The sequence below is a fragment of the Chryseobacterium sp. DZ-32 genome (assembly GCF_059587025.1).
On sequence record NZ_JCAIOM010000021.1, the window covers coordinates 1 to 89,241 of the forward strand.

General features: G+C 32.8%; 71 protein-coding genes and 2 pseudogenes. 58 read left to right on the forward strand and 15 right to left on the reverse strand.

Annotated elements, in window-relative coordinates:
- The 5 genes from AC59HC_RS19560 to AC59HC_RS19580 form a co-directional block, all read left to right on the forward strand.
- Positions 1-969: thioesterase domain-containing protein (locus tag AC59HC_RS19560; RefSeq protein WP_496559200.1), on the forward strand; the 969-nt coding region annotated here is incomplete at its 5' end.
- Between the two features lie 371 nt (positions 970-1,340).
- Entirely contained in the window at positions 1,341-1,733 is a 393-nt protein-coding gene (locus AC59HC_RS19565; protein WP_142718499.1) for a hypothetical protein, read from the forward strand.
- 15 nt (positions 1,734-1,748) lie between these two features.
- The gene (locus tag AC59HC_RS19570; protein ID WP_142718498.1) at positions 1,749-2,786 is read left to right on the forward strand and encodes an alpha/beta hydrolase; all 1,038 of its coding nucleotides are present in this window, start codon (positions 1,749-1,751) and stop codon (positions 2,784-2,786) included.
- 32 nt (positions 2,787-2,818) lie between these two features.
- Positions 2,819-3,418 (forward strand): hypothetical protein, encoded by a 600-nt coding sequence (locus tag AC59HC_RS19575; protein WP_496559201.1) that lies wholly within the window; start codon positions 2,819-2,821, stop codon positions 3,416-3,418.
- 1,048 nt (positions 3,419-4,466) lie between these two features.
- Entirely contained in the window at positions 4,467-5,060 is a 594-nt protein-coding gene (locus tag AC59HC_RS19580) for a Crp/Fnr family transcriptional regulator (protein ID WP_142718496.1), read from the forward strand.
- Positions 5,061-5,366: 306 nt separating this feature from the next.
- On the opposite strand, the gene AC59HC_RS19585 is transcribed toward AC59HC_RS19580, so the two are convergent.
- The 3 genes from AC59HC_RS19585 to AC59HC_RS19595 all read right to left on the reverse strand — a co-directional run bounded on the left by AC59HC_RS19585 (position 5,367) and on the right by AC59HC_RS19595 (position 8,195).
- Positions 5,367-6,566 (reverse strand): hypothetical protein, encoded by a 1,200-nt coding sequence (locus tag AC59HC_RS19585; protein WP_496559202.1) that lies wholly within the window; start codon positions 6,564-6,566, stop codon positions 5,367-5,369.
- A complete protein-coding gene (locus AC59HC_RS19590; protein WP_142718494.1) occupies positions 6,500-6,907 on the reverse strand; it encodes a hypothetical protein in 408 nt (135 codons plus the stop codon). Before AC59HC_RS19590 ends, AC59HC_RS19585 begins: the two co-directional genes overlap by 67 nt.
- A 517-nt stretch (positions 6,908-7,424) precedes the next feature.
- Positions 7,425-8,195, reverse strand: coding sequence for a YdcF family protein (locus tag AC59HC_RS19595; protein ID WP_142718493.1), 771 nt, complete (start codon positions 8,193-8,195; stop codon positions 7,425-7,427).
- Positions 8,196-8,538: 343 nt separating this feature from the next.
- Between AC59HC_RS19595 and AC59HC_RS19600 the strand changes: the two genes are divergently transcribed.
- The 10 genes from AC59HC_RS19600 to AC59HC_RS19645 all read left to right on the forward strand — a co-directional run bounded on the left by AC59HC_RS19600 (position 8,539) and on the right by AC59HC_RS19645 (position 19,020).
- Entirely contained in the window at positions 8,539-8,940 is a 402-nt protein-coding gene (locus AC59HC_RS19600; RefSeq protein ID WP_142718492.1) for a lipocalin family protein, read from the forward strand.
- A 673-nt stretch (positions 8,941-9,613) separates the two neighbouring features.
- The gene (locus AC59HC_RS19605; RefSeq protein ID WP_142718491.1) at positions 9,614-10,024 is read left to right on the forward strand and encodes a lipocalin family protein; all 411 of its coding nucleotides are present in this window, start codon (positions 9,614-9,616) and stop codon (positions 10,022-10,024) included.
- Between the two features lie 1,040 nt (positions 10,025-11,064).
- Positions 11,065-12,483 carry a peroxiredoxin family protein gene (locus AC59HC_RS19610; RefSeq protein WP_142718490.1) on the forward strand — a complete coding sequence of 473 codons (1,419 nt, stop codon included), beginning with the start codon at positions 11,065-11,067 and terminating at the stop codon, positions 12,481-12,483.
- A gap of 16 nt (positions 12,484-12,499) precedes the next feature.
- Positions 12,500-12,850, forward strand: a complete 351-nt coding sequence (locus AC59HC_RS19615) for a helix-turn-helix domain-containing protein (RefSeq protein ID WP_142718489.1) — start codon at positions 12,500-12,502, stop codon at positions 12,848-12,850.
- A 45-nt stretch (positions 12,851-12,895) separates the two neighbouring features.
- On the forward strand, positions 12,896-13,351 hold the full coding sequence (locus AC59HC_RS19620; protein ID WP_142718488.1) for a transposase: 456 nt from the start codon (positions 12,896-12,898) through the stop codon (positions 13,349-13,351).
- A gap of 38 nt (positions 13,352-13,389) precedes the next feature.
- On the forward strand, positions 13,390-13,989 hold the full coding sequence (locus tag AC59HC_RS19625; protein ID WP_496559203.1) for a DUF6759 domain-containing protein: 600 nt from the start codon (positions 13,390-13,392) through the stop codon (positions 13,987-13,989).
- Positions 13,990-14,209: 220 nt separating this feature from the next.
- Positions 14,210-15,253, forward strand: a complete 1,044-nt coding sequence (locus AC59HC_RS19630; RefSeq protein ID WP_496559204.1) for a Dabb family protein — start codon at positions 14,210-14,212, stop codon at positions 15,251-15,253.
- 155 nt (positions 15,254-15,408) lie between these two features.
- On the forward strand, positions 15,409-16,356 hold the full coding sequence (locus AC59HC_RS19635; protein ID WP_142718485.1) for a glycosyltransferase family 2 protein: 948 nt from the start codon (positions 15,409-15,411) through the stop codon (positions 16,354-16,356).
- A 439-nt stretch (positions 16,357-16,795) separates the two neighbouring features.
- Positions 16,796-17,158: a phage tail-like protein gene (locus AC59HC_RS19640; protein WP_142718484.1), complete on the forward strand. Its 363-nt coding sequence runs from the start codon at positions 16,796-16,798 to the stop codon at positions 17,156-17,158.
- Positions 17,158-19,020: a phage tail-like protein gene (locus tag AC59HC_RS19645; protein ID WP_496559205.1), complete on the forward strand. Its 1,863-nt coding sequence runs from the start codon at positions 17,158-17,160 to the stop codon at positions 19,018-19,020. The genes AC59HC_RS19640 and AC59HC_RS19645 overlap by 1 nt, the downstream gene beginning before the upstream one ends.
- Before the next feature lie 271 nt (positions 19,021-19,291).
- Here the strand turns inward: AC59HC_RS19645 and AC59HC_RS19650 are convergent, their stop codons facing one another.
- The gene (locus AC59HC_RS19650) at positions 19,292-20,524 is read right to left on the reverse strand and encodes a helix-turn-helix transcriptional regulator (RefSeq protein WP_142718482.1); all 1,233 of its coding nucleotides are present in this window, start codon (positions 20,522-20,524) and stop codon (positions 19,292-19,294) included.
- Positions 20,525-20,889: 365 nt separating this feature from the next.
- Positions 20,890-21,507: a response regulator gene (locus AC59HC_RS19655; RefSeq protein WP_228451561.1), complete on the reverse strand. Its 618-nt coding sequence runs from the start codon at positions 21,505-21,507 to the stop codon at positions 20,890-20,892.
- Positions 21,508-22,737: 1,230 nt separating this feature from the next.
- Here AC59HC_RS19655 and AC59HC_RS19660 point away from each other — a divergent pair.
- From AC59HC_RS19660 to AC59HC_RS19680, 5 genes are all read left to right on the forward strand, one after another.
- Positions 22,738-23,163, forward strand: coding sequence for a hypothetical protein (locus AC59HC_RS19660; RefSeq protein WP_142718481.1), 426 nt, complete (start codon positions 22,738-22,740; stop codon positions 23,161-23,163).
- A gap of 1,277 nt (positions 23,164-24,440) precedes the next feature.
- On the forward strand, positions 24,441-25,082 hold the full coding sequence (locus AC59HC_RS19665; RefSeq protein ID WP_496559206.1) for a porin family protein: 642 nt from the start codon (positions 24,441-24,443) through the stop codon (positions 25,080-25,082).
- Positions 25,083-25,098: 16 nt separating this feature from the next.
- A complete protein-coding gene (locus AC59HC_RS19670) occupies positions 25,099-25,641 on the forward strand; it encodes a HemJ family protein (protein ID WP_496559207.1) in 543 nt (180 codons plus the stop codon).
- 136 nt (positions 25,642-25,777) lie between these two features.
- Positions 25,778-26,698 carry an oxygen-dependent coproporphyrinogen oxidase gene (hemF, locus tag AC59HC_RS19675; protein WP_496559208.1) on the forward strand — a complete coding sequence of 307 codons (921 nt, stop codon included), beginning with the start codon at positions 25,778-25,780 and terminating at the stop codon, positions 26,696-26,698.
- A 38-nt stretch (positions 26,699-26,736) separates the two neighbouring features.
- On the forward strand, positions 26,737-27,549 hold the full coding sequence (locus AC59HC_RS19680; RefSeq protein WP_142718477.1) for an RsiV family protein: 813 nt from the start codon (positions 26,737-26,739) through the stop codon (positions 27,547-27,549).
- An 89-nt stretch (positions 27,550-27,638) separates the two neighbouring features.
- Here the strand turns inward: AC59HC_RS19680 and AC59HC_RS19685 are convergent, their stop codons facing one another.
- Entirely contained in the window at positions 27,639-28,694 is a 1,056-nt protein-coding gene (locus AC59HC_RS19685) for a PKD domain-containing protein (protein ID WP_142718476.1), read from the reverse strand.
- A gap of 266 nt (positions 28,695-28,960) precedes the next feature.
- Between AC59HC_RS19685 and AC59HC_RS19690 the strand changes: the two genes are divergently transcribed.
- The 18 genes from AC59HC_RS19690 (at position 28,961) to AC59HC_RS19775 (ending at position 44,667) form a co-directional block, all read left to right on the forward strand.
- Positions 28,961-29,614 carry an NlpC/P60 family protein gene (locus AC59HC_RS19690; RefSeq protein WP_142718475.1) on the forward strand — a complete coding sequence of 218 codons (654 nt, stop codon included), beginning with the start codon at positions 28,961-28,963 and terminating at the stop codon, positions 29,612-29,614.
- Between the two features lie 4 nt (positions 29,615-29,618).
- Positions 29,619-30,554 carry a type VI secretion system baseplate subunit TssG gene (locus AC59HC_RS19695; protein ID WP_142718474.1) on the forward strand — a complete coding sequence of 312 codons (936 nt, stop codon included), beginning with the start codon at positions 29,619-29,621 and terminating at the stop codon, positions 30,552-30,554.
- A 20-nt stretch (positions 30,555-30,574) separates the two neighbouring features.
- Positions 30,575-31,516: a TssN family type VI secretion system protein gene (locus tag AC59HC_RS19700; protein WP_228451560.1), complete on the forward strand. Its 942-nt coding sequence runs from the start codon at positions 30,575-30,577 to the stop codon at positions 31,514-31,516.
- An 8-nt stretch (positions 31,517-31,524) separates the two neighbouring features.
- Positions 31,525-32,685 (forward strand): type VI secretion system baseplate subunit TssK, encoded by a 1,161-nt coding sequence (gene tssK / locus AC59HC_RS19705; RefSeq protein WP_496559209.1) that lies wholly within the window; start codon positions 31,525-31,527, stop codon positions 32,683-32,685.
- A 56-nt stretch (positions 32,686-32,741) separates the two neighbouring features.
- Positions 32,742-33,254, forward strand: coding sequence for a type VI secretion system TssO (tssO, locus tag AC59HC_RS19710; protein WP_142718471.1), 513 nt, complete (start codon positions 32,742-32,744; stop codon positions 33,252-33,254).
- Positions 33,254-33,793, forward strand: coding sequence for a hypothetical protein (locus tag AC59HC_RS19715; RefSeq protein ID WP_142718470.1), 540 nt, complete (start codon positions 33,254-33,256; stop codon positions 33,791-33,793). The genes tssO and AC59HC_RS19715 overlap by 1 nt, the downstream gene beginning before the upstream one ends.
- A gap of 115 nt (positions 33,794-33,908) precedes the next feature.
- The gene (locus AC59HC_RS19720) at positions 33,909-34,337 is read left to right on the forward strand and encodes a GPW/gp25 family protein (protein ID WP_142718469.1); all 429 of its coding nucleotides are present in this window, start codon (positions 33,909-33,911) and stop codon (positions 34,335-34,337) included.
- 5 nt (positions 34,338-34,342) lie between these two features.
- A complete protein-coding gene (locus tag AC59HC_RS19725; protein ID WP_496559210.1) occupies positions 34,343-36,163 on the forward strand; it encodes a type VI secretion system baseplate subunit TssF in 1,821 nt (606 codons plus the stop codon).
- Positions 36,164-36,239: 76 nt separating this feature from the next.
- A complete protein-coding gene (locus AC59HC_RS19730; protein ID WP_142718467.1) occupies positions 36,240-36,689 on the forward strand; it encodes a hypothetical protein in 450 nt (149 codons plus the stop codon).
- 11 nt (positions 36,690-36,700) lie between these two features.
- Positions 36,701-38,059 (forward strand): DUF5458 family protein, encoded by a 1,359-nt coding sequence (locus AC59HC_RS19735; protein ID WP_167498870.1) that lies wholly within the window; start codon positions 36,701-36,703, stop codon positions 38,057-38,059.
- Between the two features lie 288 nt (positions 38,060-38,347).
- Positions 38,348-38,734, forward strand: coding sequence for a type VI secretion system tube protein TssD (gene tssD / locus AC59HC_RS19740; RefSeq protein WP_142718465.1), 387 nt, complete (start codon positions 38,348-38,350; stop codon positions 38,732-38,734).
- Positions 38,735-38,819: 85 nt separating this feature from the next.
- Positions 38,820-39,206: a type VI secretion system tube protein TssD gene (gene tssD / locus AC59HC_RS19745; RefSeq protein ID WP_142718464.1), complete on the forward strand. Its 387-nt coding sequence runs from the start codon at positions 38,820-38,822 to the stop codon at positions 39,204-39,206.
- Positions 39,207-39,249: 43 nt separating this feature from the next.
- Complete coding sequence (locus tag AC59HC_RS19750; RefSeq protein ID WP_496559211.1) at positions 39,250-41,319, forward strand: type VI secretion system Vgr family protein; 2,070 nt, start codon at positions 39,250-39,252, stop codon at positions 41,317-41,319.
- Between the two features lie 33 nt (positions 41,320-41,352).
- A complete protein-coding gene (locus AC59HC_RS19755; RefSeq protein WP_142718462.1) occupies positions 41,353-41,691 on the forward strand; it encodes a DUF4280 domain-containing protein in 339 nt (112 codons plus the stop codon).
- A gap of 447 nt (positions 41,692-42,138) precedes the next feature.
- Positions 42,139-42,732, forward strand: a complete 594-nt coding sequence (locus AC59HC_RS19760; protein WP_142718461.1) for a Crp/Fnr family transcriptional regulator — start codon at positions 42,139-42,141, stop codon at positions 42,730-42,732.
- 220 nt (positions 42,733-42,952) lie between these two features.
- Positions 42,953-43,354: a putative signal transducing protein gene (locus tag AC59HC_RS19765; protein ID WP_185149914.1), complete on the forward strand. Its 402-nt coding sequence runs from the start codon at positions 42,953-42,955 to the stop codon at positions 43,352-43,354.
- Between the two features lie 493 nt (positions 43,355-43,847).
- Positions 43,848-44,330: a hypothetical protein gene (locus AC59HC_RS19770; protein ID WP_228451559.1), complete on the forward strand. Its 483-nt coding sequence runs from the start codon at positions 43,848-43,850 to the stop codon at positions 44,328-44,330.
- 64 nt (positions 44,331-44,394) lie between these two features.
- Positions 44,395-44,667 carry a hypothetical protein gene (locus tag AC59HC_RS19775; RefSeq protein WP_142718459.1) on the forward strand — a complete coding sequence of 91 codons (273 nt, stop codon included), beginning with the start codon at positions 44,395-44,397 and terminating at the stop codon, positions 44,665-44,667.
- 286 nt (positions 44,668-44,953) lie between these two features.
- On the opposite strand, the gene AC59HC_RS19780 is transcribed toward AC59HC_RS19775, so the two are convergent.
- Positions 44,954-45,196: a hypothetical protein gene (locus tag AC59HC_RS19780; RefSeq protein ID WP_142718458.1), complete on the reverse strand. Its 243-nt coding sequence runs from the start codon at positions 45,194-45,196 to the stop codon at positions 44,954-44,956.
- 676 nt (positions 45,197-45,872) lie between these two features.
- Here AC59HC_RS19780 and AC59HC_RS19785 point away from each other — a divergent pair.
- Complete coding sequence (locus AC59HC_RS19785) at positions 45,873-45,950, forward strand: hypothetical protein (protein WP_496559222.1); 78 nt, start codon at positions 45,873-45,875, stop codon at positions 45,948-45,950.
- Between the two features lie 2,964 nt (positions 45,951-48,914).
- Here AC59HC_RS19785 and AC59HC_RS19790 read toward each other — a convergent pair.
- Positions 48,915-49,721 (reverse strand): hypothetical protein, encoded by an 807-nt coding sequence (locus AC59HC_RS19790; protein WP_142718457.1) that lies wholly within the window; start codon positions 49,719-49,721, stop codon positions 48,915-48,917.
- A 373-nt stretch (positions 49,722-50,094) separates the two neighbouring features.
- Between AC59HC_RS19790 and AC59HC_RS19795 the strand changes: the two genes are divergently transcribed.
- The 6 genes from AC59HC_RS19795 to AC59HC_RS19820 all read left to right on the forward strand — a co-directional run bounded on the left by AC59HC_RS19795 (position 50,095) and on the right by AC59HC_RS19820 (position 62,376).
- Positions 50,095-50,289: a hypothetical protein gene (locus tag AC59HC_RS19795; RefSeq protein WP_142718456.1), complete on the forward strand. Its 195-nt coding sequence runs from the start codon at positions 50,095-50,097 to the stop codon at positions 50,287-50,289.
- Between the two features lie 1,838 nt (positions 50,290-52,127).
- Positions 52,128-53,267, forward strand: a complete 1,140-nt coding sequence (locus AC59HC_RS19800; protein ID WP_496559212.1) for a DcaP family trimeric outer membrane transporter — start codon at positions 52,128-52,130, stop codon at positions 53,265-53,267.
- Positions 53,268-53,832: 565 nt separating this feature from the next.
- The gene (locus AC59HC_RS19805) at positions 53,833-54,558 is read left to right on the forward strand and encodes a glycosyltransferase family 2 protein (RefSeq protein WP_142718453.1); all 726 of its coding nucleotides are present in this window, start codon (positions 53,833-53,835) and stop codon (positions 54,556-54,558) included.
- A 1,133-nt stretch (positions 54,559-55,691) separates the two neighbouring features.
- Complete coding sequence (locus AC59HC_RS19810; RefSeq protein ID WP_142718452.1) at positions 55,692-56,909, forward strand: FISUMP domain-containing protein; 1,218 nt, start codon at positions 55,692-55,694, stop codon at positions 56,907-56,909.
- Between the two features lie 454 nt (positions 56,910-57,363).
- Complete coding sequence (locus AC59HC_RS19815) at positions 57,364-61,110, forward strand: T9SS type B sorting domain-containing protein (RefSeq protein WP_142718451.1); 3,747 nt, start codon at positions 57,364-57,366, stop codon at positions 61,108-61,110.
- A 498-nt stretch (positions 61,111-61,608) separates the two neighbouring features.
- Positions 61,609-62,376: a class I SAM-dependent methyltransferase gene (locus AC59HC_RS19820; protein WP_142718450.1), complete on the forward strand. Its 768-nt coding sequence runs from the start codon at positions 61,609-61,611 to the stop codon at positions 62,374-62,376.
- Positions 62,377-62,990: 614 nt separating this feature from the next.
- Here AC59HC_RS19820 and AC59HC_RS19825 read toward each other — a convergent pair.
- Both AC59HC_RS19825 and AC59HC_RS19830 read right to left on the reverse strand, forming a co-directional pair.
- The gene (locus AC59HC_RS19825) at positions 62,991-63,254 is read right to left on the reverse strand and encodes a signal peptidase (RefSeq protein ID WP_228451558.1); all 264 of its coding nucleotides are present in this window, start codon (positions 63,252-63,254) and stop codon (positions 62,991-62,993) included.
- Positions 63,255-63,259: 5 nt separating this feature from the next.
- The gene (locus AC59HC_RS19830; RefSeq protein ID WP_142718449.1) at positions 63,260-65,221 is read right to left on the reverse strand and encodes a T9SS type A sorting domain-containing protein; all 1,962 of its coding nucleotides are present in this window, start codon (positions 65,219-65,221) and stop codon (positions 63,260-63,262) included.
- 841 nt (positions 65,222-66,062) lie between these two features.
- Here AC59HC_RS19830 and AC59HC_RS19835 point away from each other — a divergent pair.
- The 3 genes and pseudogenes from AC59HC_RS19835 to AC59HC_RS19845 all read left to right on the forward strand — a co-directional run.
- Positions 66,063-66,278: pseudogene (locus tag AC59HC_RS19835) on the forward strand (lipocalin family protein); the annotation flags it as partial.
- Between the two features lie 315 nt (positions 66,279-66,593).
- A complete protein-coding gene (locus AC59HC_RS19840) occupies positions 66,594-67,874 on the forward strand; it encodes an FISUMP domain-containing protein (protein ID WP_142718447.1) in 1,281 nt (426 codons plus the stop codon).
- A 128-nt stretch (positions 67,875-68,002) separates the two neighbouring features.
- Positions 68,003-69,274 (forward strand): FISUMP domain-containing protein, encoded by a 1,272-nt coding sequence (locus AC59HC_RS19845; RefSeq protein ID WP_142718446.1) that lies wholly within the window; start codon positions 68,003-68,005, stop codon positions 69,272-69,274.
- A gap of 871 nt (positions 69,275-70,145) precedes the next feature.
- On the opposite strand, the gene AC59HC_RS19850 is transcribed toward AC59HC_RS19845, so the two are convergent.
- Positions 70,146-73,118: a ligand-binding sensor domain-containing protein gene (locus AC59HC_RS19850; RefSeq protein ID WP_496559213.1), complete on the reverse strand. Its 2,973-nt coding sequence runs from the start codon at positions 73,116-73,118 to the stop codon at positions 70,146-70,148.
- Between the two features lie 707 nt (positions 73,119-73,825).
- On the opposite strand from AC59HC_RS19850, the gene AC59HC_RS19855 reads away from it, so the two are divergent.
- Complete coding sequence (locus tag AC59HC_RS19855; protein ID WP_142718444.1) at positions 73,826-74,098, forward strand: hypothetical protein; 273 nt, start codon at positions 73,826-73,828, stop codon at positions 74,096-74,098.
- A 244-nt stretch (positions 74,099-74,342) separates the two neighbouring features.
- On the opposite strand, the gene AC59HC_RS19860 is transcribed toward AC59HC_RS19855, so the two are convergent.
- The 4 genes from AC59HC_RS19860 to AC59HC_RS19875 form a co-directional block, all read right to left on the reverse strand.
- On the reverse strand, positions 74,343-74,714 hold the full coding sequence (locus AC59HC_RS19860; RefSeq protein WP_142718443.1) for a GntR family transcriptional regulator: 372 nt from the start codon (positions 74,712-74,714) through the stop codon (positions 74,343-74,345).
- A 1-nt stretch (position 74,715) separates the two neighbouring features.
- Positions 74,716-75,441, reverse strand: coding sequence for a hypothetical protein (locus AC59HC_RS19865; RefSeq protein WP_142718442.1), 726 nt, complete (start codon positions 75,439-75,441; stop codon positions 74,716-74,718).
- Between the two features lie 8 nt (positions 75,442-75,449).
- The gene (locus AC59HC_RS19870; protein ID WP_142718441.1) at positions 75,450-76,280 is read right to left on the reverse strand and encodes an ABC transporter ATP-binding protein; all 831 of its coding nucleotides are present in this window, start codon (positions 76,278-76,280) and stop codon (positions 75,450-75,452) included.
- Positions 76,281-76,637: 357 nt separating this feature from the next.
- Positions 76,638-77,816, reverse strand: a complete 1,179-nt coding sequence (locus AC59HC_RS19875) for an NUMOD4 domain-containing protein (RefSeq protein WP_496559214.1) — start codon at positions 77,814-77,816, stop codon at positions 76,638-76,640.
- A 902-nt stretch (positions 77,817-78,718) separates the two neighbouring features.
- Between AC59HC_RS19875 and AC59HC_RS19880 the strand changes: the two genes are divergently transcribed.
- The 9 genes and pseudogenes from AC59HC_RS19880 (at position 78,719) to AC59HC_RS19920 (ending at position 89,094) form a co-directional block, all read left to right on the forward strand.
- Positions 78,719-79,000 carry a helix-turn-helix domain-containing protein gene (locus AC59HC_RS19880; RefSeq protein WP_496559215.1) on the forward strand — a complete coding sequence of 94 codons (282 nt, stop codon included), beginning with the start codon at positions 78,719-78,721 and terminating at the stop codon, positions 78,998-79,000.
- A 102-nt stretch (positions 79,001-79,102) separates the two neighbouring features.
- Positions 79,103-80,548, forward strand: coding sequence for a DUF3945 domain-containing protein (locus tag AC59HC_RS19885; RefSeq protein WP_496559216.1), 1,446 nt, complete (start codon positions 79,103-79,105; stop codon positions 80,546-80,548).
- 20 nt (positions 80,549-80,568) lie between these two features.
- Positions 80,569-82,656, forward strand: a complete 2,088-nt coding sequence (locus AC59HC_RS19890; RefSeq protein WP_496559217.1) for a type IA DNA topoisomerase — start codon at positions 80,569-80,571, stop codon at positions 82,654-82,656.
- An 833-nt stretch (positions 82,657-83,489) separates the two neighbouring features.
- Positions 83,490-84,581, forward strand: a complete 1,092-nt coding sequence (locus AC59HC_RS19895; protein WP_496559218.1) for a DUF3667 domain-containing protein — start codon at positions 83,490-83,492, stop codon at positions 84,579-84,581.
- Positions 84,582-85,437: 856 nt separating this feature from the next.
- Positions 85,438-85,623, forward strand: coding sequence for a DDE-type integrase/transposase/recombinase (locus AC59HC_RS19900; protein WP_496559223.1), 186 nt, complete (start codon positions 85,438-85,440; stop codon positions 85,621-85,623).
- Positions 85,624-85,717: 94 nt separating this feature from the next.
- Positions 85,718-85,831: pseudogene (locus AC59HC_RS19905) on the forward strand (integrase core domain-containing protein); the annotation flags it as partial.
- Positions 85,832-87,081: 1,250 nt separating this feature from the next.
- Complete coding sequence (locus tag AC59HC_RS19910; RefSeq protein ID WP_496559219.1) at positions 87,082-87,738, forward strand: DUF937 domain-containing protein; 657 nt, start codon at positions 87,082-87,084, stop codon at positions 87,736-87,738.
- Between the two features lie 606 nt (positions 87,739-88,344).
- On the forward strand, positions 88,345-88,506 hold the full coding sequence (locus AC59HC_RS19915; protein WP_496559220.1) for a hypothetical protein: 162 nt from the start codon (positions 88,345-88,347) through the stop codon (positions 88,504-88,506).
- A gap of 123 nt (positions 88,507-88,629) precedes the next feature.
- The gene (locus AC59HC_RS19920; RefSeq protein ID WP_496559221.1) at positions 88,630-89,094 is read left to right on the forward strand and encodes a hypothetical protein; all 465 of its coding nucleotides are present in this window, start codon (positions 88,630-88,632) and stop codon (positions 89,092-89,094) included.
- Positions 89,095-89,241 lie beyond the last annotated feature (147 nt).

The window sequence follows — 89,241 nt, forward strand, 5'->3', positions numbered from 1 at the left end:
GTGGAGATTTACGGAGAAATGCTAGGTCTAGATTCAGATCATATCAGTATCCATGATGATTTTTTCCGATTGGGAGGTAATAGTATTATGGCTATTAAACTGGTCAATAAAATTTATCAGCGAACGGGGATACAAGCTAAGGTTATCGATATTTTTAATGAAAAGACGATTAACAAACTAAGCTTGGTTATCAATCACTATGAACCTGAATATAAAGCAGTCATTCCTTTAAACCATGTTACTGACAAACCCAGTGCTTTTATGATCCACCCGGGAGGAGCGGGATGTGAAGTATATAAGGGACTCGCTGAAAAGCTAAGACCTTATTGTCAATGCTATGGAGTGGATTCTTATAATTTATACAATGATGAAAAAATAACCAATCTTAATGATTTGGCTATGTACTATCTAAACCATATCGAAGTAATACAGAAATCCAGCCAACAGAAAGAGTATATTTTGGTAGGATGGTGTTTAGGGGGACAGATTGCTCTGGAGATCGCTTCAATTTTAGAAAGCAGGGGTCATAAAAATATTATAATATTGATGTTGGATACTATACTCAGAGGTGAAGATGCAAAACTGATGGAGCTTTCTTCCGTGCCTAGTGATGATGAAATAAGTGAAGAATTTAAAGCACCTGTAGACAGTGAACTTTTTTTAGCGTCCAAAAAGTTTGCGTTGGCTGAACATTGTATTGTTGGACAAAAAATTACTACCCGTTTGAGATTTACAAGGATGGTATTATTAAAAGCTATGGTTAAAGGGGGAAAAGAAAGCCAGTTACTTTTTGATCATATTCATCAGTTGGATTGTAATAATTTGGACAAAACAATAGAAAATTCCGATTTATTAATGGTGTATCCAGTTGAGGCATCACACCAGGAAATTATAAAAGAAGAGGAGTTTATTATAGATATTATTAAAAGATTAATCCATGATCCACAAAAAATGATTCCATTATTTTAAAGAAGACTTTTATAGGTTTTTGATTTGGTTAGGTTGGCAACCAGGATATATTCCTGGTTGCTTTTTTATTATAATTGTAACCAGATTCTATTACTTATATTCTTATTCGCTCTCAACACGAGATACAAATGATTTCTAAAAGAACTTATAATATAAAAACGCACTAATGGTAGTTATAATTTTACATTAAATTCTATATAAATCTACATTTGTCTTTTAGTTTTCATATCGCATAAGTATTAAATTTACATAGATAAGTAGGGGAACTACATTTTCATCGCAAGCTTTACAGTTAACAACAATGGTGGGGTAACTGCTCCATGATATTTTGGCATTGTTGCTAACCATAACAAATTAAATAATGTATTGCCATGAAAAAAAAAATATTTTTCTTTTTAATAATACTGATCTATTCAGTAACAGCATGTGAACAGCCTGGGAAAACAAAATTATTTAAGGCTGAAAAACAGATTCATTCTAATCATATTATTAAGAACGTTTATCTTGACGATCAATTCGCAGAGGATGAAATGGAGGTTATTCTCAACAATACGACCAATACGGTAACCATACATCTGGACGGAGAGACTCATGAGCTTAAGAAAAGTATAGATTTACCGGAATATACTGCTGAAAATAGTGAATATAGATATACTGATATTAATGGAGAAATCACTTTTTTAAACAGAAATCTTGATATGATCGTTTTTCATCATACAGCGGAACCCAAACGACAAAAAAAACTTAGAAAAGTATCCTACTAATAATTCTGAATAACCATGGAAATAATATTTATGAACAAAGCTTTCAAGGCAATGAAGCTGATTGCGATCAAGTTCTGTATGTGCTTTATAATTCTAGGCAGTGGATCCTTAATATTTTGTCAGATCAGCCTGTGGCCGGAAGTTATGCTGATCCGCCTTGCTTTCAACAAAAATGGTAAAAAAACTGCAAAGGCTCTTCAGCCTTTTGTACCTGCCGGGATTGCTACAATAAGTAATCTGCAATATCAGAAAGATGACAAGGACGCTTATCTTGATGTATATTATCCTCAATCTATGATCAAAATCCGCAAAGTACTACCCACTATTATGTGGATTCATGGTGGGGGATGGGTGTCCGGAAGTAAAGAGAATGTTGCTAATTACTGTAAAATTCTTGCAGCAAAAGGATTTACAGTAATTGCTATCAATTATTCCATCGCTCCAGAACATACCTATCCTACACCTGTCATTCAGGCTAATCAGGCATTGGACTATCTTATAAATAACTATAAGAATCTTCATGTAGATCCTGATTCCATCATCATTGCCGGTGATTCAGGCGGGGCTCATGTTGCTGCACAGTTAGCCAATATTATTTCTGAACCTTCGTATGCTTCGGAAATGAAAATGTTTCCTTCGATAACAAGGGCGCAGCTTTCAGGTGTAATTTTATTTTGTGGCGCATACGATCTCAATCAGGTTGATTTCGAGGGAAAGTATAAAGGTTTCTTAAAGACAGTCCTTTGGGCGTATACCGGAACGGAGGATTTTATGACTGATCCAAAGATTGCTCCTGCTTCTGTTTATAATTATATTTCTTCCACGTTTCCACCAACATTTATCAGTGTGGGGAATGGGGATCCTTTAGCGAATCAATCCCATTCATTAGCCCGTAAACTGACTCAAATGAATGTCAAAGTTGATTCTTTATTTTATCCCAAAGATTATAGTCCGGTATTACCTCATGAATATCAGTTTAATTTGAAGGGAGATGCAGGAAAAGAGGCTCTAAAAAAGGTTTCAGCTTTTTTATCTTCCGGGATTAGGAAATAATAAATTCCAACTAATCATATAAAAATAATACCATGAAAAAATTATCTCTTCTATTTATTGTTCTTGCCTCGTTTTTACACGCCCAGACATTGGAATTGACAGATGGTGATTACACCTATACCAAAACCATAAATACCGACAAACAGAAAAAAGAGCTTTATATAATTCTGAAAAAATGGATTATAAGTAATTCTTCTCTATATACCCTGAATAAGGATGACCAAAGGTCAGGTATTCTTTCCTTTGAAGAGAGGCTACCCTTAGTGCATTATAATGATTCCCAATCTACTATTCCTTCCTACACCAATGTTATTGAGATTACCAACAAGCAGATAATGTACCGAGTGGAGCATATTGTATTTCAGGATATATTTGGTGGAATGACAAATACCAGAAATGATTATCAAAGTCTGCTTAAAAGAATTGCTCTTTCAGTGTCAACAATTAATCAGCTTAAGGACCAACTAAACAAGGAAAGAAATATTAAAAATAGATTTAATTTCAGGAAAGAAATTTCGGCAGAAAATGAAAAGTTAAGTAAGCTTAATAACATTAATATGCTGTTGACAGAACACTTTACCTCTAATGTTGAAGCTATTGCCCAACAAATAAGCGGGACTTATCAGAAGTAGGCTTATAGTGTTTTTTTGACATCTGGGTATGGATAAAACTACAGTTTATTAGGATGTTATATGTGATATATATGGTACATTTACAATACAAAACATACATAGAGAAATTCACATTTTTTTATAGTTAATTGTACGGTGTGAAAAAATGGGATGGGCGTAGTTTAACATAACTAAATTCTATTATCATAATTTGTGGTTATCGCCGGAGAATTCATCCCGCTCCGGCATTTTAACCAAAATAGTCATACAACTGAAATACAGCAGATAGATTCCTCAGGATCTCTAAATGAAATAATATAATATTGGTTTTTATAAATGGTTGGTTTTCAGGAAAGGTGGTTTATCAAAAAATTGAAGATAAACTATTGATTTCACTTAATTTTATGCCAGCCGTAATTGATAATTACGGCTGGCTTTTTTAAAATACCAGTACTCATAAAAAACGATTAATTAAGCCCTAATCTATTGTAAAGTTGAACCTGCCATATTCTTACTATTTCACCTAACATCATGGAAGTCATTGCACTGTTGTAGGAATTGGGAATTAGTTTCAAGGGGACAGTTCTTCCGCCAAGAACATTATTACCGAAGGAGAAGAAACAGGTGGAAGTTTGGATGGATATCCTTCCTGTAAATACTGTGCAACTAATTCTATAATGCCAATCATTATTATTAAGAAGGTTGATGTTAATATGATGATTCCTGACATGGCTACAATCACAACAAATAAAATAAAGGGATCAGTCAGTACTTTAGAAAGTTTACCAGAAGTTGAATGGAGTGTAGAACTTTTATACATATAATTTATTAATATTTTCAGTACGAACAGGAAAATCACCCAACAATAGTTGTTTTTAAGATTAGAATAAATTATTTGATATTACCATAATGTTGAATTTTATAGTAGGAATAAAGAAGGATGAATTTTTTTCTGTATATTTTTGAATATTAATGTGTGGTAGAAATAATTGATTACGGTATGTTATTTGATGTAATATGAATTAATTTTTTACTAACAATTTTATTGCTTAAATGAAAAATTAACGATATGATAATTAGTGAAGATCTGTTACTTTCACATGGAGCAACCTATGAAGAATTTCATACAAAAGATGTGATTTTTAGTGAAGGTACATTACCAAGGTTTTACTTTCAGGTTGTAAAAGGAACTGTTGAACTAAATAACTTTCAGGAAGATGGACGCGAGTTTATACAGGGTATAATTTCTGACGGACAAAGTTTAGGTGAATCATTGTTGTTTATTGAACAGCCCTACCCAATGAATGCAATTGCAAAAACTGATTGCAAAATTTTAAAATTACCTGCTTCGGATTTTCTATCTTTAGTACAGCAGAATAAAGATGTAATGATGACTGTATTTAAATTTATGTCAGAAAGATTACTCTATAAATATATTATGCTTTTTAGCATTGCTTCGGGTGATCCTCAAATGAAAATTAAAACATTACTTGATTATATTAAAACGATCAATGGTTATAAAGAACAGAGCTTTATAGTACCCTATACTAGACAACAGCTTGCTAATTTAACTGGACTGAGAGTAGAAACAGTAATCAGGACAATTAAGAAAATGGCAGATTTTAGGATAATAAGATTAAATAAAAAGAAAATTGAATATTAAAAAAACCTCCATAAGGAGGTAAAAAGATTAGACATTTTATCAATAAAAGTTTAAAAAATATTCCAGTAAAGTAAGCCGAAAAAATCTTGAAAGTTGATTTACCAGGTAAATCGCTTACTTTATATACCACCTAATATTTCAAAGAAATAACTATAAACAGTACCATTCGTATTGGTAACTCGTAATTCTCCATTATCTTGATCTATACTAATTTTCGTTGTACCAAGATTAGAATTGACCCAACTGATACTAGTGTCTGTACGGGTAAATGATTTTGGATTCCCATCATATCCTTTTATTGTGACATCAACTAGTATTAAGATGATTATAATCCATACCAATTATGGTAAAATCACCATAAGTATAAGCAGCAGCTCTTCCGTTGTTTGTATCATCACTATTATCAACATAATGTACAAATCGAATTCTTGCTATCAAATTTATTTTAGGGAAAGTAGCTATCAGGGCATTTCCTCCAGGTCTATATCCCCCGGAAACTCTTGTGTAACCATTTGGAGCAAAACGAACTGTTCCATCTGTAGTGCTGGCATAAAGAGGTTCGTTTGTTCCGTTCATTAATCTGTTTGGGATATTGTCAGCTACAGTTTGACTTATTCGTGCAGTTCCTTCAATGTCCATAGTTTTTTTTGGAGACGTTGTGCCTATCCCTAGATTTCCAACTGAACTTAAAACCATTGCCGGTGCCTTGTCTGTCGCAGATCCAGCATGAAATTGAAGGATACCAGAGCTTACTCCAACTCCATAAAAAGAGTTGCCAGTAGCATTGTTATAGAGTGCAAGTTTTTTCCCAAGTACATCATTAGGGCTACTTCCAATATTAGATCCCAGATCTAATGTGTTATTTGGTGCAGTTGTTCCAATACCTACTTTTCCTGCAGAATTTAATACCATTCCAGGAGACTTAGCAGAAGTTGAACCTGCATGGAATTGAAGAATATCGGTGCTGCTTCCCAATCCATAAAAATCAGTTCCGTCCGCATTATTGTAGACTGCCAACTTTTCACCAAGCACGTCTGTTGCATTACTTGCTAAGTATAACCCAAGATCTAATGTGTTGTGGGGTGCAGTTGTTCCAATACCTACTTTTCCTGAAGAACTTAACACCATTCCTGGAGATATAGTGGGACCGGAGCCCGCATGAAACTGTAGGATTCCAGCATTTACTCCCAGTCCGTAAAAATCAGTACCTGCTGTATTATTGTATACAGCAAGTTTTTTCCCTAACATATCACCAGATGTGGTTCCAATATTTGGACCGAGATCCAGTAAATGATTAGGGGCAGCAGTGCCAATTCCTATATTTCCAATAGGATTTATACGAAACCGTTCTCCATCGGAAGTTCTGAATATTAAATCACTTAATAATGTAGTTCCATCTCCACGATAATAAGAATTTATCGAAGATCCTCCTGAAATATTTAATATACCAGCTGTTCTTGGACTAAAATAGATTGAACCAATAAAATCGTTAGGGGCAAGATCCATTGGAGTAGCTGAAGTTCTATTGGAGTAGCTGAAGTTCCATTGGATGAATGTAGGATAATTGCTGGTCCATTTGATGTTCCAAATCCTTTAAAAGAATATTGGTCTCCCGAAACATTTTCGATATTATAGGAAATAGATTTTACGGATTGTCGGGTATTCTCTTTAAAGGACTTTGGCATTACGAGAGCTGTATCCTTTCCGTGTTTTTTAACGGAAGAGTTTGTAGCTACTTTAGATTTAATTTCTTTACTATTTGTTTTTTTTGATTTAGAAAAGTTTGTTTGAATTTGCGCTGAGGTTAAGGAGAAAACCAAGATACACAAGAAAGCTAATTTTTTCATGGTTGTAGGTATTTCATGTTTCATTATTAAGTAAATAATATCTTAGAGATATTTTCATGGTATAAAAATCTAAATATCAGTGCTATTTAATAGTTAAATCTAATTGTCTGCTAATTATCAAATAATATGATATTTATCTTTTATGTTCTGAATAAAATAATCCAGCATAACATACATTGTAGAACAACAGAGATTATCAGACTATTTATTTCAATAAATCAGCGTGTCACCTACACTTTAAAATTAGATACAAAAGTCATTAGTCGAAAATATATATATGTAGTTTTTAATTAACCGTTTATAGTTTTTTCGTTACAAAATAGGAGGTTATTTGCTATGGTAAATACAGCAGATAGATTTCTTAGGATCTCTAAATGAAATAGTATAATATTGGTTTTTCAGGAAGGTGGTTTATTAAAAAATTGAAGATGATCTATTGATTTTACTTAATTTTTTGCCAATCGTAATTGATAATTATGGCTGGCTTTTTTAAAATACTACTACTCATAAAAGATGATTAATTAAGCCCTAATCTATTGTAAAGTTGAACCTGCCATATTCCTACTATTTCACCTAACATCATGGAAGTCATTGCACTGTTATAGGAATTGGGAATCACTGTAAGATGGGTATTAATTAAATCGGAAGGACATGGTACTGGATGTACACCAAAAGTTTTAAAGATTACTGCAGCTCTTTTGATATGAAAACCTGAAGTGACAAGATATACTTTTGAAGAGGATAATTTTCTTAATATCACACTTGAATATTTGGCATTTTCATATGTATTCATACTCCTCTCTTCCTTAATAATGTCGGTTTCAGGAACGCCCATTTCGGTAAGAACCTTGGCATACAATACTGCTTCAGAGCTCCCATTGTGATTTCCGTTTCCGGATGCCAATATTTTGCATGGTTGTTTATTTTGCTTAGCATTCTGATATAATTTAAACGCTGCAATAAGTCTTGAGTAAGAAATGAGGTTGGATTCCTGGGTTTCATTCAAGCGGACAGTTCCTCCGCCAAGAATCACTATTACTGAAGGAGAAGAAACAGGTGGAAGTTTGGATGTATATTCTTCCTGTAAATACTGTGCAGTTAATTTACCTACAATGCCAGTCGTTATTATTAAGATGGTTGATGTTAATATGATGATTCCTAACAAGGCAGCCTTATATTTATTCTTTTTCCTAAGAATAACAATTATTATAGCCATTACAACAAATAAAATAAAGGGATCAGTCAGTATTTTAAGCACTGAAAAAATAGCATTTAATAGTATTTTCATGTTTGATTATTTAAAATTAATAAATTTTGGAGAAATGAATTTCAAAATAAATACAAAACCATTTTGCGAGGGGTGAAAATACAAAAAACACACTATAACAGATCTTTATTTCATTAATAATCAAGAAAATACTAATCTTTAAAAAATGGTGTAGTGATAATTTTACATTATTCTCAACGTAAATCTATATTGCATTTATCTTTGTTAAAAAAGATATGATTTAATTTTACAGAATTATCATTAAAATATAAGGTATGGTGCTTAAATATAATACAATTAGAAATAATACTTATAATAATCATTTTATATTAATAATTTTTGAAAACTCTAAATTTTACATGTTATGAAAAAACAAACTATTTTATGGATCGCCCTCGGTGTATTGACCGCGTGTAATTCTCCTTCAGGAAATAAGAATTCAGACTCTACTAAAGATATTAATTCACAAAGAGTCAAACTTATAGGAAAGTGGCTTCAGCCTATTCCCGGTATGGAAAGTGAAAAACAAGGCTTTGAACTCTATGAAAACGGAGTGGCTACATCACTGAATATTCACACTTTGCAATACGACAAATGGATGGTTTCACAGGATACTCTTTTCCTTTGGTATCATACAGAGGGTGTCCAGCAAGTTTCAAACGGTGTTGATACTCTAATAATCAAAAAACTGGATGTGAACAATCTGGTGGTTTCTTCTGCAGGAACCAATACTTCTGATGAAGATACATACACCAAAGAAAAATAACTGAAGATTTCTATTCCATCAAACCAAAGCATTAATCAAAAAACTACTAAATACTAGTGATAATGCAACTTTAAATAATTTTATATTCAAAATGTAGCTCTTTACATTTGATCATTAATGATCAATCTACATGATTTACACGCTATCATATTATTAAATTTGGGTACCTGGCAGAGTACAACTTATGCCAGGTTTTTACTGATTTCACCTACAAAAATCTATAACAATACATAAATAAAGATAAGTAAGAACAAAAAAATTGAAAAGGTTGAATTTATCATGAGGTTCGAAGAACCTAAGCGCTAAGTATAAATACAGACTTACTGTATTTTTATTATAAAAATAATTTGTTAGAGCTTCATAGTCATATTCATTAAGAATCTAATTTTCATCCTTAGTGTTTGGGTTTAAATACCTCAGTGCGACAAGATATTGTCGCACGTTTTATTTTATGTCTGTACTATTAAAACTTTCCTGATTTCTTTTCATGCAAAATAGTGAAAAAACTATAATTTACTAGTGATAATATGACTTGTGTTCAGTGTTGTAATTAATAATAAGAGTATACATTTGTACTATAACATTGAGTTAAAAAGCAATTATAAAATTGAAATGTGGACTTGAATATACCGGTGAAGTTTTTATAATTACTTCCAACTTAAATTATATAAATATGAAAAAATTAATTCTTCTAACTTTTGCCTGTATGTTGTCCGCTTGCAATCCGTTTTCGGAAAAGAAGATAACTAAGGGTTTTTCATCTACAGCCTCAGTTCCTAATCCCTACAGGGAGAAGCTGATTGGAAAGTGGTTACAGCCTATTGCTGGTCAGCAAAAAGAAAAACAGGGTTTTGAATTACAGGAAAATGGTACTGCCTCTTCACTTAATATTCATACGTTGCTATATGATGGGTGGAAATTATCTGAAGACACAATTTACTTATCTTATCACACTGAAGGTGTCAAACTGATCTCTAAAGGAATCGATACCCTTGTCATTAAAGAAGTTGATGATAGTGAACTGATCCTCTCTCCTATTGGAATCAATGTCAGCGATGCAGAATTTTATCATAAGGAAAACTAAATAAATATTCAATTAAAATAATAAGACACTTTCTACCCCTGATTTATAATGCATAGTTTCTGATTTGTTTGGCGTTTTTCTTAGGTAGGTTCCGTTAAATACTATTGAGCGGATAAAACTAATAAAAATAAGGAACCTTTCTTATAAACTTCGGTTAAGTGCCGGGATAACAGTATAGCAGAAGTATATATTTTTTCATGTCAAAACATAATGCTATCCTTATTATTTTAATTTTGAGCGCCCGGCACTGATCGTGCAACCAATGCCGGGCCTTTTCTTAAGTATATCTTTTTTAACATCAGAGTCAGTAATTTAATTACTATTTTTTTTTCATCCTTAGTCTTTTTGGGTTTACCCTTTGTGTGGCAAATATATTTTGCCACATTTTTTATGTTTAAAACTGACCGATTATCAATTGTAAATAGTTAAAAAACTACAGTTAGATAGTTGTAATATGACTGTTAATCAATGTTTTTTTTGCCCAGGAGATCCTAAATTTGTTTGAGATACTTTCTTAATGACTTAATGTGTTTTCAGCTTTAAGATAAATTAAGTTAGTATATAGACAAAATCATCTCAATCAATTTATTAGGATTAAAACAATAAATAATCATTAAATGTTATATAAATGAAAAAGTATATATTATTTGTTTTTAGTATTTTATGCTCAGGCAGGTAGGGATCAATAACTGTGTTTCACCTTAAATCTAATAATTGGTATTGATTAGCACATTAATAGACTATTTTATAGGGTTTGTTTCTTCATTCAAACCCGTGCAGCAAAGAAATTTGCTGCACTTTATTAAAATATAAGCTCATTATTAATAATAATTATGAACAATATGGGAGCATAGTCCGTAGCTGCTGCTGAGAACTATTTTGAGTAGTAAAAAAGATTGTACAAGCATTTTATTTTTACTTGGCTAGCAGTACGGCGCCCCCACCAAAATACCAAAGAATATCAGTAATTGCATTTTAAGAAATTGTCAATAAAAGAAACTTAAAAAAACTAATTACCCATTTTAATTTCATTAAATTTTATGTACTACAAAAACAAACTCATACTGATTATCATTTTCTTAAGTACTACCATTAGTATTTCAGGGCAATCTGTCAGCATGTATTTTCCTCACTTTGCCGGCAAGACTTATGACTTTATTCTTTTTCAAGGAAAAGATACTAAGGTTCAAAAAGGAACCATACCTGCTGATGGTAGGTTTACTTTGGAAGTTCCCAAAGAGCTATCTCCCTACACGGGAATGTCCAGATGGCTGATTACCGGAACCCAGGAAGGGGGAGGTCTTGATATGATTATCCCTGGCCACAACTTTTCTGTAGAATGCACTTCTGCTATACCGGATAATAAAAATATCATCTATAAAAACAACGATGAAAACAGCTTTTTGAATTCCCGATATAGCGCACAAAAATCAATTGTTGACCGCTTTGTTGCCATGAACATGGTGATCAAAGCTTATCCAAAGGATGATAAAAACTACAGCCTTTATCAAAAAGAGCTGGCTATACAAAAAGACCGTTATACAGGTTTTCAGAAGAATCTTGAGAAAAACAAGGACTATGCATCCGGTTTTCTGCAAACCGTAAATCTCACCAATGGACTCGGAGGAGCTTTAAAGGAAAATGAAGAGGACAATAGAAAAGAAATTCTTCGCACAATCACAGAAAATATTTCGTGGACCAGTCTTTATTCTTCGGGACATTGGGATGGCGTTATTGCGATATTTACAGACCTTGAAGAAAAAAAAGACGGTGGGCAGATTTTTACAACTGACTTTAAGCGTATAGGAGATCGAATTTCAGACAATAAGCTCTATACTGAATTTACAGACCGAATTACCTATTATCTCACTCAATCTGGGAATGATAATATCATTGCAAAGCTTTCTCCGATTGTTTTAGGTTCTGGTAAAATTACCTCTTATAATGGTATTCTGTCAGTATATCAGAAAGCGACTCCGGGCAATAAAGCACCGGATCTTACCATTAGCTCATTTGAAAATGGCTCTAATGTTGCCAAAAAAATAGATTTTACAGATGCTCAATACCAGAAGACCCTTCTTGTATTTTACTTGTCAGACTGTGGACATTGCGAAACGGAGATGAAAATGCTTGCTGAAAAGCAGGGGGATCTTCTCAAAAGTAAAATCCGTTTGATTGCTATTTCCGGAGATACAGATCAGAAAGTTTTTAAAGACGGTGTTGATAAACTGCAGTGGAAAGCTACTTTATCCTGTGACCTTCAGGGAATGAAAGGAGACAATTTTATGAATTACGGCGTTCATGCAACTCCTACATTATTCGTTATTGATCAGCGCGGAAACATTGTTACCCGTGAAAGTACTGCAGAGTCTGCACTAAAAGCACTTGCCGATCCGTCAACAGAATTATGGAGAAAAATACGAAAACCTCCACGACCTTATGTAGCACCTCAGCAATAAAATGCAAAATATTAATATGAAAAATACCAAAAAAAGAAAGTCTCCGGCATCTAGAGTGCCTGACTATAAAAGAATATATACAGACCTTATCACGTTAAAATATCCGCATCTTATGGAAAGATGCAGAGTCTTTCTCGAAAAGGACCATCTGATGAGTTATGATGTATTGAAACTTAGTGGAATTATTACCGGAAAGGATGATCATGAAGCGATATCTTTTAATGCAAGGCATAAGTCTTATGATCCTAATACGATTCTAAGAATTCTTGACTACCAGAAAAAGTATAAATGCAGCAATCTACAGCTTGCCCAATATTTCAGGCTGAGTCGGAATACGGTTGCAAAATGGAAAAAATTATTTTTATAACCGATTATTTCATTAATCAATTTAATTCATCAAAACGGGTAAGTAATGAATTCTAATATATTTAAAAATATACATATTGGAACACTTTTAAAGAAAAGGGTTCTGGAACTAAATATCAACGAATCAAGAATTTGTTCCTTCTTATCATTAAGTCCAGTAGAGGTTTTGGATATGTACAAGAAGGAAAGTATTGATTCTAATTATCTGCTGATGTGGAGTAAACTATTGGAATATGATTTTTTTCGTATTTATTCACAGCATCTGATTTTATATGCACCGGCGGCATCTACTATCACACGAAATACATCCACTAGTGATCAGAGTTCAATGCCTAAATTCAGAAAAAATATCTATACAAAAGAAGTTATTGATTTTATGACCGAACTTATAACAACTCAACAGAAAACGGTTAATGAGATAACTTTAGAATATGGGATTCCAAAAAGTACCTTAAATAAGTGGATAGCCAAATACACAAAAAGCAAAACCGAGGCTGATTAGTCATATTAGTTTCTAAATTTAATTACATATAAAACACAATGATGAAAGAAATAGTAAAAGTTAAGCTTTTGCTTATTATGGCTGTAATGTTGATTCAATGCAGTGGAACAAAAAGTCTAAATAGTATTCTCGTAAGTAATAATATTAACGAGATTCAAAATTATCTTAAGAGATCCCATTCGGATGATCCTAAGAATGCTTTATTAAAGAAAAGGATTATAGATCTTAAAAATGATGAGTGGATGAAAAGATCAAGGGATTCAAAGCCTATTGAAATCAGACCACTGACTGTGAATAAAGACTGTGATTCAGATGTTGATCCGGAGAAATTTGAAAAACTTTTACAGGCTGACAAAATTAAGCACAAGGATAAGACTGCTGATTTTTTGAATGAAATGTTTAGCAGTAATCGCGATTCACCTAATGCAATACTTGTTATTAAAAATCATAGTCATTGTAATACCATTCTACATATTATAGAAGGAATTGAAAAGTATGATCTTGCAGTGCCTCACGATGGTGAAAATTTTATAGTACTTGAAAAAGGTAAATACAGTATTAGTGGAAGTATTTGTGGAGCAAGATATGAAAAAGTAAAGGAACTTAATAGAGGAACTTGTTTGACATTAAGTCATTAACCTATCGTAAGATCCATTAAAAAAGTTTTCACTTGAATATTTATAGATATTTCAAAGATGGATTCGATAATTCGTATGGCATGTTTGTACAACAAATTATAAGAGCTTTAAAAGATTACAGATGATTGATCATTTAGTTACATTTCAATTTTACAACAATCCGCTTTTTGCTAAAAAAGATAGGCAAACTCTAAGGGAAAGAGGATTCAAAAGTTATATTATGAATGAACGGGCCATTCTGACTGATTTCATGATATCTGAAACTACTGAGGGTGTATACTTGAAGGTTTTCGATGAGGATTTCGATAGCATTAAAGAGATTTTACAGGAAGAAAAGATAAACGAAAAAGGAAAACTAATTCCGGATGGGGGTGACGTTCTTTGGGAATATTGTGAAATTGTTAATCAGTATACGATGAGTAGGTATAAGAATGGCTCAAAGCTGTTCAGGATTTTATGTGTTGGAATTCTGACCGTATTGGCATTTTCTGCTTTATCGTGTGATCCGAAATTTGAGGTAGTACAACCAAGACAGAGGATTGAAAGATTGGTTTTAATCAGATTAAAAAAAGATCTTTCTGAGGAAAAAAAAGAGGAATTTTTACGAAAAATTACGGAATTAGGCAGTTCTTTAAAAAACGGAAAACTCTATTTAAAAATAGAATATGGTTTTCAGAATAGTAAAGAAGGCCTGAATGCAGGATATGATGTAGGAATAAGGATTTCTTTCCGTTCTTATGAGGATCGGGATTATTTTGACGGAAAGTTATATGAATCGGAGAGCTCCATATTGACATATAGAGATTTCAAAGATTCACTGACACCTTATATGGATCCAGACAATGAGCTTTTCTGTTTTGATTTTTTAAGTAATGAAAAAGGAAAAGGAGATGTTCCAGGAAAAGAATACAGATTGGACCACTGGGTTTTGTTCAAATTCCGAAAGGATTTAACAGAGGCTGAAAAGCAGATGGTAATTGACCGTTTTATGGAACTTAAAAATTCACTTAAAAACGGCAAACCTTATATTCAGTTTATTGAATATGGTTATGAGAATAATAAGTCTGCAGCAGATCTTAATTTTGAAATAGCGTTCCATCTTAGCTTTTTATCACTGGAAGACCGTAATTATTATGTTGGAAAGCCTTTTCAAAATAATCCTAAACATTTTGATCCTATGCATGATAAGTTCAAAAGTTTTGTAGGTTCATACTTGGACCCGATTGGCGGTGTTCTTGTTTTTGATTATGATGTTATAAAATAGCAGTGCATTTTCAGAACTCCATCTACTTATTGAAAATAGTCGTCTCTTAATCATATATAACCTTCGAACATCATTTTTATTCAAAACTGTAGATTGTAGAGAGAATCTTTTCTCTGCTTGAATATGAATGAAGCAGAAGATTAAAAATTTATTTAATGAAAATTTCCGTTATTATCCCTGTCTGTAATGCAGAAGTACTTATTACAAATGCTGTTGAATCTGCTTTACAATTTGGAGAAGTTTACGAAGTTATCCTTATTGAAGATGGGTCTTATGACCAATCATTAAGTGTCTGTCAAGATCTAGTGCATAAGCATGAAAGAGTGAAGCTTTTTCAACATTCTGATTTGCAAAACCATGGAGTTTCTGCAAGCAGAAATCTTGGAATTGAAAAATCAAAAGGAGATTATCTTGCATTTCTTAATGCTCACGATCACTATCTTCCCAACCGATTTGATGCCGAAAAGGAAATGTTTGAAAATAGCAGAGTAGAGGGGATTTATGGTGCTCTGGGGGTTCATTATCACTCAAAAAAAGCAAAAGATAAATATTTTCATCTTTATAGGAATTATTTGACAACTGTTTGTGAAAAATGTCCTCCTGAGGTAGTTTTTGCCGGTCAACTGACTTTAGGAAATCTTTTTGGAAAACTGCATATCGATACATTGACTCTGCGAAAAGAATCTTTCATGAAAAAAATGAAAGATTTTTTTAAACCTATACCGTTTTATACAGATATTGATTTTCTACTGCGGACGTCTTTCTATCTTAATCTATATTCTGGTATTATCAATAATCCCATAGCGATGAGAGGTATTTATGTGCCAGATAGGATCAGTCTTATTATCCCGGATAAGGTAAATCCTGCTACGAAAAAGGTCATTTTATGGAAAGAACTTCATGAGTGGGCTAAGATGGAGGATTCTATTCCAGAAGAAATTAAAATACATATACGAAGAATGTACCAAAGCTTTAGCATTGGAGACGCTTCTTTTTTAAGAAAATGGAAAATGATATTCAAATATATAATTACAGATTACACCATTATTCGTGCTGATATCTATAACAACAATTTCAGGGATTCTTTATTTTTATTCAATTAACTTTTTACATTGATTATTAACTAGGTTATTTATACCAATCAAATAATATTTTTTGTATATTTCCTTTTATCAATCCGATCTTCTGAGGTCGGATTATTTTTTTAGATATATTCTAGAATAAACTATAAATCATCTATTATAGAACATTACTTATTTTATTGCTTGTTCGAGAGTTAATAAAAATGAATTGAAAAGTTTCTGCATTATATAATGTATTGTAAGTCGTTTAGAATGAGTCTATTGTTTGTTGTATATGATTTGTATATACTGATTTCTAGAATGTATACTAATTGTAATGTGATATTTTATGCATATCTGTTTTAAAATATAATCTTTGTCCCCTTGTATTATCAATATGCGATCGTTCGTATCAATTCATTTCTTAACCTTAAGAAATATAGAAATATTAATTTTTTTATTAACCAATAATAGATTACAAATGAAAAAAAATTTGCTTGCTATTATTTGCTTTGTTTCCGGTTTTGTTTATTCCCAGCAAAATGGAAGTGTGGGAATAAGTAAGGGTTCTTCATTCCGCCCGGACATAAAAGCAATAGTAGATGTCGATTCTAAAGATGCAGGTGCATTATTTCCACGATTAACCACTTTGGAAAGAGATGCAATAGCTGTTTCTGTACAAGAGGATGGTCTCCTTATTTATAACACGGATGAAAAGTGTTTTGATTACTACCAAGCTTTGTCCGGTACATGGAAACAGATGTGTGGAAATGTGGACTCTTCAGTTCCTAAACCACATCTGAAGCTTCTTCAACAAAGTAAAAATTCTAAAAAGAAAAAATAATGAAAAAAATATTTTATTTTATTCTATTGCAGCTAAGTTGTATTGCCTTTGCGCAAGTCGGAATCGGTACAACGAGTCCTAATGCCAAATCCATGCTTGATGTTGTTTCCAATACAAAAGGGGTTCTGTTACCAAGGATGTCACAGGTCCAGCGAGATGCTATATTACCAGGAACTATTGACGCCAACCGGGATGGGCTATTGATTTATAATACCGATACAGGATGTTATAACTATTGGAATATTACACAGAAAAAATGGGTGTCATTATGCCAGACTTCATGTGATCCCTCAACATTTGCTGATTTTACCATGAATTGCAGTCAGTTTCCAGCTGCTGATACTAATACTTATGCAACAGGTAGTTCTGTTTCCGGAAATACCATAACGGTAAGCGTTGATGTCACGCATATTGGGCCTTATGCTATCAATATTATTTCGGATAATGGAATTTCATATTCAGCAGTTGGTACATTTACAACTACCGGGGTGCAAAATGTAACCATCGCTAATGCTAATGGATCTCCTTCTTCATCAACAATAAACTTTACAGTCAAAAGCAATGGTATATCAGTATGTACCTATACTAAAAACTCTTCAGGGAGTGTCGCTGCTTATAATTATAATTGTACCATGGCAACGGTTACTCCGACTATGATCCAAGGGGTATCGGGAACAGGTATTGTAAAAGTTCCGGTAATTATAACAGGAACAAAAGATATTCCAGCTATTAATCAAACCATTAATGGAGTTTCCTATACGTTTGCAGGTATTTCCGGGGCAACATCAGCAATAACTTCTATTGATATGGCTTATAGTGGGACACCTAGCACGGCCAATACAAGTTTATCAATGACCAATTCTGATGGATCATTATGTAATATTGATATTTCTCATCCGGCTGTCAATGCTGCCATTTTTACATGCTCCAGCGTTTCTGTTACAGGCACATATACAGTGGCAACTGAACTCACAAGCTCTAATAAAGTTTATGTAACAGTAAACGTTTCACAACCAGGTAAACTCAGATTGTTATCAACGGATAAAAACGGGATACTGTTTGATAGTGGAGAACTCACTGTGACTACAGGAGCTCAGACGGTTATTCTGAAAGCTGCAATCGCTAAAACGGGTAAGTTCCCTATGACTGCTGAGGAGGTTTCTATGGGAGCGAATGGAAGTAATAATCAATCTTCTACTTACAGCATTAACAATACTATTAACGGTGGCTCACATGTAGGTTGCTCATTTAGTATTGATGTAAAACCTAAAGTTTGGCAAACCATGTATAACGGAGAAGCTAATTCACGTCAATATGGTGCGGATAACGGTATGATAAGACTGGAGATGCAGGATAATTCAAATTTCCAGCTAGGTGTTCCGGGGTATTATAAAGTATGGGTGAAAAATCTTACAGGATCTACAATGTCAACTTCGGTGTATATAAAATCGAGTGATGATCCGCTGCAGGAAAAGAAATGGAATGGCTCTATCAATTCTAATGAAGCATTAGGTTCTATAGACTGTTATTTGCAGGCCAATACGAGTAAACCTATCACAACGGGAGAAATCGGAGCTCATGCCGGTCCGAATGTTCTTCTTCCTGAGTTAAGTGAAACAGGAGCCACATTTACTTTATACAACACATCAGGTAGTAAATGGTTTAATGGGTTAGGCAATAAGAAATTTAAGTACCGTCTAATTTTTAACTCAAGGGATCATGCCCTTAAAGGAACTAATATGGCTGTAGTATTATATGGAATTTATGATACCTCTGTTTCAGTATCCAATTACAATCCGGGTGAACTACCAATGACACCAGGGGGGGCTGGTGGAAACCCTCTTACAGGGTATTGGCCGTAAATATCTAATTGATACCTGCTATAATAAATATTTTAATGACAAAGGGAGTAATAAAATTATTACTCCCTTTACTATAATAATGTTTTTCATTTCAATTTAATGGCTATACTCTTTTATTTTTTAGGGATATTACATTTCATTATTCCTTAATCCGCTACATAACTGGATTTATGTACTATTCCTGAATCAAACTCATTTTATGAAGCCTAATTGAAAGCTATTGGAATTAATAATTTCTTGTATGTTATTGAATATAAAATATGATTGCGGTCTACGCTATTTCTCCTAGGTTTTTAATGAAATCACATAAATCATCATTTTTATTCAGACCAATCTTTTGCTTTAATCTATATTTGGTTACCCTTACGGTTTTAGGATCTACTTTTAAAATATTCGATATCTGAAAATTATTCAGATTAAGATAAATATAGGCTGCGTATTTCAGATCCAGATGGGTAAGTTTGTTTTTAGAAATTTTTTGAATTCGATTAAAAAAGTTAGGATGAACTTCCTCTGTCATATGTTTAAGCTCATTGAAATCATGATCGACCAGTTGGTCTTCTTTTAATATTTTTTTAAGATTGATTTCATTATTCTCTATGCTGTTCTTTAGCTCGTTGAGTACCACATTTTTGGAATTAAGATGAAGTGATGTTGCAATAGCTTGTTTTTGAAGCTTTTGGCGTTGCAGGGTTAGTATCTGCTGCTGTGCTTTAAGGTCATTCTTTTCTGTAGTGAGGAGATGGGTTTGATGTCTGTTTATCTTTTGCTTGTACTGCAAGATAAACATCAAAATAATACTTCCTATTCCTGCTGATAAAGTCATTATCAGAAAGACAAATTTTTGTTTTATATATTTCTTATTTTTTGCTTTCAGTTCTTTAATAAGCTGATTTTTCTGGTCTATATGATAAAAAATTTCCAATGATTTGTTGTCATTTTCTAAATCAATCAAAAGCGGACTTTTTGATTCGACAGCATACTCAACAGCTTTTATGGAATTCTCTTTGATTTCCTTTAAATTGTTATCTTCATCACTATTGGTAATGATCAAATATCTGGTCTTAAGATTGTAAAACATACTGATCAGAAAATTTTCATTTTTTAAACCTTTGAGAATTGTAAATCCTCTATAATAGCTTTTTAAAAACAGATCAAATTCTTTGCGGCTGAGATAATATTTTGCATATCCATATTGTACATACGCCAGGTCTACCGGTCTGTTTGTTTTTTCGGAAATATCATTTGCTCTTTTTAGTAAGTCAGCTCTTTTTTGTGATTGAAGTAACGCATTATAATGTAAGGATAATCCGATATAACCAACAACTTTTTTGGAGTCATCAAAGGAATGAATAAAGTTTTCATCTATTATACGTTCTGCTTTATCAAAATTATTATACTTCAGATAGCACAACACGGACTGCATATTCTGATTGGAATCACTTTGAGCAGGGGCGAAGAAAGAGGTACATAATAAGATAAATAAAAGAAATGTTTTCATCATTGATAGTGCTAAATCCTTTAAGGAAAGAGTAAATTTTTTATTCTAGTTTATTTAGAAAAGGTATTGTTTGAGATACTGAGTTTCGGAATCAATTGCTTGAACTCTGCTTTCTCAGGAATTACCATGGGTATAGAATTTGTGATGGTTGTATGTTTTTATCTGAAGAGTTTCATACCAATTGTTTAAGAGCAGATATGCTTGGGCTGATCAGACAAAATTAAAAAGATGTTTTTTATTATCTGGCAGATCTGGAGTAATATTATTGCTACTTCGTTGTCGTTTTAAAATTAAATTTCAATAGAAGTTTTTCGAAAATAAGTTCAAAAAAAGCCGGTTAATAATAACCGGCCTTATTCTGTATTATATCAGCTGTAATACTTATTGTGAAGATGCACCAACTCTGCGATGGAATGGACGTTGAGTTTTTTAAATATTCTAAGCTTGTGGGTACTAACCGTAGACATATGTATGTTCAGAATGTTAGATATTTCCAGAATACCGTTTCCCTCCACCAGCCGATGGTAAATTTCGGCTTCTCTTTCTGATAGCATATCCAAAGGTCTTGTCATTTTGTTGGAAGGGTTAAAGTCGTTATTGATAACTTCATGCAGTAATGCTTGCGGATAATAATATCCTGAAGTAAAAATAGAGTTTACCGCTTCAATAATCTTGGTGTCTTCACAGGATTTGTTAAGGTAGCCGTTAGCGCCTGCTGATAGATAGGATATCGCTTGGCTTTCTTTATGACTTGTGAAAATAAGAATACTAATGTCATTTTGTAGTTTTCTTATATCCTTTATCATATGTTCAAAAGTGCTGCCCGGCATTTCGAGGTCAAGAATCAGCATGTCATAGTTCTTTTCATTTAATTTCTCAAGAACTTCATGAAAACTTTCTGCATGATCAATACAAAAATCGGGATGAGCGCCTTCAAGAATTATAGCAGTACCCATTCTTACAACGTAATGATCGTCCGCTATCATGATGTTTTTTTTCATAATTGTCAACATTTTAATTTTAGGTTTTTAATTTCTACTTTTTGTCCTTTTGGGTATATTATGGTTAAAGTTATTTAAGTCTTAATTTTGTTGAATAGAAGGATAAGCTTCAGTCCTTAATCGAATCCTTTTTCTGTAGCTGAGCATCCTCAACCCAAATTCAGTGGAGGTTGTTTGGATGATATTCCGTTTCTATCACTGCTGATTATATAAACAAATGGATTATCATAATCCATATCAATTACGATATTACCCTCAATGGTTTTTTACAGTATTTTTAATGATATTATGTACAATTGCTCCCCAACAGTGATTATTAGTTTATATATATAGGATTGAACGTAATACAGGTATCTTTGACATTGTATTGTAAAAGTCTGTTATCTGTTATATAATTTTGCTACTCAAGGGCAGGCTGAGGGTTGGATTAAAAAAATTAAATAATAAAAAAATATAAGTCTATATTCCATACTTAACATATTTGGTTTTCATTTATATCTATAGAGAGTGATTATTAGCACATGTAAATAAAATTCGTATTATTTTGAATTTATTTTTTTTGATTTCTAATTTATGAATAATTTAAAAAAATAAATATTTTGTATTTAATTTTCTTAATATTATATTAAAATATAATATTTTAGTGTTTTTTTTGTAGATAATATAATTCTTACGTATGTGAGTATTTTATTTGTTATAAAATTTTTAACTAAAATTTTTAACAAAATGAATAGATTTTACGAATAAATGGATTGGTTTGTTTGACAATTTGTAATTGCGGTGAAGGATAGCGTTAATTAGCACCGTACATTTTAGGGTGAATAGTAGATATTTTCTCATCTTGTCTTTATTTAAAACAAATTTAGGTCATAGAATTATCTTCCGTTGTAGTTTTGTATTTCATTTAATATAGTATTATGTTTCATTTTATATAGATTTACATCTACACCTTCGATGAATATGCTGTATTTTTTTAATAATTAAAGGCGAATATCGAAGGTGAAATTCATTCGGTTGTAGTTATAATTTTGTGTTTGTATAGTGATAAAACTATAGTATTTCCTGTTGTAAAAGTTTTTAAAAAATGTAAATTTAGATCATGAAAAAGAATAACTAATAACCTTCGTATAAATTAATCTGAGAGGCAAAACGACTGCTGAACATTGGATTTAATTTCGTAATGGTTTATTGTTTAAAATTTACAATGATAAAATTATGACTATTAAAAACATTATATCAAAAGAAGATGGGAAGACTATAGTGTTTTACAAACATAGGGCCTCATGGATTGCGTATGAACAAAGTGCATACTATTTATGGCAGACAGGTGAGTATATTCCTGAAGTAAGGCATATGAAATACCTCAGAAAACATGTTGTCAGTATTAATTTCCCAAATACACTTCTACCAGAGATTGTCAATAATCTTTCAACTTTTGGATTAATAGCGGTTGAGAAAGACCGCGTTCAAATAGTGTTAAGAAAAAAAATGAATAAGCGTCATTTTATACATTGGAAGGAAAGTATTTATTACAGAAATTTTAAAGAAAATGTTCTTTCTTTTTCGTTGGAAACAAAGACCTCTGTAGAAGCTTATCAATTTTTACGGAAGGTACAGCAGAACCTTAATAATCATTTGTAGAATTTTAGATCAATCACTTTCAACTATATTATTTTATGTTTTACCATTTCCTGTAAAAACGGGAAATGGTTTTTTTAGCTTAACAGTGATTTACCATAGTATGATACTTGTGTAATTAAAAAACTATATATGATTCGTGATAATGCTACGTGTTGTGGTCAGTATAATTATTATTTTGTTCTTATGTTTGTATAACAGATTTTTAATTCATTTTTAGCAAAGTGATGAGAAAAATGATGAAGTTCCCTCACAGGGTTTTAAACCTAAAGCCCTGTATTTTTTCAATTACTAAAAACTTTATTTTCATAATTCATTTGATGAAGGAATCCAGATTACAGTTTATATATAAACATCTGAGTTCCTTTTTTTTGATTTTTAATCAAATACTTAGCCGTAAATTTCTATATGTAAAATAATAGTACACAAACGTTTTATTTTTCTTTTCAGATATGCATCTGAACTTTTAATAGTGTTTATTCTGATTAAAGTACATTTAACTCATACTCAAAAGATGGTATCTGTGATTTATGAGTCAGTTTTTATATTGCGTATAACTATATCATAAAATTCCATTATTCCCACAAAAATTTATTAATAATTCACTTTGGGCTACTTACTTGATGTAGTTATCATATAATCACTACGTAAAATTCCATCTAATACTATATTTTGTTTATGCCTAATGGCGGAGATTTTGTTTCTAATTTTGGAATGAACATTTTTCACGTCAATTTTTTGCTAAACAATTAGAGATAAGGATTGCTTAACAGAAGCCTGTATTTTAACCTTAGATTCTCAGGATTGCAATTGCAGATGATCCGTTTATGTGATGTGGAATTCCCAGGTTTATCAGTAAGAAAGAATCAGGAATATAAAGTCTAGTTCTTTAGGTAAGCTTATGCAATTTTCTGCATTAAACTTTTTCATAAAAACTTAATAATCAAAACCGTGGGCCATCTGTTGAACAGATTTAATACAATTTATCTGTAAGATTGTGGCTACAGGAGGAGAATGATAACTACAACTGGAATTTAGCAATTCATGGAATAATATTATTAAAGAACCATTTTATAATAAATAGATATGAAACATTTACAATTAGTAGTTATAGGCATAATTATGTTTTCTTGTCATAGGCTGAAACAGCAGGTATATTTATAGTAATGTACATTCCGACGGGATCTACAGGAAAGAAGTTAATGTTCAGCTTAAGGCCTATCTCGCAGAAGGCATAATGTTTATGGACATCCGAAAATAAATCAATTAATTTTTATTATATGAAAAAACAATCCGTTATTATATTTTTGATGCTCTCAGTAGCAATGACCGCTCAAAAAGTCAATTTTGCAGTGGAAGCAGGTTTTGGATTATCCAATGTACATACTAATGAAACAAGCGGTATTTCAAATGCTTCGGGATTTAATGCAGGTATTTCGACCCGTATACAACTTAATAAGAAATTATGGTTTCAATCAGGTTTATTTTATTCACCTAAAGGAGCCCAAAAGACCATATCAACAGAAAATTCAACCATTAATACCAGACGGGTAATCAATTATTTTGAATTACCAGCTAATATTGTTTATTACTTTGATGGTGAAAAGGCAGGAGGACTGTTCGTATCGACAGGTATGTATGTAGCTCTCGCAGCTGGAGGTCATACCCTTAAGACGGTAACTGGTACAGATAAGAAAATTGAAAAATACAGAAAAGATATTGCATTTGGTCAAAATGTTAATCAGGTTCAACGTTTTGATTACGGACTCAGTGTTGGCTTGGGTTATCAGTCTCCTTTAGGGCTTTACATCAGGGGAGAGTATCAAATAGGATTACATAATGTTGTTAATACAAAGTATCTTTACAACAGAAGTGTCCAGTTAATGATCGGGTATGTTATAAAACATCGAGTAACCCTTTAATTGTTATATATCCGTTATGTTTACTATTATAATCACTTTGGCACACATTCTTTCTACAGTATGTTATTTTTTTGGGATATTTTATGTGGGACAACTGTTTCTATGCTATAAACATACTGATAAATTTCTCAGGGTAAAAAAGAAAATTTTAAGAAGGCAATACCTCTTTACCATTGAAAGGATATGGAATTTAATTGTTGTTCCTAGTGGATTAATGATGCTTACAACGGGGCTGATTATGTTTTTTTTGAACAAACAACTTATTAAGATGCAGTGGTTTGATTTAAAACTGATTTTCCTCACTATGCTGAGCATTTATCATTATTGGTTTTTAGATAAAATCCGCTATTTAAAAGCATTACAAGGCTATGATTTTAAAATACCCTATATAAAATTACAGCAGATCAATGAAGTGGGTATTTTACTATTGTTATTACTGGGATGCAGTGTGGTTTTAAAGTATACGATAATGCTTCATTATGGGCTTATCATTACAGGAATTATTATTCTGATGTTTTTATTGGCTGCAGTTGTAAAATTGCTAAAAAATGAAAAGTAATATCTATTTTATTTGGTACATATTACCAATGATTTATAGAACCGGATACTATGATGATACCTATTCTGATTCTTGTCTTTCTATATTAGATTATAAGTTTAAAAAAGGTAGAATGTGGTATTAATTTATTTTGAAGATGAATATTAAAAACGAATTCATAAACTTTATAGATTTACTCCAGGTACAAATATGTGATGTTCTGGAAACGATAGATGGAAAAGCGGTTTTCAGGCAGGATGTATGGCAGCATCCTGAAGGCGGAGGTGGGCGTACACATGTTATAGAAGGAGGTAATGTATTTGAGAAGGGAGGTGTAAGCACTTCAATTGTTCATGGTAAGATTCCTGCCATGCTGCTTGATAAGAAAGATATACCAGGTAGCCATTTTATGGCCTGTGGGATTTCTGTTATAATTCATCCGGTTAACCCATTTGTTCCTACCGTACATGCTAATTTCCGATATTTTGAACTTTATGATAAAAAAGGAGCTTTAAAAGACCGTTGGTTTGGGGGAGGTGCTGATTTAACCCCTTACTATCTTGAAGAGTGTGATGGTAGTCATTTCCATCGCACATTTAAGAAGGCTTGTGATCCTTTCGGTATAGAGCTCTATTCTTTGTTTAAAAGAAAATGTGATGAATATTTTGTCAATAAACATCGTAATAATGAACCAAGGGGTATCGGAGGAATATTTTACGAGTATATGCGTCCAGATTCTGAAAAAAATATTGAAGATATTCTTGCTTTCTCCCAATCTAATGGTAATGCTTTTTTAAATGCTTATATCCCCCTGGTCATAAGGAACAAGGATGTTCCCTATACTCAGGCACACCGGAGTTGGCAAGCGTATCGGCGTGGACGTTATGTAGAATTTAATCTTATCCATGATCGGGGAACATTATTCGGGATTCAGACCAATGGACGCACGGAATCAGTTCTGATCAGTCTTCCTCCCTTTGCAGAATGGAAATATGATTTTCATCCAGTTCCTGGAAGTCCTGAAGCTCAGATGGAAGAATGGCTTAAACCCAGAGATTGGATTGATACCGGATCTTAATGAATAACTCAGCAAAATTTTAACACAAATATATTATTATGAAAAATTTGATTGTTATTTCAAGTATTGTTTTTTTTTCCATGACAGCCTGTAAAAAAGCTGAATCTCATCCTTTAGCCCAGAAGGAAATATACGCTATTGATTCTATAAATATTACAGATACAATAAAAATTACTGATTCTCTTTCTCTGATCTATTCTTCAAATGAGCTTTACTTGCCATTCATACAGAATCCTGATTTACTCAACAGTATTTATTTCAGGTCTGAAGACTCATATCATTTTTCGAAATCGGAACTGAAAATTTCTGTAGAAAAAGATATGTTAAAGCATTATGATGAGTTAAACAAGCTTTATAAGTTAAAAAGGCTTAATGGCTTGTGGGTATACAAGAATCAAATGCAGATGAAATTTTTGCAATACCAGTATATGCATATTCAATATACTGACATCCATAATGAAGGTGATAAAATTAAACAATGTATCTATAAGGATAAAATGTTTGATCTTAAGAATAATAAAGAAATGGCTCTCGGTGATATCACCAATATATCCACAAATCAGCTTTTGGCACTTTTGAAGAAAAATATGTACAAAGTCTTTTTTAATATGGCGGGTGATGTAAGAATTAATGAATTTGATGAAAAAATATTCAAGATGAATGGATTACGTGAAATTCCGAATACGAATAACTTTTACTTTGATACCAAAGGCTTGTATTTTCATTACAATCCTTATGAAATCCTTTCTTCTTCCTCTGTTGATTTTGTGATTCCCATTTCCTGGGAACAATTAGAGGGAACCTTAAACTCTGAGTTTAAACAAAGAATGAATATTCCTAAAAGTAACTGATACAAATAGAATTCAATTATAATTATACCGGCTGTTTATCGTCCGGTTTCTTTTTTTTTATATTTTTAAATTTCAAGTCTTTTATTTTTTTACTCTTTCATCCACATCATAAATTTCTTAGTTTTATACTCAATAGTAACATGCTCTATACAATTTTGCTGATTTTTTTCTATTCTCAAGAGTGTAATTTTTATTTTTTTTCCATTAATAAGCTGGCAGAACTGTTCGAATGAAATTATTTTTTTCTTGTTAACAACGACAGGGATGTCATATTTACTGCACATATAAGGGGCGAAATCTTCTTTGGTTTTTGACTCCGCAGCTACTTGCTGCAGTAATATTCTGAACTTCTCGTTAGAAATTTCAGGCACATTAATTCGGTTGGTTACTGTATCTTTTTTAGCGGTGGATTTTGGAGAGACAGGAATATATTTTAATGCGTCTACCAACGGATCTTTCTCCGGATTTCCAACCGGTAATGAAAAAGAAGAATGAGGCTTTTCAAATTCATAGGAACTGATATCAATTTTAGGCTTTTCCTGTTTAAGCATAGGCGCAACATAAATAGTTTTTGTTGCAGAGTGCTGCACATCACCGTTAACGACAAGGGTGATTTTCTTGGGGCCTTCTGAATTAAATTGATAGGAAGTTATCTGGTCTACGGCATCAATCTGATTCGATTCTCCAAAATTCCATTCCCACGAAACACCATCTTTTTTTATAGCGTTAAAAGTAACTGTTTTCCCTGCCGTAACAACATTCGGAGCGATAATCAAAGGTAGATTTTCACTATGCTCATCAGTGTTGTGTATGGTTACCAGCTTTTGATGAACACAATTTTTATTAATGGTCAAAGTAATAATATAATCGCCTGGCTTTTGATATGAGTGAAGCGTACGTTGTCTTTTGTCCACTTGTGTACTGTCACCAAAATCCCATTCCCAGCTTTTTGCCCCTGGTGTACTATCATGAAATTCCACTACTTTATGGGTGGTAAACTCCTTTGCATACACTATAAATCTGGCATTTTCACAATCTATATGCCGGCTGTACTGATAAATTAATAAAATAGTACCTAAAGATAAAAGTAATATGATGGTCCAAAAAACTTTAGGATCCAGACTGGAAGAAAAATAAGATTTCATTGTTTTTGTGTTTATTACAATGATATAAAATGGTTAGTTATTGCAACTTGTTTTATATCAATATTTTATGTTGTAATTTTATCGATTTTATTCTATGCCATTTCATGATTTGAATCATGAAAATGAGAAAATTCATCCTATACATTTGTGCATCTTTAGTACAAAAAAATTATACAATAAATTTTTGATTTTGATGATTTCCTGTCTTGCATCATTATACAGTATCAGATAGTCTGTACTTGTTTTTAATACCCTATATAAAAAAGATGAAATTGTATTTAGACCAACATTGGGTTGCAGTAATAACTCTTCTTTCGCTATTGGGACTTATTTCCTGTAGCAGCAGAAGGTATATCGAAGAACTTCCGTATCTGCATTCTTCGGAGCAATATACTGAAGAATTAAATTGGGTCAAGAGTCGTGCTGATTCTGCTTTTAATACGGAGAATGAGCACAGTGAAAAACTAAATGATGAAGAAATGGATATCATGGAAAGGTATTCTATTATAATGGGGGTAATGCCTAAAAAAGTTACCAATTATAAACTATATTCTTTTATTGATCAGTGGATGGGAAGGTCCGCCAACAAGCAAACGTTTGATCAGAAAAACGGGGTAAATTGTGCTCAGTTTACTTCTTTACTTTTTAACGAAGTATATCAGGAAACACTTTCTCCAATCCCTGAAAAAGTTTTTCGTTCAAAAGATATTGAATTATTTACCGGCAGGAGTTTTCTGCAGGAGGGGGATATTTTATTTTTCCGATATGATAAATTACATCCTATTTCTGATGAAGGTATATATCTGCAAAATAACAGAATAGTTGCCTGTACAGCCGGTGGATTAAATATCTATGATTTTAATGACAAGTATTTTCAGCTGAGATATATAGCTGCAGGAAGATTAAAACCTAAAAGCTGAAAGAATGAAACATTTTGAAAATATTGCCAAGCAGATCAACTCTTTACCTTATGATATCAGAGCAGAGGTGATTATTAATAATTTATTGGAAAATAATGATTTACAATCCGACAATTTCATTGTAGAAAAGGATGGACAGTTTTCAAGGGCATATCGTTATGATGTTCTGGATGCGGAGTCGGGCAATTATAGCTTTGGAAGTGAAGCCTTTTTAAAGCTCGTTTTGTCCCGTGACAGCATATATGATATGCTGCCTGAAAATATAGTGCATGATATCAGTAATCATACCGCAGAAAATAATGTGGATATCATGATACAGGAATACAGGATTAAAAAACAGGATCAAAAGAATTCAAGGCTTTTTTTCCAACCATTTGAAAATGAAATTTTCAGTTATGGAATCCGTATTGAAAATTTTGAACAGGACCTTTTTTGCCAACTGCATAGTTCAAATTCTCCTGAATTATTTTATGAACTGTGGGGTATCAGAAAAGATGTACCCCCCGAGATGGCTTCCCGGTTAATCAGAATCTTACCATTTGCTTATAAAATTGTAGGCAATACTGCTGTAACCTGTCGGGTGTTTTCTTTACTTATGGAAGAAGAGGTAAGGATAAGCCGAAAAAGCTGGAAAAAATACTATGATGATATGCAGAATAGCTGTCTGGGTAGTTGTAAGCTAGGGCTAGACATGGTGTCAGGTAATAATTACGATCACTATACGGATCATATCAATCTGTCAATAGGACCTCTAAAAAACGGGCTTTTTTCAGATTACCTGAATGAGGGAAAAAGAAAGTGGTTTTTGGATTTGCTTTGTTCCTATTTCTTTTCGGCTGAAACGGAAATAGAGATTACAATTCTGCTTTCAAAGCAAGAAGAAGATTTCGATTTGAATGTGACAAAAGATACTGTTTTAGGATATAATACAAGGATATAATGCAACTGAAGAAGTATTTTATGAATTTGCTGGAACCCGAAATTTTGGTTTTCATTCTTGTTCTGCTTTCTGTTTGTATTATCCTTACTGCAATTTTCAGACGCAGAATACCGGATTTTAAAAGCATATACGGCTCCAAATTCAATTCATATCTTTTGGGGGTAATGATTGTCAGCTCATTGATTGGTTTTGTTGGATATAATCAACTTTTCGCGGATCATATACAGCTTGAGTTTATTTTTTATCAGTTAAGTTCGTTAGCTGTGGGAAGCTTACATTGTTATATATACAGAACTTTTTTTAGAAAATTCGGGGATGAGGTAAAGGGACTGGAATACTTTTTTGTACTGTTAATGATTGGTTACAGTATTATTCCTTTTGCTTTAATCTATACTTTCTTCAATGGAATTCAGTTTGTTTTTCTCATGTCGGGACAGTATGTTTTATTTTTTCTTCCCACAGTATTGAACGAAACTTTTAACAGGGCAATGGCTATTCCTCCTCAGATTTATAGGACCTGGCATTTTCCTGAAAATTATAAGAACCTTCCAGGAGTTACAGATGAAGAAATGAAAGACCTAGTGGTTTTTACCTTACTTATTGATAAGGACCGGAATGCAAAAAATTACAGTGCCTATAAAGCCAAAGGCCCTACTAGGATTGACTTCGGCCGGCTTTTTTACAGTTTTATATTAGACTATAATGAAAAGAACTCGGAAAGCGAGATAAAAGTAGAAGGAGAAAATGGTTTTTATGATTGGGTGTTTTTTTTACGGCCCAAATGGTATGAATCTACCAAATATGTGGACGCGGACCTGCCTCTTTATATGAATGGTATTGAAGAAAACAGTGTGGTAATCTGTGCACGGGCGCAGCATATGATTGTCGAAGAAAATTTGAATGATAATGATAATATACCTGACTTTGAATATAAAGAAAGGGAATATGACGAATTAAAATAACAAATAAAATGATAGAAAAGTTAAAATATTTTCCTGTGCATTGGATAGATGGCATGAAGATTAATAAAGGACATTTTACAGATATTCAAAATTTTATAAGTGACTCTGTACGCGATTCAATCGGAGTTCATACATCACCAGTGGATTATGGTCTTCTACCTGTTAATGACGCTGTAAAAGTCAGCACGTCCGTAGATCAGCATAAATTGCTAAAAGTTGTTCTGGAAGAATGTCAGGCTATTACACCGAACGGATCCCGAATTGATATCAGTACCCATGATACTGGATTTTCTGAATACGCACTTTTATCCCCTGATTCAAACTATGTGATCAAGGATGAAGAAGATATTAACCTGATGGTATGTATTTCGGTAAACCATTTCAACAGAGTTCCTTTTGGAGAGCTTGATCCTGATGAAAATCCTCCGAGATATCCTTATACAAAGCCAAAATATTCCTTGGAACTTATTGCGGAAAGCGAATTGAGAAACACATTGGGATTTAGATCAGGGTACCTTATGGTTGCAAGAATAATTATAAGTGCAGGAGAATGTACTATAGATGAAGATTATATACCCCCTTGTGTAAGTGTATCAAGCCATACAAAGTTAAAAAAACTCTACGTTGAAATTGACCGCTTTTACGGTCAGGTTGAACTCTTTGCATCTCAGATCAAACAAAAAATCCGTGCTAAAAAACAAAATAATCTGTTATCGTTACTGGTGGATGATATAGCAGAGAAAGTAGTCTGTTACCTCGGATCGGAAATAAATCGTTACCGGTGGTCTGCTCCGTATTCTCCTCCGGTTTATATGCTTTCATCAGTCATTACTTTAGGAAGGATACTTAAGAATTGCCTAGAAACCTATACGGGTTGTGGAAAAGAAGAATTATTGAATTACCTTACAGAATGGTGTAACATAAGCCAGGGGGATTTTGAATCAATTTTTTCCGAAGTACTGAATGCTGAGTATAATCATAATCAGATAGGTTCGGTTGTTCTAAAAATAGAGCGGTTTATTAAAACAGCAGAAGAGATATTTTCCATTCTTAACCAATTGGATTATATCGGTAAAAAAAGAGATGGCAGTATTTTTATTTCTGAAAATCAGAATGACCGCGATGCAATTATTCATTCCAAGCGAAGTCACTCATTTTTAGCAGATTAATTCATTCCAAGCGAAGTCACTCTTTTAGCAGATTAATAATTTTATGACCTTATATTATGGAAATCCTTAATAAAAAAGAACGATTACGTGCATTTCTGTTTTTTATTTTCTTCTTTTTAACTGCTGTATTTACGTTAGTTACAGGCCTCTTTTTTAATACCTACTTCCCATTTAAGGAGAACTCATTGTTAAAAGCTGAAAATAATACACTTAGAAAGGAAATGGAAATTCAGGATCATTTTTCTTTTCAATTGGAAAAAGTGAAGTCGGCTGTAGATTCTATAGGAGCTCCGGGGAAGAACGATTTCTTTAATGAAAACTTAGCATTATCGGTTCTTGCAGATATGTATCAGAAGATACCGAAAGATAGTATTAAAAATGAGGTGATGTACAATAACATTATCATTGGTTATAAAGACTTGGTCGATCGTAAGAAAGAGATAAGACGATTATCCTCGACCGGGAAGGCTGCGGATAGTTTACAGGCAATCAATAAAATCCTAAGACAGGAATATGATAAGGTAAAAACTGATCTGGATGTTTGCCGACAATTATATAAATCTCAGTAATGAACCGCTTCAAAACCTGTTTTACCATATTATGTATTGCTTTTGGAGAGATTTTTTTGCACGCGCAAATAATAGCAGACTCTAACTCGAAAGCAGCTCAGTTCGATTGTAAAATAACCCAGAATAAGGAAAAACTGCAAAATAAAAATTTCATCAGTACACCAGATCTGCGGCTGAGAGCGAACAATGAGGAACTTGTTTATGCAGTGATGCAGTTTGGAAAAAGGAGCCATAGTATTTTTATGTATATCAGGATTATCGATAAAAATGTATGTATTAAAAAAGATCAGATCCTGGAGATACAATATACCAACGGGGAAACAGTCAGTTATAAAAATGACTATTCAGTAAACTGTGATGGCATCTTCGTGAGAAAATTTGATAAAAAAGAAGTAAGAAAAATCAGCGAAAATGAAATGACTGTTATCAAAATATATACCTACCAAAAAAACTACGAGTTTTTGGTCAATGGTACACTAAACTATGATATAAGCAATCAGATTCATTGTCTGACTGCTTACAAGATGAAATCAATGTAGGCTATAAATTATCATAATGATAAATGGAAATGATTATGAAGCTATCATTACATAATGAATATTTTAGCTCTTAAAAAAACTTACGAGTAGTAAAAAACGATTTAAAGATATATGTATGAGAGGAACTTATTATAAGATACCCATCGACTTTGCTAGCATTATAGATGAAAGAAATGCTGAAAAGGTGTCCATTGAGCAATCGATTAATCAGCATCTTTTTATTATTGTCACTACACCTTTAGGAAGATGCAAATTTGATGATAGTTTCGGAACCGAAATTTTTGAAGTTGACTTTGATCTTCCCAGAAGTGATAATTCAATCAAAGAATTTATTACAAAGGCTGTAACGGAATCCATTATTAAACGTGAGCAAAGGCTTTTGCTGGAAGATATAGAAGTAGCCGTAAAAAATGCAGATATAGGAAATGCAGAGAGAAAAAGAGCAAAAAAAAAGGTTATGGTATCGGTAAAAGGGTTGGTTAAAGAAACGGACAGACCTTTCTTTTTTCAAAAGTCATTTTTTATAGGACCTCTTTCATATTAAATAGTATGAATCAAGAAAAAATAAAAGACAGAATATTCCGCAGAGCGGCAAAACTCTGGGGATATAACGAACTGCGAGCAGATTCTTCCTTTGATCCTATTGTTGGTCTTATGTTATCAGCAACAGCCTCGGAACTTGAAAAACTCGGATTTGAATTGGAAAATTCCAAGGCACGTATAATAGAACGTGTTATTGAAGTGCTGTTTCCGGAAGAGATTTCCGGAGTAACCCCCTCAAGATCACTGCTTCAGGTGTTTCCCGTTGAGAATGGATCTAAGATATCGTTACATGATCATTTCAAAATGGAAAAAAAGATATCAAATGGGGCTCACCGCAGTGAGGTAACAGGTAAGGATATTTATTTTTGTCCGACAATAGAAGCTTGTCTGACTACAGCCAGAGTTGAATATATTGCTCATGGTAAAATTATTAAGGAAGTTGCGAGTTCTTTTTCCGGAACTGTATTGCAGAAAAGTAAGAGTCATATTCCGGCAGGTGAAATATGGATAGGTATTCGTACTCCGGATAAAGAATCTCTTAAAAATCTGATGTTTTACATTGATATTAATAATCCATATCAAAAAGAGTTGTTTTCCCATTATATCAAGCAGGTTAAAGTGTATTCAGGTGATCAGGAATTGGAGCTTACCGCAGGTTATAATGTAGACCAGCAGGTAATTGATTTTGAAAATATCCTTGTGGAGAATTACTTGGAGCTTAAGCATATATATCAGGAGGTGAATACATATTATTACTCCCGTTACTTTACTTTAAAGGAAAAGATCAGACCTACAAATGGGCGGAGCGAGGAGCTTTTTACTTGGTACTTCCCTGATAGCAGCCTTTCTGAAGAAGAAGATTTGATTTGGCTTAGATTTAAGTTTCCTGAAGCCGTTGAAGAGGATGTATTGCAGAATATAAGTATTATTCTTAATTGTATTCCGGTTGTCAATATATATAATGTTAAAACCTATAGAAGAGCTTTAGGAAGACTTGATATTCTGCCGATTCAATCCGAAGATCATTTTTTAGCTTTAGATTATGTCTCTGATGATGCAGGGCGAAGATTTGATGTAAAAAACTATTCTACAGGAGGAGATAACGTTTCGGCTATTTTGAGGAAAGGAGGGGTATCTAGGTTTGACCGTCGCAATGCCTCCGAGCTTCTGCAATATCTGTTAGAGGTTATAAAAGATGAAACAGCTGCCTTTTCAGCAATAGGAGGTGATTCCACCCGGGAGATGCTAGTGCAGATCAGTCAGAATATGGCAGCACTGCATCAGCTTGCTCAGGAAAAGAATTTTTCATATATACATAACCCATATCTTATTATCACAGGCAATACTCTAAAATCTGAAGCTTCATATAATATTTCTTATTGGAATACACAGGCGGAAGAGGCCAATCATATCAGGCCGGGAACATTGTTTGTTGCAGACCAGCCGGGAACTCTGATGTGTGAAAGAAATTCTGTAATGATCACCACCTCACTTGGTGGAAGAAAGAGTCTTTCACCCCAGGATAAAATTTTAGAATTCAGAGCAGCGCTGCTTAGCAGAGGGAGAGTGGTAACTCCGGCAGATATTAAAGAATCTGCTATTAGGCATTTTAAAGATACTATAATAGATGTTAAAGTACAAAAAGGAACCAGGAAAGAAGCAGCCTTAAAAGAAGGATTCAGCAGAACAATAGATATTCATCTTTTTAAAAATCCTGACATTAAAGAGATTCATGAAGATGAATGGAAATATTTATGTGATAGCTTTCTGCTTCATCTTAAAAATAATTCTGTTCATATGCTTCCTTACAGGATTTTTGAAAATTAAGTATACAGTTGGTTCATAGCCGGAGGCAATGTTGGCCGCTCTAAAAACGAAGATAAATAATTAAAAAATACATACTATGTTATCAAACAAAGGAATTGGAGGAAACGAAGTTCCACCAGAAATAAGCGAATCCATTTTTGAAATTCCTCAGAACAGGACGCTACTAGCACAGAAATTAACTGCTCATGATCCTGTTAAACCTGAACTTGTAGAAGGATTAGATACAGTAGAAAAAGTTTTTGAACACTTTAAACCAGAAATTAAAGTTGATTTTGAAGATGAAAACGGAACCTCTAAAATAGAATCACTCAAATTTAATAATCTGGGAGATTTCGGAATAAAAGGTATTACAAAACAGAGTGACTTCCTATCAGGATTGGAAACGGAAAAAAATCAATATCAGCAAATCATCAGGCAGCTCAAGACCAATAAAATATTAAAAGCAGCCATAGAAGATCCGGATGCACGGAAAGCCCTATACAGCACTTTGCAGTCTCTGATCCTGGAATTGGAAAATAATAAATAAAAAGAAGTATTATGGACAAGCAACAACAATTACAACAACATACCACTCAAGAAAGGTTTAGAGAAAATTACGCACAGCCGGACAACCTTGTAGCGCTGGCCCGTTATGGTGGTTTTGACTTGCTGGAAATATCTATTGATGGAGTACAGAATATCAATCCCGACAGAAGGGCCAGAAAAAGAATTTTTTTAACTGAGCCAGGTAAAGAAAAAGAAAAAGAAACCTTGAAAAAGACTCTGAAATTATGGGTAAGTGTGTTGTCTAACAGCGAATCACTATCGGATATGATTACAGATTGTGAAGAAAGAAAAAAATGTGCGGAACAGCTGTTAGTAAACAATTTATCGAAAGCTATTGAAGACAGTAGGGAAATAGAGGCTAATTACAGAACTGTTGCCTTATTCTACAAAAATACGGAATCAGCCAAGGTAAAAAACATTACCATTGTTAATGCAACGTTGGAGCAGTTAAAAGATCTGGATAATACACGTTTTATTGATACCATACATACGGAACTTACGGATAATTACGACAGACTTGACCTTAAAAATAATTATGGAATCTTGGTTATTCCGGGATATCTGGGATCCAATAAAGTAATAGAGAAATGGGCAAAACTAGTGTATGAAAATAAGGTAATGCTTGTTACAGATTTTGAGCACCTCGATGAACCGGATGACGTAATGGAGATGTTTGATCAGGCATATCTTACGGGAGGGGATGTATACAGATCAAATGTTCTGATGACCTGCAATTGGCTTGTAGGAAGAGGAAGGTTTGAAGAAATCGAGGAACGCGAAAATATGTATATACCTCCTTCTACAGCTTTGGCAGGAAAGATCTATAAAACCCTTATGTCGCAGGTTACTGCGGGAAAGAAGTTCGGAGGAATTAACGAAGTGGAAGGAGTAAAATTTGATCTTAAAAAAAGTGAAATTGCCAATCTTGAGAATCTGGGGCTTATTCCTATGGTAAATGAATATGGAAAGGTTATGGCCTTTTCAGGAAAAACCCTTTTTAACGGAGATAATTTAGGTCTACAAACGTATTCCGTAGTGAGGGTTTTTGATTATGTGACTAAGGTTCTGATGGATTTTCTAAACCGAAGAGCTTTCGAAAATTTCACGGCAGTAACCCGTAAAGAAATCATGAATCAGATTGTTGGTTTCTTGGACAGCATTGCGGGTCCCGGTAAATTAATTGAGAATTTTGAGATCAAAAGATTTGAACAAGATCCCGTTCAGAAGGATAGAATTCACCTTGATATTCATATGAAACCCTATTTCCCTGCTAAAAACTTCTTGATCAAGATGGATGGGCATAAAGGGGACCAGGGTAATGAATGGGATACAGAATATAAGCAAAACTAGAATGAAATATCAGAAGATCATTATGTAATATGTTCAGGAATATGTATCATGAAAATCACAATATAATATCGGGAAGCTGGGTAATGTAAAAACCAGATAAAGGAATATTGATACAACCAAATTAAACAGGATTTCTATTCTATTACCTTTCCCCGTTTTAAGCAAAAATTACAAACAGCCTCACTGCGATGAACGATTATTTTTAAGGCCCATCCTTAAGAATTAACGGGTTGCTTGTTTGGGCGAGTATTGTATTTCAATATTTATTAATCATTAAATTTTAAAGTTATGTCATTTAAAGCAAAGTTAAAAGTGGCTGGTAAAGAGTATAATATACTTAAAGTAAGCTACGGATTATTTCAGGAAACTGATGCAACAGGAAGACCTTCCACCGTTACAAGGGGTGGAAAGATTGATATTGTATTAGAAGGTACAGGGTCTACCGATCTTTTCGAGTGGATGACCAATTCTTTTGAAAGAAAAGACGGGTGTATTGTATTCGCTAAGCGGGATAGTGAAGCTACTCTCAAAGAATTGAAATTCACTGAGGGATATCTGGTAAAGCACAATGAAGATTTTGATTCTACTGGAGATAATCCATTGACTGAAGCATTTACGATTTCAGCAAGAAAAATCGAAATGGGGACCGGGGCCTATGAAAATGAATGGGTATAAACCTTAAGGATAAGCAGTAGTAATCTGTTTACTGCTGCTTATCTTATTATTATATGTTTATTATTTAACTATAAGCTAATCTATTATGTCATTTTTATCCAAATTAGAACTGGATGGTATTACGTACAACATTCTCGAATGTCAATATGGTTTTACCCAAGCAACAGATAATACAGGGAAACCACAAGGAATACCACAGGGAGGAGAGATTATTATTAAGATTGAAAGTACAGGAAACCCCGAACTTTTGAGCTGGATGCTGGATCATAATCAGACAAAAAACGGTAAGATAATTTTTTACCGTCGTGATGCTATAAGTAAACTTCAGGAATTGGTTTTTGAAAAAGCCTACTGCATCGGATTTAAAGAAAAATTTGATGCCAACAGCACCCAGCCTTTACAAATTGAAATGCGCATGATTGCAAAGAAGTTTGATCTTAATAATGCAATTCATGAAAAAATGTGGAAATAACAAGCGGATATTGAATTAAGTAAAATTTCAATGCAATTTGGTCATGTCGAAAAAAATATATAACTCTATATCGTCTGATAATTCATCGGATGTATCCAATAGCATCTACGCAGTACAGAATCCTTATTTTCAACTGACAAATTCTGTCCTGAAAGAAAAGGAAAGCCCTTTAGTTTATTGTACATTGGTGCTTGAGGGAAAACCGTTCCTTGAAAAATCAAGTTTTTCACTGGAACTTTATCAGGTTACTAATGATCATGATGGTTTTAATATCATTGTTCCTGACGATGCACTTGATCGTTTTGAAGGGTATTTAATGGAAAACTCTAAAACTCTACTTGGAAAAAATATCACTCTTTCTTTCCATCGTTTTGGAAGTATAAGGCAGTCTTTTAGCGGAATTATTACCAATATTAAAAATAGGAAAGAAAATGGATATGGTAAGCTGATCATAACCGGAAATGCACCTACGATTCTTTTGGAAAATGGCAAAGCCTGCCATAGTTTTGAGAACAGAAAGCTTAATGAGATTGTAAAAGAATCAACCGAGGAGCATGCGGATATTAAAGTAGTTATTGAAAACCTTAATACTCAGTATACTTTACCGTATACTGTACAATATAAAGAATCGGACTATCAATTTATCCGAAGGCTTGCCATTCGGTATGGGGAGTACTTTTATTATAACGGGCAAGAATTGGTATTTGGTAATAAAGTGCAGCCTATAGTTGTTCTTGAAGAAAATATTGATCTCATTGAGGTAGAATTTGAACTAAACATCAGGCCCCAGGATTTTGAGTATACTGTTTATGACGCAAAGAAGGGAATCAATACAAAAACAAAGTCTTCTTCAATTCGTTCCCAATATAAAGAAAACCACTTTCAGGCTATTGCTATTAATGCTTCTAAAGGAGTATATAAAAAGAAACAGCAAATGTTGTTCAACTACAGTGGTATTTCCGATGTTACTGAAAAAGAGTTAAAGGAGGCAGTAACAAAAGAGAAGGAAACCAGGGAAAACCTGGTTTGTATAAAGGGGAAAAGCAAAGATCCCGAGGTAAAAATCGGGGGAAGGGTTCAGCTGATTGATATTAACGGAAAGGCAATGGAAACGTACCGGATTACTGAAATTACACATTTTCATGACGGAAATATTTATTACAATGAATTTGCAGGGATTCCCGATCTGTATATTGCGCCTTATCAGGATGGTGAAGCTGTTCCCTTAGGTGAGCAGCAATCAGCTAGGGTAATAGATAATAATGATCCTCTGGGAATGGGAAGAGTGAGGGTTCAGTTTCCATGGCAGGAAAACAAAGGGACTAGTTCACCGTGGCTCCGTTTGCTTCAACCTCATGGAGGTGACGGGAAGGGGTTCTATTTTGTGCCAGAGAAAGGTGAGGAAATCTCAGTTGGGTTTGAAAGCAATAACGCAGAAAAGCCGTATGTTATGGGAACCCATTATAACGGATCTGAAAAAAGTGGCTATCAGACGGAGAATAATTCTAAAAAAATAATTCAAACGCGGAGTGGTAACCGTATTGAAATGGATGATGAGGCAGGTAGTATAACTATACGAGACGCTGGTAATAACACTATTGTTATGGATGGAAAAGGAAATATTGAAATTAATGCACCTAAAACGATTCATCTTACTGCAGGTGCAGAAATTAAAATGGTAGCCGGAGCTAAAATATCTGCTACAACCGTCAATATGGAGCAAATGATAGCGAATAAACTGGAAACTACGGCCACGCAGATCAGTTCTAAGGCCATCGCAAAAATTGAGCAGTCGGCCCTTGAAATTATAACTAAAGGTGAAAAGAAACTTGATCTTAAAACGAAAGAACTTACATTGAATGCCGAAGAGAAATTAATGATGCATTCAGATAAGGAGGCTATTGTCAATGGTAAATCCACTGTAGGAATAAAGGGTGGTAAAATCAGCATGGATAATAAACCCAAAGGACCTGAAAAAACCAAGAAGGAAAAAGATCTGGAAAAAGTAAAAGAGGTTGGTCTGGATAAAATTATTCCAGCAAGTGTTGATAAAGGGGTGGAATATCTGGACAAATATAAAAAATTAACAACAGACCCTACCCAAAAAAAGTAGATATAAATGTATTACAATTAAGTTCCGTAAGATATGCCAGAGATCATTACAGAGAGAGCTTCTTTATTATGTGATAAAGGAGTAACACCTTCACTGCTGAAGGTTACAAGCAATTGCTTTTATCAAGCCGATAATAAGTTAATTGCTACGGAAGAAGATAAACAGACAGAAATCAATATTGGTTCCTTTGGAATTTGCACCGTTACCAAAATAAAATGTATTCCTGTCATTGCAAAGTGGGAGAATACGGCGAAGGACACTTGTATTAACAATCACAAGGTTCTCACGGAAAAAAGCACATGCCATTGCGGTACGGGTGGTAAAATTTCCGTTACGAATAAAGGACACTGTGAAAAGCATGATGTAGAATAAATGAATACGTTTCGTTTATTAAGAAAATCTGAGGCTTACTATAACTTTTTTCTCTTTATAATAATCAGCGGTTCCTTAGCCTGATTAGTTAAAAAATTACATTTTTTTAGTGATAATACGACCTTGAATGAGTAGAATTTTAAAAATGAACTTTTTACATTTGTTCTGTTAATAATCTAATTATTAATTCTTTATTGCAGTATTGTGGTATCTGATACAATGATTCTTATATCTGTATGATTCTCCAGATACACGGCATTTCCGGGAATGCTGAAATATGAAGCAGATCTGCTATATCAGTAGGTTTATTTTGCTTGTTTAATCGTATATATGTTCAAGGAACAAAGAATATACTTTCATAGCTGGCTTTCTTATAGTATCGAAGCTTGATAGTATTACAAAACTATAACCTAAGTAATTTTATTCAACTTTTTTAAAAGGAGTAGTATGATAATAGACGAAGATTTGCTTTTAGCAAAAGGTGAAATTAGGTATTATAAACCAAATGAATTGATTTTTTGTGAAGATGAATTTCCTTTTTATTATTATCAGATAATAAATGGCAAAGTAAAGCTAAACAGCTACAAAGAAGAAGGAAAAGAGTTCATTCACAATATATTTTCAGATGGACAAAGTTTTGGTGAATATACACTATTTGCTGAAAAGCCATATCCGATGAATGCTGAGACTGTTACACAAAGTAGTATTGTAAGACTCCCCAAACAGGCGTTTCTTGAATTAGTAGGGCAGAGTACTGAATTATTATCAGTTATGGTAAAGAACCTTTCTCATGGAATGTATGATGAATGTATTATTAAGAAGTATCTTACTTCTCTAAGCCCTGTGGTTAAAATCAGGGGGCTGCTGGATTATCTAAAAAGTTTTCAGAAAAAGAAATTCATTTATTCTTTCAAGATACCGCTAACCAGGAAACAGATTGCCTGTCTGACCGGTCTCTGTGAGGAAACGGTTATCAGAACATTAAAAAAAATGGAGAAGGATAAGATTGTTACCATCAGGAATGGAAAAATTTTTTATTAACCTGTTGGTTGTGCTGAGGTTATTTATCATCGGACTTTAGCCTCTGGTAAGAATCGAACGTTTTATAGGATTACAGTAAGGCTGCAATTAAATTAATGAATATAGACCTAACAGAATGAAAGGTCATTATGTCTATAGAGCTGCTATTTTCAAAACTTTTACCTGCAACGATCTTATCTGTATTGTGGCTCATACTTGTTTCATATATATATATTAGCATATGTCCAGATTGATCAGTATTAAATTTTACAGACAAATTAGCAATGCCAGAGAAGACAAGCAATTGTTGGAAAAAAACGGAATTAACTGTTTTATAGGTAACGAGAATCTTTTTAATGCTGATTGGATGCTCTCGAAGACTGGTGGTGGAATACAACTACAGGTTTTTGATGTTGATGTTGAGGATGCCATACATATCCTGGAAAAGGAACATACAGAAGATCCTAAAATAGGGATTGAGGTATCAAATCCGGTGTGTACCCGATGTGGCTCCCATCATGTTTTTCAGATTGAAAAACTGGGTGGTGTTTTCGGTATGAGTTGGTACATCCTTGGATTTCCGAGTGAAATTTCAAAAACATATTACTACTGTTATTATTGCGATGGCGAGTTTACTTGCTGAAACACTGATGAAAAGTATTGGAGATTATTAAATAAGATAGCAATAAGATTCATGAAAAAGATATGATATTATGCCATTATTATTTGTAATGGTTAATTCTAGACCAGCATTCTAATTTTACTCCTCTATTATGCTATATTTTGTTAGTTTAAAAACTATAGTTTATTCGTAATAATACGAGTATGTTTAAACGAAATATGGAAAATATCTTTTTAGCTTTGTAATAAGTTTTTAAAGAATATTTCATCATCAAAAACATTTGGAATATTTAAATCTGAATTATTTGTTTCTCATTATCCGGTATTGGGTAAAACCTTTGCCGGATTTATTTTCTTTTAAGTCTAACACCAAACATAAAAATAATATTTCTGTCATTTAATAAGTAGAGGAAGCATGTATTTGTAGCATTAGAAAATGCTAAAGAAGGGTAAAATCACAGATCCAAAAAATCAGAGATGTTAACATCATTATATTAATGCAAAAAATCGATTTTATGCTAAAACCATGTATTTTTCTTCTATCAGGTTTACTGTTTCTATCTTGTTCAAATAAATCAGGGAACACAGGAATATCTTATCATTCGGTAATACAAAATATTCCCATAACCGATACACTTAAAGCCGTTAAAAGTCAGGAAGCTGAAAGAACGGTTACTAATGCAGTTATTACCCGTATTGTAGATATGCATCAATTTCCTATTGAAATTCATGAAGAACTGACTAATGAAAATCAGAAGTTGGTGCTACACTTGAGAAACATCAGAAGAACTAAAATATCCGGACGTATTATTCCGGAGTCTGGGCAGGATAATATCCGCTTTAATAACATTGAGCTGAATCAACGAAGTATTGACGGTCCTTTTGGAAAAGACTTTGAATATGAGCTTAACAAGGTAGGAGATTACAGTATTGTAATACAAAAAAGTTTAATGGCTTCTGGAAGCCAGATCGGGAAATTTAGAATTATTCTGAAATAATACTCTGAATCATTTATCAATATTAGGTTTTATCCTAATTTATGTTCAATTAAAAAATTAATATATGAAAAATGTAAATCAATTTGTGAATAATATTCCATTTGACAAAGTTATTGTTTTTGACAGAGATGGAAATCAGATGGTTTTAACAACTTACAAGATTATCATAGAGCTGGATGGAAAACAATATTTCATTGAGAATCATCCTCATCCGCGAAAACCGGACGGACTAAGCATTTACTTTGATGCTAACCGGGGTAATCCAAAATATTTTGCAGTTTATCCCGGAGGTGGTAATCTGGTACATTTGTCCATTAACTGTTGTGAAAATTTATAAAGTCGTGTTTTTTAACAATAATACATTTTTTAACAAAAATGAGACAACATTCATTTCCCGACAAAATCAAATTCTCAACCTTATTTTGAGATTTACCAAGGCTCTCATTAAGTTCATTTCTAAAAGAAGTGATAAAGTTAGTTATAATAATATTTGAACTGCAAGAGGAATGTAATGTATTATTTTATTGTCTTCAGCAGAACATTTCTAGCCATTTAATAATCCTTTCGTTTGATTGATTTTGCATATCGTCAATTATCAAAAATGACAATTGGTTAAAACAATTTTATCTGCAATTGAGGATTTGGTCTTCACACATTCTATACACCATATATTTGTTGTCTGTTGAAAATTTAATACAGGACTGATCATTAAATCTTTTAGGATCTTTCCTGTATTCATTCATATATCTTTGGAAATCCTCTGCTTTTGAGGGGAGAATCATAATTTCTGAAGGACTGTAATTCCTTAATTCTTCCAAACTTTTTAGAATTTCTTTTTTGTGGTTTAATGCCTGATTATAATCCATGATTAGTATTTTTTGATATTGAAGTTAGAAATAGCCAGCATATTTCATATACCGGTTACACGATCACGTCAGTTTTGATTCTGATTAAAACTATTCAGCTTACATTATGATACGCTATTCACGAAAAAAGTTTGGGTGATAAATATTATTCAAAAATAATTAAAAAACTGCAAAAAACAAATAGGTTATTTCTATTTAAAGGAGTTAATATCTTGAATATTAGTTATTTATGCTCATGTTGATATTTGTAATTTACAGTGTATGTAATTAAGGTAAATTATTCAATGAATGATTTTTTCTGTAGAGAAAAGCTATGTCATTTTATTGAACGTTTTGTAAATATATATTTGAAGCGGTATTCCAGGTACTACTTTACTTTTTTAGTATGAATTTAAAAATTAAATATTTTCACCAAATTGAGATATAATATAATAATCTTAAGAAATTATAAGTATGGAATGATTTTTATTTATAGTTAAAAAACTATAAATAATTAGCAAAAATACTACAATGTAGAAGGTCTCTGCTACGAGTAAATTGTCAATACTTTTGTTCTAAATCTAATGCCAGATCATGAAATTTTCTATTCTTATAGCTAACCATAATAACGGTAAGTTTTAAAAGTTGTTATGATTCTCTAATCAATCAAACTTACCATAACTGGGAAGCAATTATTCTGGACGACTGTTTTACAGATGCTTCAATAAAGGTCATAAAAGATACTATCGGATCTGATCACTGTTTTAAATTGTAAATTCGATGAAAACCTTATTCCGATCCATATTCAAGATAACGAAAAGATCAGAAATAACGACTGATATTTTTTCAATTGTCTAATGCAGATTGTATTAGACTAACTTTAAAAATTGCAGAAGATCAAAGTCCTATATGGGATTATATGAAAAAAGGAAATTTAAATTTATCAATAAAGTTCACTGTTACTACAGAATGCATGGAGGAGGTGTTTCCAAGAATATTAATAAAGAAAATGAGAGGGAATATGTCTTGGTATTCAGGAATAAAAAGTTTGCTTATAAATTTGTTCACAGACCTGACAATTATTATCCATTTATCTTGATCCAAGATGTGTCTTTTTAACAATGATATATTATTTTATTAAAAATCTGGCTCATTTTGCCGGATTTCTTTATTCTTTCAACCTTTTCTATCTACATTGTATTTAATCTTTCTAACTAGGTGCTAATGAATTTATTCTGTATTATTTTAGATAATCTTCTAAAGACAGATAAGGATTAAGGCCTTCCAATTCAACAAAAAGAAGAGAACCATCAGAAAGACAGTAGACATCTATTCTTTAATCCTTTTCTTAATGTTATTATATTTGATAATTAATCTGCAAATGTAATTTTCCCAACTGGGGGAAATATTCAACTCTTAAAAAGGTATATCTGGTAAAAATAAATGTAATTCAGAACTATTTGATATTCTTATGAGTTGCAGTATTTAGATTTTAATGTAAGTCCAAAACTGAATATCTTATTGATGATTACTTTAGATAAAAAACTACTATTTTATAGTAATAATATGACTAATAATCAGTATTGTATCTACTAATGAATTGTTAAATTTGTTGAAGATCTGATGTAAATAATTTCTTTACTATAACAGCAATATTGAAATGTTAATCTGCATACTACATGGAAGGGAATTTTCAAGAGATGGATATTATGATGTTGATCCAAATTTAAATGTATAAAGCTGAAGAAAGAAATCGAATTTACACAAATATATTTATTAACAAATAGCCATTACAATGATTTAACAAATGAGAAAAATGTATTTATTACCTATCTTTAGAGAAGTTGTATTAATTATTGAATCATAGATTATTATCCTTTTAAAAAAGTGTTTTTTAAGTTTTCTGACCCTGTGCGGCAATGAAATATACTTGCCGCACTTTTTATCAGCTCATTGAGAAAGCCGATGATAGTTTACAGATTAATTATACTAATAAATAATATGTTGTTACAACTGCTTGAGATAACCATGAAGACTACAAGTTAAGTTATATTAAAAACACAATTTTCTATAGAAAATCTTAATGTCTGTCTTAAGATATGGTAACAATAATTAGGGTGCATTGCCGTAACTGCCGTTGATAATTTTGGAATAGAATGAAGAATTGTACAAACATTTATATTTCTTTTCAGTGGCAGCACGGAGCCCCGCAAATAATAATGGAAACAAAATTATTAAATCCAACTTGATGCTGTATCTGATATTTTAAGTTTATATATTTTAATCATTATTATATCTCTTTTCAGGTTTATTTTTAAGAAGATTAAATTTATTTGATTTTTTATTTATAAATGTAAAGTGATGCAGATTGACAAATAGCTCCGTAAACTAAATCTTTATTTTTCTTTATTGTAATTGAGTAGATATGGTGCCCACTGAAAAAGCAAACTCTGCTTATTCTCGTTTGAAAATACTCTGCGATGCGGATCATTCAATAATTATATTATTTTCTACCTTACAGGTGGGATGGTAAATGAGATTTCCAAACCAATATATGAATGAGGAGATGTTCAGACCTTTGGGTTATACGCTGACATCAGTCACATCTCTTTAATAAATGGCATGTAGTAAGTTATTTTAAATCAAGATTCAGAATATTTGATTTTGGCTTGTATAGATCAAAAAATTCCGATATCACGACAAAGAAAGATTTGTAAATCCCCTTGTACAGTTGAATCGCAGACTTCATTAGCCGCATTTAGATGCGTCACAGTTGTCCTTTTTCGCGGAGAAGTACTGTATTATTCAATTTTTTGCTGAGATTATTTTATCCTTTATTAACTATATAAACTGATCCTACTCATAATTTTTCATATTTTCAGATATTATATTTACATTATTCCTTATGGTTAGGATTCATCATTAATTATAAGGGCTTTTTTTAGTGTTTAAGCTTCCCTAATGGGAAGCTTTTTTTAAGTATTCTCTACTTCTTCTACTTGGGTATATGTGTTTTTAATTAAAGTGTATTCTAATGAAAAGTATACTTAAATAATTTCTGGTGATTAGCAATGAACTAGAAATTACATAGTTATTCAAGTGTCTGGAATACGAAAACATTTGTTACTGGCTATTGACTGACACTTACCCGTGAAAGAATACAAGCCATCAATACAATGCAAAAAGATGAACAGATTTTTTAACTATTGATACGAATAAAGATACGGTTATCCAAGTAATTTTAACTTTTAAAACTTGTTTAGTATATAATCATTGTATATTAGCGGAAATATTATTCCTGAGTCGACTATGATTACTTCCACGGAAATTTATGAGTTATTGGAACATCAAAATTCTATGGTGTTCCGGATTAAAGATGTAACAATCATTTACTGAATTTTTTAGAAAGTTTCGGATTTTTAGGAGCTGCATCGCTATTAAAGCTCTCAGTGTAGTATATAACAATAAAATCAAGGTAAATGTATCATTACAAGATATAGGTTTGTAGTTTAATTACTGCATTTTTTAGATTTATTACTGCCGTCTCAGAATTCATGACAAAAAGGTTCTTTATAAGTTTGTTTACAGACCTTAAAATTATTATTCATTATCTTGCTCGAAGATGTATTTTTTTAATAACAGGTCTGAATGATATATTAATTTTATTAAGAATCCGGCGCAATAAGTCAGATTTATTTTTTACTCTCTATCTGGCTATTGAGTAAAACATCCCGTTTATCTACATAATATCTAATATCTCTACCCAGTTTTTGATGAATCTGTCCTGTTTAGTTTTAGGCAGTATTTCCAAGGAAAGATAAGGATTAAGGTCTTCTAATTCAACAAGGAGAAGAGAACCATCAGAAAGACAGCAGACATCTACTCTTGTAATCCCTCTTTTAAGGTTATTCCAATTAATGAATTGATCTGCAAATGCAATTTCCCTGGCTGAGGGAAAATATTCAATAAGCTCCCACCTCTTATTTTTTTCCGGTGCATATAAAGCATATTGAAACCGATCATTGAGATAAACAAAAGAGATTTCATATTTAAAATCAATAAAGGGTTGTATAATCTTACCATTAAGTTCTGTGGTATGAATATATTTATTGTTCACTTTTTCCTGACCTGTTGAATCTGCACCATTCTTCATTTTAACCATATAGCTTCCAGGAGTTCCCAGTCTGTGCAGTTCATCTCTATTTTCTACAGTAGGAATAACTGGGAAATTATCCTTTGTCAGTTTCAGTAAATAATCTTTTCCTTTCTGATCACCTTTTCCATCAAATGAATTGAATGTTAAAAGATTTCTCTTTTTAACATTGTCGATAAATTCTTTGAAATAAGGTTCATAATTCATCACAGATCCTGTATTTCTGAAAATAATGATATCTCCATATTCCAGATAAGAATTTACTTGATGTGGATGGCCGATCAGTATATTAAAGTTATTTTTCAATTTTGATGTAATATATAGATCTTCTTTGTAGTAGGCTCTTCCTTTAGCCTCATAGTAAAAGTCCGTAAGATATAAAATGGTTTTCATTCTCAATAGTATATCTGGTAAAAATAAATTTAATTCGGACCCATCGGATATTCTTATATGTAGTAGTATTTAGATTTTAATGTCAATCAAAAACTAATATTTATTAATAATTGTTTTAGATAAAAAACTATAAATTTATAGTGATAATACTACTAATAATCAGTATTTTATTTACTAATGAAGTGTTAAATTTGCTAAAGTATTTATAACATCAATAGTGAAAACGTAACCTATAATATTACATAAAGGAGAATTTTTATGAGATAGTATATTATGATTTTTTTATCCGAACGTAAATATATACTGAAGAAAGAAATCTACTTTTCATAATATATTAACAAATAGTCATTACAATATTTAACAAATGAAAAAAATGTATTTATTACTCCTACTATTTTTTGATGCTCTGTCTTATGTACAAATAATGGCCAACAATGTGGTTGTTAGGCCTACTTTAGATATTACAAGTAACGGGATTAATCATTTCTTGGGTGACGAGGACGGGGTAATTCCCTTAAAAATGCAGATACTGCAGGAGTTTGCAGCTGCTTTGTTCATCAAGATTTAAGTAATCCTCCCTATGTGATTTAAAAAGTTGCTGGATTGTTTATAAGTGTGTTTAAGAATAAATTCTATTGATTGGTATTGACTAGCACATTAACAGGCTATTATAGGGTTTGTTTCTTCATTCAAACCTGTGCGGCAAAGAAATTTGCCGCACTTTAAAAAAACTAAAAAGTCAAATGAGAATATAAAATTTTTTGATAGTTACTTCAATATTGAAATACTTAACAATATATCCGAAATCTTCATTATATTTTAACTTATAACCATGTTTAACTATAGATATATTTTGTTACGACAACTTAAGACTACCATGATTTATTTGAATTAAAAACACAAAGTTCCTATATAAATTTGTAACTCCCTGTCTTAAGAAGTGGTGACCATTATAAGGGAGCATAGTCCGTAGCTGCACTGATTGTCATTGAATTAAATGAAGATTTATGCAAAAACATTTATATTTTACTTTCAGTAGCAGTACGGAGCCCCCGCAAAAATATAATATTTATTTCTCTATAAGTTTAATTTCAGGAAGTGGCTTTCTCATTTTGAGAAAGCTACTTTATTTTTATCCCGATGCACCATCAATAAAATCCTTAATACAAAGTAGAACTTTAGAATGATAAGCCTGATTTTATATTAATAAAACATCAGAAGGTTGTTTTATTTCAATGGAAATTACATTTTGACTATTATAGGGATCACGTCTATTTAGATAGTTTGGCTGTTTAAAACACACAATAAGATAATTATTAATAAAAACATCAAATCATTTTAAAAAACATCAAATTACCGAAGCTGATCAGTTACCGATCAAATCAATGGTTTGCTTTATGATGGAACTGGAAAACTTATTCAAGTAATACGAGAATATCTTCTTTCATCCGGCGAAACAGTTTCCACCGCTGGATTTTTACAGTTTTTTTTTCTCTTAGATGAAAGACGTTTTCTGGTCCTTTTAAAGGAGGAATAATTGCTTACATTGAATGAAAAAGTACACCTTCCTTCCGTGAATAAAGATGAGGCCCAGCAATATAATTGTGTCTTCCGTCAGATTGCCAAACAATGCCTTAGAAGTTGCTTCTCTTTATAAAACGGATTGGTCCATAGGTATAACCAGATATGCTTTACCAATAAAAGAATCAAAAGGAAAAATCTATTCTTGTTTTGCGATAGCTTGCAAGGGAAAGGTTATACCTTCAGAAAAACCGGATCTCCAGATCAAAAACGATGAATGTATGGGAGAAAGCAGAGGTAATTATAATACGTGATATCAGTATCTTATAGCTCAGATTTCAGATAAAAGTAGTTTGATAGCATTAAGTCAGTACCATGCTTTTAACCTGACTTATGATTTAGGACTTCTTTTAATAAAAGGATTATCTAGACTACCAAATAAGAGAAGGTTTAAAGATTGTATCCGGGGCTATGTTTTTTGCCCTTGAATCGTATCAATTAGATGACACGAAAGAATAGGATATGAGAAAAAACCTTTTGAACATGTAACTGTTATACTTATTCAAGCCCAATTGACTGGACCTTCCAATTATTGAGGCTTTTCATTTATGTAAAGCTTCCCCTTAGGAGAAGCTTTTATAGATTTAACTTTTGATATTTTCTAGTAATATTTCAATTATTAATATGTGAACAAAAAGCTGACTTCAATCATGATTCACATAAGGATAACAGTATAAATTTGTTTTTCTATAGGTGTTTAATTCAGTATTAACTAAAAAAATAAATATTCAATCCGGAAAAATAAGACTACAAAAACTTGCGAAAGTTTACACAAAACACAATATTACGATGAAAAAAATACAAAGATCTCTAATCTTGTTTATTATGGCAATTATTTATATAAAAGCTCCAGCACAAATTGTTCTCACCAAAACACAAACTGCTGATAATGAATTTGAAGTTTCCTTAAAACTTCTTTTACAAGCAAACTATGGAATTACGTTTCAAAATATGAGTGCGGCTGACGGCTTTGTTCCGCAAGCCATAGAAGTTCCTCAGCGTGATGATGCAAGGGGATATTTCAGTATGAAACAGACCACGATAGGATTAGAAATAAAGAAAGAGAGTACTACTAAAGAAAATTCCTTTTATTCTTATCTTGAAATAGATTTTTACGGTAAGAACGGAGCGACAGCACCAAGATTTAAGCATGGTTTTATCCGTTGGAAAGGATTGACAATCGGACAGACAGCAAGTAACTTTTCTGATACTGAAATTTTTCCCAATATTTTTGACTTCAACGGGCCTAGTGGATTACTGTATTCCCGTAGAATACAGGTAAGCTATAGTACTCATTTTTCAAAAAAGGAAACGCTCTCGTTATCTCTCGAGGATCCCAATACTCCAAGTATTTCTCTTCCTTCAAATAATTATCTGGGATGGAGAAAAAGAGCTATACTTCCGTCATTATCAGGAGTGTACAGGTATGGAGATGAAAGAAGCTATATTAAAGCAGGGGCTATTATTATGCCTATCAGCTATGCTATGAAAGAAAATATGGGAGATAATTACAAGACCTGTACTATTGCAGGCTGGGGTGCTATGATGTCAGGAAAATTAAGATACGATGAAAGAAATATTTTCAGCTTTGAAAGTTCTTTTGGAAACGGAATAGCTACCTACAATGCTGATCTGAACGGAGAGAAGTATGATGCGGTACCTGACCCTGCTCATAAGAACCTTCTAGAAACACTGCGGTTATTTAACGTAGTTGGAATTTATGAACATTGGTGGAACCCAAAATGGAGTTCTGTTGCTTTTGCTAGCTATTCAAAGGTTGGTGGTAAAGATTTTATTCCGACCGATATGACAAAAATTCTTTACCATATGAGCCTTAACCTTATTTTTCAACCTTACAAAAGATTTAGGATAGGGATTGAAGCCAATTATGGTATAAAACGAACGTTTGACAACCAGAAAGCATCTGCCTGGAAAATTCAGACATCTACCTCTTTACAGCTTTAATAGCAATTTAAGTTTGTTTTTGTAATCAATAACTATTGTACAAATTAATTTACAAAGCTTATACATGCATACTCAATTTAATTAATAATAAATGAATTATATTGCAATTATTAAGTCAAATTTTACACGAAATTTGTAGAGATATAGCTAAAAAATTACAGATCATTAGTGAAAATACTACCTGCTATCTATTGCGGTGAGGATAAGATATTTTTACTTTTACACAGTTGTCTTTAAGCAATCATTTTTATAAGTATATTTTTGTTAGGCTAAATGATTTAAAGATATTTGCTGAATTATCACTTCATCCGGCCGAGATTGATATCTTTGCCGGATTTTTATTAGAATATTTTAAATTGATATATACACTTAATGTGTTAGAAATACATATTGGATTATAAGGTTTCTTAAAAAAAAGTTTTCCAGAACCTGGCGATCTGGAAAATGAATCCTCACTATTAATGTTGTTCAAATTCAAAGAGGCTGTCGTCATTTTGCTCAAAATGATCATTGATTATGCTTTAAACTTGTTAAAACATTATAATATAAAACTAATACCGATTAAATGAAAATTTCAGTAATTATATCAGTCTATAATGCAGAAGAATTTGTTGCAAATGCAGTAAGGTCTGCCCTACAGTTTGAGGAGGTTTGTGAGGTTTTTCTCATAGAATATGGGTCTTCAGATCATTCGCTGACAATATGTGAAAAGCTTGAAGAGGATTATGACAGGATAAAACTTTTTCAGCATAATCAATGCAGGAATAAAGGGAATATAACCAGTAGAAATTTAGGAATTGAAAACGCTTCGGGTGATTTTATTTCTTTTTTAGATGCTAGCAATTATTATCTTCCCAACCGTTTTGATGCTGAGAGAGAGCTTTTAAAGAATCAAAAAGTAGACGGTGTCTATGGAGCAGTTGGAATCCATTATTACTCACAAAGAGCAAAAGAGAAATATTATCATTTATATAAAGATTGCTTAATCCCTTGCTGTAAGAAATGTCATCCCAAGACTTTTATTCCAAGAAGGCTTAATAAGGCTGATTTGTTTGATCAATTCAGTATTGATACGTTAACAGTACGGAAAGATCGTTTGCTTGAAAAAATGCATTATCTTTTTACTTCATATTCAATGCAGGGAGACGTAGAATTTCTGTTGTCACTTTCATATTATTTGGAATTGTACTATGGAATTTTACATGAACCTGTAGCGATGCAAGGAGTTCATGATAGCTGCAAAGTATTATGGATTAGTAATAAAGAAGTTCTTTCTGCCATAACAGAATAAAAGGTTTTTAAATTGGCTCGGCAACCTGCAAACCCTTAAAACATTAGCCAAATAGTTTAAAAGTATAATGATTGTTTTACATATTGACTTATATAAAACCACATGAATTTCTAACATTAAAGGAAAAAATTGAAATAAGTTTGCACATGAGTAATTCTTTGTTATAAATCAGACTAATAAATAGAATAAAAATGTTGCATTTACGAATTATGAAGAAAAAAATTATTAATTAAAGCCATTCTAATTATTGTTATCAATTATTTGTGGGATGTAAAGTTGACCCCTGGCATATTCAGCATGAAATAAACAAAAAAGTAAGGATGTATTAATAAGAGATATGTTACAGTTTAAGAAGCAGATAGAAAATATCTTTAAGATATAAAGGTGTAAATCCAGTGATATTGACTCTTGTTTTTCATGTGTCAATTAGAATATACGCTGTAACAGTGTATGGTCATTGTTACTCATATAATAGTTTTTGTTTGATGCTCATGATCAGTTTTATTTTTTTCAAAAGTGCGGCAAATTGCTCTGCCGCACAGATTTAAACCAAACTCACAAACTTATTTTAATAATGTATTAATGCTTATTACTTTGATAAAATTTTAAAAGCTATAAAACAAATTTAACATTATATTAACAAATGTTAAATTTGGCCTAAATAGTCAAATAAATTCCGCTTAATAGAGAGACTAACGAATTAAATGAATAGGATCTATTCTGAAATACAACGTACAGAATATCCGTACGTGCGGTAGTGTCTTGTTCTGAATTTACCTTACAGTACTGTTTAGTTATTTGTAGAATGCTAACAGTCATATGTTTAAGTTGTCGTAAAAAAAACTACATAATATTAGTGATAATCCGATATGTTGTAGTTGGTGTATTATAAATTAAAAAATTACATTTGTTTTAATTTTTCTTAAAGAGATAAAGGAATTCATCTCAGAATTAATAACTAACACAAAATTTTCAGAGCTTATAAGATCGTCATATGAAATTAACGTCTAAATTTCTGATCCTAACTATTGTCAAAATGCGTTTTTAATGATTTATTGAATCTTATCTATAGAAGAATAAAACAGATTATACTAATTGAGCCAAATGAAAACTAACTATCAAATATTAAAAACATGAGAAAAATATATTTATTACCAACGATTTTTTTTGGTAGCTTATTCTATGGACAAACCTTTATAGATGCTTCAGAAGGGCTTATAATCCCTCGTCTGACGGGTAATTTTCTTCAAACAGCAGAATTAAAGGGTGTATATTCCAATGCCAAAGATGCCATTTTGGTATATGTTACCGCCCCCCCTGATCCTGAAAGGCGTACTGGCCAGGTAGAAGGGATAGATTCCAAAGGTTTCTATTATTTTGACGCAGCAAGTAACCGATGGGTAAGGATAATCTCCAGGGGTAGCGCTACAGCAGCTTTATCACAGTTGTTATGTTCTTCTTCTACCAATATAGGTATTTTGGAAGCCACACGGCCAGCTTCTGGGGTCAGTGTTATTGTGCCTTATAATGGTGGAAACGGAGGAGTCTATCCTGCTTTGAGTGTTCCTTCTATGGGTATTACAAATCTTAACGCAACCCTTTATCAAGGAAATCTTAGTGTTGGCGGTGGTTTCTTAGTATTTAACATTACTGGAATACCTCTTACTACAGGCACAGCTATCTTTAACATCAATATTGCGGGTAAAGACTGCAGTTTTAGTCTTCAAGTACAACCGAAAACCAAGTTTGATGATGTAGTAAATGTCTCCATTAACGGTCAAATCCGTCAGATAATGTCAAGAAATTTGGGTGCAAACCCTACGCAGGATCCTGATGTGCCTTCCCAAGCTATTATGGGAGATTATTTTCAATGGGGGAAAAGGAATGCGGTGGCTACGCCTTATACTCCTGATGTGGCCATCGCCGGATGGAGTACAGAAGGAGCAGCTGATAAAGCATGGAATAGTGGTACAGAAACCAATCCATTAAAAACAGTAAACGATCCCTGCCCATCAGGCTTTAGGCTTCCTACCAGAAATGAATGGGTACAGTTTAACAGCGCAAGTACTAGTAGTACTATAGGAACATGGGCTACCACACCAACAAATGGTCCAACTAATTTCACTGCAGCTATTGTATTTAATAATAATGGGAATACTTTAACTCTTCCTGTTAGCGGATACCGTAATGAGGCTTCAGGATCATTACAGAATCGAGCTCGTTTTGGATATTATTGGAGTAGTACTGAGAGTAGCACCAGTGCATATGCCTTAAATTTTGGTATTAGTGCAGTAAATGCCACTGCTTACACTCGTGGAGATGGCTTCTCAATACGCTGTATCAGTGAATAATTTAGTTTACCTAGTCTATCAGTGTTATCTCAATTAAACTACAAGGATAATCATATGGGACTATTGAGCTAACCCTGCAATTGGAAAGGCATTAGCTATTATGTGACATATATATCGAGGTTCTTCAGAAGCAGACGGCCTCTTAACAATAAATAAGAATCATAGAAACATGTGCTTAATACTGTTTGCTTGATAAACTCATTATCTTTTACTTTAACACAGGAAGACATAGAATTTATACTATTTCTTTCATATCATATAGCAGGCAAGACATCTTTTAAAATATCTAACTTAGAATTAATATTGTGAACAATAGATTTATCTATCCTAGTCTTTTTATGATCATACTAATCGATAATATTCTATAATTAAACCCATATAATACTATAGCTGACTTTTTTTATTACAATAATTTAGTTCCTAAGTTTGCATTTTTGAATTTATCTTTCAAGATATGATAATATCTAATGCATTTTTGTCTAAAGTAAAAAAGACATTACTTTTTCTTTTCCTATTTTTTTCACTGGCAGAAATTTTCGGACAAAGAGATACAGAACATTGGGTGGCTCCTTACTTTGACAGTATGGGAAGTTCATATAATCACGGACTCTATTTTTCAACAGATTCATTTACACCATTTACAGTTAAAATTTATAGCAATAATAATCAGATTGGAAGTGTTACTATCAGTAAAGGTTCTCCTGCAACTTTTATCGTAGAACCTAATTACATAAAATTGACTGGAACTTCTGAAGCAGCTTCAAAATCTAATAAGGGAATATATACTGTTGGGGAAAAGCCTTATTTCCTAACGATGCGAATTGCTACAGGTGCTCACGCTGAGATTATCACCTCTAAAGGACGGGCAGGAATAGGAACTGAATTTTTTGCTGCTGTTGCTCCTGTAACCGCGAGTTCCAATAACTATAATTTTACAGCAGGAATTCTGGCGACAGAAGATAATACGACCGTGAATATTTCAGGATATAATCCGGCAATCAGTTTTTTGAATATCGCTTCAACCCCTAGTGTGCTAACGGTAACATTAAACAAAGGACAGTCGTATACTCTTGCAGGTATAACTAATATAACCGCTAACAGAGAAGGATTTATTGGCGCAAAAATTAGTGCTGATAAGCCCATATCCGTTACCAATGGTAATTCCAATGGATTTTTTGCCACTACAGCAAATGATGGTTCTGATCTGATTATGGACCAGTCTATTCCAGTTTCACGTCTTGGAAACGAGTTTGCAATGATTAAAAGTGTTTCTACAAGTCCTTACAATGTGGACGGGGGAATTATTATTGCCACTGAAAATAATACACAGATTTACCTTAATAATGGCACTGTGCCTATTGCAACAATTAACGCGGGACAATATTATAGAATTCTGGCTAATGCGTATATTAATCAGGGGAACGGACATTCTAATATGTATGTCAAAACTTCCAAAAACGTCTATCTCTATCAACTGGTAGGAGTAGGATCCGGAGGTTATACTGGTGGGTATAACCTTATTCCTCCTTTAAACTGCTTCCTGCCAAGAAAAATTGATGAAATCGGGAAGATTAATGAAATGCCCAATATCTCATCCATATCTGTAAGGATGAATATTCTTACACAAACTGGTGCCCATATTACGGTTAACGGTGCTAGTCCAACATCTGTTCAGGGACCATATCCTCTTCAGGGAAATAATGACTGGGTGACTTATTCAATACAGAATATTACAGGAAACACAACTATTACTTCAGATAAAGCGGTTACGGCTGGAATTAACGGAGGTTATAGCAATGCTGGATATGGGGGATATTTTGCAGGTTTTTCTTCAATACCTGTTATTATGAAAAAATCCGGTGAATGTGCACCCAGTATTACTCTTGAGGTTGATGATAGCTATGATACCTACCAGTGGTATCGTAACGGAAGCAGTATTTCAGGAGCTGCCACTAACACATATTCGCCTGCTCAGGGAGGTAATTATACGGTAAGAATAACTGCCGGCTCATGTGAGCCTAAATTTACTCCTGTTTACAAGATTAACAGCTGTTTGAAGGAAACTACGAAGAATGATTCTATCTGCGGGGATCATCTCAATATTGTTCCCCAGTTTTCACAATCTTCACAAACTGTGGTTCCCGGAAGTGTTGTGATCATTACACCACCTTCCCATGGCACAGCAATTGTGGATTCCACAACAGGAAAAATTACTTACACACCTGTTTCAGGATATGTCGGAACTGACACTATTGTATATAAATTTTGCGGGAATGATCCGGAATTTCCGGATTGTGAACAGGTTAGTCTTCATATCAATATTTCAAAAACACCCAATGTTCAAAATACATCACTTAGCAACTGTTCAGTTACGAATACAGCAGTATTTAATTTAAAAGATGCTGAAACGGTTATTTCTTCAGAGCCGGGTGTCAGTTTTTCATATTATCAAAATCTGACTGATGCTAATGCCGGAAATACCAATACGTTATCAAATCCTACTGCTTATTCCTCGGGAAATATTACAATATATGTTCGCGTATCCTATGGTTTCTGTTATAGTATAGCAGAGTTGCAGCTAATTGTCAATACAAAACCTGAGCCTGTTATCAATGTTTCCTCTTCAGTGATTTGTCATGATATTCCTGTTGTACTCACCTCCAGTTTGCCTGTAGGAAACATCTGGTCGACCGGAGAGATGACACAATCCATAACTGTGCATGCAGCAGGGGTATATACGCTGGTGAATGATAACGGATCTTGTAAGAGTGATGCTGTTGCCGCTACCATTGTTAAAGATGAGGATCCGAACTTGCAGATTGCAGGAAATCTTGTATTCTGTGAAGGGGATTCTACGGTATTAACGGCTAATGCGGACGGAACAGGAAATAACTTCCTTTGGTCTAACGGTACTACCGGAAATACCCTTACTGTGACAACACCAGGAACCTATACAGTAACACTTACTACTGCTTTAGGATGTCAATACCAGCATGCGGTAACAGTGAAGATGGATTCTTTGATTGTTGTTAATATAGCTCCACCCACAAAGACTATTACATGTAATGAAACAAGCATCACGTTAGATGCAACAGGGTCTGTATACCAACCCGGTGCAGCTTTTTTTTGGACAGCAGGCTCTGGTGGAAATATTGTTTCAGGAGAGAATACTTTAACCCCTTTAGTTAACAAAGGTGGTGTTTACACATTAAGCATCAGCAGTTCAACACCTATGGGATGTGTAAAGATGGGTTCAGTCACCGTTTTAGAAGATACTGTTCCTCCTCCGGTAGTTATAACAGCTCAGCAGCTGACAATTTGTAAAGGGTATTCTGTTACTTTGACTGCTTCCGGAGCACAGACCTACATATGGACAGGATTATCAGGAAATGGCAATACACAGATTGTTTCCCCTGATGTTACCACAACATATCATGTTGAAGGAGTAGGACAGAATGGATGTTCTGCTCAGGCAGATATTACAATTACTGTCGTTCCAGCCATAACGTCCCTTCTTCGGGATATCGAAATCTGTCAGGGGCAGAAAGGAGTACTTGATGCCGGTAATGGTCCCAATTATACTTATCACTGGAGCACTGGAGAAACAACAAGAACGATTTCAGTTACTCAGGCAGGAACCTATACTGTTATCATCAGCAATGGAGTTTGCTCAAAATCATATTCGTCTGATGTTGCCTATATCCATGTTCCGGAGATTCTTGAGGTCATATACGAAAATGATGCTTTGAAGATTTTTGTCAAAAACCATGAAAATCTTCCTTTAGAATTTTCTATTGATGATGGAGTGTTATGGCAAAGTTCAGATATATTTTATAATGTCAATAAAAATACAGAATACACAATCAGAATAAGAAATATGGGGATTCTTTGTGATACCTCAGTACAGTATTATACGTTTTTCTTACCTAATGCTTTTACCCCTAACGGAGACGGGATTAATGATGTGATCAGTTTTGCAGGAATCGCAAAACTCAAAAACTTCTCAGCCGTTATTGTTGATAGGTATGGAAGGCAAATGTTTAAGGGCACAGAAAGTAATTTCATCTGGGACGGAAAATATTTAGGTGGGTCTATTCCCACTGCTTCCTATTGGTATACTGTTTCATGGGATGACCGTATCAACGGAAAGCCTGTCACCAAATCAGGATGGATACTACTGCAGAATAGAAATAATAATTGATCAAGCATATTTGTAATTTTGATTTCAACTTCTAAAGCTTTTATATTGCTCAGAATATACTATTTTTTAAACCATATAGTTGTATAACTATGGTTTATTGGTATTAATACGATGTGAAAAAGTGAATATATTTCAAAGTAAGCTTTTAAATTTGTTATGTAGTTTCATTAACATTAAGATAAAGAAATTAATCAATAAAAAATGCTATTAAGATAAATATCATATTAAGAGACCAAAGCAACAATAGGTTCTATGAATAGATTATTTAAATTTTTGATTTTAATGATCTCTATAGACCGGTTAATTTTTATTGTATAAAAGTTCTATAGTTCTAATTAGCAAGCTTTCATGCTGTTTTTTCATGGTAGTGATTATTTTATATAAGCCATTATATAAAACTATAATAGTTTCAGGATAGGTATAGAGGTGAAAGTTTAATTTTGCAACTCTATTAATAAAATAGATTTCAATTAATCTGTTAATTACAAATCAATACTTATGAGCAAAATGAAGCGAAGTGACGGGAGATACTGGAATAATATAGCAAAAGATTACAATTCACTGTATGCCGATAATTGGAGCAAGGAAGAAAATTTATTTATTCAGAAACTATTGAAAACTTTTATCTGTGATCATCATAAAATCCTTGATCTGGGATGTGGTACAGGATTAGGATATGAATTATGCACCGCCAGTAATAAAAAGATTAAATATACAGGTCTGGATATTTCTGAACATATGATACGGCTTCTCAGGTCTCAGCACCCGGAAGTGGGATATATAGAAGGTTCTATGAGTAATTTGAGTCAGCTTAATGATAATTATTTTGATCTTATTGTCAGTATTTTTACCTCTTTCTCCTATACTGATGATGTTTCCAAAACAAGACAAGAAATGTTCAGAGTATTAAAACCCGGAGGAACGGTTGTGATTTCTGTTTTAAGCAAATGGTCTTTAAGACGAATATTTGCATTTAAATTTTTGGGCATTGAAAAATACAAGACCAGAAAAAGCAAAGGTGCTGATTACTGCCTGGCAAAAGTATTTAGTAAAAAAGATATCACTGCATTTGAGCAGGATTTTATCGTGGAAGAGATACTGGGCTATAATTCTTTCGGAGGAATAAATTTTCTGACCAAAAACAACAGGTTCTGGAATATTAGCCGTATCATATCAAAGTTATTTCCTCAGACAAGTCATGAACTTATTGTAATTCTGAAAAAAAGGATGGTATCATGCTCAGCTGAGATCAGTGAAGCAGTATAAGAGCAGTTAACATATGACGGATACTGATTCCATCATAATCCTGAAATACATGTAGTGATTATTTTACATTTAAATCTATATAAAACTATATGAATCTCGTTTATAGTCTGCCTTATATGCTTTAAGTTTGCAATAGACAATGTTTGAAATATATTTCACATTTTAACAGTTATGAAATTTTTCAGAAAATTGTATGACAAGCATTAAGCTAACTATTCAATTAGTATAATTACTTTGCCTGAATTAAACACTCTGGTTTTGTTTCTGCAGTTTTGTTTCATGGACTAATTTTCTGCAGGGCAACATAAGCACAGTGTGATTGTACATTTGGATATACAACTTTTTATTGTCATTATTTGTGTGTTAGCCGGAGACCAACTCCGGTTTTTTATTTCCATAAAAAAGCTCAGCAAATATAAACAATTAAATGATATCTGCCATTAAAAATACCAGATATCAAAAAAAATGCTGGATTCTAAGCACTTTTTCGCTTCTTAAACTTTATATTTTATTGACCTGATAAAATACCTCGGACAGGGAGAAGCTGTTCTATTTATATTGGCAAAACAAAAAAACCTCTCTGATTACAGAGAGGTTTTGTATCTAATTAAATTTTATGCTTTTTGGTGTCCTGTACTTTTAGTAAAGTAAATAATAAATATAATTGCTACGATACCAAGCGCATATATATACATATCAATCGGTGAGGCAGGAGCTCCAGGTCCAACAGGCCCTGTACCCCCTCCTCCGCCATTTGGATTTCCTCCTGGCCCAACTGGTCCTGTACCTTTCATTACTACGGTTGTTTCTTCTGCATAAATCCATATAGCTGAGAAAAGAAGGAAGGAAATTGATAATAGCTTATTTATGATTTTCATATATTTTATTTTAAGATTTTTGTATTAACAACTTCTCCTTTATCTGAAACCACTTTCACTATGTATGCATTTTTAACTTTACCATCTAATTCAATTACAAAATCAGTTGAAGTATTCACTGCTTTTTTAGAAATTACCAGTTTTCCACTCATATCATACACTTCAATATCAGCTTTTTTCCAGGCCGGATCAAATCTGACAATATAGTTTGTAATCTGTGGATTATAAACCACTATTGTTTTTGAAGGAGCTACAGTATTACCTGTTGCCAGAACAGCAGTGTTAGGGGTATCATAATATAGGTTAAGCAGATCTGTAGTAGCTGGGATTATATCTCCTTGTTTAATCGGTTGGGCATTTCCTCCAGTTACATTATAATAAAATCCAAGACCACTAGATAGGGCGAAGGTTGAATTGTTTATCAATTGTGCATTTTCTCTTACTTCAAATTTGTAAGATTTAACTCTCGTCAGATCACTATTTTTTAATACAATATTCTTTCCCTGAAAGTTGCTTTCGTTAGCTTCATTGATATATAACTGATACACATCTTTATAGTTGTTATCAATTCCACCACCTGGAGCTTCTTCATAAGTATATATGAGACTGGATGAATTTGCAACCTGAATTCTTGAACTTGTTGAGTGTCCTGTGTTTCCATTGGCATAGACAACATAATATGTTTTTGCCACTTCATTTCCATTGGCATCAAGACCAATAACACCTAATTGCTTTACGGTATTTGTCGTCGGATTATTTTTATTTGCATTTACATTGTAATCCGTACCACCGGATCTGCTATAATAATTAAATCTTCTGAGATTTGAAAAATTAAGCTGATCGGCTGCAGTATTATCATTAAGCTTAATAGCGAAAGTTCCTAATGGTCTGATTACCATATAGTCGACATCTCCTGTTGGAATGCCTGCATTAAATGTAACAAATTTATCAGGGCCGGTACTTATGGTACCGCCACTATTCGTAGTTACCGTTCCGGGCTGTAATTTAATTCCATAAATTGTACTTAAATAAACACCATCTCCGTTTGCAGCTGGTTCATTATAAGCGACATTTGTTAAATCTAAGTTTGTCAGGAATGGATTAGCCAAAGAATATATATTTCTACCAAAATTGCCTTGCCATTCAGTTCCGCCAGAGGCAATTTCAAAAACATCCTGTATATAACTGTTATAATACTCGTTATAAGAGTTTTTCTGAGCACCTGTTGGTCCAAAGTTGATACCAGCTGCCGCATTTTGTAAAGTTATAGCAGCTCCGATATCTGTTAGCGGACGTCCTTTTAGAGTTCTTGTTGTGTTGCTTACATCAAGATTTAGCCCTCCTAGCATATAATATGTTGAACCGGGAGTTGCTACTCCGAATTTAGAGCTTAAACCAAAATTAGTCGATTCAGTGTTGCTGTTATTTGACCAAAGTATTTCATTTTGAGAATACCTGGATTGCACAAATGTCTTTCCTAATTCTGCACTTAATGTAGAAGCCGTTTTATCATAAAAAGGAAGTCCAATTTGTTGATAACTTCCATGTTTTATTGATCTGAACTCCTGGTCTACAATACCTGTAATATTAGCTTGTGGGATCCCACTAATATACAGTTGCCCATAAGTATAAACAGGGGTAGCAGAAGGACTGTTTACATTGACAGAAGCGTAAGCAGTGGGTTCGTTAAGTTTGTTAATAAAATTACCTGTTACTGAGCCTTCTGTTTTGTCTGCTCCTCCTGTAGTGATCGTTTTAAAGGAGTCTGAAGTAGTACCTGAAACAATAACGTTTCCGTGGTTTTCAATGGTACCAGTTCCTCTTGTTTGTAACCCCCCACCGTTGTAAAGCAGTGTACCTTTACTTACAAAAGTTATAGCAGTGTCATCTACATGAAGTAGAACGTTCTGCGCCTGAACAGAACCTATTGCTGCTAATAAACCAATAGCTGATAAACTTTTTTTCATTAGTATAGTTATTTTGTGTTAAACAAATTTTTAAAAATCAAAATTCACATACTTATATCTCATAGTTACAAGCCGCTATAAAAAATACGTTTTGTAAATTCTTATACAAATGTAAAAAGTATAGTTATTGAATAGGTTTTGAACTGTATAGTATTTTCGTTATTTAATTGTAGTATTTTAACTATAATATTGTTTTTATTTGTAGTTTTAATAATTATATTTGTTTTTTACTGCGTGATTAATCATGGGTTGTCAGTGCGAAATTTTGTAATTGTGAATAGAGGTTATAAGTTTATCTAGAATATGAACAGTTATATAGAGCTGTGTATGATAAATAATTTATTGTTAAAAATTCCAAAGATGAATTATTGATATCATTTCTATTGAACATTCAATTTATCCTCATAAATTCATATTCTCTGAATATTTTTTCAAACAATGGAATAAACTTCATTTCCCAATTGTATGCTCATTTTTTTTTTTTTTTTTCTTTTTTTTCATATTGTTAAATTTATATATGGATTTTGTGGAATTTGCGAAAGCGTAGTGTTATTTTACGAAGCTATAATAATTAGGTGATTTTGGAATAATATACTTCTAAATTTGTACATGATATAGCAGTTAATTGTTTTTCTGTAGTATTAGGGTTAATAAAGAGTCTGATAAATTAAAGTGAATCAATTAACAGATAATAAAACAATCAATTATATTATTTCGAAAACCTAAAATTTAATGCATTATGGAAAAGAAAATTATTTTAATAATTATTCTTATAGGTAAATGGCTCCAGCCTGTTGAAGGTATGGAAAACGGAAAACAAGGATTTTAGCTCTCCGAAGATGTTACTGCTACTTCTCTTAATGTGCATACATTTTTGTATGAAAAATGGCACAACTCTCATAATACTCTTTTCTTAACTTATCGTACTCAAGATGTAAAACTGATTTCAAAAGGTATCGATACGCTCATTATTAAAAAACTGGATAATGACATGGTAGTAGTTTTTCCTGCTGGAGTTACCACGGAAAATAAACAAGCCTATATGAAAAAGAAATAATACTACTTCGACAGAATTTAAAATTTTTTGGCAAAAGTTAGCAATAATCTAGATGCTATATATCGGAAGAAACAATTTTGTTTCTTCGCTTTTTTTTTAGATGCTTGGGATTTTATAAAATTTTTTATAATTATTACCATTTTTATAAGAAAGTTAGTTTTATTTAAGCTTTTGTTAGTTAAAAAACTACATGTGTTAGTGATAATACGACTGACTGATAATAAGTTACTTGAAAACAACTTTTTATATTTGTTGTGCAAAGGATCTCACATGATTCTTAAAAATTGATAACAAATAAATTAAAATTATATAACGATGAGAAAATTGTATTTATTACCAATAATTTGTTTTGGTACCTTATCTTTCGGTCAGGTTGGTGTTAATAATGTTGTACCTAAATCAACCCTGGATGTACAGAGTAAAACAATAGATGGAAGCCGTTCTGAAGGATTTCTCCTTCCACGAGTAACTGGTAATGCTTTGCATGATGCAGAAGCAGCAGGAGTATATGGAGCAGATCAGGATGTTACATTGGTGTATGTCACTCAGGAGCCTGATCCTGATAATCGTATAGGGCAAACGGAGGGGATGGATTCTCCAGGCTTCTATTATTTTAATGCTGGCAGCAACCGTTGGGTAAAAATGCTGGCCAGTGGCATCAATACGGCTGCTATAACTCAGTTAGTGTGTTCATCCTCCAGCGATATCGGAATACTGCAGTCAGGAGTAGCCGCTGCGGGAGTAAATACTGTAATTCCGTACAACGGAGGTAACGGAGGTGTTTATTCTGCAATAAGTATTCCCTCCATCGGAGTAACAGGACTTACTGCTGTACTTCCTTCAGGAACACTTAATCATGGTAGTGGTTCATTAAATTTCACTATTATTGGTACACCGTCGGGAGTTGGTACAGCTGTTTTCACTCTCGATATAGGGGGGGAGACCTGTGGCTTTAGCCGTAATGTGCAGGCAGGAGGGTCATTCACAGATGTGGTTGATGTGATTGTTAATGGACAAACACGGCAAATGATGACCCGTAATCTTGGAGCCGATCCAACAAAAGATCCTAATACTCCTGTTCAGGCAATCTTTGGTAATTTTTATCAATGGGGTAAACTTAATCCTGTAGCAACCGCTTATACTGCTGCAGGTTCAATTCCGGGTTGGTATACATCCCATGCACCTAACAGATCATGGAATAGTGGTACAGAAGCAGTTCCTATAAAGACCGCTAAAGATCCTTGTCCTTCTGGCTTTCGTATACCAACACGAAATGAATGGGTCGGATTTAATAATGCAAGTACCAATAGTAATATAGGTACATGGGCTACTGGTACAACAGATGGTGCTACCAATTTTACCGCTGCTAAAGTGTTTGTTAATAATGGAAATACCTTAACTTTCCCTATTGTTGGTCAACGTAACTATTATGCTGGTGGATTAATTAACCGATCTTTTGCGGCAGGGTACTGGAGTAGTACTGAAAATGGCAGCGGGCAGGGCTTTAGTATGACGTTGATATCTAGCGCAGTAAACCCGTCTAATATTAATACTACTCGCAGTAATGGATTTGCATTACGTTGTATTTCGCAGTAATTTTTATTCGTATATTCTTTTTGAACTTTGATTTTAAGTGTAATTAATTTATTATGCTGACAATAATCAAATATAAATAGGTATACAATCAGAGCGATTAAAAGCTTTTAATTTAAACAATATTTGCAATGAAAAAAATATATTTATTACCAACAGTTTTCTTAGGTATATTGTCTTATGGACAACTGGGAATCAATAATAGCGACCCAAAATCCACTTTAGATGTGGTTAGTAAAACCACTGATGGCAGTACTGCTGAAGGTTTTATCCTTCCCCGCGTAACCGGTAATGCTTTAAAAGCAGCTGAAGTTGCTGGTGTGTATGGTGAAGACCAGAATGCTGTGCTTGTATATGTTACTGAAGAACCTGATCCTGATAATCGTACGGGACAGGTAGAGGGTATGGATTCTCCCGGGTTTTATTACTTTGATGCGGGTAGTAATCGATGGTTAAAGATGGCATTAGCGGTTACGGCTACAGCCCATATCACACAACTTATGTGCTCATCTTCCAGCGATTCTGGTTTTCTGGAAGAAGGAGAACCTGCTTCCGGAGTAAATACAAGTATTCCCTATAATGGTGGTAATGGAGGTACCTATGATGCAATCAGTATTCCTTCAACAGGAGTAACAGGGCTTACAGCCATACTTCCTTCAGGGACACTTAATAATGGCAGTGGAACGTTGAATTTTACCATTATTGGTACACCTCTAACGGCAGGCACAGCAGTGTTTGATCTTACTATAGGTGGTGAATCTTGTGGTTTTAGTCGTACTGTAGTAGCCAGTAGTTCTTTTGCTGATCAGGTTAATGTACTCATTAACGGACAGACAAGACAGATGTTAACGCGTAACCTTGGGGCTGACCCTTCACAAGACCCTAATGTCCCTAGTCAGTCAATAATGGGAAATTATTATCAATGGGGTAAAAAGAACCCTGTAGCCACTGCTTATACTTCTAGTGCTTCCATTTCAGGATGGAGTACTTCAACAGCAGCCAACAAATCATGGAACAGTGGTACGGAAGCAACACCAGTTAAAACGGCAAATGATCCTTGTCCTACCGGGTTCAGAGTGCCTACCAGAAATGAATGGTTACAATTTAACAGTGCAAGTACAAATACAACTATAGGAACATGGGTTACAGCAGCAACAAATGGCTCTACTAATTTCAGTGCAGCTATAGTATTCAGTAATAATGGGACAACATTAACTTTGCCTACTGGTGGGTATCGTAATGAGACTACTGGATCATTACAGAATAGAGCTCGTTTTGGATATTATTGGAGCAATACTGAAAGTAGTACAAATGCATTTGCTATTAATTTCGGTGTCAGTGCGATAAATTTAACTGCATACACGCGTGCAGATGGTTTTATAGTGCGTTGTATCAGTGAATAAGTTGTTATTTTATAATCACTTATCACTTTATTTTAAAATTCCATAACTCTGTGTGGTAAAATGTTTTTTTTTGTCGCACATTAAAATATAGAATTATAAAAATTTATAAATCGAATTTGACTTAAAAATAAATTAAGTTAATGCCTCACTCTAATTAGTTTCATATTTGATATCATTCTGATCATATTGGTATTGTATTTAATTTCCTGTGGAGAATGGTAATGCAAAATCCTTTAAAGATTGAACATATGAGCTTTTTAAGCTTTGTCCATGCACATGTGAAATGTAAATAATGTATAAAAAAATAAATAGTTTTATAATATTTCTTCTTTTATGTGGTAATGAATTAGCTGGCCTTTAGGTCAGCTTTTCTCTTGTGTCCTGGGCGATATTTTCAAAAAAAGGAATTTTTCTCTAAAAAATTATTTAACAGGTAAGATCAGGCTCATCTATAGAATCGGCAAAAGCTATGCATAGTTGTCTAACTCCGGAGTGAAAAAAATAAAACATTTATTTCTGAATTGGTCTTTATCAATAATCATTTTGGCTTTGATCTTATTATTTACCAATTAGATTTCCATTACAAATTTTCTCTTTAATCCAACTTTTTCCAATCTGCACTATTGCCAACTAGACATCGAGATTCAGATTGTTGTTGTTAAATAACTATAATGGGGATGTATTTTTAAATATAATCAAAGTTTACCCTCGCAAATAATCATTATGAAACCTTTCTCAATAACTTTAGGAATTCTCTGCATTACTAATCCTTTATATTGTATGTTGATCTTGCAGTATAATTACAGTTTCTATTCTTACTCCTCGATGCTCATTGGCTATTAATATATTTCTTTTTCCATCATGGTACCTATTATTTAGGGATTTTTATTTCAACGATGGTTCCTTTAGGAATGTTATTCTTAAAATTAATCTGAGAATTGATCTTATCTAAGAGCAGCAGAACAAATTTAAGACCATAACCTGAACCTTTAAGTTTTACCTCTTCAATAGGAATTTTATATATATTATTATAATGATCTAGCTGCTCTGCAGACATTCCTTTTCCATTATCAGAAATTTTAATGGAAAAGAAGCTATCATTATCCACTGTATCGAGTATTATTTTGCCCTGGCTTGTATTTTTGACTGCATTATCAATAATATTGTGCACGATCGCAGATATAACAGAACGGTTGACTTTTGAGTACAGAAGTTCATTTTGATTATATTCAATAATGGTATTATTGTCCTGGGCGATATTTTCAAAAAAAGATTTTTTCTCCTCCAGAACGTCATTTAAGAGGTAAGGAATTGTCTCATCTACGGTATTAGAAAAAAGGTATGCATAATTGCCTAGCTCCAGAGTGAAATGATAAAGCATTTCTGAGGATTTGTGTATGCTGTGAAGATACTTTTTCTGGATTTCCAGATTATCGGTATCATCGAGTTTTTTAGAGAGATGTGAAAGGTGTTTGATCGGAGTGGAAATATCATGAGATATTGCTTCAATAAGTTTTTCGCGGATAACAGTACTGTTATTGATTTCTTCTTTTTGGGCATTTATTTCTAAATTGGCCTTTATCAATAGTTCATTTTTGACTTTAAGTTGATTATTGGTTAATTTGATGATCAAAACGGTGATCAACAAAGCGATAAAGATCATCAATATTTTAAAGTACTGACTTTGATAGAAAAGAAAATCAACTTTAACAATAATTGTCTTATAGGTATAATTGTTGTTTTGCTGTAAATAACGAAATTTAAGCTGGTGATATCCCGGTTCAAGGTTTTCTAATACATATTTTCTCTGTAATCCGAGATCTTTCCAATTTGCACCACCGTCAATCAAGACATCAAGGTCAATATTATTCAGGCTTTTGAAATATGGAAAATCCAGAAAAATCTCAAGAGTAGTGAATCTATTATTAGGTATATGAAGGGTATCTTTAACTATAGGCATTTCTTTATCATCTAGTTTCGCTCTTTCTATAAAGAAATTTGAGTTTTTAGGGTAAAATGACTTTATTTTATCGGGCTTGAAAAACACCAATCCTTCAAGAGAAGGAAGTACCATTTGTCCATTGGGTAAAATACTTCCGATCGGATTTCCTCCTCCGTTTAATTCATTAATGGATAGCCCATCAGCAATAGTATATTGATAATAAGTCACCGGTGTATTTCTATCGGCGGCGAATTGTAAAAGAGTTGCTTTTGGGATTTTAAACAATCCATTGTTTGTCGAAATCCAAAAGTTACCCTGCTTGTCTTCCAATATAGTATGGGGGTCGAGCAGGTAACTTTTTTTATCCAGAGGCATTTTAATCAGCTTATTATTTCTGAAAAGGTAAAACCCATGATTTTTTGTAAGAATCCAAATGTTATTATCAGTGGTCTGTATGATTTTTTTGATAGAAAAGTCAGAAATTTTTCTAATTTCTTTTTTTGCATAATTACCCATATACAGTCCATTCATTCCACCAATAAGCAATTGTTGTTCATCATATTTTTTGAGATCATTTACTGCATAATGAAAGGAAAATAAAAGGTGTGTTTTTTTGAGTTCTTCATCATATTGTGACAGGTAATACTTGTTATCTTTTAATATTATCACATAGAGATGCTTATCTTTCCCATATACGGCATCGATATATTCTGGAATCGGGATAAGTACAGATTTACTATATTGGTACGCCTTAAGACGCTTGTAAAGTTTATGATCTTTTATAAAAAAAATATCATCATGGGTGTTGTTGGCCAGCGAATATTTATCGTAGGCAAAAAAATAATTCTCAATTTCACCTTTTTGAACTGTGCCAAGGTCTGATATACTATCATAAATCGTTCCATCTGGGGTTATGACGCTGCGATTATTAAATGGAAGTGTAGTATAAAAAACATTGTCAGCAAATGGCGATTTTTTTCTGGAGATGCTGAACTGTGGAATGGTAAGTATGTAGAGTCCTTTGGTTAGGCTCCCAAAAAATAAACTGTGGTTTTGTTTATCATATACTATTGTATTGATATAGAGTGATCTGAGTAGCTTATTGAAATTGGCTATATGATTAATTTTTTTTAGATGTAGTTTATCATCAGTGTATTCACTCAAATATATTGTATCCTTATTAATTACAAATACTTGTCCTGAGCCTTGACTCCAGTATATATTGTTTTGCGGATTATTATACAAAGGATCACTATCAATGAAAGATAGTTCACCGTTGGTAATTTTAATAATTTTGCGGTCATTGGATTTAACAATAAAAATATGATTTTCATGGATGAATACATTTCTCATTTCATCCATGGTAAACTGGATTTTTATCTTTTTGGTCACCCCGGTTGAATGATTATAATAGGTAATGAGGTCTTTTTCAACAAAGTAAATATCTTTATTTAGATAAATAAAAAAACGGATGCCGGTAAAGAGTTTTGATGAAACAGAATTTTTATTAAATTGGTTATATCGTTTGTAATTATAAAAGATCACTGGTTTCAGGAATTTTGAAGCCATTTTTGTTTTTGATAACTTTCTCTTTGTAATAAAAGCTGTGAAATCTCCATTGGCTTCAACACTAAATATAGAATCCTTTTCTATATTACCAAAAAAGTTTAAGTATCTTTTTTTATTAAAAGACTGGTCTAATGTTAAAAATTGTTGCCCGTCAAAACGTGTAATTCCATTTTCCGTGGAGATCCAGATAAAACCGTACTTATCTTTTATAATATCTTTCACACTATTCTGAGGTAGACCATTGTCAATATTATAATTTTGCCCCATTACTTCAGATTGAGCACACAGTTTACATATAGTAAAAAATAAAATAAGTATGACACTATTTTTCATTCTTTATATCTTTGATCTTAGTTATGTAGTCGGAATTTATTTCGAATAGAAGAAACAATTCACAGTTATTAGCTTTTCGTTTAAATAGCTAATTTAATAATTTTTTTGAGCTGTTTGTTGTATTGTTGGTATTTTTTAAAATAATTAATATAAATAATATGTTTTTTTTATTTTTTTGATACCACATATTTAATTCTTTTTAGAATAATTATAATGGTTTCGTTAGTTTCTAAGTGACATAATTGTGATAATCAGGACATAAAATAATAATACCTATATGATTATAGGTAAATCCGGGATCATGATTAATTATGAGGAAGTTAGCTTAATGACAGGTGTGAGGCAGTTTTTATCCTGTTTTAATATGCAAATTTAGGCTATAGTATTAATTTAATATGTAGTATTCAATTTCAATTGTTGTAGTTTTTAATTTACCATAAATATTTTGATATATCCGAAAAAAAATAACATATAGCTTATATGGAAGCTATACTATATGATGAATATTCAATGATAATAAAAGGCAATTGAAGGATTTTACCTTTAATTTGCATGTCATTGTAATTTTATATTAATATAGTTAAAAATCTGTATTGTTATCTGATATTGGTACCGCTTTTAAATTTAAATTTATTATTTAGTATTATATAAATAAAAGCAAGTAGCGATACGTGATTTTATACCCCAATAGTAAAATTATAAAATATATGAAAAATAATGAATTTATTAGCGAAACTCCATTTGATAATGTTACCATTTTAGATAAACATGGAAATAGGAACACTTTTGAAGCGTACAAAATTATTATTGAGTTAGAAGGAAAGGAATATTCTATAGAAAATATACCACATCCCAGAAAGCCTACGGGAATAACTTTATCCTTCATAAGTAATGAAGAACAGAATAGCCGAAGTTATTTTTCTATTTATCCCGGAGCATCTAACCTTGTGCATCTTTCGATTGACACTACTTCTTGGTAAAAATTCTTTTATAAAACTTATAAACTACAAAAAAACTTAGGTATAAAAAGCTTTTATTTATACTTTCATCATTGTTAGTGGTTAGCAACTAGAATTCAGTGATGAAATTACAGATATATCGAAGTGATTGAATTAGCTGGGGGGATATTTATTCTTCTGAAATGGCAACCGGTCCTTCCATTTTACAACTTCATCATGTCCGTGATATTGATATTACGGTATTTATATAAGTTTACCGATGTACCTATTTATTATAATTTTCGCAGAATTTGTTAAAGTCATCTTCCAGAGTATGGATATCAAGATCAAGCAGATATAATTGTCTGAAGAAATGAGGAAGATCTTTTTTTATAAAATCTTCCTTTTTATATTCAAGCACCAGCTTGTATCCATCTTTAGTTATAGAGAAGCCAATACCGCGTTGATTCATAATTATTCTTTTTTGTTCAAGAAATTCATAAGTGCGTACAATGGTGTTAGGGTTTACAATAAGCTGAGTGGCAAAATCCCTTATAGAAGGAATTCGCTGTTCAGGAAGCCATTGTTTTAAAAGAATATTTTCACAAATAATATCTGCTATTTGCAAGTATATTGGTATTTGATCTCTGAATTGCATTTTACAAACTGTAGTTTTTGAGTTTCCGATACGCTATAAGCCAGAAACTAATGGTGAAAAATCCATAAATAAATAGATAATAGGTATCTGTTTTTGCCTGCAAATTTAATAAAGCTACTGCAAAATAGAATAAGGTAACGACTAATAAGGTCGTGATATATTTAAATTTATTCAGGATAATGGATCCCAACATAAAAACTGAATGAAAAAAGAAAGCATAGGTAATACTCTCCATGCTGGTCATTATTTTAATATTATGCCATGTATCAAATTTTTTAACCACCAGATATTCGGGAGAGACATGCTGCAGGGCAATAGGATAAAAGATATTCCAAAGGAAATACAAACCTATAAAAGCACTGACAAAAAATACAATCCAAAATAAAATTGCAGTTATTATAAACTTAGCCATAAATTTTTCCCCATTGGTATTTGGTTGCAGAAGAATATAAGAAGTCTTGTTTGTATCGGTGCCCATTTCCGTAAAACTCCCGCAAGCTAAAAAGCTTATAAAACCGAACATTTGAAGAAAAAATGCTAACCTAATAGCACTGGAATTAGTAAAAATATCTTTTTTTAGAGATGTTATGAGCCAAAGAGCTGCTAAACCATATAGCACCCAAAAAGCAAACATCGCCAAGATGATAAACATGTATTTCTTACGATTGGTTTGCCAGTCAATAGCTAATAATTTTTTTAAACGGGAGATTGAAAAATTTTCTTTCATAATATGTTTTATTTGAATAAAGAAGTTATTTTATGTTGTTGCTTAAGCAAAGCATGGTACAATAATTCAATATTAAGATTGGTTTCCTTATGGGTAAGATTGGGACTAATGGTCATAAATCCCTGATAGGTTTGTTCACTATATAAGGATTGTTCCGCTTCTGTGGGATCTTTCACAATATCAAAGGTTAATTTCTGTAGAATATCGCTGGTATTCTGATGAAAAATAACTTGCTCTTGTCCTAAAACAGTGATGCCATCTGCCAGTATATCCATATCTGACACATCGTGGGTACCAATAATCACTGTTTTATCATCATTGGTTATTTCTGTAAGAATCTTTCTAAATTCTCTTTTACTCTTAATATCAAGACCATTGATCGGTTCATCCAGTAAAATGATACTAGCTTGGGTAGCAAAGGCAAAGCTCAGGAAAAGTTTTTTTCTTTGTCCGAAACTCAGTTCGGAAATCCGAGATTCTTTTTTCACTTCAAACATGAACAGGTATTTATAAAAATCATCTGCCTTAAAGAGTGGATATAAAGATCCATATAAAGTTGCAAACTTAGTAATAAGCATATCCGGACAATACATTCCGTCAGAAACAAAACAAATGTTCTGAAGGAGATTTATATTTCGCTTGAAAGCCGGATGATTATTAACTTCTACAGTCCCAGTCTGTGGATGATGCAAACCCGCAATACTACGCAGCAGGGTTGATTTCCCGAATCCATTCGGTCCAAGTAAATAATATATTTTACCTGGCTCATATTGAAGATTAACATCATTTAATACTTTTTTTTGCGAATAAGCAAAGGATAAATTTTTAAATATAATCATGTGTCTTTGTGTACTGGTTTGATAGTACACTGCAAATTTATATAATTACTTTTCAGTCAGCCTAGTTTTTTTCAAAGATTTTTCTGTAGTTTTTTCACTACATATTGATTATATATTTGATTTTTAGTGTTTTATATTTTTTAAATATGTCACCAAAATTGCTCTTTACGTCCATTCGGTAAGTTCATAGATGTTGTCGGGACAATACCAGACTGATTGGTTGTATTAAAGTATATAACAATTCAGCCGTGCTGATTCTGATATCGGCAAAACCGTTGCTGTTGGAGTGGTATATCTTTGTAATTGCTGAGACCACTCAACTTTGTTCATTTTTCAAATTAGCAATTCAATTCGTCTTTATGATTTTCCTTTAAGTAAAGAAATTCTGGTTTTTAATTTAAGTTTCGAGATATCGAAATCCCAGATGGGTTGGTTTTCATTAATTACGACCAGTGTTTTATTGTTCATATCAAATTCTTCCACAAAAGAATAATAGAGCAACCTAGAAATCACTAATAGGATCTTTCGACCTTTATTATTTAACATGATATAAAATAAAGGGTTATAGCGGCCAGCTCCTTTTCCCAGATTAATGGACATAATCCTTTCCTGCCAAAAGCTTTTATTTTTGGAGGTTGTCCAACTGCTGAGGCGTTTTACTCTTCCTTTACTAGAAATAGCATATCTATCTTCAAGGCCAGTTATCGGTTTCCAATGCTCCCCGGGAAGGTCATTCAGGGACAGGTTCATGCATGCAGGTGGATTGTTTGTATCAATTGAAGGTTTGCCCAGTTTTTCCCATAGAGATTTGTTAAATAACTTATTTTGATTATCAGGTTTATTTTCCGTAATGAATTGAAAATCTTCTTTGTTAGGAACCTGGTCTGTAAAGAACCACCGGAAACCTCCTGCTGTTAGCTGGTTTTTGTTCAATGCATGGAAGATATTTCTACCACCAATGTCAAGGGTATTATTTGCTGTACCAATATTTTCAAATGTATCTATCAGCCCACCTTCAACGGTATATTGACTTATAGCTCTTTGATAATCATTTCTGCTATTTTTTACTCTATCAGCCTTAACCCTTTTAAAGCGATCCTCACTAATGGAGAGTTTCTCTAAATTTTTAGCATGCAAATGAAATCTGTTACCATCTTTAAATGAAATAAGAAAAGAATCAGCTCCTCCCGGATCAAGCTTTTCAATAAAATGTTGATACACCAAACGGGCTATTGACTTTCGGAATCTTTTTCCTTTTGACGATAATAAACAGGTGATATTGTAAAAGTTTTCATTGAGGTATTTATTAAAGAATTTCATGAATTGCACCCTCATAATACGACTCTGTGTCTTACGTTTTTTCCCATCCAATGAGATAATCCAACGTTCCAAACTTTTAACACGTCCATAATTGGAAATTGCATAATTTTCAAAATTTTCAATCGGTTTCCACTCTTCCTCTGGAAGGTTTTGAAGGGAAATATTATAAAGGACATCTTTTAAATATTGGTTTTCGAATTCAGGAGGAAGTTTCATGAACAAAAAAATTTATGGATACATAATTTGGGTATTGTAATGTATTAAAACAAAAGTACAGAACCAAATTAATGAGAGATATAAAAACATAGTATAGCTAGTCTTTTAATTAGATAACGTATATTTTATTATATGTTATCAGATTACCTTTTCTTTTTTGAGAATGATGGCTAAGTAAAAAGTGTTTTGGCTTGATATTGCTTACGGATATTACTTAACCTCTTTTCAATCAAAATTTCACTGATTTAAGGGAATTGCGGGAGTTTAATTGTCCTTTTATCTCATTCACTTTATAACCCTTAAATAAATATTTAATGATAAGCAAATTTCCTTTTCCCATTTCTAGGTTAAGATAGATTATTTCTCTTTTTTGAGCTTATTGGACAAAAGCAATTCATTAAAGATCAAAGACAGTAATGGCAGGCTTTATTTTTTCTGATTTTCTGTTTTTAATTTAATCAGTGATTTTAAATTACGGTCTGAATAGTATAAGCAAATATGTTTAGATTCATATACATTGAACTGGAAGCCTGAATTACATGAGAATAAATTTATGACCAATTTGCAGTCTGTTGAAAGCAGTACTGCTTATCTCATTGTTATTCCTGATGGATACTTTGTTTTTTGTGCGGAAGCATAGCCAGTGCCACAATTCCCAGATTATGCTTCATTCAGGATGCACCAAACGCTAGGCAAATAATGAAAATTATTATTCTTTAATTCAGATTCTGTTTGGTGCTATAGCCAGTATTGAAAAGGTAATATATACACTATAATTTATGTTTTAGGATAGAGGCTTTATCATAAAAAATTAAGTAATCTTTTCGGTACTACGAAAAAGTAGTGATTTTATGTGGTTTCTATTGGCCAACTTTACCTCATTAACTATCAAAAATTACCCTATGAATATCGAAAGAATAGAATTTATTGCCTGGATGGAAAGAATCATGGAGCGGTTTGATCTTCTCAAAGAGCAAATGATTAAGAACCAATCCCAGTTTTTAGAAATTGACGGTGAACAGCTTTTGGATAATCAGGATGTTTTACAGCTTTTGAAAATAAGTTCAAGGTCATTACAGCGTTACCGTACCGATAAAAAGTTGCCTTATTATACCATTAGTGGTAAGCTGTATTATAAACTATCGGATGTACATCAGCTGATCAGGGAAAGTTTAAGCTCTTGATAAAAGCAGACAGAGACAGCTAAAGCCAAAACTGCCCATGCAATTCCACTTAAAAAATCTGTTGACTTAAGAATATAACTTCGTCACAATAATTAAAATGTGATGGAAGATGCAACTATTAAACTTCAGGAATCACCAACTATTAACCCAACTGCAGAAACTCTGCTTGTTCTGAATGCCCACACCAATGAAGTTGAAATGGTCAAGGGAATTGACAAGGATAGAAATTTACAAACGTTTCGACCCGATGATAAAAATGATGATAATCAGTTTATCAGAATAGATAAACATGGTGATATCTTCTCTAATTTCTTTTCCAACTTTTACCGACAGCTTAAAAATCCCAGTGATTTCAATTTTTTTAGAATTTCAGAATATGATGCAGTGAACACTGCTAAAGATCTTCAGCAGTATATTAATCAGGCAACTCCAGAAGAAAAAGAAAGGCTTAAGGAATATGAACTTTTACCTAAAAATATCAATAATCCCAAAAATAAGTATACAATGAATAACAACACAGAAACTCAGGAGTACCGTTTTCAGCCGGAACAAATCGACTGGAAAACGATGGGGAAATTAGGACTTAATCAGGAAAAACTTGAAGAAATGGATGCTATGGACGCTTTGCTGAGAGGCTTTAAAACCAATACACTTATCCCCATTACCATTAATTTAGGAACAGTAGTCAGTAAGATAGATGTCAGATTATCTCTTCAGACGGGAGATACCGGAGAAGTTGCTGTTCACCTGCATGGTATACGCAGAGAGCCGAACCTCAATATGAAGTTCTTAGGCCATAAATTCAGTCAAGAGGATAAAAAGAACCTTATAGAAACCGGTAATATGGGAAGAATAGTGGAATTGGTAAATCCTAAAACCGATGAAATTATTCCTTCGGTTATTAGCAGGGACCGGCTTACCAATGAGCTTGTGGCCTACAGAGCGGAGTTTATGAAAATCCCCGATGAGATTAAAGGGATACAACTGGATGAACACCAAAAACAAACGCTGTTAAATGGTAAACCGCTTTATCTGGAAGGTATGATTTCTAAAAAAGGAGAGACCTTTGATGCTACTGTACAGTTCAATGCAGATAAACGTTATGTCGAATTTTTGTTCAACAACAACCAACCTCAGCAACAAGTCAAGTCTACTCAACAGATTCAAAACAAAGATGTTGAGATACCGAGAATATTCAGAGGTAAAGAGCTGGAAGATTTACAATACGAAAAGTTTAAAGCAGGACAAACGGTATATGTTGATGGGCTTGTAGACGGAAAAGGCAAGGAATATCAGGGGTATATTACTTTAAATAAGGAAACTTCCAGGACAGACTTCTCTTTCACCAATCCTAGTAAACTAAAAGAAAAGAAAAAGTCTGCAGATGATCATAAAGCCCAACAAGCGGTCCATTCTAATGGCAAAACAAATGAAGCTAATAAAAACATCAAAAAGTCGCTTGAGCTCCAACAGCAACAACCAGGCAATAAGCAGGAGAAGAAGAATCAACAAAGAAAACCGACTAAATCCAGCGGACATAAAATCTAAACTAACCCTAAACTAGAAAGATGAAAGTAATTATTGCAGGGAAGCCCACTATAGCGAGAGAGATTGCCCAACTCTTAAAAGCTTACGACAGAAAAGACGGTTATCTGGCAGGTAATGGGTATTGTGTTACCTGGGTATTAGGACATCTGATATCGCTGGGAATGCCGGAAGATTATAGGGAAAGAGGCTTTGATCAAGCCTCTTTCCCTATCTTTCCCCATCAATTTATATTGACTCCCAGAAAAACAAGACAAATAAAAAACCGTAGCGCTGACTCGTCTGCACTGCAACAACTAAAAATAATAAAATATCTTATTAATCAATCTAGCAGTATTATTGTAGCTACCGATGCAGGAAGTGAAGGAGAACTCATATTCCGATATATTTATGAATATCTTACATGCAGTAAACCCTTTGAAAGACTCTGGATCAGTTCGCTGACCGAAAAAGCAATACAGCAAGGTTTTGAAAATCTGCAACCGGGTTCAGCTTTTGATGGTTTATATGCCGCAGCCAAAGCTAGAAGTGAGGCTGACTGGCTGGTTGGAATCAATGCTACGCAAGCATTAACCATAACAGCTCACCAGGAAGTATATTCTTTGGGCAGGGTTCAAATTCCCACACTGGCACTGATCTGTAAAAGATTCTTAGAACATCAAAATTTCAAAAAGAAACAATATTGGCAGATTCGTTTAAAGCACCGAAAAGAATATCTGGATTTTACCAGTCTGTCTAGAGAGCAGTGGGAAGACAAAAAGCAGGCAGAGCAAGTTGTAAAATGTATCGAGCGGGAGGGAAGAGCTACGGTCGAAGATGTATCTGTCAAAACAATGCAGGAACTATCGCCATTGCTCTTTGATCTTACAGAGCTTCAGAAAGAAGCCAATAGAAAACTAGGACTTTCAGCAGATGAGGTTTTACAGACTGCTCAGAGCCTTTATGAGAAGAGGTTCATTACCTATCCAAGAACCGGAACTCAATTTATTCCCGAAGATCTGTGGAGAGAGATTCCAGAACTGGTAAGAATTCTCAATACAACCGAACCGTTCAAATCGGCTGTTTCAAGCTTAAAATTCGGCAATTTCAATAAACGTATTGTCAATAATCTTAAAGTTACGGATCATCATGGGCTCCTGATCACCACAAAAATACCTTCCGCACTCAGCGCAAAAGAAAGATCAATTTATAATATGATTGCCTACCGATTACTTGAATCATTGTCAGAACCTTGTTCAACACAAATCAATAATATCACCATCAAAGTACATCATTATGAATTTCATATCAAAGGATCTATAATGCTGAGCAAGGGCTGGCGGGCTATTAAAGGAATCTTATCTGATCATAACAACAATGAGGGTATAGGCCATATTGAAGGACCTCTTGTTCAGCTTCCTGAATTTAAAATTGGGGATGAACTCAAAATTTCAGAAACAATACTACAGGAAAAAATGACTCAACCTCCCCAACTGTACACAGAAGCTGATCTGTTATCAGTTATGGAAAATGCCGGCAGATTTACAGAAAGCAATGTTGAACAAAAAGTACTTGCCGGCATAGGCATTGGCACCCCTGCAGTAAGAGCGTCTGTGATTGAAACTTTGCTTAGCAGAAACTATATTATTAGAAAAAACATAACCCTTCAACCCACAGACAAAGGACTTCAGGTTTACCAGCTTGTTAAAGACAAAAAAATAGGAAACGTACAAATGGCTGCAGAATGGGAAATGGCACTGGATAAAATTGAAAGAGGTGAACTTAATGCCGATCAATTCATCAGTGATATCCAAAACTATACAACAGAAATGACCAATGAACTCTTATTATTATCGATTCCTCAGGAAAATATACCTGAACTCAAATGTCCCAAATGCTGGCAGCAGAATCTAATCATCAAAAATAAAATTGTAAAATGCCCTGATGAAAAATGCTCATGGGTACTATTTAGAACGATATGCGGTATACATCTCAGCGTACACGAAATTACTTCATTAGTATCTACAGGAAAAACTTCACTCATTAAAAATATGAAAACCAAGAATGGTAAAAAGTTCAGTGCCTTTATTGTTCTAGAAGATGATTTTAGTACATCATTTACATTTATTTAAGTTATTATATTTAAAGTTAATACGATAGGTTTGAAACCAATCAGCTGAGTGATTAAGAATGATTTATAGAAATATAACAGCAATTAAATTAGATGTTTTTTGATAATTATTCTAATATCATCAATTAGTTTTCCATTCATATGGTTTCAGCTCCATTTTTTTTCCTAAAATTTTCCCGTACTTTCCGGAACTTATTTTAAACTTTAACTGTTCATCATCTTATATTTTAAATTCAGGTATTTCACTTTAGAATGGGAAAAAGGGAGCAATACAATTCCCCCAAAATTTGAAAAATTCATGACTAGGGTAGGAAAAAATACTCCAGAAGTTGGGTGTAACAGAGAATTGTCCTGAAAAGATGTAAACACGATTGAAACTAGCTTTTTTTACATAGTTGAACTTCTATTAAAAAGAAGAACGATATAACCGGGACGTGTTTTTCTTGGTATTTCCTATGATAAAAAATAATCGTAATAATTTTATAGAAATATCTATATAAAACTACAGTACTGCGTTAATAAGTTTAATAGATATTGTATAAGTTTACTACAACAATTATAGAAACAAACTCTTAAAAACAGGATGTGGTAAAGATGGTTTGTGTTCCCACTGTTTATGCTGGTATTTAGATTTCAGAAATTCTTTATATCCAAGACTGTTTTCATAATAAATAACATTAAAACAATTTTATAAAAACGAGAAGCAATTAGGCTTTTCATTTATAATTATCAACTATCAATGAAAAATATAGCATTTCTATTTATAATAGCCAACTTAAATGCTATGGGCTAATTTCATTGACATTTATTTTATGTTAATAACGCGCATAACTCATGGAACACGGAACATTAAGAGACGATAAAACTTGCCTGAACTGTGGGCGACAAGTTGAAGAAAGGTTTTGTCCCCACTGCGGACAAGAAAATATTGAAAACAGGCAATCCTTTCATTTTCTCTTTACTCATTTCATTGAGGATTTTACACATTATGACGGACACTTCTGGAAGACCATACAATATCTGTTAATCCGTCCCGGCAGACTTACCAAAGATTATCTAGCAGGTAAAAGACAGCTATATGTAGCACCTGTAAAATTATATATTTTTATAAGTTTCCTTACATTCTTCCTTCCCAATATCCTACCACACGCTAAGGAGGAAGCAAAAAAAATCGGCCATCATTTACAAATAAATGTAGAAGAGAAAGCACTCTCAATAAATATTCTACCAGATTTGCAAAAAGAAGGAGTTCAACCTCATAGAGATGCAATTATCAAAGATAAAACGGCGGACACTTTGAAGATATATAACCTTTCGGAAAAAAGTGATTTTTTTGACCTTACATATGATAAAAGTAAAAAAGCACCTGTTATGGATGCTTACTCAATAAAACAGTATGATTCTATTCGTGCCAAAGATAAAACAGGAATTTATACATTAATGAGACCCGTTTCAAAAAAAGTATTTGAATTAATGGAAGAGGGATTCACTAAACATCAGATATGGAAAAAATATAAAGAAAACCTAATTCATACTATTCCCAAAGCACTTTTCCTGTACCTTCCAATATTCGCATTCTTTTTATGGCTGTTTCATAACAAGAAAAAATGGTGGTACTTTGATCATGGAATTTTTACCCTTCACTATTTTTCGTTCCTGCTACTGAATGTATTGATGCTTGTTGTAGGAGGAAAAATCATTAGTTTTTTACCAAATAACAATTTACTTACCTTATTGTATATTTTAGTATGTTTAGGGCTAGCCATCTATATAGTGGTCTATTTATTTATAGCACACCACAGAGTATATGAAACAAAAAAAAGAATAAGTATACTGAATGGTTCCTTATTATTTATTGTAAACTCTATTGGATTGATTCTGATGTTTCTGCTGCTTATATATTTAAGCTTTATTACGCTTCACTAGTTCTATGAGATTTATGAGAGAGGAGTGTGGATTTATACAGTAATAATTTATTACAATTTTTATTAGGTAAGATTCTAAGCCCTGAACTGTATTAAATGATTAATCCTATTGCATGTCAACTTTAGGTGTAATTATTAATATGTAGCATAAGGCTAAAAGTGTTAGCAATTTTTTTATTGGAGAGGGGATTTAAACTACAAATTTTGTTAAAACTTCAATAGATAATTGATTTAGTGATAAAAAAATACCATTTATTAGTGATAATAGGGTAGTACTTGGGTTAAAGATTAATTCTAATCTTTTTATTTTTACAAGTATTATTTATACATAAATCGAACATCCGTCTCAATGTCTATTTATGTTAAATTTACTAAATAAAATTTTTTCTGAGCAAAATCAAGGAAAAACGGTAAATGATATTTGTCAAGAACATGATATCAGCCAGCCAACTTTCTAAAATTAAAGAATTAGAAAGAGAGCTTTCTCAGTATAAAAAAATCGCGGCAGAGCTTATTCTGGAAATGTAGTAATGAAAGATGTGACTGCAAAAAGCTTTAACGCTTTGTGAAAAGCGGGAATTAGTTGCTTTTTCAAGGGCAGCTTTCAATATGAGTTCACGTAAGGAAGAAAAACGAAGAAGATGATAAGATTAGGGAAAGCTGTTTTTGCTTGCAAAACAGCATCATACGTGGGAATTTTAGACGATGCATCATCGATTACGAAATTTAGGTTTTAGATGGAATCACAAGTGGGTTTACAGGACTTACAAATCGATGAAGCTGAATTTGAGAAATAAGCGCAAGAAACGGCTTCCAGCAAGGGTAAAGAACCATTACTTCGTCCTGTTTATCCAAACATACCTTGGAGTATGGACTTTATGCACGACACTTTGGAATGCGGCAAAAGCGTGAGGAGCTTAAATATCATTGATGATTTTAATAAAGAAATTTTGAATATCACTATTGATACAAGTTTACCATCTACAAAAGTTGTTTCTCAACTTGAACAACTTATTGAATGGCGGGGAAGCCCGGAAAAATAAGGATAGACAACGGGCTAGAGTTTATTGCTGAAAAATTAAAGATTGGTGCGGAAATAATGGAATTACACAGCAATTTATTTAACCTGGTAAGCCTACGCAAAACTCCCTGATTGAGATATTCAACCGAACATTCCGTATAGAGTTTTTATACATTTATTTGTTTGAAAACTTAAAACAGAGGGGAAATTATTCAGAAGCCTGGATGTGAATGTGTAATAATGAGTGACCTCATAGTGCGCTGCAATATCTCACACCAAGAGATTTTTTATTGAAATATGGAAAAATCAAAAATATCAATCCAAAAAATTTTCCCATATTCCAACAAAATTTTAACAACAATAAGAAATGATTAACAAAAAACTATGCCTTTGAGAGTACCTAAACATGGGAAGATTACATCTTCACTCTTATTTTGTAGCGAATCTATTGTTAGCACAATTAATGTTAAATCTTTTAAGGTAAATTCAGGACAAATACATACCAAAAGGTGAATTAAAAATTTAGGCAGGATTTATTAACTGAGCTTTTATAATATATGTATTGTAGTAATAAAATCACAATGTGTTAGATGTAATACTACATTTTGTTTATAAGGTATTCAGTGAAATGTGGTTAAATTTGTTATGATATTTAATAGACTATTTACATTGATAATTTGAAAAATAAAAACAATTTATAAATTTAAAATACATAAATCATGAAAAAAATGTATTTATTGCCAATTTCTCTCATTGATATATTAACTTTTTCGCAAGTCGCGATGAATCGTGTGAAATCTGAAACTACTCTTGATGTAACCGGTAAATAAATGACGGAAGTTTTTGCGAATACTTTCTTATTCCAAGAATCAGGAAACGCAACACAGAAGTGATACTATGAACTCATATCTGGGTCTTATTAAACATTGTAATGCTTTCAGATTTTAGTGAGTGATCATCCAAATTCATTACAAGTATGGATTCTATAGTGAAATTTGATAAATACACATTAGTTGCCTTAAAATTTAATTAAACTTTTCATTGAAACAAAGTCAAAATATATTTATGACTTTAAATATTTTTACAAGTAACTGTTACTCCAAATGTCGAGCTAATAGCTCAGGCATCAAAAACCTAAAATACAGGGATTATTAAATAAAAAAGGATAGAACTTCTGATAAACGTTACAGTAGACTTAAATAAAGTAATGTGACTACACAAAATACAGGTTCAAACTGCTAATAGATAAACTGTTCCAAGCACCAAGCAAAATTATACAACAACGACCGCAGAATGAACTTTAAAGGGTCCTAATGGTGAAGAAATATTAAAGGTGAAAGAGGTGGTAAATATTACATCAATAAAAATGAAAACAAAACTTATATTAATAGTGATGGAAGTTAAGCCACTCCTAAAAACAGCGGCTTTTTTAAGCGTATTTTTTAATAATTCAATATACTAATACCTAAATAAATATACAATGAGTTTAATTGATTTAATTACAGGAAACACGGGCAATCAGGTAGCTGAACAAACTGGAAATAAATTCGGCATCAGCAAAAACCAGGTGATCGCCTTGTTAGCGGTAGCAACTCCTCTTATTATTTCTCATCTTAGAAATAAATCCAAGGATAGTAAAGAAGCAGAAGCTTTAAATAACGCTTTAGACAAAGACCATACTGGAAGTATCTTAAATGATGCATCGCAGGCTGAAGCAAGACAGGCTGAAGGTGGATCTATTCTCGATCATATCTTCGGCGGACAAAGAAGTGATGTTGAAAGCCAACTGTCGCAAAACACGGGAATTTCAGCAGATAAGATAGGTCCTGCCCTTGGAATGCTTGCTCCTGTGGTCATGGGGTATATTGGTCAGCAAAAACAGCAAAATAATGTAGGTGCAAGCGGTCTGGGAGATCTGTTAGGAGGAATCCTTGGAAATGCATCTAATCAGGCTCAGAATCAAGAATCTCATCCTATCAATGATATTCTCAGGAATGTTATGGGAGGTGGCGCCCAATCCTCGGGAAATCCATTAACTGATATACTGGGAAGTGTGTTGGGTGGTGGAAGTGGAAACGGACAGCAAGGCGGCAGTGGTTTAGGCGGCTTCCTGGGTAATCTATTTGGAGGTAAATAACTGATTTATTTAATATTTTGATAAACAAACTCTTAACTTAATTGCTAAGAGATTGTTAGTGAGTTCGGTTAATTGTATTCATTACAATAATAAGTAGTAATTGCTTTTTTAGTTGTTTATACCGCTAGATGAGATTTGGAAAGGAACCAAGTCAGGTTCTTAATAGGATAAAGTAGAGTAATTGCACTCAATCTGAGAATCAATGGTTGAGTAAAGTGAAAAACGAGCATGTCTGTACTCAAAAAGGTTATACAAGCGATTTGGATTTCTATAACGGAGGTATGGGGTATAATGGAACCTACCCAATAGATAAATCTTTGCAATCCTTAAAAAAAGATGAGAAGCAATCAATTATGCTTCTCATTTTTACAATTAATAGTTATCAATGAAACATATATTAATATTTCTGTTTATAATAGTTAGCTTAACAATATGTGCCCAAGATTTTGAAATAAAAATAAGCATCTTATTAAATATTATAAGCTAATAAATGAAGCTGAAAATAAAATTATCACTAATGATTTAGTAAATGCTAACAATCTTTATAAAGAAGCTTTTAGAGAATTCAAGTACCCACATGCAAAAGATTTACAAAATAGCATGAATGTGGCTTTAGGAATAAAAGACTTTGAAAATGCTTATTATGATTATCACTCATTAAAATGCTTAGGAAAAGATTTTGATGTCAATTTTTTATCTAAAAACTTTAAAAGTAGTGAAAAATATAAAACAAGGCCCTGTGAAAATAAGATTGATTTACAATATTAAAAAAACTTAGATTCATTGTATGAAATTGACCAATATTATATAAAATTGTCATGAGGAAACTATGAAGTGTATAAAAAAGAGCTTACAAAAAGTGACAGCACTACATCCATAAACTTACTTAGGTTGATTCAAAAAAAGGGATTTTCTAATGAATACCATATTGGACTTGCTTCAGCAGATAATATGTTTTATCAAAAATTTTATTATATTATTTGGCATCAATTGGCTAATAATCATTATAGCAGTCAGAAAGTTAATTTCTCTAAGGAAATATTAAGGGCTTTAAATGAAGGAAGTATAAGACCAGACATTGCAGGACAATTATTTGATTTAAATAATGGAACAAAGGATTATTCATTTTTTAAAATTTATCAGTTTACTGTTAATAATGATGAAACAGATTGTTACTATATATCCGAAGCAATCTTGCCAGAAAAAAGAGCAGTAGAAGTAAATACGCAAATAAAAGAGATTAATAGAAAAAGAAAATTAATAGGTCTGACAACAACTGAAGTAGAAGCTAAAAAAATATATTCTTTAAATACTAAAGATTATGTTTTCACAAGTATTACGATAGAAGGATTTTAGTTTAAAAATAAAAATAATGCTGAGTTATTTAAAAAATACTTAATTAAGTTAGATGATACTAATCATTAGTTGAATTAGTCAATACTTAATCTGACAGTTATATCAAATTAAATAACTTTAAAACAGATTAAGTATTATGACAACACA

Excerpts from the sequence above, each read along its gene's own strand:
- AC59HC_RS19565 (WP_142718499.1), top strand. The coding sequence starts at position 1,341 with ATGAAAAAAAAAATATTTTTCTTTTTAATAATACTGATCTATTCAGTA.
- AC59HC_RS19570 (WP_142718498.1), top strand. The coding sequence starts at position 1,749 with ATGGAAATAATATTTATGAACAAAGCTTTCAAGGCAATGAAGCTGATT.
- AC59HC_RS19575 (WP_496559201.1), top strand. The coding sequence starts at position 2,819 with ATGAAAAAATTATCTCTTCTATTTATTGTTCTTGCCTCGTTTTTACAC.
- AC59HC_RS19580 (WP_142718496.1), top strand. The coding sequence starts at position 4,467 with ATGATAATTAGTGAAGATCTGTTACTTTCACATGGAGCAACCTATGAA.
- AC59HC_RS19585 (WP_496559202.1), bottom strand. The coding sequence starts at position 6,566 with ATGGATCTTGCCCCTAACGATTTTATTGGTTCAATCTATTTTAGTCCA.
- AC59HC_RS19590 (WP_142718494.1), bottom strand. The coding sequence starts at position 6,907 with ATGAAAAAATTAGCTTTCTTGTGTATCTTGGTTTTCTCCTTAACCTCA.
- AC59HC_RS19595 (WP_142718493.1), bottom strand. The coding sequence starts at position 8,195 with ATGAAAATACTATTAAATGCTATTTTTTCAGTGCTTAAAATACTGACT.
- AC59HC_RS19600 (WP_142718492.1), top strand. The coding sequence starts at position 8,539 with ATGAAAAAACAAACTATTTTATGGATCGCCCTCGGTGTATTGACCGCG.
- AC59HC_RS19605 (WP_142718491.1), top strand. The coding sequence starts at position 9,614 with ATGAAAAAATTAATTCTTCTAACTTTTGCCTGTATGTTGTCCGCTTGC.
- AC59HC_RS19610 (WP_142718490.1), top strand. The coding sequence starts at position 11,065 with ATGTACTACAAAAACAAACTCATACTGATTATCATTTTCTTAAGTACT.
- AC59HC_RS19615 (WP_142718489.1), top strand. The coding sequence starts at position 12,500 with ATGAAAAATACCAAAAAAAGAAAGTCTCCGGCATCTAGAGTGCCTGAC.
- AC59HC_RS19620 (WP_142718488.1), top strand. The coding sequence starts at position 12,896 with ATGAATTCTAATATATTTAAAAATATACATATTGGAACACTTTTAAAG.
- AC59HC_RS19625 (WP_496559203.1), top strand. The coding sequence starts at position 13,390 with ATGATGAAAGAAATAGTAAAAGTTAAGCTTTTGCTTATTATGGCTGTA.
- AC59HC_RS19630 (WP_496559204.1), top strand. The coding sequence starts at position 14,210 with ATGAATGAACGGGCCATTCTGACTGATTTCATGATATCTGAAACTACT.
- AC59HC_RS19635 (WP_142718485.1), top strand. The coding sequence starts at position 15,409 with ATGAAAATTTCCGTTATTATCCCTGTCTGTAATGCAGAAGTACTTATT.
- AC59HC_RS19640 (WP_142718484.1), top strand. The coding sequence starts at position 16,796 with ATGAAAAAAAATTTGCTTGCTATTATTTGCTTTGTTTCCGGTTTTGTT.
- AC59HC_RS19645 (WP_496559205.1), top strand. The coding sequence starts at position 17,158 with ATGAAAAAAATATTTTATTTTATTCTATTGCAGCTAAGTTGTATTGCC.
- AC59HC_RS19650 (WP_142718482.1), bottom strand. The coding sequence starts at position 20,524 with ATGATGAAAACATTTCTTTTATTTATCTTATTATGTACCTCTTTCTTC.
- AC59HC_RS19655 (WP_228451561.1), bottom strand. The coding sequence starts at position 21,507 with ATGATAGCGGACGATCATTACGTTGTAAGAATGGGTACTGCTATAATT.
- AC59HC_RS19660 (WP_142718481.1), top strand. The coding sequence starts at position 22,738 with ATGACTATTAAAAACATTATATCAAAAGAAGATGGGAAGACTATAGTG.
- AC59HC_RS19665 (WP_496559206.1), top strand. The coding sequence starts at position 24,441 with ATGAAAAAACAATCCGTTATTATATTTTTGATGCTCTCAGTAGCAATG.
- AC59HC_RS19670 (WP_496559207.1), top strand. The coding sequence starts at position 25,099 with ATGTTTACTATTATAATCACTTTGGCACACATTCTTTCTACAGTATGT.
- hemF (WP_496559208.1), top strand. The coding sequence starts at position 25,778 with ATGAATATTAAAAACGAATTCATAAACTTTATAGATTTACTCCAGGTA.
- AC59HC_RS19680 (WP_142718477.1), top strand. The coding sequence starts at position 26,737 with ATGAAAAATTTGATTGTTATTTCAAGTATTGTTTTTTTTTCCATGACA.
- AC59HC_RS19685 (WP_142718476.1), bottom strand. The coding sequence starts at position 28,694 with ATGAAATCTTATTTTTCTTCCAGTCTGGATCCTAAAGTTTTTTGGACC.
- AC59HC_RS19690 (WP_142718475.1), top strand. The coding sequence starts at position 28,961 with ATGAAATTGTATTTAGACCAACATTGGGTTGCAGTAATAACTCTTCTT.
- AC59HC_RS19695 (WP_142718474.1), top strand. The coding sequence starts at position 29,619 with ATGAAACATTTTGAAAATATTGCCAAGCAGATCAACTCTTTACCTTAT.
- AC59HC_RS19700 (WP_228451560.1), top strand. The coding sequence starts at position 30,575 with ATGAATTTGCTGGAACCCGAAATTTTGGTTTTCATTCTTGTTCTGCTT.
- tssK (WP_496559209.1), top strand. The coding sequence starts at position 31,525 with ATGATAGAAAAGTTAAAATATTTTCCTGTGCATTGGATAGATGGCATG.
- tssO (WP_142718471.1), top strand. The coding sequence starts at position 32,742 with ATGGAAATCCTTAATAAAAAAGAACGATTACGTGCATTTCTGTTTTTT.
- AC59HC_RS19715 (WP_142718470.1), top strand. The coding sequence starts at position 33,254 with ATGAACCGCTTCAAAACCTGTTTTACCATATTATGTATTGCTTTTGGA.
- AC59HC_RS19720 (WP_142718469.1), top strand. The coding sequence starts at position 33,909 with ATGAGAGGAACTTATTATAAGATACCCATCGACTTTGCTAGCATTATA.
- AC59HC_RS19725 (WP_496559210.1), top strand. The coding sequence starts at position 34,343 with ATGAATCAAGAAAAAATAAAAGACAGAATATTCCGCAGAGCGGCAAAA.
- AC59HC_RS19730 (WP_142718467.1), top strand. The coding sequence starts at position 36,240 with ATGTTATCAAACAAAGGAATTGGAGGAAACGAAGTTCCACCAGAAATA.
- AC59HC_RS19735 (WP_167498870.1), top strand. The coding sequence starts at position 36,701 with ATGGACAAGCAACAACAATTACAACAACATACCACTCAAGAAAGGTTT.
- tssD (WP_142718465.1), top strand. The coding sequence starts at position 38,348 with ATGTCATTTAAAGCAAAGTTAAAAGTGGCTGGTAAAGAGTATAATATA.
- tssD (WP_142718464.1), top strand. The coding sequence starts at position 38,820 with ATGTCATTTTTATCCAAATTAGAACTGGATGGTATTACGTACAACATT.
- AC59HC_RS19750 (WP_496559211.1), top strand. The coding sequence starts at position 39,250 with ATGTCGAAAAAAATATATAACTCTATATCGTCTGATAATTCATCGGAT.
- AC59HC_RS19755 (WP_142718462.1), top strand. The coding sequence starts at position 41,353 with ATGCCAGAGATCATTACAGAGAGAGCTTCTTTATTATGTGATAAAGGA.
- AC59HC_RS19760 (WP_142718461.1), top strand. The coding sequence starts at position 42,139 with ATGATAATAGACGAAGATTTGCTTTTAGCAAAAGGTGAAATTAGGTAT.
- AC59HC_RS19765 (WP_185149914.1), top strand. The coding sequence starts at position 42,953 with ATGTCCAGATTGATCAGTATTAAATTTTACAGACAAATTAGCAATGCC.
- AC59HC_RS19770 (WP_228451559.1), top strand. The coding sequence starts at position 43,848 with ATGCTAAAACCATGTATTTTTCTTCTATCAGGTTTACTGTTTCTATCT.
- AC59HC_RS19775 (WP_142718459.1), top strand. The coding sequence starts at position 44,395 with ATGAAAAATGTAAATCAATTTGTGAATAATATTCCATTTGACAAAGTT.
- AC59HC_RS19780 (WP_142718458.1), bottom strand. The coding sequence starts at position 45,196 with ATGGATTATAATCAGGCATTAAACCACAAAAAAGAAATTCTAAAAAGT.
- AC59HC_RS19790 (WP_142718457.1), bottom strand. The coding sequence starts at position 49,721 with ATGAAAACCATTTTATATCTTACGGACTTTTACTATGAGGCTAAAGGA.
- AC59HC_RS19795 (WP_142718456.1), top strand. The coding sequence starts at position 50,095 with ATGTATTTATTACTCCTACTATTTTTTGATGCTCTGTCTTATGTACAA.
- AC59HC_RS19800 (WP_496559212.1), top strand. The coding sequence starts at position 52,128 with ATGGCAATTATTTATATAAAAGCTCCAGCACAAATTGTTCTCACCAAA.
- AC59HC_RS19805 (WP_142718453.1), top strand. The coding sequence starts at position 53,833 with ATGAAAATTTCAGTAATTATATCAGTCTATAATGCAGAAGAATTTGTT.
- AC59HC_RS19810 (WP_142718452.1), top strand. The coding sequence starts at position 55,692 with ATGAGAAAAATATATTTATTACCAACGATTTTTTTTGGTAGCTTATTC.
- AC59HC_RS19815 (WP_142718451.1), top strand. The coding sequence starts at position 57,364 with ATGATAATATCTAATGCATTTTTGTCTAAAGTAAAAAAGACATTACTT.
- AC59HC_RS19820 (WP_142718450.1), top strand. The coding sequence starts at position 61,609 with ATGAGCAAAATGAAGCGAAGTGACGGGAGATACTGGAATAATATAGCA.
- AC59HC_RS19825 (WP_228451558.1), bottom strand. The coding sequence starts at position 63,254 with ATGAAAATCATAAATAAGCTATTATCAATTTCCTTCCTTCTTTTCTCA.
- AC59HC_RS19830 (WP_142718449.1), bottom strand. The coding sequence starts at position 65,221 with ATGAAAAAAAGTTTATCAGCTATTGGTTTATTAGCAGCAATAGGTTCT.
- AC59HC_RS19840 (WP_142718447.1), top strand. The coding sequence starts at position 66,594 with ATGAGAAAATTGTATTTATTACCAATAATTTGTTTTGGTACCTTATCT.
- AC59HC_RS19845 (WP_142718446.1), top strand. The coding sequence starts at position 68,003 with ATGAAAAAAATATATTTATTACCAACAGTTTTCTTAGGTATATTGTCT.
- AC59HC_RS19850 (WP_496559213.1), bottom strand. The coding sequence starts at position 73,118 with ATGAAAAATAGTGTCATACTTATTTTATTTTTTACTATATGTAAACTG.
- AC59HC_RS19855 (WP_142718444.1), top strand. The coding sequence starts at position 73,826 with ATGAAAAATAATGAATTTATTAGCGAAACTCCATTTGATAATGTTACC.
- AC59HC_RS19860 (WP_142718443.1), bottom strand. The coding sequence starts at position 74,714 with ATGCAATTCAGAGATCAAATACCAATATACTTGCAAATAGCAGATATT.
- AC59HC_RS19865 (WP_142718442.1), bottom strand. The coding sequence starts at position 75,441 with ATGAAAGAAAATTTTTCAATCTCCCGTTTAAAAAAATTATTAGCTATT.
- AC59HC_RS19870 (WP_142718441.1), bottom strand. The coding sequence starts at position 76,280 with ATGATTATATTTAAAAATTTATCCTTTGCTTATTCGCAAAAAAAAGTA.
- AC59HC_RS19875 (WP_496559214.1), bottom strand. The coding sequence starts at position 77,816 with ATGAAACTTCCTCCTGAATTCGAAAACCAATATTTAAAAGATGTCCTT.
- AC59HC_RS19880 (WP_496559215.1), top strand. The coding sequence starts at position 78,719 with ATGAATATCGAAAGAATAGAATTTATTGCCTGGATGGAAAGAATCATG.
- AC59HC_RS19885 (WP_496559216.1), top strand. The coding sequence starts at position 79,103 with ATGGAAGATGCAACTATTAAACTTCAGGAATCACCAACTATTAACCCA.
- AC59HC_RS19890 (WP_496559217.1), top strand. The coding sequence starts at position 80,569 with ATGAAAGTAATTATTGCAGGGAAGCCCACTATAGCGAGAGAGATTGCC.
- AC59HC_RS19895 (WP_496559218.1), top strand. The coding sequence starts at position 83,490 with ATGGAACACGGAACATTAAGAGACGATAAAACTTGCCTGAACTGTGGG.
- AC59HC_RS19910 (WP_496559219.1), top strand. The coding sequence starts at position 87,082 with ATGAGTTTAATTGATTTAATTACAGGAAACACGGGCAATCAGGTAGCT.